Origin of the sequence: Tunturiibacter gelidiferens (assembly GCF_051013345.1) — a bacterium.
Classification (GTDB): Bacteria; Acidobacteriota; Terriglobia; order Terriglobales; family Acidobacteriaceae; genus Edaphobacter; species Edaphobacter gelidiferens_A.
The window spans coordinates 5,209,114-5,323,721 of the sequence record NZ_CP132939.1 but is presented as its reverse complement, the minus strand read 5'-3'; the positions used below and the strand labels follow the sequence as shown (position 1 = coordinate 5,323,721).

99 protein-coding genes, 1 other RNA gene and 20 pseudogenes (2 of these 120 only partly in view) are annotated in these 114,608 nt (G+C 57.5%); 41 read left to right on the top strand and 79 right to left on the bottom strand.

The annotated features are described in order from the left end of the window. A protein-coding gene (gene smc / locus RBB80_RS26775) for a chromosome segregation protein SMC (protein WP_433969883.1) crosses the window boundary here: on the bottom strand, positions 1-161 show its beginning. The gene continues 3,751 nt to the left of window position 1, outside the view; 161 of the gene's 3,912 nt are visible here — the first part of the coding sequence; its start codon is at positions 159-161; the stop codon falls past the left edge of the window. 841 nt (positions 162-1,002) lie between these two features. Here smc and RBB80_RS26770 point away from each other — a divergent pair. After that, positions 1,003-2,313 (top strand): tetratricopeptide repeat protein, encoded by a 1,311-nt coding sequence (locus tag RBB80_RS26770; protein WP_433965290.1) that lies wholly within the window; start codon positions 1,003-1,005, stop codon positions 2,311-2,313. A 123-nt stretch (positions 2,314-2,436) separates the two neighbouring features. Here the strand turns inward: RBB80_RS26770 and RBB80_RS26765 are convergent, their stop codons facing one another. Next, entirely contained in the window at positions 2,437-3,570 is a 1,134-nt protein-coding gene (locus tag RBB80_RS26765; RefSeq protein WP_433965289.1) for a citrate synthase, read from the bottom strand. A gap of 117 nt (positions 3,571-3,687) precedes the next feature. After that, complete coding sequence (locus tag RBB80_RS26760; protein ID WP_433965288.1) at positions 3,688-4,770, bottom strand: NAD(P)/FAD-dependent oxidoreductase; 1,083 nt, start codon at positions 4,768-4,770, stop codon at positions 3,688-3,690. A gap of 121 nt (positions 4,771-4,891) precedes the next feature. Between RBB80_RS26760 and RBB80_RS26755 the strand changes: the two genes are divergently transcribed. Further along, the gene (locus tag RBB80_RS26755; RefSeq protein WP_433965287.1) at positions 4,892-5,719 is read left to right on the top strand and encodes a hypothetical protein; all 828 of its coding nucleotides are present in this window, start codon (positions 4,892-4,894) and stop codon (positions 5,717-5,719) included. A 739-nt stretch (positions 5,720-6,458) separates the two neighbouring features. Continuing rightward, positions 6,459-7,639, top strand: a pseudogene (locus tag RBB80_RS26750) (acetyl-CoA C-acetyltransferase). Positions 7,640-8,043: 404 nt separating this feature from the next. Here RBB80_RS26750 and RBB80_RS26745 read toward each other — a convergent pair. Both RBB80_RS26745 and RBB80_RS26740 read right to left on the bottom strand, forming a co-directional pair. Then, on the bottom strand, positions 8,044-8,916 hold the full coding sequence (locus RBB80_RS26745) for an L-serine ammonia-lyase (RefSeq protein ID WP_433965286.1): 873 nt from the start codon (positions 8,914-8,916) through the stop codon (positions 8,044-8,046). Between the two features lie 197 nt (positions 8,917-9,113). Next, positions 9,114-9,469, bottom strand: a pseudogene (locus RBB80_RS26740) (serine dehydratase beta chain); the annotation flags it as partial. Between the two features lie 689 nt (positions 9,470-10,158). Here RBB80_RS26740 and RBB80_RS26735 point away from each other — a divergent pair. From RBB80_RS26735 to rho, 4 genes and pseudogenes are all read left to right on the top strand, one after another. After that, positions 10,159-10,371: a hypothetical protein gene (locus RBB80_RS26735; protein WP_433965285.1), complete on the top strand. Its 213-nt coding sequence runs from the start codon at positions 10,159-10,161 to the stop codon at positions 10,369-10,371. 220 nt (positions 10,372-10,591) lie between these two features. After that, positions 10,592-12,182: pseudogene (locus tag RBB80_RS26730) on the top strand (YifB family Mg chelatase-like AAA ATPase). A gap of 477 nt (positions 12,183-12,659) precedes the next feature. Further along, positions 12,660-12,880, top strand: a pseudogene (locus RBB80_RS26725) (DNA-directed RNA polymerase subunit omega). A 175-nt stretch (positions 12,881-13,055) separates the two neighbouring features. Beyond that, positions 13,056-14,306, top strand: coding sequence for a transcription termination factor Rho (gene rho, locus RBB80_RS26720; protein WP_174336882.1), 1,251 nt, complete (start codon positions 13,056-13,058; stop codon positions 14,304-14,306). Positions 14,307-14,412: 106 nt separating this feature from the next. Here the strand turns inward: rho and RBB80_RS26715 are convergent, their stop codons facing one another. Together RBB80_RS26715 and ribD are read right to left on the bottom strand one after the other, a co-directional pair. Next, the gene (locus tag RBB80_RS26715; RefSeq protein WP_433965284.1) at positions 14,413-15,072 is read right to left on the bottom strand and encodes a riboflavin synthase; all 660 of its coding nucleotides are present in this window, start codon (positions 15,070-15,072) and stop codon (positions 14,413-14,415) included. Between the two features lie 4 nt (positions 15,073-15,076). After that, positions 15,077-16,378 (bottom strand): bifunctional diaminohydroxyphosphoribosylaminopyrimidine deaminase/5-amino-6-(5-phosphoribosylamino)uracil reductase RibD, encoded by a 1,302-nt coding sequence (gene ribD / locus RBB80_RS26710; RefSeq protein WP_433965283.1) that lies wholly within the window; start codon positions 16,376-16,378, stop codon positions 15,077-15,079. A 539-nt stretch (positions 16,379-16,917) separates the two neighbouring features. Here ribD and RBB80_RS26705 point away from each other — a divergent pair. Both RBB80_RS26705 and RBB80_RS26700 read left to right on the top strand, forming a co-directional pair. After that, complete coding sequence (locus tag RBB80_RS26705; protein ID WP_433965282.1) at positions 16,918-17,283, top strand: hypothetical protein; 366 nt, start codon at positions 16,918-16,920, stop codon at positions 17,281-17,283. 203 nt (positions 17,284-17,486) lie between these two features. Then, on the top strand, positions 17,487-20,213 hold the full coding sequence (locus RBB80_RS26700; RefSeq protein ID WP_433965281.1) for a beta-glucosidase family protein: 2,727 nt from the start codon (positions 17,487-17,489) through the stop codon (positions 20,211-20,213). Between the two features lie 120 nt (positions 20,214-20,333). Here RBB80_RS26700 and ftsY read toward each other — a convergent pair. Continuing rightward, positions 20,334-21,226 (bottom strand): annotated as a pseudogene (gene ftsY, locus RBB80_RS26695) (signal recognition particle-docking protein FtsY). Between the two features lie 245 nt (positions 21,227-21,471). Between ftsY and RBB80_RS26690 the strand changes: the two are divergent. Next, complete coding sequence (locus RBB80_RS26690) at positions 21,472-21,894, top strand: pyridoxamine 5'-phosphate oxidase family protein (protein WP_433965280.1); 423 nt, start codon at positions 21,472-21,474, stop codon at positions 21,892-21,894. A 71-nt stretch (positions 21,895-21,965) separates the two neighbouring features. Continuing rightward, a complete protein-coding gene (locus tag RBB80_RS26685; protein ID WP_433965279.1) occupies positions 21,966-22,502 on the top strand; it encodes a Uma2 family endonuclease in 537 nt (178 codons plus the stop codon). 34 nt (positions 22,503-22,536) lie between these two features. On the opposite strand, the gene RBB80_RS26680 is transcribed toward RBB80_RS26685, so the two are convergent. From RBB80_RS26680 to RBB80_RS26625, 12 genes and pseudogenes are all read right to left on the bottom strand, one after another. Next, complete coding sequence (locus tag RBB80_RS26680; RefSeq protein ID WP_433965278.1) at positions 22,537-23,460, bottom strand: ketopantoate reductase family protein; 924 nt, start codon at positions 23,458-23,460, stop codon at positions 22,537-22,539. Between the two features lie 185 nt (positions 23,461-23,645). Next, positions 23,646-24,605: pseudogene (locus RBB80_RS26675) on the bottom strand (NAD(P)H-dependent glycerol-3-phosphate dehydrogenase); the annotation flags it as partial. Between the two features lie 33 nt (positions 24,606-24,638). Continuing rightward, positions 24,639-25,243, bottom strand: a pseudogene (gene plsY, locus RBB80_RS26670) (glycerol-3-phosphate 1-O-acyltransferase PlsY). Between the two features lie 88 nt (positions 25,244-25,331). Continuing rightward, complete coding sequence (locus RBB80_RS26665) at positions 25,332-25,841, bottom strand: CinA family protein (protein WP_433965277.1); 510 nt, start codon at positions 25,839-25,841, stop codon at positions 25,332-25,334. An 8-nt stretch (positions 25,842-25,849) separates the two neighbouring features. Further along, on the bottom strand, positions 25,850-26,026 hold the full coding sequence (locus RBB80_RS26660; protein ID WP_433965276.1) for a hypothetical protein: 177 nt from the start codon (positions 26,024-26,026) through the stop codon (positions 25,850-25,852). 79 nt (positions 26,027-26,105) lie between these two features. Next, positions 26,106-26,600, bottom strand: a complete 495-nt coding sequence (locus RBB80_RS26655) for a competence/damage-inducible protein A (RefSeq protein WP_433965275.1) — start codon at positions 26,598-26,600, stop codon at positions 26,106-26,108. 77 nt (positions 26,601-26,677) lie between these two features. Further along, positions 26,678-27,022 carry a cupin domain-containing protein gene (locus tag RBB80_RS26650; protein ID WP_433965274.1) on the bottom strand — a complete coding sequence of 115 codons (345 nt, stop codon included), beginning with the start codon at positions 27,020-27,022 and terminating at the stop codon, positions 26,678-26,680. A gap of 156 nt (positions 27,023-27,178) precedes the next feature. Continuing rightward, positions 27,179-29,019: pseudogene (locus tag RBB80_RS26645) on the bottom strand (ATP-binding protein). 146 nt (positions 29,020-29,165) lie between these two features. Beyond that, positions 29,166-30,239: a gluconolaconase gene (locus RBB80_RS26640; RefSeq protein WP_433965273.1), complete on the bottom strand. Its 1,074-nt coding sequence runs from the start codon at positions 30,237-30,239 to the stop codon at positions 29,166-29,168. 270 nt (positions 30,240-30,509) lie between these two features. Continuing rightward, positions 30,510-30,635, bottom strand: a complete 126-nt coding sequence (locus RBB80_RS26635) for a phosphatidylglycerophosphatase A (protein WP_433969882.1) — start codon at positions 30,633-30,635, stop codon at positions 30,510-30,512. 98 nt (positions 30,636-30,733) lie between these two features. Further along, positions 30,734-31,129, bottom strand: a pseudogene (locus tag RBB80_RS26630) (phosphatidylglycerophosphatase A); the annotation flags it as partial. Continuing rightward, positions 31,018-31,254: a DNA gyrase inhibitor YacG gene (locus tag RBB80_RS26625; protein WP_179582537.1), complete on the bottom strand. Its 237-nt coding sequence runs from the start codon at positions 31,252-31,254 to the stop codon at positions 31,018-31,020. The gene RBB80_RS26625 and the pseudogene RBB80_RS26630, both read right to left, overlap by 112 nt. Positions 31,255-31,622: 368 nt before the next feature. On the opposite strand from RBB80_RS26625, the gene RBB80_RS26620 reads away from it, so the two are divergent. Beyond that, the gene (locus RBB80_RS26620; RefSeq protein ID WP_433965272.1) at positions 31,623-32,156 is read left to right on the top strand and encodes a hypothetical protein; all 534 of its coding nucleotides are present in this window, start codon (positions 31,623-31,625) and stop codon (positions 32,154-32,156) included. A 48-nt stretch (positions 32,157-32,204) separates the two neighbouring features. On the opposite strand, the pseudogene RBB80_RS26615 reads toward RBB80_RS26620, so the two are convergent. The 6 genes and pseudogenes from RBB80_RS26615 to RBB80_RS26590 all read right to left on the bottom strand — a co-directional run bounded on the left by RBB80_RS26615 (position 32,205) and on the right by RBB80_RS26590 (position 38,041). Beyond that, a pseudogene (locus tag RBB80_RS26615) lies at positions 32,205-34,002 on the bottom strand (MiaB/RimO family radical SAM methylthiotransferase). Between the two features lie 391 nt (positions 34,003-34,393). Then, positions 34,394-34,534: a hypothetical protein gene (locus RBB80_RS26610; protein ID WP_433965271.1), complete on the bottom strand. Its 141-nt coding sequence runs from the start codon at positions 34,532-34,534 to the stop codon at positions 34,394-34,396. Next, complete coding sequence (locus RBB80_RS26605) at positions 34,531-35,142, bottom strand: hypothetical protein (protein WP_433965270.1); 612 nt, start codon at positions 35,140-35,142, stop codon at positions 34,531-34,533. The genes RBB80_RS26610 and RBB80_RS26605 overlap by 4 nt, the downstream gene beginning before the upstream one ends. Before the next feature lie 158 nt (positions 35,143-35,300). Then, a complete protein-coding gene (locus RBB80_RS26600) occupies positions 35,301-36,683 on the bottom strand; it encodes a hypothetical protein (RefSeq protein ID WP_433965269.1) in 1,383 nt (460 codons plus the stop codon). A 22-nt stretch (positions 36,684-36,705) separates the two neighbouring features. Continuing rightward, positions 36,706-37,089 (bottom strand): family 1 glycosylhydrolase, encoded by a 384-nt coding sequence (locus RBB80_RS26595; RefSeq protein WP_433965268.1) that lies wholly within the window; start codon positions 37,087-37,089, stop codon positions 36,706-36,708. Beyond that, positions 37,086-38,041, bottom strand: a pseudogene (locus RBB80_RS26590) (family 1 glycosylhydrolase). The gene RBB80_RS26595 and the pseudogene RBB80_RS26590 overlap by 4 nt, the downstream one beginning before the upstream one ends. 284 nt (positions 38,042-38,325) lie before the next feature. On the opposite strand from RBB80_RS26590, the gene ffs reads away from it, so the two are divergent. The 4 genes and pseudogenes from ffs to RBB80_RS26570 all read left to right on the top strand — a co-directional run bounded on the left by ffs (position 38,326) and on the right by RBB80_RS26570 (position 41,108). After that, positions 38,326-38,423: signal recognition particle sRNA small type (gene ffs, locus RBB80_RS26585), an RNA gene on the top strand. Positions 38,424-38,698: 275 nt separating this feature from the next. Then, a pseudogene (locus RBB80_RS26580) lies at positions 38,699-39,714 on the top strand (beta-ketoacyl-ACP synthase III). Positions 39,715-39,849: 135 nt separating this feature from the next. Then, a complete protein-coding gene (locus RBB80_RS26575) occupies positions 39,850-40,422 on the top strand; it encodes a PadR family transcriptional regulator (protein WP_433965267.1) in 573 nt (190 codons plus the stop codon). Beyond that, complete coding sequence (locus RBB80_RS26570) at positions 40,422-41,108, top strand: hypothetical protein (RefSeq protein WP_433965266.1); 687 nt, start codon at positions 40,422-40,424, stop codon at positions 41,106-41,108. Before RBB80_RS26575 ends, RBB80_RS26570 begins: the two co-directional genes overlap by 1 nt. Positions 41,109-41,117: 9 nt before the next feature. On the opposite strand, the gene RBB80_RS26565 is transcribed toward RBB80_RS26570, so the two are convergent. Both RBB80_RS26565 and RBB80_RS26560 read right to left on the bottom strand, forming a co-directional pair. Next, the gene (locus tag RBB80_RS26565; RefSeq protein WP_433965265.1) at positions 41,118-41,843 is read right to left on the bottom strand and encodes a YqaA family protein; all 726 of its coding nucleotides are present in this window, start codon (positions 41,841-41,843) and stop codon (positions 41,118-41,120) included. A gap of 78 nt (positions 41,844-41,921) precedes the next feature. Next, a complete protein-coding gene (locus RBB80_RS26560; RefSeq protein WP_433965264.1) occupies positions 41,922-42,788 on the bottom strand; it encodes a menaquinone biosynthetic enzyme MqnA/MqnD family protein in 867 nt (288 codons plus the stop codon). 36 nt (positions 42,789-42,824) lie between these two features. On the opposite strand from RBB80_RS26560, the gene RBB80_RS26555 reads away from it, so the two are divergent. The 7 genes from RBB80_RS26555 (at position 42,825) to RBB80_RS26525 (ending at position 49,182) form a co-directional block, all read left to right on the top strand. Further along, positions 42,825-43,019: a DUF3565 domain-containing protein gene (locus RBB80_RS26555; protein ID WP_433965263.1), complete on the top strand. Its 195-nt coding sequence runs from the start codon at positions 42,825-42,827 to the stop codon at positions 43,017-43,019. Between the two features lie 59 nt (positions 43,020-43,078). Further along, positions 43,079-43,852, top strand: a complete 774-nt coding sequence (locus tag RBB80_RS26550; RefSeq protein ID WP_433965262.1) for a hypothetical protein — start codon at positions 43,079-43,081, stop codon at positions 43,850-43,852. Positions 43,853-43,948: 96 nt separating this feature from the next. Then, positions 43,949-45,121: a DNA-processing protein DprA gene (gene dprA, locus RBB80_RS26545; protein ID WP_433965261.1), complete on the top strand. Its 1,173-nt coding sequence runs from the start codon at positions 43,949-43,951 to the stop codon at positions 45,119-45,121. Positions 45,122-45,402: 281 nt separating this feature from the next. After that, positions 45,403-47,475, top strand: a complete 2,073-nt coding sequence (gene topA / locus RBB80_RS26540) for a type I DNA topoisomerase (RefSeq protein WP_433965260.1) — start codon at positions 45,403-45,405, stop codon at positions 47,473-47,475. A gap of 2 nt (positions 47,476-47,477) precedes the next feature. Then, positions 47,478-48,302 carry a topoisomerase DNA-binding C4 zinc finger domain-containing protein gene (locus RBB80_RS26535; protein ID WP_433965259.1) on the top strand — a complete coding sequence of 275 codons (825 nt, stop codon included), beginning with the start codon at positions 47,478-47,480 and terminating at the stop codon, positions 48,300-48,302. A 23-nt stretch (positions 48,303-48,325) separates the two neighbouring features. Continuing rightward, positions 48,326-48,751 carry a DUF4760 domain-containing protein gene (locus RBB80_RS26530; RefSeq protein ID WP_433965258.1) on the top strand — a complete coding sequence of 142 codons (426 nt, stop codon included), beginning with the start codon at positions 48,326-48,328 and terminating at the stop codon, positions 48,749-48,751. A 146-nt stretch (positions 48,752-48,897) separates the two neighbouring features. Next, entirely contained in the window at positions 48,898-49,182 is a 285-nt protein-coding gene (locus RBB80_RS26525; RefSeq protein ID WP_433965257.1) for a DUF427 domain-containing protein, read from the top strand. Positions 49,183-49,232: 50 nt separating this feature from the next. Here RBB80_RS26525 and RBB80_RS26520 read toward each other — a convergent pair whose 3' ends face one another. The 15 genes and pseudogenes from RBB80_RS26520 to RBB80_RS26450 form a co-directional block, all read right to left on the bottom strand. After that, entirely contained in the window at positions 49,233-50,732 is a 1,500-nt protein-coding gene (locus RBB80_RS26520) for an ATP-binding protein (RefSeq protein ID WP_433965256.1), read from the bottom strand. 243 nt (positions 50,733-50,975) lie between these two features. After that, positions 50,976-52,000, bottom strand: a pseudogene (gene ilvC / locus RBB80_RS26515) (ketol-acid reductoisomerase). Between the two features lie 32 nt (positions 52,001-52,032). Then, a complete protein-coding gene (locus RBB80_RS26510) occupies positions 52,033-52,980 on the bottom strand; it encodes a hypothetical protein (protein WP_433965255.1) in 948 nt (315 codons plus the stop codon). A gap of 60 nt (positions 52,981-53,040) precedes the next feature. Then, entirely contained in the window at positions 53,041-53,646 is a 606-nt protein-coding gene (gene ilvN, locus RBB80_RS26505; RefSeq protein ID WP_433965254.1) for an acetolactate synthase small subunit, read from the bottom strand. Between the two features lie 27 nt (positions 53,647-53,673). Further along, positions 53,674-54,189 carry a hypothetical protein gene (locus RBB80_RS26500; protein WP_433965253.1) on the bottom strand — a complete coding sequence of 172 codons (516 nt, stop codon included), beginning with the start codon at positions 54,187-54,189 and terminating at the stop codon, positions 53,674-53,676. Positions 54,190-54,441: 252 nt separating this feature from the next. Beyond that, positions 54,442-56,142, bottom strand: a pseudogene (locus tag RBB80_RS26495) (thiamine pyrophosphate-binding protein); the annotation flags it as partial. Between the two features lie 67 nt (positions 56,143-56,209). After that, a complete protein-coding gene (locus tag RBB80_RS26490; RefSeq protein ID WP_433965252.1) occupies positions 56,210-56,662 on the bottom strand; it encodes a hypothetical protein in 453 nt (150 codons plus the stop codon). A gap of 6 nt (positions 56,663-56,668) precedes the next feature. Next, the gene (gene ilvD / locus RBB80_RS26485; RefSeq protein WP_433965251.1) at positions 56,669-58,369 is read right to left on the bottom strand and encodes a dihydroxy-acid dehydratase; all 1,701 of its coding nucleotides are present in this window, start codon (positions 58,367-58,369) and stop codon (positions 56,669-56,671) included. A gap of 78 nt (positions 58,370-58,447) precedes the next feature. Beyond that, positions 58,448-58,831 carry a hypothetical protein gene (locus RBB80_RS26480; protein WP_433965250.1) on the bottom strand — a complete coding sequence of 128 codons (384 nt, stop codon included), beginning with the start codon at positions 58,829-58,831 and terminating at the stop codon, positions 58,448-58,450. A 285-nt stretch (positions 58,832-59,116) separates the two neighbouring features. After that, positions 59,117-59,679 (bottom strand): annotated as a pseudogene (gene leuD, locus RBB80_RS26475) (3-isopropylmalate dehydratase small subunit). Beyond that, positions 59,579-61,005, bottom strand: a pseudogene (leuC, locus tag RBB80_RS26470) (3-isopropylmalate dehydratase large subunit). The pseudogenes leuD and leuC overlap by 101 nt, the downstream one beginning before the upstream one ends. After that, positions 61,002-61,589, bottom strand: coding sequence for a hypothetical protein (locus tag RBB80_RS26465; RefSeq protein ID WP_433965249.1), 588 nt, complete (start codon positions 61,587-61,589; stop codon positions 61,002-61,004). Before RBB80_RS26465 ends, leuC begins: the two are co-directional and overlap by 4 nt. Before the next feature lie 130 nt (positions 61,590-61,719). Beyond that, positions 61,720-61,902 (bottom strand): hypothetical protein, encoded by a 183-nt coding sequence (locus tag RBB80_RS26460; protein WP_433965248.1) that lies wholly within the window; start codon positions 61,900-61,902, stop codon positions 61,720-61,722. 5 nt (positions 61,903-61,907) lie between these two features. After that, a complete protein-coding gene (gene leuB / locus RBB80_RS26455; protein WP_433965247.1) occupies positions 61,908-63,017 on the bottom strand; it encodes a 3-isopropylmalate dehydrogenase in 1,110 nt (369 codons plus the stop codon). A 24-nt stretch (positions 63,018-63,041) separates the two neighbouring features. Beyond that, positions 63,042-64,217 (bottom strand): 2-isopropylmalate synthase, encoded by a 1,176-nt coding sequence (locus RBB80_RS26450; protein ID WP_433965246.1) that lies wholly within the window; start codon positions 64,215-64,217, stop codon positions 63,042-63,044. A 135-nt stretch (positions 64,218-64,352) separates the two neighbouring features. On the opposite strand from RBB80_RS26450, the pseudogene RBB80_RS26445 reads away from it, so the two are divergent. From RBB80_RS26445 to RBB80_RS26430, 4 genes and pseudogenes are all read left to right on the top strand, one after another. Further along, positions 64,353-65,260 (top strand): annotated as a pseudogene (locus RBB80_RS26445) (LysR family transcriptional regulator). Positions 65,261-65,352: 92 nt separating this feature from the next. Further along, positions 65,353-65,844, top strand: a complete 492-nt coding sequence (locus tag RBB80_RS26440) for a Spy/CpxP family protein refolding chaperone (protein WP_433965245.1) — start codon at positions 65,353-65,355, stop codon at positions 65,842-65,844. Positions 65,845-66,039: 195 nt separating this feature from the next. Continuing rightward, a complete protein-coding gene (locus RBB80_RS26435) occupies positions 66,040-66,504 on the top strand; it encodes an outer membrane beta-barrel protein (RefSeq protein WP_433965244.1) in 465 nt (154 codons plus the stop codon). Further along, the gene (locus RBB80_RS26430) at positions 66,489-66,644 is read left to right on the top strand and encodes a hypothetical protein (RefSeq protein ID WP_433965243.1); all 156 of its coding nucleotides are present in this window, start codon (positions 66,489-66,491) and stop codon (positions 66,642-66,644) included. The genes RBB80_RS26435 and RBB80_RS26430 overlap by 16 nt, the downstream gene beginning before the upstream one ends. 85 nt (positions 66,645-66,729) lie before the next feature. Here RBB80_RS26430 and RBB80_RS26425 read toward each other — a convergent pair whose 3' ends face one another. The 5 genes from RBB80_RS26425 to RBB80_RS26405 form a co-directional block, all read right to left on the bottom strand. Further along, positions 66,730-67,257 (bottom strand): hypothetical protein, encoded by a 528-nt coding sequence (locus tag RBB80_RS26425; protein ID WP_433965242.1) that lies wholly within the window; start codon positions 67,255-67,257, stop codon positions 66,730-66,732. Between the two features lie 102 nt (positions 67,258-67,359). Continuing rightward, complete coding sequence (locus tag RBB80_RS26420; protein WP_433965241.1) at positions 67,360-67,902, bottom strand: outer membrane beta-barrel protein; 543 nt, start codon at positions 67,900-67,902, stop codon at positions 67,360-67,362. 117 nt (positions 67,903-68,019) lie between these two features. Continuing rightward, positions 68,020-68,427, bottom strand: a complete 408-nt coding sequence (locus RBB80_RS26415; RefSeq protein ID WP_433965240.1) for a hypothetical protein — start codon at positions 68,425-68,427, stop codon at positions 68,020-68,022. After that, positions 68,424-69,788 (bottom strand): hypothetical protein, encoded by a 1,365-nt coding sequence (locus tag RBB80_RS26410; RefSeq protein WP_433965239.1) that lies wholly within the window; start codon positions 69,786-69,788, stop codon positions 68,424-68,426. The genes RBB80_RS26415 and RBB80_RS26410 overlap by 4 nt, the downstream gene beginning before the upstream one ends. A 193-nt stretch (positions 69,789-69,981) precedes the next feature. After that, a complete protein-coding gene (locus tag RBB80_RS26405; protein ID WP_433965238.1) occupies positions 69,982-71,079 on the bottom strand; it encodes a TonB family protein in 1,098 nt (365 codons plus the stop codon). Positions 71,080-71,453: 374 nt separating this feature from the next. On the opposite strand from RBB80_RS26405, the gene galE reads away from it, so the two are divergent. Further along, entirely contained in the window at positions 71,454-72,425 is a 972-nt protein-coding gene (gene galE / locus RBB80_RS26400; protein WP_433965237.1) for a UDP-glucose 4-epimerase GalE, read from the top strand. Positions 72,426-72,508: 83 nt separating this feature from the next. After that, positions 72,509-73,111 (top strand): DUF421 domain-containing protein, encoded by a 603-nt coding sequence (locus RBB80_RS26395; protein ID WP_433965236.1) that lies wholly within the window; start codon positions 72,509-72,511, stop codon positions 73,109-73,111. A gap of 295 nt (positions 73,112-73,406) precedes the next feature. Here the strand turns inward: RBB80_RS26395 and RBB80_RS26390 are convergent, their stop codons facing one another. Beyond that, positions 73,407-73,568, bottom strand: a complete 162-nt coding sequence (locus tag RBB80_RS26390; RefSeq protein ID WP_433965235.1) for an MFS transporter small subunit — start codon at positions 73,566-73,568, stop codon at positions 73,407-73,409. Positions 73,569-73,624: 56 nt separating this feature from the next. Further along, positions 73,625-75,001: an L-lactate MFS transporter gene (locus tag RBB80_RS26385; RefSeq protein ID WP_433965234.1), complete on the bottom strand. Its 1,377-nt coding sequence runs from the start codon at positions 74,999-75,001 to the stop codon at positions 73,625-73,627. A gap of 207 nt (positions 75,002-75,208) precedes the next feature. Between RBB80_RS26385 and acs the strand changes: the two genes are divergently transcribed. Beyond that, entirely contained in the window at positions 75,209-77,164 is a 1,956-nt protein-coding gene (acs, locus tag RBB80_RS26380) for an acetate--CoA ligase (RefSeq protein WP_433965233.1), read from the top strand. A gap of 7 nt (positions 77,165-77,171) precedes the next feature. Here acs and RBB80_RS26375 read toward each other — a convergent pair whose 3' ends face one another. The 3 genes from RBB80_RS26375 to RBB80_RS26365 all read right to left on the bottom strand — a co-directional run bounded on the left by RBB80_RS26375 (position 77,172) and on the right by RBB80_RS26365 (position 80,185). Further along, positions 77,172-78,386 (bottom strand): PAS domain-containing sensor histidine kinase, encoded by a 1,215-nt coding sequence (locus tag RBB80_RS26375; protein ID WP_433965232.1) that lies wholly within the window; start codon positions 78,384-78,386, stop codon positions 77,172-77,174. Positions 78,387-78,439: 53 nt separating this feature from the next. After that, positions 78,440-79,567 carry a PAS domain S-box protein gene (locus tag RBB80_RS26370; protein ID WP_433965231.1) on the bottom strand — a complete coding sequence of 376 codons (1,128 nt, stop codon included), beginning with the start codon at positions 79,565-79,567 and terminating at the stop codon, positions 78,440-78,442. Between the two features lie 66 nt (positions 79,568-79,633). After that, positions 79,634-80,185 (bottom strand): YybH family protein, encoded by a 552-nt coding sequence (locus tag RBB80_RS26365; RefSeq protein WP_433965230.1) that lies wholly within the window; start codon positions 80,183-80,185, stop codon positions 79,634-79,636. 105 nt (positions 80,186-80,290) lie between these two features. Between RBB80_RS26365 and RBB80_RS26360 the strand changes: the two genes are divergently transcribed. After that, positions 80,291-81,682: a dicarboxylate/amino acid:cation symporter gene (locus tag RBB80_RS26360; RefSeq protein ID WP_433965229.1), complete on the top strand. Its 1,392-nt coding sequence runs from the start codon at positions 80,291-80,293 to the stop codon at positions 81,680-81,682. A 75-nt stretch (positions 81,683-81,757) separates the two neighbouring features. On the opposite strand, the pseudogene RBB80_RS26355 reads toward RBB80_RS26360, so the two are convergent. Both RBB80_RS26355 and sppA read right to left on the bottom strand, forming a co-directional pair. After that, positions 81,758-82,116, bottom strand: a pseudogene (locus tag RBB80_RS26355) (HU family DNA-binding protein). 284 nt (positions 82,117-82,400) lie between these two features. Continuing rightward, complete coding sequence (gene sppA / locus RBB80_RS26350) at positions 82,401-83,381, bottom strand: signal peptide peptidase SppA (RefSeq protein WP_433965228.1); 981 nt, start codon at positions 83,379-83,381, stop codon at positions 82,401-82,403. 196 nt (positions 83,382-83,577) lie between these two features. Here sppA and RBB80_RS26345 point away from each other — a divergent pair. Continuing rightward, a pseudogene (locus tag RBB80_RS26345) lies at positions 83,578-84,401 on the top strand (dolichyl-phosphate beta-glucosyltransferase). A 95-nt stretch (positions 84,402-84,496) separates the two neighbouring features. On the opposite strand, the gene RBB80_RS26340 reads toward RBB80_RS26345, so the two are convergent. Beyond that, the gene (locus tag RBB80_RS26340) at positions 84,497-85,045 is read right to left on the bottom strand and encodes an inorganic diphosphatase (protein WP_433965227.1); all 549 of its coding nucleotides are present in this window, start codon (positions 85,043-85,045) and stop codon (positions 84,497-84,499) included. A 478-nt stretch (positions 85,046-85,523) separates the two neighbouring features. After that, positions 85,524-85,730 (bottom strand): DUF6582 domain-containing protein, encoded by a 207-nt coding sequence (locus RBB80_RS26335; protein WP_433965226.1) that lies wholly within the window; start codon positions 85,728-85,730, stop codon positions 85,524-85,526. Positions 85,731-86,160: 430 nt separating this feature from the next. Here RBB80_RS26335 and RBB80_RS26330 point away from each other — a divergent pair, with 430 nt between their 5' ends. Next, the gene (locus tag RBB80_RS26330; protein WP_433965225.1) at positions 86,161-88,131 is read left to right on the top strand and encodes a PAS domain-containing sensor histidine kinase; all 1,971 of its coding nucleotides are present in this window, start codon (positions 86,161-86,163) and stop codon (positions 88,129-88,131) included. A gap of 294 nt (positions 88,132-88,425) precedes the next feature. Here the strand turns inward: RBB80_RS26330 and RBB80_RS26325 are convergent, their stop codons facing one another. From RBB80_RS26325 to RBB80_RS26315, 3 genes are all read right to left on the bottom strand, one after another. Then, positions 88,426-89,628 (bottom strand): hypothetical protein, encoded by a 1,203-nt coding sequence (locus RBB80_RS26325; RefSeq protein WP_433965224.1) that lies wholly within the window; start codon positions 89,626-89,628, stop codon positions 88,426-88,428. Between the two features lie 67 nt (positions 89,629-89,695). Next, positions 89,696-91,855, bottom strand: a complete 2,160-nt coding sequence (locus RBB80_RS26320) for a carboxypeptidase regulatory-like domain-containing protein (protein WP_433965223.1) — start codon at positions 91,853-91,855, stop codon at positions 89,696-89,698. A gap of 298 nt (positions 91,856-92,153) precedes the next feature. After that, positions 92,154-92,393 carry a hypothetical protein gene (locus RBB80_RS26315; protein ID WP_433965222.1) on the bottom strand — a complete coding sequence of 80 codons (240 nt, stop codon included), beginning with the start codon at positions 92,391-92,393 and terminating at the stop codon, positions 92,154-92,156. A 497-nt stretch (positions 92,394-92,890) separates the two neighbouring features. Between RBB80_RS26315 and RBB80_RS26310 the strand changes: the two genes are divergently transcribed. Genes RBB80_RS26310 through RBB80_RS26295 form a run of 4 tightly spaced genes read left to right on the top strand, consistent with a single transcriptional unit; the run spans position 92,891 to position 94,650 of the window. Beyond that, a complete protein-coding gene (locus tag RBB80_RS26310; RefSeq protein ID WP_433970103.1) occupies positions 92,891-93,613 on the top strand; it encodes a hypothetical protein in 723 nt (240 codons plus the stop codon). Continuing rightward, a complete protein-coding gene (locus RBB80_RS26305) occupies positions 93,526-93,729 on the top strand; it encodes a type IV toxin-antitoxin system AbiEi family antitoxin (RefSeq protein WP_433969881.1) in 204 nt (67 codons plus the stop codon). Before RBB80_RS26310 ends, RBB80_RS26305 begins: the two co-directional genes overlap by 88 nt. A 23-nt stretch (positions 93,730-93,752) precedes the next feature. Next, a complete protein-coding gene (locus tag RBB80_RS26300) occupies positions 93,753-93,947 on the top strand; it encodes a type IV toxin-antitoxin system AbiEi family antitoxin (protein ID WP_433965221.1) in 195 nt (64 codons plus the stop codon). Beyond that, positions 93,910-94,650: a nucleotidyl transferase AbiEii/AbiGii toxin family protein gene (locus tag RBB80_RS26295; protein WP_433965220.1), complete on the top strand. Its 741-nt coding sequence runs from the start codon at positions 93,910-93,912 to the stop codon at positions 94,648-94,650. The genes RBB80_RS26300 and RBB80_RS26295 overlap by 38 nt, the downstream gene beginning before the upstream one ends. Positions 94,651-95,057: 407 nt before the next feature. Here the strand turns inward: RBB80_RS26295 and RBB80_RS26290 are convergent, their stop codons facing one another. The 8 genes from RBB80_RS26290 to RBB80_RS26255 form a co-directional block, all read right to left on the bottom strand. Continuing rightward, on the bottom strand, positions 95,058-95,198 hold the full coding sequence (locus RBB80_RS26290) for a hypothetical protein (protein ID WP_433965219.1): 141 nt from the start codon (positions 95,196-95,198) through the stop codon (positions 95,058-95,060). 569 nt (positions 95,199-95,767) lie between these two features. Continuing rightward, entirely contained in the window at positions 95,768-97,861 is a 2,094-nt protein-coding gene (locus tag RBB80_RS26285) for an FUSC family protein (RefSeq protein ID WP_433965218.1), read from the bottom strand. Between the two features lie 115 nt (positions 97,862-97,976). Further along, entirely contained in the window at positions 97,977-98,420 is a 444-nt protein-coding gene (locus RBB80_RS26280) for an efflux RND transporter periplasmic adaptor subunit (RefSeq protein WP_433965217.1), read from the bottom strand. Then, positions 98,417-99,193 (bottom strand): biotin/lipoyl-binding protein, encoded by a 777-nt coding sequence (locus RBB80_RS26275; RefSeq protein ID WP_433965216.1) that lies wholly within the window; start codon positions 99,191-99,193, stop codon positions 98,417-98,419. Before RBB80_RS26275 ends, RBB80_RS26280 begins: the two co-directional genes overlap by 4 nt. A gap of 15 nt (positions 99,194-99,208) precedes the next feature. Then, positions 99,209-99,421 (bottom strand): YtcA family lipoprotein, encoded by a 213-nt coding sequence (locus RBB80_RS26270; RefSeq protein ID WP_433969880.1) that lies wholly within the window; start codon positions 99,419-99,421, stop codon positions 99,209-99,211. Between the two features lie 41 nt (positions 99,422-99,462). After that, positions 99,463-100,011 carry a TolC family protein gene (locus tag RBB80_RS26265; RefSeq protein WP_433969878.1) on the bottom strand — a complete coding sequence of 183 codons (549 nt, stop codon included), beginning with the start codon at positions 100,009-100,011 and terminating at the stop codon, positions 99,463-99,465. Between the two features lie 5 nt (positions 100,012-100,016). Further along, complete coding sequence (locus RBB80_RS26260) at positions 100,017-100,706, bottom strand: TolC family protein (protein WP_433965215.1); 690 nt, start codon at positions 100,704-100,706, stop codon at positions 100,017-100,019. 397 nt (positions 100,707-101,103) lie between these two features. Next, complete coding sequence (locus RBB80_RS26255; RefSeq protein ID WP_433965214.1) at positions 101,104-101,607, bottom strand: MaoC family dehydratase; 504 nt, start codon at positions 101,605-101,607, stop codon at positions 101,104-101,106. On the opposite strand from RBB80_RS26255, the gene RBB80_RS26250 reads away from it, so the two are divergent. Next, positions 101,588-101,857 (top strand): hypothetical protein, encoded by a 270-nt coding sequence (locus RBB80_RS26250; RefSeq protein WP_433965213.1) that lies wholly within the window; start codon positions 101,588-101,590, stop codon positions 101,855-101,857. The two genes, RBB80_RS26255 and RBB80_RS26250, sit on opposite strands and share 20 nt — an antisense overlap. A 104-nt stretch (positions 101,858-101,961) precedes the next feature. On the opposite strand, the gene RBB80_RS26245 is transcribed toward RBB80_RS26250, so the two are convergent. The 5 genes from RBB80_RS26245 to RBB80_RS26225 form a co-directional block, all read right to left on the bottom strand. After that, a complete protein-coding gene (locus tag RBB80_RS26245) occupies positions 101,962-102,333 on the bottom strand; it encodes an alpha/beta fold hydrolase (protein WP_433965212.1) in 372 nt (123 codons plus the stop codon). Next, a complete protein-coding gene (locus RBB80_RS26240) occupies positions 102,294-102,821 on the bottom strand; it encodes an alpha/beta fold hydrolase (RefSeq protein WP_433965211.1) in 528 nt (175 codons plus the stop codon). Before RBB80_RS26240 ends, RBB80_RS26245 begins: the two co-directional genes overlap by 40 nt. Continuing rightward, a complete protein-coding gene (locus RBB80_RS26235) occupies positions 102,818-103,363 on the bottom strand; it encodes a hypothetical protein (protein ID WP_433965210.1) in 546 nt (181 codons plus the stop codon). Before RBB80_RS26235 ends, RBB80_RS26240 begins: the two co-directional genes overlap by 4 nt. A 50-nt stretch (positions 103,364-103,413) precedes the next feature. Continuing rightward, positions 103,414-104,433 (bottom strand): NAD(P)H-quinone oxidoreductase, encoded by a 1,020-nt coding sequence (locus RBB80_RS26230; protein ID WP_433965209.1) that lies wholly within the window; start codon positions 104,431-104,433, stop codon positions 103,414-103,416. Positions 104,434-105,328: 895 nt separating this feature from the next. Then, positions 105,329-105,958, bottom strand: a complete 630-nt coding sequence (locus RBB80_RS26225; protein WP_433965208.1) for a TetR/AcrR family transcriptional regulator — start codon at positions 105,956-105,958, stop codon at positions 105,329-105,331. Positions 105,959-106,270: 312 nt separating this feature from the next. Here RBB80_RS26225 and RBB80_RS26220 point away from each other — a divergent pair. The 3 genes and pseudogenes from RBB80_RS26220 to RBB80_RS26210 all read left to right on the top strand — a co-directional run. Next, positions 106,271-106,897: pseudogene (locus RBB80_RS26220) on the top strand (PAS domain-containing protein); the annotation flags it as partial. An 87-nt stretch (positions 106,898-106,984) separates the two neighbouring features. Then, entirely contained in the window at positions 106,985-108,814 is a 1,830-nt protein-coding gene (locus RBB80_RS26215) for a PAS domain-containing protein (protein ID WP_433969877.1), read from the top strand. Between the two features lie 353 nt (positions 108,815-109,167). Then, complete coding sequence (locus tag RBB80_RS26210) at positions 109,168-109,386, top strand: RNA polymerase sigma factor (RefSeq protein ID WP_433965207.1); 219 nt, start codon at positions 109,168-109,170, stop codon at positions 109,384-109,386. A 446-nt stretch (positions 109,387-109,832) separates the two neighbouring features. Here RBB80_RS26210 and RBB80_RS26205 read toward each other — a convergent pair whose 3' ends face one another. The 6 genes from RBB80_RS26205 to RBB80_RS26180 all read right to left on the bottom strand — a co-directional run. Next, positions 109,833-110,480, bottom strand: coding sequence for a response regulator (locus RBB80_RS26205; RefSeq protein ID WP_433965206.1), 648 nt, complete (start codon positions 110,478-110,480; stop codon positions 109,833-109,835). Positions 110,481-110,847: 367 nt separating this feature from the next. Next, on the bottom strand, positions 110,848-112,119 hold the full coding sequence (locus tag RBB80_RS26200) for an NAD(P)/FAD-dependent oxidoreductase (RefSeq protein ID WP_433965205.1): 1,272 nt from the start codon (positions 112,117-112,119) through the stop codon (positions 110,848-110,850). 79 nt (positions 112,120-112,198) lie between these two features. Further along, a complete protein-coding gene (locus RBB80_RS26195) occupies positions 112,199-112,642 on the bottom strand; it encodes a nuclear transport factor 2 family protein (RefSeq protein ID WP_433965204.1) in 444 nt (147 codons plus the stop codon). 251 nt (positions 112,643-112,893) lie between these two features. After that, a complete protein-coding gene (locus RBB80_RS26190; protein WP_433965203.1) occupies positions 112,894-113,337 on the bottom strand; it encodes a hypothetical protein in 444 nt (147 codons plus the stop codon). Continuing rightward, the gene (locus RBB80_RS26185) at positions 113,334-113,840 is read right to left on the bottom strand and encodes a hypothetical protein (protein ID WP_433965202.1); all 507 of its coding nucleotides are present in this window, start codon (positions 113,838-113,840) and stop codon (positions 113,334-113,336) included. Before RBB80_RS26185 ends, RBB80_RS26190 begins: the two co-directional genes overlap by 4 nt. A gap of 46 nt (positions 113,841-113,886) precedes the next feature. After that, positions 113,887-114,608 carry the 3' portion of a 3-hydroxyacyl-CoA dehydrogenase NAD-binding domain-containing protein gene (locus RBB80_RS26180; protein ID WP_433965201.1) on the bottom strand. The gene runs 220 nt beyond the window's last position, so 722 of the gene's 942 nt are visible here — the last part of the coding sequence; its start codon lies beyond the right edge, outside the window; its stop codon occupies positions 113,887-113,889.

The window sequence follows — 114,608 nt, the reverse complement described above, 5'->3', positions numbered from 1 at the left end:
ATGGCGTCGGAGATGTTGGACTTGCCGCACCCGTTGGGACCGACAATAGCAGCGATCCCTTCGCCGGAGAGCTGAACCTCGGTGCGATCACAGAAGGATTTGAAGCCGAGTATCTGGACTTTTTGAGCTTGAGCAAGTGCACCTCTGCGGAGCCGAACGATGAGTTTTGAGAAACTCTCCCCTGTCGGATAGGACTGATTTAACTCTAGCTTTGGTTAGGTACAGAATCAACGGGTACAACACTACATATTGTGGATAATCGGGCAGAAACGCAAGAAATGGGTGGCTTGAGCAGGATGTGCCTTATAAAGGTGGCGGCGAGGTCTGTTTTCCCTATTCCACAGAGTTGATGAGATCGTCATGTGGGACGGTTGCATAAGATGCTAATCCGCCAACGGTGCAGGCGAAAGAGAGCGGCGAGTAGATTCACGAGAGTAACAAAGCGGATGTTTCAGATAGAGGAGATTTATGGCACATGAAGTACATAAGGAAGTCAGCAGAACATCACGAGCAAGAGGCAACGGCACGCAACGCGGCCGCTGAGCACCATACGAATGGGGAATCATGAGGCTGCCCATGAGCACGCGGTCAAGGCGCACGAGCACTCCACACGGGCACACGACCATCGACAGGCGCTCATCATAAGTCAGTAGCGCAAAAATAGCTCACTTCGGCAGAGGGAGACACCTGACCGACGCGAGTTGGTCGGGGATCTGTTTGGGGCTGCTTGTTTGCCGTGAAGTCCCTGGACGCGATTGTTCGTGTATAACACTTTTATTGCAGCTAAAAGTTGGGTAAGCTTGCGTTTTGAGCAACGGCGTTTCTATAATCCGCATCATCATCCCGAGATGCCACGAACACTTCAACCGCCTGGCCGAAGGGTCAGGCACGGCGAGGACAACGACTGAGGCACTATGATCGGTTTCGGCTTCGTCTTATATCCAAGTGACCCCGGAAGCATCGGTGACACATTTGAAAGAAAGTTTTACTGAGGAGTGTGGAATGAAGAAGGTAGTCGTTGCGTCTCTCCTGGCGATCGCTAGCATGACAAGTGCTGCGGGACCCCTTGTGGCACAAACCCAGGTCAATCTCGGTTCCAACGCGCAGGCCGCGAGCGGCGGAGTACAGTTGTCGCCCCCTGAATACAAAGCCTACAATGATGCGATAACCCAGACCACGCCCCAGACCAAAGCATCCGCGATTGAAGCTTATCTGACGGCCTATCCACAGTCCCCGGTGAAGGCATCCGTGCTGGAGCAGCTGATGCTGGCGTACGCTGCGTTTGATCCAGCTAAAACCCTGGATGCAGCGGATCGGCTATTGCAGGTGGACCCCAACAACCTGCGAGCCCTTACCTTCGAGGTTTACTTTCGGAAACAGCAGGGGGATCAGGCGACCGATCCTACGGCAAAGCAGACTGCGCTGGATTCAGCTGCGTCCTTCGCGCAGAAGGGCCTGGCGGTTACCACCAAACCGGCAGATATGAGCGATGCAGACTTCGCCAAGGTCAAAGATGCAGCGAATCCGGTGTTCTACGGCGCGATTGCGGCGGCTGCTTTGAATAAGAAAGATACCGCTACCGCGATTACCAACTACAAGGCTGAATTGGGTGGCGTTCCAGTCGCGCAGACCCAGACCCCCGGGGTACTTTTACAGGACACCTTTATTCTGGGGCAGGCCTATTATCAGTCAACTCCGCCCGACTATGTGAACTGCACCTGGTACGCGTCGCGTGCCGCGGCCTTTGCGCCCGAGCCCTACAAGAGCCAGATGTTGCCGCTCGCGAAGTTCTGCTACAAGAAGTATCACGGTGCCGATGATGGCTACGATGCAGTCACGGCTGCCGTGCAGACGAATTTGAATCCACCTGCCGACTTTAAGATCAAGCCGGCCCCGTCACCGGCTGATATTGTCGCCGGGGTTATCTCAAGTACGCCAGACCTTTCCACGCTGGCGATCAGCGACAAAGAGTTCATCCTTGCCAATGGCAAGCCTGAGGATGCTGCAAAAGTCTGGGACACCATGAAGAGCAAGTCAGTCCAATTCCCGGATTCGACTGTGATCGCTGTTTCCGATACTGCGCTGCAAGTTGCAGTCTCTGATGATGCTGTGCAATCCAAAACGGCGGACTTCACCTTCCAGCTGGCGGCTCCGTTGAAGACGCCCCCTGCGGTGGGAGCGAAAGTCACTGTTAGCGGCACTTACGCCTCGTTCACCCCTAGCCCGATTTTGATCACAATGAGCGATGGAGCGATAGTCGAGCCGAAGAAGACGCCGACCAAAGCGCCTGTGCATCATCCAGCTCATCACTAAACTGCGGTAGCTACTAAAAAGGCAGCCCCTTGCGGGCTGCCTTTTTCATTTGAGATAGAGTCCCCCGGTATCTTCGAACGCACGAGGTGCCGCCAAATGCTTCAGGTTAAAGGAAGGGGTAGGCTAGCGCTTTTCGATGGGAATATAAGTCGCTGGGTAAGTTGGCCCGGTGTAGTCGGCGCGCGGACGTATGAGGCGGTTGTCGTCGTGCTGCTCTATAACGTGGGCGGCCCAGCCGGAGATGCGGCTGATGGCAAATATGGGAGTGAAGAGATCTATGTCGATACCGAGCGTGGTGTAAGTAGAAGCTGAGTAAAAGTCGACGTTTGCGTTGAGTTTCTTTTCCTGCTTTACGAAGAGTTCAATCTTGCGGGATAAGTCGAACCACTTGGTGTTGCCTGCGGCTTTGCCCAGTTCTTCGGACATCCGTCGCAGATGAGTCGCTCGGGGATCTTCGGTGTGGTAAACGCGATGGCCGAAGCCCGAAATCTTCTTCTTTTCGGCGAACATCTGCTTTACGTACTCGACGGGATCGGCCCCAGCCTTGTCAATGGCGTAGAGGAGCCTCATAGTAGCCTCGTTCGCTCCTCCGTGGAGGGGACCCTTGAGGGCGCCGATCGCACCGGTGATGGCGGAGTGGATGTCCGCCAGAGTGGCCGCGATCACGCGCGCGGCGAAGGTGCTTGCGTTGAGCTCGTGGTCGGCGTGAAGTATGAGCGCTATATCGAAGGCCCGGGTGGCAGTGTCGGAAGGCTTTTCGCCGTTGAGCATCCAAAGGAAGTTGGCCGCGTGGGAGAGAGTCTTGTCTGCTTCAACGAGGGTTTTGCCCTTGCGGATCTGGTCGAAGAGAGCGACGATCATCGGAATTTGTGCTGTGAGGCGAAAGGCTTTGCGGACGTTGGCATCATGAGTGCAGTCGGCCTCGTCTGCATCGTAGATGCTGAGGAGCGAGACGGCGGTGCGGAGGACCTGCATTGGTGTGGCGTTGGCTGGGACGCTGCGAAGGAAGTCGACGATCTTCGGATTGAGTTCCCGCGCGATGGAAAGATGCCGAGTAAACTCTGTGAGCTCGGTCGCGGAGGGAAGCTTGCCGAACCATAGGAGGTAGGTGGTCTCCTCGAAGCTGGAGAGCTGGGCGAGTTCGTGAATATCAATGCCGCGATAGGAGAGAACGCCGGCGTCGCCGTCGATCCAGCAGATGGCAGACGTGGTGGCTACGATGCCTTCCAGGCCTTTTGGTGCGACAGCGATAGACATAGGGCGCTTCTCCATGAGCGAATTTGATGCGGGCTCAAACTAACTACATCTGGTTATAGCGCAGCGGAGAAACGGTTGTCACGACAGGATGGGCGAATATCGGCGATGCCGTGCGAACTAGGGTGATGGGATCAGTGAGAGGGATCGCGCTGGTGAGTAGGGCGAGAGGTCTATGGAAGGTGTTTCGCCGGCGATTAGTTGTGCAATGACCTGTGCGGCGGCTGGCGCGAGGAGGATACCGTTTCGATAGTGGCCGGAGGCAATGAAGTGATTCGGTTGGCCTGGGATCAGTCCGAGGAGGGGGAGACCATCGGGAGTGGCGGGACGCAGTCCGGACCAGGCTTCTAGTTGGGGAGCGTGACCGATTGCCGGAAGGAGAGAGGAGGCCAGGAAACGAAGACGGTCTATATCAACTGAGTGAACAGTCTTGTCGAAGCCGACATCTTCGACCGTCGCGCCGACGATGGCACGACCGGCAGAGGGGCCGATTGTGCGGGGCACGATGTAGATGTCGGGGGTACGGACGACAAAGTGCAGAGGAAGCGAGGAGGGAAGGGGCACCGAAAACATCTGGCCCTTCTTTGGCATCACCGGGATGTTTGGCAGGCGCGAGGCGGAGGCCGCCCAGGCTCCGGCGCAGTTGATGAATTGTGCGGTATGAATGATGCCATTGGGAATTGTGATCTCAACTTCGTCGCCGATGGAACGAGCGGAGAGGACAGGAGTATGCAGCCGGAGATCGATCGTGGTGGCACCGATCGCGGTGAGAAGGGCTGAGGCTAGTTGCCGGGGGTCGAGGCTGTGTTCGTCGAGAAGGATGAATCGATGGTTCCCCGGCGTCAGAGCGGGAAGCAGACGAGTTAAATCTTCGTGAGTCAGTTCAGTGTTTGCAGGGATGGTATGGGGAGAAATGGACTGTAAAGTAGTGTGGGTCTGGAAGGGGATGTTGATGCCAGAGAGGGCGCGAACACGATCGAGAAACTCGGTGTAGAGCGATAGGCTGAGATTGGCCAAAGTCAGGAGTTGGGGAGGGTTGTCAGGATCATGGGCGGCCAGCATACCGGCAGCAGCAGTGGAGGACTCGGCGAGCGGAGCGCCGCGGTCAAACACTGCGACGCGGTAACCGCGGCCGTAGAGCTCAAGGGCGATAGAGAGGCCGATGATGCCGGCTCCAGCGATGCACAGGTCGGGGTGATTCATAGAATTAGTTTAGTTGGCTTAGGGAGAGGTTATAGTTTGGATGTGTCTGTTTTGCGCGGACAGTACTCTGTGAAAGCGGGGTTCACAATGCTTCAAAGGAAGAGAAGCTTAGGAGAGAGTGATGAGCGAAGAGTACGTGGAACAGAGGTCGATTTCGGGAGCACTGCTTGGAGTGGTGGCGGTCGCCTTGCTTGCTGCCTTGGGTGGTCTGGTGTGGTGTTACGGCCTGCAGAATCATCTTGCCGCCGCGGAACAGAAGATCGTTTCATCTGATCAGAAGAATGCCGAACTGACGGAGAAGCTGGAGGCTACCAATGCGCGGCTGCGAGCGACGAGCGAGACGCTCGGGCAAAGCGTTGGCGTTGCGCAGAAGCAGATCGAGTTGCGGACGCAGAGTATCATCGCGCAGCAGAAGGTTGCGACGGCGAAGCTGGAGGAGGAGGAGGCAAAAAACTCCAAGCAGATTGGCGCAGTGTCGACCGATGTTGCCAGTGTCAGGACGGATGTAGGCGGTGTGAAGACCGACGTCGCAACTACCAAGTCTGACCTGGAGGCGACCAAGACGCAGTTGAATCGCGTGGTCGGGGACGCAGGTGTGATGAGCGGGCTGATCGCGACGAATCATGATGAGTTGGAAGTCTTGAAGCACAAGGGTGACCGGAACTACTTGGAGTTCACGCTGCAGAAGGGCGCGAAACCTACCCTGTTGTCGACGGTCAAGCTGCAATTGAAGAAGGCGGACGAGAAACATTCGCGCTACACATTGAACGTGAGCTCGGACGACCGGACGATCGAGAAGAAGGATAAGGGACTGGATGAGCCGGTGCAGTTTTATAACGGCAAGGATCCGGTGTTGTATGAGTTGGTGGTGAATGTAATCGAGAAGAATAAAGTTTCAGGGTATCTATCGACGCCGAAGAACTCGGCGAAAGCGGTTTCGACACCATAACCAGAGGCTACTTCAAATGCAGAAAGGGGACGCTTACCGCGTCCCCTTTCTGTTTGCCTTGGTTGGATTACTTTTTGGTTGCCTTTTTTGCTGCCTTCTTCGCTGGTGCTTTTTTTGCGGCTTTCTTGGTTGCCATGTGCCTATTCTCCCTAGTGATTAGACATTGACTCTACAACTAGCTGCAATGCAGCTAACGAAGGTATAGATTTACGAAATTTCACTGTCAAGGAAAAAATGAAGGTAAGGCAAATTCTTTTTGCATGGGGGCGTTCGAAACGGCTGCCACGCTCTGCGTTGGACATTTGCTTTGGAGTTGTGTGGACCGTGAATGCTGAGAGATGACTCGCTGGTAAGAGTACGACCTTTGTGTGATCGGAGTGACGGAAAGAAATACAAAAATTATCATGCGAGCCGAGGCTCAGGAGATTTAGTGAGATAGGGGAAGCGCTTGTTGCATGCAAAGAAGAGTTCCAAATTTGTGCCATCCTTCTGCAAAAAACGCGATGATGAGGAAGCTCACTGCTCGAAGATATGTGTCTACTTGCGATGATTTGGGAGAACTGCAGTATTGCCCGGAACGTCAGTGATTCGATCTTTGTTAGAAGCATAGGAATTCGTGGACAGCCACATGGCGGTCTTGTGTTGTGAACGGAAGTTTGTTCTTCGCTCGGGACACGGATTGCCGATTGGTGCGAAGCCCAACCAAAGGAGTAGAGTTTTTCTCGAGGTATTTCGATCGATGAAGGATGTTGTGATTGTTGCTGCGGTACGGACACCTGTGGGCAAGTTTCAAGGGGCGTTTGCGGAGATGACGGCCGTAGAGCTTGGTGCCATCGCAGTTCGCGAGGCGGTGAAGCGGGCTGGGATTGATGCAGGGAGCGTGGACGAGTGTTTATTGGGATGCGTGCTTCCTGCGGGGCTGGGACAGAATCCGGCGCGGCAGGCGGCGCTGAAGGGCGGCCTAGCGGATACAGTTTCGGCGATGACCATCAATATGGTCTGCGGGTCGGGGTTGAAGGCCGTGGCCTTGGCGGCGCAGGCGGTGATGGCCGGCGATGCTGAAGTTGTGGTGGCTGGGGGAATGGAATCCATGTCCAACGCGCCCTATCTGCTACCGTACGGCCGGAAGGGATTCCGCATGGGTGATTCAGTCGTGGTGGATTCGATGGTGAAGGATGGGTTGTGGTGCGCTTGTGAGGACTATCACATGGGCATCACAGGGGAGAACGTTGCGGAGAAGCATTCGATTACCCGAGAGGAGCAGGACGCTTATGCGCTGGCTTCGCACCGTAAGGCGAGTGCCGCCTGGAAGGAGGGGCGGTTCGATGCGGAGGTGGTACCCGTGAGCGTGCCGGGGAAGAAGGGCGCAGTAACCGTGGTGTCGCGGGATGAGAGTGTACGGGAGGATGCTTCGACAGAGGCGCTTGCTGCCTTGAAGCCGGCGTTCAGGAAGGATGGGACTGTGACTGCGGGCAATGCTCCAGGAGTGAATGATGCGGCTGCGGCGGTAGTAGTGATGTCGGCAGAGCGGGCGAAGGCGCTAGGTTTGAAGCCGATGGTGACGATCGAGGCGCAGGCTACGAGCGGAGTCGCTCCAAAGTGGGTAATGCTGGCTCCGGTAACCGGGGTGCAGAAGGTTTTGAAGAAAGCCGGGTGGGAGCGGGATGACGTCGATTTGTTTGAGTTGAATGAGGCGTTCAGCGTTCAAGCGTTGGGGGTGATGAGGGAGTTAGGTCTGGATGCCGGGAAGGTGAATGTGAATGGAGGTGCGGTGGCGATTGGGCATCCTATTGGAGCTAGTGGGGCGCGAGTGCTCGTGACCTTGATCTACGAGATGATGCGAAGAGACGCGAAGAAGGGGTAGCTGCGCTTTGTTTGGGTGGAGGAAACTCGGTCGCGCTAGCGGTGGGGCGAGGATAAAGTATCACTACCAATAATTCCATCAGAGGATAACTGGAGTTCGTGGCCGACGCCTTAGGCGCCTACCTATTGCTCTCTGAATGTATGTCAAAACCTGCTTCCCTCTACGTTGATTCCTAGTTTGACTCAAAAATTCTTGTCTAAGAAGGAGAACTTATGGGGGTTTCAAAGTGCAAGCCTCATGGGTCTGTTGCGACTTCAGGTTATTGGCCCAGTAGCTTCGCAATTTGGAGACTCTGCTGAACTGTTCAACGTGGCTTGCAGAACGGTCTGCCGCTTTGTTCGCCGCGGGTCTTGTCGCGGAGGTTCCGTCGGTCTTTCGAGCGGCGAGTCTGGATCGCTGCTGGCCGTGGTTGCTTTCCATTGGCCTAGGCAGCGTGATCAAAGATAGCCGAGCGACGTCGCTAACACTCGATGATGTTAAGGGCCAGACCTGCAAGTGAAGTTTCTTTGTATCGAGATTGCATGTCGAGGCCGGTCTGGTACATGGTGGCGATGATCTGATCCAGAGACAGTTTGTGGTCGCCGCTTTCGTGCATGGCCATGCGGGCGGCGTTGATGGCCTTGACGGCACCCATGCCGTTGCGCTCGATGCAAGGAATCTGGACAAGGCCTCCGATGGGATCGCAGGTCATGCCGAGGTTGTGCTCCATTGCGATTTCGGCTGCATGTTCGATTTGGGCGTTCGTGCCATTGAGTGCGGCGACCAGTCCGCCTGCGGCCATGCTGCAAGCTACGCCGACCTCTCCCTGACAGCCTACTTCGGCGCCAGAGATGCTGGCGTTTTCTTTGTACAAAATACCGATGGCAGCAGCGGTAAGAAAGTAGCGGAGGATGCCCTCTTCTTTTTCCGCTTCTGTTCCTTCAGTGAAGCGCATGTAGTAGTTGCCGATGGCAGGAATCACCCCGGCAGCTCCATTCGTTGGAGCGGTCACCACTCTACCTCCGGCGGCGTTCTCTTCGTTGACCGCCATGGCGTAGACGGTAACCCAGTCGATGGGCGCGAGAGGATCTTTGGAGCCGATAGTGTTGAGGCGCTCTGCGAGGCGATGGGCGCGGCGGCGAACGTTGAGTCCCCCGGGAGGATGCCTTCGGTGGCGATACCGCGTTCGGTGCACTGCTGCATGGTTTGCCAGAGCGTGAGGATGCTCTTCCTGATCTGGTCGTGAAGCGGGAGATCCGTAAGTGGGGGATCCGTGTCGGCGTGGGTAGTAAGGCCGGGGCGTCGTATGCGTGTGGAGGTCTCGTGCCGAAGCTCCGCAGAGTAGAGCGCGCATTCGTTGGCGAGGATGAGTTCTGCGATAGTTACACGATAGGAACTGGCGGTGGCGAGGAGCTCTGCGGAGCTACGGAAGGGGTAAGGGACTTTCCTGGCGCTTGTGGTGCTTTCGGCGTTGCGCTCGGCTATGAACTCCGAGTGGGAGACGATGAAGCCGCCGCCGATGGAGTAGAAGACCTCTTCAACCAACTTTGCGCCCGCGCTGTCGACGGCGGTGAAGCGCATTCCGTTGGGATGCGAGTGGACGGCGGGGTCGGGGTACATCTGGTTGCGGCGGAAGTTGAGGTTCTCGGATTCGGTGAAGGGGATTGTCTTTTTACCGTTGAGTGCGAGCGAACCAGTGGAGCGGATTGCGGCAATTTTTCCTTCGATGGTGGCCGGGTCTACCGCGTCTGGAGCTTCGCCGATGAGGCCGAGAAGGACAGCGCGATCGGTTCCGTGGCCGATGCCGGTGAGAGCGAGCGATCCGTAGAGGTCGACGTTGACCCTTGCGGTTTGTTCGAGGAGTTTTTTTCAGTGAGTTCGCGGGTGAAGCGGAGGGCAGCGCGCATGGGGCCGACAGTGTGGGAGCTTGAGGGGCCGATGCCGATTTTGAAGAGTTCGAAGAGGCTGGTGTTCACGAAGGTTATTGTAGGGGGCTGCGTGTGGCTTTGGCTGGAGGTGCGAACCTGGTGGATTTTAGCTGCGGCTTCCGGAGTTCGAGGGCCTGGCCGCGGAGGGCCATGCGTGATTTTGTTGCCATCTTCGTCCCCTTCCGCTCTTTCTGCCCAAGGGGTACCCCCATATTACCCGCACGTAAATATCTTTGTTCCAACGATTTACGCGTAGTCCTTGTTCGTAAAATATTGCAAGCAAAGAAGTTGCGTGCAGAATATTCCAAACAAACGAGTTAGCGCGCAATCCTGTCTGGAACCTTCTCTTTCCTCTCCTCTGTTTAAAAGTATAGCCAATCGGAACTAACTAAAATGCCAAGTGGATCTCCTTGTGATTCAGTTATTTAGATGGTTTTGGGCTTGACATGCGATTTTTGGGCTGAATTTGAAGGAATATTTTGGGCATTCTCTTCCACACTGCCGGTTGTTGCGGGCTCAGTGCGCATCCTCGGTGAGTTTGTTGCCTACCGGATGGCCACTTGAGCTCTTGCCTTCGCAACACCATACGAGAGCTCCGCGGCGTCCGCTCGATGACGCAACAGGAACCTGCGATCTCATCTTTATCACGCGACAGACGGTGAAGGCGATTGAGCGCGACAAAGACTCGACAACGCTTGAGGGTTGCAGCAAAGATCCTGGAAGTGGCGGACAGCGGGACCTGGGAGCTTCGTCATCTGGTGGGGCCTGATGCCCGTCCGCTTAGGGGCTGGCGCAAGACGATGACCGACGAGGGATGGATTGAACTGAACGCAGCGGATGATGCTACTTTCTTCGCCAGCTTAGGCGCTCTGCAACAGTAAAAAATATCAAGAACAGGAACAAAAAATATTTGGAACACGCCATGCTCGACGTGTATCTGCCGCACCATGCCGCGAACACCTGACGCCGCGAGATTCTGCTACAACTCGCTAGTTCCCCACTGTTTCGTTTGAAGGCGATTCGCTTCCTGAGCCGGTGAGGTGATGGGTCGGGTGCTATACTCGGCAAAATCTTCCGCATCAAGGGTTTATCGGCTTATCCATGCTTTTCAAGGCTCGCAGTGCTGCAGTGTATGGGATTGACGCCCACATCATCGACGTAGAGGTCGATTTTTCCAATATCAAGTTAGACCAGGAACAGTTCCACACGGTGGGATTGCCGGATGCAGCTGTGCGGGAGAGTCGTGATCGTGTGCGTTCTGCGATCAAGAACTCTGGCTTCGAGATTCCTCCCACGCGGATCACGATCAATCTGGCTCCCGCAGATCTAAAGAAAGAAGGTTCGGGGTTCGACCTGCCTATTGCGATCGGAATTCTGGGAGCCTATGGCTCGCTGCACATCAAGGATCTGAGCGATTATCTGCTGGTGGGGGAGTTGGGGTTGGATGGCAGTCTGCGGGCGGTGCAAGGAATGCTGCCGATTGCGGTGGCGGCACGTGCGAAGGGAATTCGAACCTCATTATTCCGGCGAGCAATGCGCGGGAGGCGGCGGTAGTTGAAGGTGTCAACGTTTATCCGGTGAAGTCGCTGCTGGAGGTGCGGGAGCTGTTGAACTCGGCGGTGATGGGGGTATCAAGGCTACTCCGCTAAAAGTGGAGACGACCGATCTTCTGAACGAGATGCAGCACTTTCCGTTCGACTTCAAAGATGTGCGCGGCCAGCAGGTGGCGAAGCGTGCGCTCGAGGTGGCGGCTGCGGGTGGACACAACATTTTGATGATTGGGCCGCCAGGCTCGGGCAAGACCATGCTCGCTAAACGACTGCCGTCCATTCTGGCTCCTCTCAGATTTGAAGAGGCGCTTGAAACGACGAAGATTCACTCGGTCGCAGGTGTTTTGGATTCTGAGCAAGGACTGGTGGCCCATCGGCCGTTCCGGTCGCCACACCACACGATTTCCGACGCCGGGTTGATTGGCGGCGGGATGATGCCGCGGCCGGGTGAGGTGTCGCTGGCCCACAACGGGCTGCTCTTTCTGGATGAGCTGCCGGAGTTTCCGCGAAACGTGTTGGAGGTGTTGCGCCAGCCGTTGGAGGATGGCCATGTGACGATCGCCCGCGCGGCCATGAGCCTGAGTTTTCCCGCGCGGTTCATGCTCGCAGCAGCAATGAATCCCTGTCCTTGTGGATATTTCAACGACAAGGCTCGAGAGTGTATGTGTACCCCACCGATGATCCAGCGGTATGTTTCGAAGGTTTCCGGGCCCTTACTTGACCGGATTGATATTCATATAGAGGTCCCCGCTGTGCAATATAAGGAGTTGAGAGGTGGCGCAGCGGCGGAGGGGTCAGAGCAGATTCGATCCCGCGTTCTGGCGGCGAGGGAGCGGCAGCATACGCGTTTCGAGCAAGCAGGGGATCGGACCAAGGGTTCGGCGAAAGCAGCTTCTCGGCAGATATTTGCCAATTCGCAGATGAATACACAGCAGATACGTTCCTATTGCGAGCTGTCGTCCGACGCCGAACGACTGCTCGAACGGGCGATGCAGCAACAAGGGCTAAGTGCCCGGGCTCATGACCGTATCTTGAAGGTAGCAAGGACGATAGCGGATTTGGGAGGGGAACGGGATATAGCGGTTAAACACATCGCAGAGGCGATTCAATACCGCACTTTAGACCGAAGTTATTGGTCTTGAAATACGAATGTATCCCGTTTCTGGAATATATTTATTCGCGGGTTCCCGAAAAAAGTATTGACCTTGAGCGTCGAACAGTTTACTTTCCTTGAAGTCGCAGTTCGCTCTGGGTCGGCGGAATCTCCGAAACACGAACCGGGTTTTTCTACGATGACATTTTGGCTTGCCAGGTTTCTGGCGAGCTTCCTGTTTCACACTTGGGCGCGGCGAGCTCTGAATCCTACGGAAGACAGATCCGGCTAAGAACGCTAACTTAGCTAACTGGGCAGGTTATTTGTCTAGCAGATACAATATGTCAGATATCAAGATTGTCGAGATTTCTGACGAATTGCGGAGTCCCCAAATGGATTCTTTGCGTCTAATGTGTGAGGCTTAAACACGGCAGCGATCTCTAGATCAGCTGCCACATTTTGAATGATTTCGGGCGAGTTAGCGCTGACAAGACGCTTCAGCTTCGGAAATTGAAAGGGAGAAACTATGCGCTCGGATCTGATTTTGGAGCTCTCACGCACGTGAACAACCGCTATGAGCTTTGTCAACTGGCGTCGAAGGCGACGCGTAAGCTACATAAGCCAAATACTCGGTTGCAGGACACCACCAACGAAGTTCTGGATCGCTTCAAGGACACCATTCCAATGGATGAATCTGGCGAAGCAGTCGTAGAAAAGGTACAATTACAAGAGCGCCGCGCGGCATAACGCGCGGCTGTTTCACTTATCCAACTTTTGGATCAATCTAACCTCTAATCCGCTCTACAATCCATCCGCTTTCCAAATTTCACAAACACATCCGGCCTTCCGCACGACCCTCTGTCAAGCAGATCCCGCCTCAGTTCCAAACAATCCCTCCTAAAATTCAAATTCCAGGTAAAACATGACTATTTCCGAGTTAAAAGAACACAACATCGCGGAGCTGGGTAAACTGGCGCGCGGTCTCGACATTGCCGGAACCAGCGGTCTCCGCAAGCAAGACCTTATCTTCAAGATTCTGCAGGCGCAGAGCGAAAAAGAGGGGCATATCTTTGCGGAAGGTGTACTTGAAATTCTGCCCGATGGTTACGGCTTCCTTCGCTCTCCCGACTATAACTATCTGCCCGGTCCCGACGACATCTACGTTTCTCCCTCACAGATTCGCAAGTTCGACCTGAAGACAGGTGACACGATCAGCGGCAACGTCCGTCCTCCGCACGAAGGCGAGAAGTATTTCGCGCTGGTGAAGATCGAGGCGATCAACTTCGAGTCGCCGGAAGAGACACGGAACAAAATTCTCTTTGACAACCTGACACCCTTGTATGCGCAGGAGCGGGTGAAGATGGAGACGGTTCGCGAGCATATCTCCGGCCGGGTGATGGATCTGCTGACGCCGGTGGGCAAGGGGCAGCGAGGATTGATTGTTGCTCCGCCGCGCACTGGTAAGACGATGTTGCTGCAGTCCATTGCGAATAGCATTACGGCGAATCATCCGGAGGTTGTGCTGATCGTGTTGCTGATCGATGAGCGCCCGGAAGAAGTCACCGATATGCAGCGTTCGGTGAAGGGGGAGGTGATCTCCTCGACCTTCGATGAGCCCGCGGCGCGTCACGTTCAGGTCGCCGAGATGGTGATCGAGAAGGCCAAGCGGTTGGTGGAGCACAAGCGCGATGTGGTGATCCTGCTGGACTCGATCACGCGTTTGGCGCGTGCCTACAACACGATCGTTCCGCCTTCGGGCAAGGTGCTCTCAGGCGGTGTGGATTCGAATGCTCTGCAGAGGCCGAAGCGCTTCTTCGGTGCGGCTCGCAACATCGAGGAAGGTGGTTCGCTGACGATCATTGCGACTGCGCTCGTTGATACCGGCTCGCGCATGGATGAGGTTATCTTCGAGGAGTTCAAGGGAACAGGCAACATGGAGGTCATTCTGGATCGCAAGCTGGTCGATAAGCGCGTGTTTCCGGCGATCGACATTCAGCGTTCCGGAACGCGTAAGGAAGAGCTGCTGATTCCGAAGGAAGATCTGCAACGGACCTGGATTCTGCGCAAGGTACTCAATCCGTTGTCACCGGTTGAAGCTATGGAGCTGCTGACCGACAAGCTGGCAAAGACTCGGAATAATCAGGAGTTTCTGCACAATATGAGCTCGATCTAACTCAGGAAAACGAAGTATGAAAAGCGCGGCCTTTTGGCCGCGCTTTTTTGTTTCCACTTGATTCGCTCCCAGATTCGTGGTGCGTACGTCGAGGATTCAGCCTCTGTCAGTAGCCGTTGGCGATGAGGTACTCCTCGGTGAGGGTGAATTTTTCTGGTGTGTGCTGGCGTTCGGCGTATTTGCTGAGGACGTCGACCTCGATGTTGAGGGGAGCGCCAGGGGTGAGGGTGTGAAGGCTGGTGGCGGCGTAGGTGTGAGGGATGATGGCTACTTCGACCACGCTGTCGACGATGGAGGCTACGGTGAGGCTGATGCCTTCGATGGTGATGGAGCCCTGGGGGACGACGTAGCGGGTGAGAGCGTCGGGGAGCTGAATGCGGAGGCGCCAGTCTGTATCGGGCTGGTTGGGCGTGATGGGGGCGAGGGAGATGAGGGTCGCGGTTCCGTCGACGTGGCCCTGAACGACGTGACCTCCCAGCGGCGAACCTGCGGGTGTGGGGAGCTCGAGGTTGAGGATAGCGTCGGGGCGCAGGTGAGTGAGGGTGGTGCGGGCGATGGTCTCGGCGGCGAGGTCGGCCGAGAAGCGTGGGGGAAAGGCGTTGGGCTCGATGCTGAGCGCGGTGAGACAGACTCCGTTGACTGCGATGCTGTCGCCTGTGTTGAGGCGCGCAGTGAGCGTGGGCGAGGCGATGGTGATGCGGGTTGCGCCTGCGGTTGGAGTGATGGCTAGAAGCTTGCCGGTGGTTTCGATCAGGCCAGTGAACATGGTTTTAGCTTATCGCTTTCGTCTGTGGTGCGATGGGATTGGGCTGGAGTGCAGGCCACGCGTCGTGGAGGTAGCCGGTCACGCAGACGTCGGGATCGTAGGCGGCGCGGGTGACACGGTGCAGAGACTCCTGGAAGAGATAGGGGGAGCCGATGCCCTGAGCGAAGGGAATGGCCTTATCGCCTAGCTCGGTCTCGGCGTAGATGAGGACGGCTTTGTCGACCAGGTTTTGCTGGAGGAAGGCTCCGTTGAGGTGGAAGCCGCACTCGAGCAGGAGGCTGAGGATGTTGCGCTCGGCGAGGGTGGAGAGGACAGCGGGGAGGCTGAGGCGTCCGGCGTGCTCGGGGATGGTTTCTACCTGTATGCCGAGGTTGGTGAGTTCGGTGATTTTGGTTTCGGGGGCCGTTTTGCTGCAGAGGATGAGCAGGTCCGGCTCGCCTGAGTCGTGGGAGTTGCCGGCTGATCGGACGAGTTGGGAGGAGAGGGGGATTCTTAGCTGCGAGTCGAGAATGACGCGGAGGAGTGGCCGGCGGCGGGGCAGGTGGTTGGGCTCGAAGAGTCCGCTTTCGGCTGGATTTTGCGTTCCGCTGCGGGTGGGATTTTGCATTCCGCTGCGGTCTGGATTGTGCATTCCGCTGCGGGCAGGATTTTGCATTCCGCTGCGGTCGGTTAGCTGTGGGTCGTCGGCGAGGACGGTGCCGATGCCGGTGAGGACTGCGTCGGAGGCGTGGCGGAGGAGTTGGACCTCGTAGCGGGCGGCGGGGCCGGTGAGCCAGTGGGGCTGGTTGGGGAAGCGCGAGGCAGGCGGCGGTGCGAGCTTGCCGTCGACCGAGAGTGCGGCTTTGAGGGTGACGAAGGGAGTGTGGTGCTGGATGAAGTAGGCGAAGGCGTCGTTCAGGTCGCGGGCTCGATCCTGCAGGACTCCGAGTGTGACCTCGATGCCTGCGGCGCGGAGTTTGGCTAGTCCCTGGCCGCTGACCTGGGGGTTGGGGTCCTGGGTGGCTACGACGCAGCGGCGGACACCGGCGGCGATGAGGGCGTCGGCGCAGGGGCCGGTGCGGCCGTGGTGGCTGCAGGGTTCGAGGGTGACGTAGGCGGTGGCTCCTATAGTGGAGAAGCCGCGCTGGGCCGCTTGTTTGAGGGCTACGATCTCGGCGTGGTCGCGGTTGGCGTAGAGATGGGCGCCTTCGCCGATGATCTTCGAGGCGCCTCCGCTGGGTGGCGTCTGGGTGAGGACACAGCCTACCTGTGGGTTTGGCGAGGCGAGAGCTGTGGTCTCGGCTGCGAGCTTGAGGGCTCGCTTCATGAACGTCTGATCGTTAGCGGCGCGGGTTGGTGAGGATAGGTCCATTCGGTATGCGGATTGTTCCGTTTCCAGGTTTTCCGTTGTTCGGTGGCGGCTCGTGGGGGGACCCCCTGGGGGTATCTGCGTGTAAGTAGGTTTATTTTCAATAACTTGCAAAAACGACTGTCTGCAAATATCTCTATCTAAACGACTTACGGCTAAATATTTCTTTCCAAAGGGGTTAATTGCTTAATCGGGAAAGGGCTCCGAAAACCCGGAACCCTTTTTCTCTTTATAACAAGTATAGCGGATTGGACATAACTGATACGCCACGCAAACCTCCTTGTCTGGCGCGGGTTTTGGCGTGTATGGGGCTTGACAGGATTTTGAGGTCCGGGGTTTTACGACAACGGCTAAGGCTAAGGCAACGAAGATAGCTCTACGCTGCGTTGTTCACGGTGAGGCTGTCAGCGGCTTTGGTCGAGATAGCGATTTTTTGTGGGTGGGAGGACCGGGAACGACGGAGTGTGTGGGTGGGAAGGTCCGAATGGTATGGGTGAGTGGAATGTGTCGGGATCCTTCACTTCGTTCAGGATGACGGCGAAGAGCGGACAACGGCAACGGCAAAAGCAACAACAAAAGCAACAGCTAAGGCAACGACAACAGCAAAGGCAACGACAACAGCTAAGGCAACGACAAAAGCTAAAGCAACGACAAAAGCTAAGGCAACGACAACAGCTAAGGCAACGACAACAGCTAAGGCAACGACAACAGCTAAGGCAACAGCAACAGCTAAGGCAACGACAACGACAGAGCAACGGCGACAGCAAAGGCGAAATGCGGGGAGTCTTCGACTGCGTTCCTCACAAAAAAGCTTGAGCGGCTTCGCTGAGAATGACGGGGTGTTTTTCTGTGATTGGAGTTAGCTTTCGTTTGGCGTAGACCAGAACGGAGCCGTTTCGGCTACAATCCTCGGACTTGAAAAAGCAGTTTGTTTTGGCGTTGAAGGCTGAGCGTGTTATGCGGAGGGCACGGTGTAACTTGCCGGACTGGCATCAGGCAAACTTGCGATTGGCATCTGTGGAGGGCTTTCTTGTTGTCCTCTTGTCGCTGGCGAGGAAGGAACCGGGTGGGGCAGAAAGAGAAGGAATATCGGGCTATGACTTTGAAGAAGAACAAGTATCTTGCAGTCGCTTTTTGTCTGGGTGCATTGAGCGTTGTGTCTGTCGCCTCGTGGGCGCAGGTGGTTCCGGCAGAGAAGGCAGATGAGGCCAGGGTGGATCGGCTGCTGAAGCAGATGACGCTGGAAGAGAAGATGAACCTGATTCGGGGTGGGCTCGAAGATCCTTCTGTTTATCAGGGGCAGGCGGGCTATCTGCCTGGAGTTCCTCGTCTGCATGTGCCTTCGCTGCGGATGGCCGATGGGCCGCCGGGCCTGTTGACGCGGGTGGTGGGGCAGGCGCAGACGGCGACGATGGGCGTTGCCGCGACCTTCAGCACGAAGGATGCGGAGGCCAATGGCGCGGAGATTGGGCGTGAGGCGCGGTCGCTGGGCATCGATGTGGTGCTGCAGCCGTTTGTCAATATCGACCGCGATATTACCTTTGCGCGCGCGTACAACACGTTTGGCGAAGACCCGATGCTGAGCGGCCGAATGGGTGCGGCGGAGATTCGCGGGGAGCAGGCGCAGGGGGTGATGTCGCAGGTGAAGCATTATGTGGGGTACGACTCGAACTCGTACAACATCTTCATCGATCAGCAGACGCTGCATGAGGTGTATGCGGCACCGTTTGTGGATGCGATCGGGGCCGGCGTGTCGTCTGTGATGTGCTCGTATAACCGCATCAACGGACCGTTTGCTTGCGGGAACAGCGACACGCTGAAGACGATCCTGAAGGATGAGATGGGATTCAAGGGCTTTGTCACTTCGGACTGGGGCGGAGTGCATAGTGTCCTGTTCATCAACGAAGGGCTGGACATGGAGATGCCCGGTGCCGCGGAGGCGGATAGTCCGTTCAAGGCGTTTATCAATAACTATTTTGTTACGGCTCCGCCTGACACTACGCCGGTGAAACCTCTCGACCCGGATGCGCTGGCGGGGATTCTAGGGGGTTCGATTCCAGAGGAGCCCCAGGTGAGTTCGATGGACATGGACGCATTCCCACGCGACAGCGATAAGACGTCGATGCGGGAGGCGCTGAAGAACGGTACGGTGACCGAGGCGACGATTACTGCTGCTGCGCGGCGGGTGCTGTATGAGATTGATCGGTTCGGGTATCTGGATGGCAAGCAGAAGCATACGGTGACGGCGCAGGATGTGGAGGCCAACGCGGCGGTGATTCGCAAGACGGCCGAAGATGCGGCGGTGTTGTTGAAGAATGAGCATGCGCTTCCGCTGGGCAATGATGACTTGCAGTCGCTGGCGATGATTGGACCGGGGGCGGGTCAGATTGCGGCGATCGGGACGTTCGGCGAGCGGAGCCCGGGGTTGACGGAGCGGCAGATTGGTCCGCTGGAGGCGCTGAAGAAGGGTGCTCCTACGGCCAACGTTACGTACGCGGTAGACGACGATATGACTGGCGTGCCGGTTCCGGCAGCGTTGCTGTCGCATGATGGCAAGCCGGGGTTGCTGCGTACGGAGGGTTCGGGCAGGAACAAGGTGGACGCACAGCTGGACTTTACGCACAGCAATGGCAAGTCTTTGCCGGCGAGCGGCACGGTGACGTGGAAGGGAACGCTGACCGTGCCGAGCGCGGGGGAGTATTGGCTTTATCTGCAGGTGCTGGGAGCGCGCGGGCGGTTGATGATCGACGGCAAGCGCGTGGGCCAGACGGGCGCGGCGAAGGGGACGGTGCATGGCGATGTGCAGTACGCTACGCAGGACAACGGATTCCCGACGGTCGATGGGCTGGACAATGTGCGGCGCGCGTTGCAACTGACGGCGGGGCCGCACTCGATTACGGTGATGGCGAGTAGCGATACTTCGAATAAGCCGGAGCAGATTCGGCTGAACTGGATGACGCCTGAGCTGCGGGAGAGCAATCATCGGGCGGCGATCGATGCGGCGAAGAAGGCGCATACAGCGGTGGTGTTTGTGTGGACGCGCGGGAAGCCGGACTTCGCGTTGCCAGGGGAGCAGGACAAGCTGGTGGATGAGGTTGCCGCTGTGAACCCGAACACGATTGTGGTGATGAATGTGAGCCAGCCGGTGGCTATGCCGTGGCTGGGCAAGGTGAAGGGTGTGCTGCAGATGTGGTGGACGGGCGATGAAGGCGGATGGGCTACGGCAGATGTTCTGCTGGGGAAGGTTAGTCCGGCTGGGCGGTTGCCGTTTACCTGGGCGAAGCAACTGACGGACTACGCAGCGAATGACCCGGCGCATTTGGAGCGGTCGGCCAAGGGTGTGGATGGGAAGACGACGTACTCGGAGGGTGTTGATGTTGGATACCGGTGGTTCGATAAGGAGAAGATTGAGCCGCTGTTTCCGTTTGGATTTGGACTTTCGTATACGACGTTTGAGTACTCGGATTTGAAGGTGGCGAAGGCATCGGATAACGGGCTGGATGTTTCGGTGCGGGTGAAGAATACGGGTAGCGTGGCGGGCGATGAGGTGCCGCAGGTGTACCTGGATGCTCCGGAGCAGCAACCGCAAGGGATTCAGTTTGCGCCTAAGACGCTGGCGGCGTTCGATCGCGTGACGCTGGCTCCGGGTGAGAGCAAGGACGTCGTAATGCATGTGGCTCCGCGGGCTCTGGAGTACTGGTCGGTGGCGGAGAAGAAGTGGGTAAGGTCGGAAGCGCGGCGGGTGCGGGTGGGATCGTCTTCGCGTGATTTGAAGTTGACTGCGGAGAAGTAAAGCTGCTGGGGGCTGTCCTGCCGGACGGGCCCACTCCGCGTGGGGCGGTCACTTCGTGACTTGTATACCGATCTTGGCGGGTTAGGTGCCTGGGTCCTCCCGTTGGTCGGAAGGCACAGCTTAGTCGAGGAGGGAATCGACGAAGGCGGCGCTGTCGAAGGGGATGATGTCTTCGAGCTTTTCGCCGATGCCGGCGTAGATGACTGGGAGTTTGAGCTCGGTGGCGATGGCGAGGACGATGCCGCCTTTGGCTGTGCCGTCCAGCTTGGTGAGGACGATGCCGGTGACGTGGGCGGCTTCGGTGAAGAGGCGGGCCTGGGTGAGGCCGTTCTGACCGGTGGTGGCGTCCATGACGAGGAGTGTTTGGTGAGGGGCGCCGGGCACCAACTTCTGTGCCGTCCGGCGCATCTTGTCGAGCTCCTTCATCAGGTCGGTCTTGGTGTGGAGGCGGCCCGCGGTGTCGACAATGAGAACTTGGGTGTTGCGGGCTTTGGCGGCGGCGCAGGCGTCGTAGAGCGCAGCTGAGGGTCGCCGCCTTGCTTGGTCTTGATGATCTGAACGTCGGAGCGCTGGGCCCAGACTTCTAATTGCTCAATCGCGGCAGCACGGAAGGTGTCGGCGGCGCAGAGGAGCACGGTGCGGCCCTGCGCGGTGAAGTGTGCGGCGAGCTTGCCGGTGGTGGTGGTCTTGCCGGTGCCGTTGACCCCGACCATCATGATGACCTCGGGCGGAGTACCGGGATGGGTGATGGGGCGGGCTACGTTGTCGAGAACCTGCTTGAGCTCGGCCTTGAGGAGGCGCTTGAGGTCGTCGCCGCCCTGGATGCCGACTCGGAGGGCGCGCTGGCGGAGGTTCTCCATGACGAGGGCGGTGGTGGGTGCGCCGAGGTCGGCTGCGAGGAGAAGCGGCTCGAGGTTGACGAGGGTTGTCTCGTCGACCTCGCGGGTGAGAGCGATGACGGAGCTGATGGACTCGGAGAAGGACTCGCGGGTGCGGGTGACCGCATGCTTCATGCGGTCGAAGAGGCCGCGCTTCGGCTCCTGCGGCTCTGGAGCTACTGCGGTGGGCTGATCGGGTTGCTGGTCGGATTTGTCGCGTTTGCCGAAGAGGGAAAAAGCCATGCTCTTTTAGTTTAGCAATGTTGGAGGTATGGCCGATGGGTGGTGTTTGGCGCTCTTTCGATCGTTGACTTTCGCGCTGGTGAGCTTATCGTTGAGGGTGACAAGTCATTGATGATTATGACGTACCTTGGACGATTATGACGAAGGCGGAGCTTTACGGGTTCCTCGCAGGTCATACGCTGGGGGTAGTGGGAAGTATCTCAGCCGAGGGTGCGCCGCAGTCTGCTCTTGTGGGGATTGCGGTTACGGAAGATCTTGAGATCGTCTTCGATACGCTGAATACCACTCGCAAGTACAAGAATCTCACCTCCAATCCAAAGGCCTGCCTGGTAGTGGGATGGGAGGGAGAAAAGACCGTCCAATTTGAGGGCGAGGCGTTTCTACCGGTGGGCGAGGAACTGAAGCGGTACAAGAACGTCTACTTCTCCGCGTGGCCTGATGGGGTGAGTCGTCAGGATTGGCCTGGGCTGGTTTACTTTGTCGTTCGTCCGAGGTGGATTCGGTTCAGCGACTTTGATCAGCGGCCTCCGTTGATCGAAGAGATGGTGTTTGAGGTGTGAGAGCATAGGCGAGCTGATAATGTTTGCGTGAATGCTGTGGATTATGATGAAACGCAGCGAGGTGATCGACCATGGCAGCTTCGACGCTGATTCCGTTGCAGGAGTATCTGGAGACGAGCTATCGACCCGACCGCGACTGGATCGATGGCGAGGTGAAGGAGCGGAATATGGGGGAAGGGCAGCACGCGAACGTACAGGGTTTCTTTACGCGCGTGATCGGAAACCACGCAATCGAGTGGCAGGTGCGGGTGTATCCCGAGCAGCGGGTGCAGACCTCAGCAAAGCACTATCGGATTCCTGATATCTGCGTGACGCGGAGGAGTGCGCCGTTTGAGGCGATTGTGCATACGCCGCCCCTTTTGTGCATCGAGATCCTTTCGCGTGAGGACCGGATGAGCGAGATGCAGGAGCGGGTGGAGGACTATCTTGGAATGGGGGTTGAGATCGTCTGGCTGGTGGACCCGCGGAGAAGAAAGGCTTTTGTGAGCGATGCGCAGGGGTTGCGCGAGGCGGTGGAGGAGCTTACGGTGCCGGGTACGGCGATCCGGGTCGCGGTGACCGAGGCCTTTGCGGAGTTGGATGAGCTTGAGGGCAAGGCTGGGGCTTAGTCTGAAGGCGCCGGTTGACTGGGTTGTGGCGGCTTCAATTTGACTGGAGTGAGTTCTGGTAAATGCGTAGTCGAACGCAACAGGCCTGGAGCAGAGGCGCATCAATGTGGTGGGCGTGGCCTTGGTCGAGCAGGTCGCCGAGGATGGTGTCGACCTCGACGGGAGCGCCTTTTTGCAGGTCGCGGTACATGGATGAGGTGAACTTCGAGTCTTTCATGATGGCTTGTTTGCGAAGGTTTTCCAACGCGGATTGCGGAGTGGGGAAGCCGCAGGCTTTGGCGATTGCGGCACACTCGTCCAGCGCCTGAAGCGCGGTCTGTTCGCCGTCGGGCACTCCGTTGATCTCGCCGATGGGACCGCCGAGCAGACAGGTGATAAGTCCGAGTGAGGCGATGATGACCCACTTGTCCCACATGGCCTGGGTGATGTTGAGGGAGAGTTCCGTGTCGAAGCTCGCATAGTGGAAGATTGCGTCGAGTGTGCGGATGCGTGGGGTGAGTTCTCCGCTGCGCTCGCCGTAGATGAGCTTTTGCATGGGAGTGATCTGAACGATGCGGTCCTGCTCGTCGAGATCGGTGGAGACCAGGCAGACGCCGCCGAGGACGGCCTTGTCGCCAAAGCTCTGGACGAGCGAGTCCATGTGGTGCATGCCGTTGAGTACGGGGTAGATCATTGTGTCGGGGCCTACGGCGGGGGTCATGTCTTTGATTGCCTGATCGAGAGCCTGGGCCTTGACGCTTAGAAAGACGACGTCGTAGGGAGAGTTGATCTCGTTGGTTGTGATGACCTTCGGTTTCAGTGTGGCGTCGCCGTGAGGGCTGAGGATGCGGAGTCCATCGCGTTGAAGCTGCTCCGCTCGAGCGGGTCTGACGAGAAAGGTAACGTCGCGGCCTGCCTGCGTGAGACGCGCTCCGAAATATCCTCCTACGGCACCGGCACCGACAACCAGCATCTTCATGTTGTTCCTCCGTGAGCTGAGCCTCGAGTTTGAGGCCGGTTCTGGCTGCCAGGTTTCAGCCGTGAGATGTCCTGCCGGACGGGCCGCCTGCGCGGCGCGCGATCACTTCGTGACTCGTATACCTTGTGTCGGCGGGGTTGATATCTTCCGTCCTCCCGTTGGTCGGAATGAGAATGAGCTTGCAGTTATTCGTCGCGGCCTGGGCGGGCCATTAGTTCGCGAATGGCTTCTTTGGGGCTTTTGTTGTGGTGGAGGATGGCATCGACCTGCTCGGTGATGGGCATCTCGACGGCGTAGCGGGCCGCGAGGCCGAGGGCTGCGGCGGTGCTGCGAACGCCTTCGGCTACCTTGCCGTTGAGTCCGGCGATGATGTCGGGAAGCTGGCGGCCACGGCCGAGTTCTACACCAACGGCTCGATTGCGGGAGAGAGAGCCGGTGCAGGTGAGGATGAGGTCGCCTGCGCCGGAGAGGCCCGCGAGAGTTTGACGGCGGCCACCGCAGGCTACGGCGAGGCGGGTCATCTCGGCGATGCCGCGTGTGATGAGGGCGGCGGCGGAGTTGTGGCCGAGGTTGAGGCCGTTGGCGACGCCGGCGGCGAGGGCGATGACGTTTTTGAGAGAGCCGCCGAGCTCAACGCCGGGGACGTCCTCGTTGGTGTAGACGCGCAGGCTGGACGAGGTGAAGTCGCGTTGAATGGTCTGGGCGACGTTCGGGACCTCGGAGGCGACGACGACCGCTGTGGGCATGCCGGCTGCGACCTCTTGTGCGAACGAGGGACCGCTGAGCACGGCGAAGGGATTGCGAGTGACGGAGGCGACGACCTGGGACATGCGGAGGTAGGTGGTCTCTTCGATGCCCTTGCTGGCGCTGAGGATGATCTGGTCGCGAGTGAGCAGGGGGCGATGTGCGTGAGGACGCCGCGTAGATGCTGCGACGGCGTGACGCAGAGGAGGATGTCGGCCTCGAAGATGGCGCGCGGGAGGTCGGCGGTGACGTGGATATCGACGGGCAGGGTGAAGCCGGGGAGGTAGGGCAGGTTTTCGCCGGCTTCACTGAGCTGCTCGGCGAGAGCGGCGGAGTGAGACCAGAGGAAGAGCTGGTGTCCGCCGCGACGGGCGAGGGAGAGTGCGAGGGCGGTCCCCCAGGCACCTGCTCCCAGGACAGCGATTCGGCTCATGCTACCGCCTTCTTCTTGCCGAAGCGGCTCTCTGTGCCTGCGAGTAGGCGGCGAATGTTTTCGTGGTGCTTGACGATGACGAGGAGCGGAATGAAGACCAGGCCGGCGATGACAAGGGGGTTCGCTGAGGAAGGAAGTAGAGGCCGAAGAGAGGGAAGATGGCTGACCCGATCATCGAAGCGAGCGAGACGTAGCGGGTGAAGAGAACGACGGCCAGAAAGATGCCGAAGGTGCAGGCTGCTGCGGGCAAGCTGAGGGCGAGCATGACGCCTAGAGCGCTGGCTACGCCCTTGCCGCCGCGGAAGCCGAGCCAGATGGGGAAGACGTGTCCGAGGATGGCGGCTACGGCGGTGATGACGGCGAGGTCGTCGTTGCCGGGGGCGAGATGCTGGGCGACTTTGACGGCGAGGAAGGACTTGCCCACATCGAGCAGGAGCGTGGCGATGCCGAGTCCTTGGCTCCGCTGCGAGCGACGTTGGTGGCGCCTATGTTGCCGCTGCCGGTGGCGCGAATGTCTTCGTGGCGGAAGGTTTTTACGAGCAGGTAGCCGAAGGGAATGGACCCAAGAAGGTAGGCGAGCGGAATGGAGAGGAGCCAGGGGTTCATGTCGTCCGAATGAGTCTACCAAGTGCGGGTGAGGATGGTCTTACGGCGTGCGTGCGGGCTGCGCGGCGGACGGGTTTTGGAGTGCAGGCTAGAGGAGATGGATGCGGATCAGTTCGAGGGCGTGCTGGCTGGCCCACCAGCGGATCATCTCGCGGTCGCCGCGGAGGTTGAGCTCTTTGACCTGGGTAGATTGTGCGCTGGCGAGTGCGATGTAGACGAGGCCGATGGGTTTGTCGGCATCTGGGCCGGGAGCTCCAGGGCCGGGGCCGGCGATGCCGGTGATGGAGATGCCGAGAGAGGCTCCGGTGCGGATGCGGATGCCTTCGGCGAGGGCGCTCGCTACTTCGGGCGAGACGGGGCCTTTGTTTGCGATGAGTTTGGAGGGGACGTCGGCGAAGGTGGTTTTGAGTGCGTCGCTATAGACGACTGCACCGCCGAGGAAGTAACGGGAGCTGCCGGGGATCGCGGTGAGGCGCTCTGCGAGGAGGCCGCCGGTGCAGCTTTCGGCGGTGGCCAGGGTTAGATCGCGGAGGCCGAGGTTGAGGAGCACGACCTCTTCGAGGGATTCGCCGTGGGAGGAGAAGATGGAGTCTTCCATCTCGGCTTCTATTTTTCGGCGAGTTCGTCGACGCGGCGCTGGGCTTCGGCGAGGGTGGGCTTGGCGCAAAGGAAGTGAAGCTGGATCTCGCCTGAGCCGGCGAGGATGGTGGTCTCGACGTCCGCGTATTGCGTGTAGATGGGGGCGGTGCGGGAGTCGACGTGCGACTCGGGGATGAGGGCCATGCGGAGGAGACGTTTGGCGAGGTGACGCGGGGGAGAGCAGCGCCGAGGCGAGGTTTGACCTGCGTGTCGAAGAGCGGCTTTAACTCTTTGGGTGGGCCGGGGAGGAGGATGACGATCTTGCGGATGGGCTTGCCAGCGGCGTCGAGGACAGTGGTGTCGAGGAACTGGCCGGGGCGCTGCCGTTTGAGTTTTCGAGGAGGATGGCGCCGTCGAGCACGTCGGCTTGCTTGGCGTTGTTGGGCGGCATGACCATCTGTCGTGCGGCGAATCGCTTGTAGAGCTGGGTGAGGATGGCGGGGTTGGAGTGCAACTCGATGTTGAGTGCGGCGGCGGCGGCTTCGCGGGTGAGATCGTCTTCGGTGGGGCCGAGGCCGCCGGAGAAGAGGACGATGTCGGCGCGCGCGATGGCGATGGAGGCGGCGCTGGTGAGGTGGGAGAGGTTGTCGCCGACGATGGTCTTGAAGGCGACCTGGACACCGAGGTCGTTGAGGCCGTCGGTGAGGTAGAGGGAGTTGGTGTCCTGACGGTGGGGCGTGAGCATCTCGGAGCCGACAGCGATGATTTCAGCGATCATGGGTGATGGTGGGCTTTCCAGGCCTTGTGGTTGGCTCTGCTCTTGATGATATGGGTTGCGCGTGAGTTTTGCTGAGGTCAATACAGACGCTTGCTCTGGATGAAGGTGTCGGGCGTTCCGTCGGCTGGGTTTACGAAGTGAATGTCGCTGGGGTCGCGGCGCGGAGTGTCGACGGCGAGGACGACGAATGGCTCTTCGAGGATCTCCGGGATGCCGTGGATGGTGCCCTGTTTGAAGAAGATGAGCTGGCCGGGGCCGACTTCGAAGGGCGGGGCTTCGCCGAGGAAGAACTTTGCGCGGCCGGAGAGGACGGAGAGATATTCGTCGCAGGTTGCGTGATAGTGGGCCGCGACTGGACGGTAGACGCGAAAGACGCGGGAGCTGGCGTGAGGCTCGTCGGTGAGACGGGTGTCGATCAACATGGTGTCGGCGCTGTCTGGAAAGCTGGCGGCGATTTTTGAATGTTGAAGACTGCGGTGTCGGCGGGTGAGGCGGGTGCGGTGTTATTCGGCATCAGGAGACCCCTGTGCATAAGATGACGCACAGAGGCCTGAGGCAGCGAGCAATTTAACTCACGGCTAACTTATGGCGAGATCGTTTTGTGGCTGGTGTCCGTTGAGTTGGGCGGCTGAGTGCGGGCGTCCCTGGAGGGGCAGGAAGATGGAGAAGACGGTGCCGCATCCTGGAGTGACGGTGCGGGAGCGGACGCGGAGACTGCCGCCGTGCTTTTCAACGAGTTCGCGCGAGACCCAAAGGCCGAGGCCGGTGCCGGTGTCTTTTTTCGTCGTGAAGAAGGGTTCGAAGACGCTGTCGAGATGCTCGGGGGAATGCCCTGTCCCGTGTCCGCGATAGTGATGCGAACGCCTTGTCGCGTGGAATCGCGTGGGTCGGTGGCGGAGTTCGCTTCAAGGCGGATCGTATCTCCTCTGGAGCATGCATCGAGGCCGTTGGCAAGGAGATTGGAGAGAATCTGGCGAAGCTCTCCAGCGGTGCCGAGAACCTCACGCTCCGTCGTGGTGTTGACGACGAGGGTTACGCCGAGAGCTACCGCCCGGGCGGTGTAGAAGTCGCTGACCTCATGGACGACGGTGGCCGGCTTGAAGTGCGCGGCGATCGCGGTCTCGCGATAGAAGCCCAGGGACTGGCGGGTGATGTGGGCGATGCGGGCAAGTTCGCTCTCGGCCTGCGAAAGCAGGTGGCGGATCTCGTGGAGTTCGTCGGAGCGGCGGGCGATGTAGACGAGATTGGTAAGGCCCTCGAGAGGGTTGTTGACCTCGTGTGCGACCGAGGCGGCAAGACGACCGGCGGCAGCGAGCTTTTCGGCACGCATCAGAGCGCCCTCGGACATGCGCCGCTCGGTGATGTCGCGGAAGACGAGGACGATGCCGATCATCTTTCCGGAGCTGTCGCAGATAGGCGCGCCGCTGTCGTCGATGCAGATCTCGGTGCCGTCTTTGGAAACAAGAAAGGTGTGGTTGGCAAGGCCAACGATGGTGCCGAGGCGGCGTACCTTGTCGACTGGATTTTCGACGGCGGCGCGTGTGTCTTCATTGAAGATGGGAAAGACCGTGTGCAGCGAGATCCCGCGGGACTCTTCTTCCTGCCAGCCGGTGAGCTGTTCGGCGACACGGTTCATGAAGACGATGTTGCCCTCGGTGTCGCAGGCTATGACAGCGTCGCCGATACTTCGAATGGTGGTGTTGAGCCATTGCTCCCGCGCGTAGGATTCGTCGCCGCGTTGCTTGACCTCTCTGATCTGCTGGTTGTAGGCGGCTATGAGCAAGTGAAAGATTCTCCGCGTCTCCCATGCAAGAAGAGCCGCAATGAGTGCGACGGCGAGGACGAGTACGATCCTTGCATTCCGGTTGACGAGGATATTTTCGGCAGAGCGCTGGGCACGGCGTTCGGTGACGATGTTCAAAAACTCATCAGTCTGGGTGCGTAGATCGTCCATATCCTGTTTGCGCTGGAGCATATGTTGTTCCAACGTGGATGTGTCCTGAGGGAAGGCGGCGATCTCTCGATAAGCCTCCAGCTCCCATTGCTTATGGCTAGCCTGAAGACGACGCAGCCTGTCGACCTGGTCGGTACGGTGAACCAGAGTAAAAAGAGTGTCGAATTCGGGTTCGATTTGCAGATCTGCGGAGTGCAGAGGCTGCAGGAAGTCCGGATTGCGGGTGAGGAGAAATCCGCGCAGGCCGGTCTCTTCATCGAGCATGAGTTTGACCAGGCGGTTGCCGTGGAGGATCACCACGTCGGCCCTGTCGATGGCGTTTGCGCTTTCTTCGACACGTTGGAGGCCGTACCCAAGGATCAAAGCGAGAAAGGCAAGTGCTGCAACAGGTAAAGCGAGAAGACGAAACAGAAGTCTGTTGTAAAGCCGCGATTCCAAAGTGTTTTCCTCACGCGTACGCTGCACATCCAGATCGTGTCCAGAGTAGAGGATTCCTGGCGCGTCTTGATTTTACCGATGCGGAGTCGATCTGGCGACAAAAACGATGGTGAGGTTGCAACATACTCAATAACCGAAGCGAAGTTTTATAGCCGTAACGACCTGAGGGCAAACTAGACGAGCCTGCGGCCTTCGACGTCCATGGCAACGTGGTACAGAGCGTCGCGTGTGGCGAGGGTGGCGGTACCGTCTTCGAGGAAGGCGAGGCCCACGAGGTTGCTGCCGGAGACCACGAGGGTGGCCTGATGGTTGCGGTCGATGCGAATGATGCCGCGCTGGCCGTGGAGGCTGGCAGCCACGTAGAGGTTGTCGTCCGCGTCGAAGGCCATGCCCTGGGCGCGACCGAGACCCTGATAGAAGACCGTCGCGTTGCCATCGCGGTCTATGGCGTGGATGACCTGGTTCGAAGAGGTGGTGGGGCCAGTGACGAAGAGCGTTCCGGCATCGTTGAACGCGAGGTGGTAGGCGGCGATGCTGGGTTCGAGCGTTGCGTAGACGAAGATCTCGCCGCTGGCGCCTTCAATGTTTCCGCGGCTGATCTTGAAGATGGTGCCGGAGCGGTCGCCGACGTAGAGGTTGCCGTCGCGGTCGAAGGCGATGCCGGTGGCGATGCCCATGCCTTCGGCGTAGGTGGAGGTGGCTCCGTCGGGGGAGATGCGGTAGACGGTGCCTTCGGCACGAGAGCTGGCGTAGAGATAGCCATCGGGGCCGAAGGCGAGACCCGTGACGTTCATTATGTCGCGGACGAAGGGGCGGATCTGGAAGTCGCGCTGGATTTGGAAGATCGAAACAGGAACGGCCTGGCCGCGGGAGCCCGACACCGTGGCGTAGACGTTGCCGTCGGCGTCGACCGCCGGGTTGGCGACGGGATGAAGATTTTCCGCCATGGGGACCGCGATGCGAACATGGAGCGGATTGCTGGCATGGCCGCCGTGGTGCAGGATGAGGTCGCCGGTGATAGTTCCTTCAGGGATGCGAATGGTGGCGCGGGTGGGGCGACTGAGAAGGAGTGGAGCGGAGATGTCGCCGATGGTCGCGCGGGGTAGCACGGCGCCATGGGGCTCGAGGTGCGTGCCGTGGACGTCGATCTCACCGCCGGGCATCGCTGCGAGGGGCGTGACGCGATCGAGATGCGGCGCGGGTGCGTCGGGCTTATCGGATGTCAGGAGCGAACGAAGTGTGGTCATGGCTGTTTTAGCGTAGACCGGCGTGGATGGGAGTGCAAGGTGGATAGAAGAGTTGTCCTGCCGGACGAGCCCGCTGCGCGCGGGGCGGTCACTTCGTGACTTTTATACCTTGTGGTGGCGAGTGAAATGTGCTGGTCCTCCCGTTGGTCGGAAAAAGATGATCCCGACCAACGGGAGGATCTGTGTTGCTGGCCCTGCCTGGCCCGCGGTATACGTGTCACGAAGTGACCGCCCCGCGCGCAGCGGGCCCGTCCGGCAGGACAGGAGTTTCTAAAAGAAGAGGTGGATGAGTTGTGCGACGGCTAGCGCGAAGAGGCCTGCGCCTACGTCGTCGAGCATGATGCCGGTACCGCCGTGGAGGCGCTCGAGTTGGCGGACGGGGGGCGGCTTGAGGATGTCGAAGAAGCGGAAGAGGAGGAGGAGAGCGCGGCGTGTTGCCAGTCGGCGGGGATGGCGATGAGGGCGATGAGTTGGCCGGCGACCTCGTCGATGACGACGTGGCCGGGATCTTCGCGGCCGGACTCGTTCGCGACGATAGTGGCGGCCGGGATGCCGATGAGCGTGGCGAGGATTGCGGCGATGGTGGTGCCAACCGCGAGCGCGACTGGAGCCGGGTGGAGGATGTGTGCGGCCGCGTACCAGAGGAGAACTGCGGAGATGCTGCCATAGGTGCCGGGGCCGGGCTTTAGCAGGCCTGCTCCGAAGAAGGTACCGATGGCCCACGCCCAGAGGGTCTTTTTCTCGGAGGGAGGATGTGTCTGGATGTTGGAGTTCGCCACTAGTTTACGTCGTCGTCGTTCTGGCGATTGTGCTTGTTGGAGCGGGCGAGTTCTTCGAGGAGGTCCGGGTCCTGGATGGGCGTGGAGATCTTGTAGTCGCCGCTGGCCCATTTGCCAAGATCGATGCGGCGGCAGCGGTCGGAGCAGAAAGGGAAGTCTTCGCCTGTGGCAAGGACGATGTTGCGGCAGGTCGGACAACGGAGAGTCTTGAGTTTTGGGTTGGCTGCTTTCGACATAACAGAACCAGTTTAATACTTTTTGGTCTGCAACAAGGCGTGACGAAGTGTAACGGAGATGAGCCCCGGAGTACGTCTAAAAAGATAGGGGTCTTTTATGTGCCGGGTTCGTAGCTTTCAGAAGATGAAGTGCAGCGTATGGTGCGTCGGTTTCCTGCTGATGTTTCAGGCCTTCGGGGGAAGGACATCAGAGGCTGAAACCCAGGGCCAAGCCATCACGGAGTTGCAGCCGTTGCCGGGGGCATCACGTTGCCTGTCGCGACGGGGCGAACGCTTCGCGCCGGAAAGACGAGGCCTGGAACCGTCTTTCAGGTGAAGACGACGCAACGAGTTCCCGTCTCGGAGACGACTTATCTGAAGGGGGAGCCGTGCTGCGTGGAGAGGTGGTTGCGTCGGAGGCTGGAGATGGGAGCTCGGTGCATCCGTCAACGCTGACGATCCGATTTACGCAGCTGAGCTATGGAGGCAAGACGATTCCTTTGCGAACCCGGGCGGTTGCGATCGCGAACCTGATGGTTGTGGAGGATACGTTCCTGCCTGCGACGGGAAGTACGGACCGCGGAAATTCGAATCCGGCGAGCTGGACGACGAGGCAGGTTGGGGGTGAGGAGGTTGCCCGGTCGGGCTGGGTGGGGCCTGTGGTCGGTAGTGGGGTGCGAACGGTGGGGAGTGCAGACTTCTACGGGGTCTATAGTCTGCCGGCGAAGTTGGAGGGAGCGAATGGCGCGTTGGTGCCGCGCGCGATGGGCGTGTTTTCGACAACTGCTGAAGGGCTTTATGGATACGACCAAGGCGCTCAACTGTCTTCGGCTGGGGGATTGATTACGATCACCGATCCCAAGGGACGCGCTGTGATTCGGAATGGAGATCATCTGCTGCTTGAGGTGGTGGCGGGTCGATGAGGGACGTTCGACTGTGAGTGAGACAGTCCCAGGTCACTGCGCGGAGATCTACTCGAGGATGCGGGCGACTACGTCGTAGTCGTGGGACTCAGTGATCTCGGCGCGGTAGAAGGTGCCGGGGACGAGGGTCTCGTGCGGGCCGAAGTCGTTGATGAAGACCTTGCCGTCGATCTCGGGGGCGTGGAGCGAGGTGCGGCCCTCCCAGAGCAGTTCGGTCTCTTCGGATTCGCCTTCGACGAGGAGGTCGATCTCGCGGCCGACCCACTCGGCCTTGGCTTTGGTGCTGATCTTCTGCTGGAGCTTCATCAGCTTGCGGCGGCGCGCCTGGATGGTGCGGTTGGGGACCTTGAGTTCGTCGGCTAGTTCGAAGGCCTTCGCGCCCTCTTCGTCGGAGTAGGTGAAGACGCCTAGCCAGTCGATCTTTGCGGCGGTGATGAAGGCTTCGAGCTCTTTGTAGTCGGCTTCGGTCTCGCCGGGGAAGCCGACGATGAAGCTGGTGCGAATGACGATGCCGGGAACGATGCGGCGGGCCTTGGCGATGAGGTCGAGGAAGATCTGCGCGTTGCCGCCGCGCTTCATCGTCTTGAGGACAGAGGCAGAGGCGTGTTGCAGGGGGACGTCGAGATATTTTGAGATGGTGTCGTGCTTCGCCATCGTCTCGAACAGGCGCGTGGTGACTTTGTTGGGATAGGTGTAGAGGAAGCGCAGCCAGCGGAGGCCGGGGAGGACCGCGAGGGCATCGAGGAGCGTCGCGAGGCCGTCGGTGAAGCCGAGGTCTTCGCCGTAGCAGGTGGTGTCCTGGCCGATGAGGGTGATCTCGCGGACGCCTTGCTTGATGAGGTTTTCGGCCTCGGCGATGATCGACGACATGCGGCGCGAACGGAACTTGCCGCGAAGCTGCGGGATGATGCAGAAGCTGCAGGGATGGTCGCAGCCTTCGGCGATCTTGATATAGGCCGACGCGCGGGGGTGGTGAGGATGCGGGGGTGGCGTCGTTGTAGAGGTACTCGGGGAGCGCGGCGGTGGCTCCGTCCCATGACTCGCGCGAGAAGCGGCCCTGTTGCTGGCGGAGGTCGCCTTCGGGGCGGCTGGTGTTGCCTGCATCGATGCCTGCTGGGAGATGTGCGATGTGGTCGCCGGTGTGGTTCAGCGGCTGGTCGCCGTGAGTGGTGCCGGTCTCGGCGAGTGACTGGACGATGCGAAGCTGCGGTGCGATCTCGCGGTCGTGTTCGGGGTCGGCGAGCGGGCGCGAGTGCTGCGAGACGGCGCTGGGGGCGCGGTCGATCAAGTTCTGTCCAGCCTGCTGCATGCTGCTCGATTCGAGCTGTGCGACCTCGCCGTCGGTCTGGGACATGCTGATGGCGTGGGTGTGAATCGTGGCCTCAGGCGTGCCTTGCGGGAGGATGTTGAAGGGCGAGTTGGTTTGTTGATGACCATTGGGCGTGAGGCCTGCGGCGGCGAGGATCGCTTCGAGCTCGCCGGTGCCGACGACCGCGTCGACTTCGGGGATGTTCTTCTGGATCTCGTCGCGGTAGCGTTCGACGAGGCAGCCGGCGACGACGATGCGCTGGGCTTTTCCGCCGAACTGACGCTTGTGCTGGACCATCTCGAGGATGGTGTTCACCGACTCCTGCTTGGCTGAGTCGATGAAGCTGCAGGTGTTGATGACGATGATCTCAGCGTCTTCGGCGCGGGGAGTGAGCTCGGCACCGTTGTGGTGGAGCAGGCCCATCATCACCTCGGAGTCTACGAGGTTCTTGGGGCAGCCGAGCGAGACAAAGCCCACCTTGGGGCGAGCGGCAGTTGCTTCGAGCGGTTCGGCGTCGGATATTGCCAGATTGGTCACAGTCTTATAGTTTAGCAACTTTTACCTGTACTAGTGCTCGTTTGGCTAGAGCCCTCCACCCTGCGTTCTAGTGTCAAAGTATTCATTCTTTGCGGGTTATGCGCGTACCTGGTGCTTCGCTGAGAGGTAAAGTACTGATTTTATTGGCACCCTTATTGCAAAGTCTTCATTTTGCTCGGGTTGCATGTCGTCGGGCCTTTCACTTTTTCGAACTGAGCAAAAGCCCCGGATGCTCTCCGGGGCATCTGTCTCTACTTCTATGATAGCTGCCGGCAAGGAACTTATACGCCACGCATATCTTGTTCTTTATGAGGTGGATAGCGCCGGATGGGGCTTGACAAGCGTGATGAAGAGTAACGGGTTGGCGGCTTTGCGCTGGGGGCGTCCGATCTTATTCGGCGGGCGGAGTTTCGTCGACGACCTTGTAGGTGGGAGGGACGGCGAAGACGGAGGGGTCGGGTTCGTGGCGTACGACGTTGCTGACGGCTACGATCTGCTCGCCGGTGCGTGGGTCGTTGTGTTTGATGATCATGTAGATGGAGAGATCGGAGGAGTACCAGTACTCGTCGACGATGACGATGTCGTGGCCGGTGCCGCTGATGGCGGCGGGGACGGTGTGGGACTTGCGAATGCCGGTGAGGGTGAGGCCGCCGAGGGGCTGGGTGCCGATGTCTTCCTGCTTGAAGTAGGGATCGTTGACCGGAGTGCGGGAGGGTACGGCGTTGGCGGGGGCTGCGGGGGCTGGGCGAGGATGGTCTCTCGGGCGAGGCGCTCGTAGGGGTTGTAGAAGATGCTGAGGCGGCTTGAGGGGTCGTAGATGTGAGCGGAGAGGAGCGGGGGCAGACCGTTGAAGTTGGTGGAGACGAGTTGGCGGCGCTCGTTGTAGATGCGTCCCGAGGAGGAGCGGGCGATGTGGGCGGAGGTGGTGCGGGTGTTCACGGAGCCGTCGGGGAGGTTCTCGTGAGAGAGGATGTCGATTGTGGCGCTGAACGGGGCGTTGGGGACGGGTGTGACAAAGATGCCGGGAACGATGATCTGGACTCCGCGGTAGTCGCGGGGCATCTGCTGCTGGTTCTGGGCGAGAGCTGGGATCGCGAAAAGAAGACTGAGGACAGCGTGACCGGAACGGAAGCAGCGCATGAGAGATCTCCCGACGATCAAAAGGATAGCGCAAGGCTGCAATTTGTTCTTGATTGTTTCAAGAATTTTGAAGATTACCGCTCGTGCGAGGGCATCGCTGCCAAGCGCACCTACCTTCAATTGTCTTCAGTCCAAGCTGCAAGAGCCAGCAAGGAGGTTCAGTTCGACTGTAATGCGGTTGCGGGCTTGATCGGTGACTCAGAGTAATTGTGCCAGACGGTTCCGATTGTTCTGTAGAGGTTGAGGGAGCGGTCGGGCGGGTCGGTTGCGGTTGGATCGGCTGTATTCTTGGCGGCGATTGTCCACCAGGCCAGCGGAGCTTCGTTGATGTCGTAACCGGCGTCGTGAAGGAGTCCCAGACCGACTCTGCCACTCTGCTGGATCTGGTGAGAGTAGATCGTTTTTGCTGAGGAGAAAGTCGCGATACCAGTGGCGAGTCCAAGGCCTGGAACGAAGAAGCCAGCTGCTGTCCCTCCGAGATTCGCCGCGAGGATGGCCTGGTTTTTTGGCATTGCAAAATAGGTTTGTTTTTCGAGTGCTGTGCCGATGTTATCTGCCAGGACGGCCGCGAGCTGGGAGTCATTCTGCAGGCGTTCGACGATGTGCCGGGGTACGAGGATGACTCCGCCTGGCGTGGTGACGGCATCGTGCCATTTGGGCTGATCGACCAGTTGAAAACGGAAGTCGATTTTGGTCTCGTCGGTGTCGGGGAGATCGCGTTGATACCGGGGAATGAGACTTTCTCCGATGTGATTGATGCGAGCCTGCATGGCGGCGTCATGGACAGGCGGAATTTTCTTGAGGTCAACACCGAGAAAGAACTTGCGAGCGACGTTTTGTTTGGAGTCGTCTGGAACGGCTGAGGGATCGTAGTCGGTCTTGGCCAGGAGCTTATCCTCGCGGTCCTGGACGATATTCTGTGTAAAGATCGCGGTCTCGGCGAGAACAGTGCCATCCTCACGGAGTTTGCCGTGAAAGGCGATCCAGATATTTGTGGTGATCTGGGAAAGTGAAGCGAATGGAGTCTTGAAGGTGATCTGCGTGGATGCATTGACGAGAATGGGGTAGCCATCTGCGCGGACAAGAATCTCCTTTGATGCAGATGGAGAAAGAACGCGATCGATGACGGCGAATCCGCTTACTTTGCGCTCGGGCACAGGGAGAAACACAATCTCCTCGGCTTTGATTTGGTGTTTGCCGCGCTGCTGTCTGCCGACGATGCTGACGGGCTGGCCGACATAGGGAGAGCCGGAGGTGGCGGGATCAGTTACGAAGGTGTTTCCAACGCGGACTCTTGTCTCGCGACTAAAGAGGACATGCAATCCGTCAGCGTCGAAGTCGGCGAAGGAGACCGCCCGGGTAACGAAACCTTCCAGTGGGAGGGGCTGGTTTTGCGCTGTTGCGCTTGGGGTGGATAAGGCAGAGAAGAGTGCAAGTGCTACACAGATGCGTCGAAGCATAACGTCGAAGTTGGATGCCCTTTCTAAAATTGACAGCGGCTGCCCGATGTCTTCGGTGCAGCCGCGATTGTCAATGGTCATCTAATGTTTTTCCAATAACACATTAGGCTAGTCCGTTGCGGGCGATGACTTCGCGGTAGAAGTGGGCGCTCGTCTTTGGTGTGCGCTTCTGCGTGGCGAAGTCGACGTAGTGGATGCCGAAGCGGTAGGCATAGCCGTCGGCCCACTCGAAGTTGTCCATCAGGCTCCAGAGGAAGTAGCCGCGGACGGGAACGCCTTCGGAGACGGCCCGGTGAAGCTGCGTGAGGTAGTTGCGGAGGTACATGACGCGATCGGAGTCGTAGACGTGGCCGTCGGGGGTGAGGACGTCGGTCGAAGAGGCTCCGTTCTCGGTGATGTAGATCTCCTTGATGTTCCAGAGTTGCGCGGCGAGCTTTGGCCCCCAGTAGAGCGCCTCGGGACCGACGTGCAGCCAGGGACTCATCATGTGCGGGTAGGATTCGGGAGAGGGGATGCGGGTGAATCCGGCAGGGAGTCGTCGGCGCGGATGTAGGTGGGGGTGTAGATATTGAGGCCGACGAAGTCGACCGGTGTGCCGATGGCCTTCATGTCGGCGTCGGTAAACTTCGGCGCGTCGTCTCCGGCGTGTGCGAGGTAGGCGTCGGTGTAGCGGCCTTCCATGATGACGGTGAGATATCCGGCGTTGACCTCGCGCATGGCTTTCGCTGCCGCGGCGATGTGCTCGGGGTTTCGATGATGGGTACGCAGGCGCTGGCGTTTTCTGCGAGGCCGACCTTGGTGCCGGGCTTCGCGTGTGCGCGGATGGCCTGCACTCCGAGGCCGTGGGCGAGCACAGCGTGATGACGAACCTGGTTGACGCCAGCGGGTGGAAGCTTGATGCCGGGAGCGTGGCGTTCCGTCGCGTATCCGCTGACGAAGGAGCTCATCTCGTTGAGCGTCATGAAGTGCTTGACGCGGTCGGAGAGATGCTCGGCGACGTAGCCTGCGTAGTTGGCGAAGGCCTCGGAGGTGTCGCGCGACTGCCAGCCGCCCTTGTCTTCGAGTGCTTGTGGGAGATCCCAGTGATAGAGCGTGCAGTAGGGCTGAATGTCGGCTGCGAGCAGCTCGTCGACGAGGCGATGGTAGAAGTCGAGACCCTTCGGGTTTGGTGTGCCTGTGCCCTGAGGGAAGACCCGCGGCCATGCGACGGAGAAGCGGTAGGTCTTGAGGCCGAGCGCCTTCATGAGCTGCACGTCTTCTTTGTAGCGATGGTAATGATCGTTGGCTACGTCGCCGGTGTCTCCGTTTTTGATCTTGCCTGGGATGTGAGAGAAGGTGTCCCAGATAGAGGGGCCGCGGCCGTCTTCGTTGACGGCACCTTCAACCTGATAGGACGCGGTTGCGGAGCCCCAGAGAAAGCCGTGCGGGAAAGCTCGCACAGCAGGTGCGGCGGGAGTGACTTCGCCGGAGGCTGGTGTGGCGATGGTTGAGAGTGCGGTGGGGGCGAGTGCGGCGGATCCAAGCAGACGGGCGAAAGTGCGGCGGCTAAATCGATTAAGCAAAGAGGAGCCCTCGTGAGACGCTGAAAATTGTAGCTGCTTCAAACAAGAGATGACAACGACGGCAGGTGAAAAGATTTGCCGAAGATCTGTCGCGAAGTTTTGCACGGGCAGGAGATAGCGACACGAGCGCAGGTCCGTTTGAAGTGGTAAACTAGCTCCTGTGCCGGGTCCTACGCGACGTAATCCCGCCAACCCCGCCAGGTCCGGAAGGAAGCAACGGTAACGGGTCATTACGGGCGCAGTAGGTCGCCCGGTGCACAATCTTCCGGTACTCCTACTTTCGCCGCAGTTCCCGCAATGGCGCAGTAGGTCGCCCGGTGCACAATCCCTCCTTTTCGTTTTCCCACTCAGGACATCGTTCTATTCGCCACCCGCCAAGGGTGAGTGTGTCTTTTTTGGGTCTCTGCTCGTCAATGAACTCATCAGGGTACGTGACACGCGTAGGCTTCTCAGAGAGAATGGTCCGACGGTGAACGACGGTTCATTTGATACGGGTTTGTCTTTTATTGCTTTGACACTAGATGAGGTGAGAGTTTGAGTTTGACGTTGAGACCGCAGACGCGGGTACGCGCGAAGATCAGTTCGGTGGGGGCGTATGTTCCGCCGCGTTTGTTGACCAATGCGGATTTGGAAAAGATGGTCGCAACCAACGACCAGTGGATTATCGAGCGGACGGGAATTCGTGAGCGGCACATCGTAGAGCAGGGAGTTGCAACCAGCGATCTGGCGGTGGAGGCGGCGAAGAAGTGTCTCGCGGCTCGCGGCATCGAGGCCAGTGAGCTGGAGGTGATCATCGTCGCGACGGTTACGCCCGATATGTTCTTTCCGGCGACGGCGTGCCTGGTGCAGGACAAGCTCGGCGTGAAGGGCGCATGGGGGTTCGATCTTTCAGCCGCCTGCTCGGGATTTCCCTATGCGCTGCAGGTAGGGGCGAAGCTGGTTGAGAGTGGAATGCACAAGAAGGTGATGGTGATCGGAGCGGATGTGATGAGCTCGATCATCGACTACACGGACAGGGCAACCTGCGTGATCTTCGGCGATGGCGCTGGCGCGGTGCTGCTGGAGCCCTGCGAAGAGGGTGAGATCGGGCTGATCGACTACTGGCACGAGATCGATGGCTCCGGTGCGGCAGCTCTGAATATGCCCGGTGGGGGAGTTTGAATCCGCCGACTGTCGAGACGGTCGCGGCGAAGATGCACTACGTCCATCAGGATGGGCAGGCGGTGTACAAGTTTGCGGTGCGCAAGATGGCCGAAGCTGCGGAGATCATTCTGACGCGCAACGGCGTGGAAGGGAAGGACCTTGGCTGCTTTATTCCGCATCAGGCGAATAAGCGGATTATTCTTTCGACGGCGGAGCGACTGGGCATGCCGGAGGAGTCGGTGATCATCAACATCGACCGCTATGGGAACACTACGGCGGCTACGATCCCGATGGCGATGCAGACGGCGCTCGAAGAGAAGCGGTTGAAGAAGGGCGATCTTGTTCTGTTGGCTAGTGTTGGAGCTGGCTTTACCGTGGGAGCCACGTTGTTGCGGTGGGAGTTTTAGAACACAGGCTGAATGGATTTCGAGGCGGGTGAAGCTTAGGCGCTTCACCCGTTTTTCTTTTGACTCGTAGTCTTGTCAATTCGAATTCAGGTTTTTCCTTGTTTAATCTATCTTTTAGATATATAGCTTGTAGCTATGAAGACGGAAGGTGGTTCTACTCCGAATGCTTTGCTCGGACTTCTCAGCCTGAGGCCGATGTCCGGATACGACATTCGCCAGTTAGTGTCGCGTTCCATCGGGCACTTCTGGAGCGAGAGTTATGGACAGATCTACCCAGGTTTGAAGCGGCTTGCGGCAGCGGGTTTGGTCGAAAAGAAGACTGAGCGGAAAAAGGGAAAGCCCGACCGGAATTTGTATTCGATCACCTCGGAGGGGCGCGAACGGCTGCAGGAGTGGCTGAAGATTCCGGTGTCTGAGGAGGTAGCGAGAAACGAGTTGCTGCTGAAGCTATTCTTTGGTGCGCATGTCTCAACGAGTGTCAATCGGGAGCATGTGATCTCGAACATGGAGTTTCATCAACGAGCGCTGAAGGTGTACACAGCCACAGCGAAGCAGCTGCGGCAGGACGAGGCGAACGATCCTAATCTGCCGTACTGGCTGATGACGCTGAACTATGGACGGCACTACAGCGCAGCGATGTTGAAGTGGTGCAGGGAGACGCTGGCGGAGTTGGATGAGATAGAGAGCAAGGGAAAAAGGAGGCGGTGATGCATGCACTCGATCCGTTGTGGGTAAAGATCTTTCTTACGATTCATATTGCTGCGGGCGCATCGTCGTTTCTGCTGGCTCCCGTTGCGCTGGCTACGGCGAAGGGCGGCAAGCAGCATAAACGCTGGGGGAAGGTTTACCTGTGGTCGATGGGGGTAGTTGCGGCGACGGCAATCCCGATGGCGTTCTTCTTCCCCGTGCGGTTTCTGGCCCTGGTGGCGGTGTTCAGCTTCTACTTTGCCTTTTCGGGATTTCGCGTTCTGCGGTTGAAGGAGCTGGCGCGCGGCGGAGGCGCGGAGCCTATCGACTGGATCGCCGGGATTGTAACCTTCGCAACGAGTGCGCTGCTGGCGTGGCTGTCGTGGTTCCGGCCTGCATCCATCGAGGTGATCCCGCTGGTGGGCGTGGCGTTCGGATTCATCGGAATGAGAGGCGCGGCGACTCAGTTGCTCTCGTTCGTGCGCAAGCCGAAGGAGAAGATGTTCTGGTGGTACACGCATCTCGGAAACTTTATTGGGAGCTACATCGCAGCGTGGTCCGCCTTCAGCGTGGTCACGCTAACGCGAGTCATTGGCAATCATTGGTACGTGTGGCTGTGGCCGACGATGATCGGAGTGCCTGCGATTGTTCTGACCATAGCCTACTACCGGCGTAAGTTCGCTCCGCGGGTGAAGGCTACGGCGTGAGAACCCAGCTCAGGCGGTGGTGTTGGAGGGCTTGGCGAGGCCTCGTGAGCGCGGGCGGACGGCGCGCGAGGTCTTGTAGAGCTTCCAGAAAGCGAAGGCGCAGCTTGCGAGAATCCCGGTCCAGATCACGATGAGAACCGGGGTCGCATACTTGTCGGAGAGATTGTTCCAGAGATGGAGGATGTGCCGCCCGTAGTGGATGCCGAGCCACGCGGCAACCGAATGACGCAGGCATCGGCTGATGATGAAGGTGGTAAGAAATTTTCTGCGCGACATATTCAGCGCGCCTGCAGCGAGGACGAAGGGGCTCAGCGGCATCGGCGGCGGCAGGATCGCCGGCAGGGCTACGGAGAGGATGGCGTGGTTTTCCATCCATTCACAGACGCGTTTGAAGGTACGAGGTGGAACGTGCTTCTCGAGAAAAGCCATGCCTCCGGACTGGCCCACCTGGTAGCTGAACCATCCACCGAGTCCCGAGCCTATGGTTGCGAGCAGGATCAAGAGAAACCAGCTTTGATGCTGCGCGGACAGCACGATGATCATGATGTCGGTGATGCCCGGCAGAGGCAGAGGAACGAAGGAGCTGTCGACGATCGAGACCAGGAAGACGCCGAAGAGGCCGAAGCTGAAGAGCAGATGGAGGAACGGACCGCGCGCGCGGTGTGGCGAAGCCGCCGCCTGTGCGGCTGCGGCGAGGCTCCTGGCTAGGATCGTGGCAGCCGGGCGCAGGCTCATACAGATTAAGACGCGACCCAGGTAGGAGAAGTCGCTGAAATTTTGAATATTGGTTGAGCGGCGAGTGTAACAGGGGACTTACAGGAAGCGGAGATCGGGCAGTGAGGGGAGAACATCAACCTCCGCGGCGTACTGCCGGAAGAGTTTGATGGCGCGCATGCAATCCGTATTCAAAACATAGTGGATGTTGTGGGAGAGATAGTGGCGTATCACGGCGGGGCTGAGGTCGATGCGGGGAGTCCATTGTTCGACCAGATCTTCGATGTGCAGAAGGCCGTGATTGCGCGAGGCTTCAAGGTCTTCTCCAAGTTGAGCGGCTGTCAAGCCAGGGGCTCCGAGGGACTCTGGCCGCACCGCCCAGACCGCGGCGACCCAGGGTAGATTGGTGCGGATGTGCCACTCATGGGCGAGATCAAACCACTGGCACGGACCCACCTCCGCTTCGATCTGCTCGCGGCGTTCGAGAGCGAGCAAGGCCGGATCTCCAATCAGGATGGCAGCGTCTGCCTGCTGAAGCATCGCTACGGGGTCGGCGGGCGCGGGATGAAACGTAGGGGAGTTGTTTGCGAACTTGCGGAAGAGAATCTCGGCGTAGGCGAGCGAGCTGCGAGATGCCGTGTCGGCAGAGACCGTCTTCACCGTGCTGAGGGTGCGAGGAGATTTGATGATGAGCTGAATGGAACGAACTTCGTCGAGCGAAGCGATAGTGCAGCCGGGGACGACTGCAAGCTCCGGGGTGAGCGCTGCGATGGGGATCAGGCCAAGGTCCGCGCGGCCTGCGAGAAGTTCGGCAGCGCAGAGCGAAGGCTGCGTGTAGTGCAGGGAGTACCGTTGTGCCAGTTCCTCGGCGAGCGGTGCGTGCTCGAAGTCCCACATCAGAGGTGCGGGGTTGAGAAAGTTGATCGCAGCGACACGAAGCATGGAAGATGGGGATGAAGTGTTCAAAGGACTAGTTTATTGGATGTGAGGGAGACGTGCTCGATGCAGAGGCGGGTCGTGGCTTTTTATCAGGATGAAGAACAGCACTGGGTGGCACGGCTCGACTGCGGGCATGGGCAGCATGTGCGCCATGATCCGCCCTGGACGCTGCGCGAGTGGGTGACGACGGAAGAGGGAAGGGCTGCGCGACTTGGGAGTTTGATGGAGTGCAAGAGGTGCGATGAGGAGGAAAAATAGCGAGTTGGTAGTACGATTCTCGCGACACTGCGCAGTTCATTCCGAAGGGAGCAGAAAGAATGGATGGATTGTTGAAAGTTGGCCGCCTCTTCTTTGCCATCGCCATGGTGCTATTCGGCGTGGAGTATTTCATCTACGTCGGCGGGTTGAAGGGCCCGATCCCTGGGCCTCCGTGGATACCGGGGTCGCATTCGGCAGCCGTGCTGGCGGGCGCTGCTCTGATCGCGGTTGCGGTCTGCATCGTGACGGAAAAACTTGCGCGGCTGGCGGCGGCGTTTTTGGGTGTTGCTCTGTTTTTATACGTCCTGTTTCTGCAATTCCCCAGGCTCATCGCGCAGCCGCATAGTCCCGATCCCTGGACCAGCGGCTTCGAGCTTCTGGCTTTGATGGGTGGCGCGTTCGTGCTGGCTCGGATCGAGATTCCGGACGGACTCCGGTTAGAGCCGACAAACAAGGTCTTGTCGCATTTAGCCACCTTCGGGCGCGTTGCGTTTGCCCTCGCGCTGGTGGTCTTCGCCGTGCAGCATTTTCTGTATGCGAAGTTTGTGGCGACTATTGTCCCCGCATGGATTCCCGCGCGCCTGTTCTGGTCGTACTTCGTCGGAGTGGCGTTTGTCGCAGCTGCTCTGGCGATCGTCACCAGGCAGATGGCGCGCACTGCCTCAATCCTATTGGGCACAATGTTTTTTATCTGGGTTGTTATTCTTCACGTGCCGCGCGTAGCAGGCAACCCGCGCAACGGAGACGAAGTGACTAGCCTGCTAGTTGCATTGGCGATGAGCGGCGCGTCTTTTATTCTTGCGGAGAGTTTCGCGCCCGACCTCGTCGCCTGAGATGCGATACAGTGACGGTGAGCCTCCCTCTAGCGACGATTGTTTAAAGTCGCAGAGGCAAAGGCTTGCGAAGCATACCGACGAAGAGGACGATGAATGGCTTTGGCGCAGCAGGATGCAGCAGTGGTACGCGAACAGGCGCGGTTGGCTTGGGTGGCATTGACGTTGACGCCTGGAATGGGGCCGACGCGAATATGGAAAGCGATGAATCGGCTGGGCGCTGCGGAGCGGGTGCTCGGGGCCTCGCTGACCGAGTTGGAAGGCGCGGGGATGCCGGCGCAGTCTGCGCAGTTCGTCTTCGAAGGCAAAGCCAAAGCCGCGGCTGAAGACGAGTTGAAGCGTGTAGCCGAAGCTGGCGGCAGTATATTGACGCCGGAAGATGAGGCTTACCCCGAGCGGCTGCGTGAGATCTATGATCCACCGTCGACGCTTTGGATTCGCGGGGACGTCTCTCTGCTGGCGCGGCCGGGCATTGCGGTGGTGGGAACGCGTCAGCCTTCGCCGTATGGAGCAGGGATGGCGGAGCTTTTGTCGCGTGACCTTGCGAATCGCCGGATGGTTATCCTGAGCGGCATGGCTCGCGGAGTCGACACTGCCGCGCACAAGGGCGCGATCGAGGCAGGCGGAAAGACGGTCGCGGTCTGGGGAACGGGCATCGACGTCATCTATCCCAAGGAGAACAAGAAGCTGGCCGAGCAGATCGTCGCAACCGGCGGCACGATCGTGAGCGAGTACCCGCTCGGAACGTTTCCCGCGCCGCAGAACTTTCCTATTCGCAACCGGATTCTGAGCGGAATGAGCGTGGGCGTGCTGGTCATCGAAGCCGCCGAGTACAGCGGAACGAGAATTACGGCGCGATGTGCGATGGAGCAGAATCGGGATGTTTACGCTGTCCCCGGAAACGTGACGAACAAGAACGCGTGGGGCCCTAACACCCTGATAAAGCAGGGGGCTAAGCTGACTGCGACCTGGGAGGATATATGGGAGGATCTGCCCTCGCAGATCAGGCTGGCTTTGGAGGATGAACTGGAGGCGGCTGGTGGGGGCTCTGAATCGAAACCGGCAGGGGCTGCATCTCTATTTAACGATACGCCGCTTCCAGAGCACGAAAGGATTGTCTTTGAACGGCTGCGGCACGATGAGTCGACACAACTGGACGAGCTGATCGAACAGTTGGAGGCCGACTTAGGATCTGCAGAGATCTTTACCGCGCTGTTCGAGCTGGAGCTTGCGGGGCGCGTTCGGCAACTGCCAGGAAAAATTATGTGAGGGCGTTCTGAGCCTCATTGGCAAGGTCGATTCCTGCGGCGAAGCGGATGCCGCAAAGATAAACGTAAGCTCAGGGTTTCGTTTGACTTGGCAAGTTATCCACAGCGTGGATCGGCTCGTCGACTGTAGTTGTTGTGCTATGACCTTCTCAGTCCGGTTTCGTCAGTTGAGGGATCATGGCGAGATGACGTGTTTGCAGAACTCGTGTTAGGTTCGCAATGGAATAAGGAAGTGTGGAACGTTTTGCCTCGGCGATGCGTTCTGGTGGATGAAGGGAACGAATGGGTAAATCATTAGTTATCGTCGAATCGCCGGCGAAGGCGAAGACGATTGGGAAGTATCTCGGCAGCGATTACGTGGTGGAAGCCTCGATTGGCCACATCATGGACCTGCCGAAGAACGACATCGGCGTTGAGTTGAAGAAGCGGACGTTCGAGCCGACGCTGATTGTGTCTCCGGGTAAAGAGAAGGTGGTGGATCGGCTGAAGAAGCTGGCGTCGAAGGCGGACATGGTCTATCTTGCGCCGGACCCTGATCGCGAAGGCGAGGCGATTGCCGCGCACCTCTCCATCCAGCTGTTGCCGATGATGAAGGACAAGTCGAAGGTTCGGCGTGTCACCTTTAATCGAGATCACCAAAAAGCAGTGCAGGCTGCGTTTTTGAATGCACGGGATATCGATGAGGATCTGGTGGATGCGCAGCAGACTCGGCGCGTGCTGGATCGCCTGGTGGGCTATCAGGTCTCTCCGCTGCTCTGGGACAAGGTCCGGCGTGGGCTTTCGGCGGGACGTGTGCAAACCGTCGCGCTGCGGCTGATCGTCGAGCGCGAGCAGGAGATCAATGACTTCAATCCAGTCGAGTACTGGACCATCGACGCGCAGCTTGAGCCGACTGCGAACAAGCAGAGCTTCACGGCAAGATTTGTCGGCGTCAATGGCGTGCCTGCGCGCGTTGCGAACGGAAAAGATGAAGAAGGCAAAGAGCTCTTTCTATCGAACGCGCTGCCCGATCAGGAGGCTGTCGAAGAGGTTGTCAGCGAACTGAAGGTTGCGAAGTGGAGCGTACGCTCGGTTGAGAAGAAAGAGCGCAGGAGCAATCCCAGGGCTCCCTACACCACCAGCAAGCTGCAACAGGATGCGGCGGGTCGTCTCGGCTTCAATGTGCGACGCACCATGGGCGTGGCACAGCGTTTATATGAGGGCGTAGAGATTGGCGCAGAGGGCACGGTCGGTCTTATCACCTACATGCGTACCGACTCGACCCGTGTCAGCGCGGATGCAATTGCGGAGGCTCGCGAGTTCATTGGCAAGCTGGGCGCGAAGTATCTGCCCGCAAGCCCGAACGAGTACCTCGGCAAGAAGCAGGTCGAGGCGCAGGATGCACACGAAGCCATCCGGCCGACGAGCGTAAAGTACACGCCGGACTCGATCCGAAAGTATCTGAGTGACGAGCAGTACAGGCTTTACAAGCTGATCTGGCAGCGTTTTGTCTCGAGCCAGATGACGCCAGCGGTCTTCGATCAGACGACAGTAGATATTGTCGCGAAGGCAAAGCTCGCCTATGACTTTCGCGTGACCGGCAGTGTGTTGAAGTTCGAAGGACACCTGAAGTTCGAAGAGGAAGAGAAGCGAGCGCGCCAGGCAGCTAAAGATAAGGCGGCGAAGGAAGAGGCAAGCGCGAAATCGACCGTGGATGCTGATGCCGCTGCGCAGGCCGGGACCGAAGAAGAGGATGAAGCGGAAGCAAGGTTGCCGGAGTTGAGCAACGGCGAGGCTTTGCGTCTGCAAAAACTCGATCCGCTGCAGAAGTTTACCCAACCGCCGCCGCGCTTCAACGAAGCGAGCCTCGTCAAGACGCTCGAAGAGAAGGGAATCGGCCGGCCTTCCACCTACGCGTCCATCATCAATACGATCCAGGATCGCGACTATGTGAAGAAGATCCAGTCGAAGTTTGTGCCGACCGAGATTGGCACGGTGGTTACGAAGCTTCTGGTGAAGAACTTCCCCTATATCTTCGATACGGCGTACACGGCGACGCTTGAAGGCGAACTCGACGCCGTTGAAGATGGGACCGAGCGTTGGACCGATCTGCTGAGCGGATTCTACGACCACTTTGAGAAGGAGCTGAACGTCGCCAGCGACAACATGGAAGATGTGAAGCGGATGGAGCAGAAGACTGACGAGACCTGCGACAACTGCGGCAGTCCTCTGATTCTGAAGTGGGGCAAGTTCGGTAGCTTCTACTCCTGCAGCAACTTCACCAAGGTGAAGCCGATGACGATTGCGGCAGGTCCCTGGAAGAAGGAACCGAAGGCTGTAACCAAAAAGTTACAAGTGCGTTTGCCTTCCCGCTGATTGTGAAGGCTACGACAGAAGATGTCACCGAATACTCCAAAGAGGTCGGCGACGCAAAGGAGATGGCGTCAGCAATCGCCGAAGCTGCCGAGCAGGGCAAGAAAGTTACCGTCGAGCCTGTAAGCTGCGACTTCACCAAGGAGAACTTCGCCGCAAAGCCTGACCTGAGCGCACCGGGCGCCGACGACGTTGCAGAAGAAGAGTTCTGCGACAACTGCGGACGCACGATGGTGCTGCGCAATGGGCCTTGGGGACCGTTCATGGCCTGCCCCGGCTACAACGAAGATCCACCGTGCAAGACCATCCGCAAGCTGAACCAGAAGGTGCAGCAGAAACCGCCGGTCCAGCTCGAAGAGGCCTGCCCGAAGTGCGGCAAACCGCTGCTGCTGCGCAACGGTCAGTACGGGGAGTTCATCAGCTGCAGCGGCTATCCGAAGTGCAAGTACATCAAGCAGGAGCTGCTCGACGTAAAGTGCCCCAAGGATGGCGGAGATATTGCCGTGCGCAAGACCAAGCGCGGCGACCTCTTCTACGGCTGCGTGAACTATCCCAAATGCGACTTCGCCTCGAACCTGAAGCTGGTCAACCAGACCTGCCCAAAGTGCGACAGCGCTTATGTTCTCGAGGTCGTCAACGACAAGGGAACCTACCTCGTCTGCCCGAACAATCGCGAAGCGCTGCCAAAACGCCGCAAGAAGAAGGGCGCCGCCGAGGAAGAGCCGACGACTCCCCCTGCACCTACGAGAAGAAGATCGCAGGCCCCGCTCCCGCGCCCGTCATCGAGCGTCCCGACCCGGAGAAGACCCGGGCGGTCGTCGAGAGCGTAGCTTAACCGAAGATAAGGAACGACATGGCCACCGCTGCGGATGCCGAATTGATTTTGAAGCTGTACGAGATGCGCCGGGAGGAGACTCTGCGCAAGGCGCGGCGGTTTCTCGTCTTCGAGTTTCAGCCCAAGACCGTGGAAGAGCTGCGCGTGGTCTCGAGGGACGTCAAGGCGGAGCATAACCCTTCGTGGCGTCAGGTTCTGAGCTACTGGGAGATGGCTGCGTCGCTCGTTCTGCGTGGCGCACTCGACCCAGACCTCTTTCTGGACTCGAATGCCGAGGGGATTCTCCTGTACGCCAAGTTCCATCACTTCCACGCCGAAACCGAGAGGGAGAGTGGCAACCGGTTCATGGCACAGACCGCGGCTCTGATCGACGCCTACCCCGCAGCCAGGTCTCGCTACGAGGGTTTTCTGAAGAGTTTCGGACCAGCCAGCACGTCCACATAGCCCGAGCCCGGGTCCGGAGACTTTCCTTTTTGCATCGTTTCTGTTACAACTGCAACACGGCTCCACGGTTCCAGAGATCTCCCGGCGTAAGCCGCCATCCGTGGCTGGCGAACGTAACTCGTTGAAAAGAATGCAGGTAGTGGATTATGGCGAAGGCAGTTTGGAATGGCCAGACACTGGCCGAAAGTGAAACCTATGAGACGGTCGAGGGAAACATCTACTTCCCCGAGGAATCAGTAAAACGTGAGTTTTTGAGACCCAGTTCGACGACCTCCAATTGCCCCTGGAAGGGTCAGGCGCGGTATTACACCATTGTGGTGGACGGCCAGGATAACCCGGATGCCGCCTGGTACTACCCCGACCCGAAGCCGGCGGCGCGCGATGTAAAACACCACATCGCCTTCTGGCGTGGTGTCGAAGTCACGAAATAGCTTAGGTGATGGAACAATAGGGAGGGGCTAAACACCTCTCCCTATTTGCCTTAGTAGGCCTGTAGACGATCGAGCGGCAACCGGACCTGGAAACAGGTGGCGCCGGGTTTCGACTCTACCGTCACGAACCCAGAGTGCTTGTTGACGATGCGCTGAACCGTGTCGAGCCCAAGTCCAAGCCCGCGCCCCGGCGCCTTAGTGGTAAAGAAGGGCTCAAAGATCCTCGAACGAATCTCCGGATCGATCCCCGGCCCCGAATCCCAGACTTCCACAAGAGCCATCTGGCCGCTCTGGTGAGTCGTCAGCCGCAGCGTTCCCATATTGTTCATGGCGTCGAGCGCATTTTCGATCAAGGAGGTCCAGACCTGGTTGAGTTCGCTGCCGTAAGCGCTCACACACTCCAGATCCTGATCGAACTCCAGCTCCACTTTGACGTTTCTGAGCCGCGAGTTGAACATCACAAGCGTATTTTCAAGCGATTGCGCAAGGTCGACATCCTGAATTGGCGCCTGGTCCATGTACGAGTAATCCTTGATCGCGCTGATCAGGTCAAAGATGCGCACGGTGGAGTCGACGACCGTCTCAGCCATCCGCTCAACCCGCAGGGAACTGGCCACCGTCGCAACAGCCATCGGGAGCACCTCAGGACCCACGATTGTCGCCAGCTCATCAAGCAGGTCAAACGCCAGCGTCGTCTCCGACAGCGCGGGTGCGATCGTCCACGGATTGGGAACGTTATGAGCGTTGAGCCACTGAATCAGCATCTCCTCGCGATCCGCGTTAGCCAGCGGATTCTGCGAGCCCTTGGGCAGGTTGGAGTAAGCAGACATGCGAGCACGCGCATTCTTGATCCACTCGCGATATTTCTCTATGGTCTCGTCTGGCAGGCAAAGCTTGCCCATACGATACTTCTGGTCGCCATACTCGCGCAGTTCGCCAAACAGACTGGCAGCCGAGCGTTGCGCTGCGGAGGCAGGATTGTTCAGTTCGTGGGCTAAATTCGCAGCCAGCTTGCCGAGCGCACTCAGCTTCTCGGACTGCTGCTCAATGCGGGTCACCTCGCGCACGCGATCCAGCAACACCGAGACGCAGCGCTGCGCCATCGACGGTATCGCGACCAGCATCTCGGGGAACAGCGACTCATGGATATCAATCGCCCACACCGAGCCGACCGAGTAGCCTTCGCCGCCGTAGTTCTTCATGCGCGAGAAGGGAAGCTTCCCGGTCATCGATCCTGCCCGGCCGATAAACAGCGCAGCATTCGAGTGGCGACGGCGTACCTGGACCTCTCCGCGAAGAATAAAGTTCATGTTGCATGCGGATTCGCCCTCACGGAAGACGATGGAACGATCCGTACCCACACGTTCGCTCCCTTTGGTCGCAATCCAGGTGTACTCCTCCTCCATCAGGCCATCGAGTGGAGCAATGGTGCGCAGTCCGGCAACGATATCGGCAATGGGGGACGGTTGGGCGGGAGGACCTGCCACCTGGTCTGCCGAGGGAACCGGAAGTGTCGGTAGGAGGCTTTCATAGTTGTCCAATGTGGCCATTCCTGGAACTCCTTCTGTCGCGCTGGCGTCTGGATCGGGTTAGTAGAGCTACGTCTCCATTGTTACAGGAGTTCCGCCTCCCGATTGTCTTAGGCTCATAAATTCCGAGCAAAACCCTTAGGGTCAATGCGGCCGGGTGGCGTCGAGGTCATTTTGAGATGCAAACGAGGAAGCGACACCCACTTAGATGCCGCTCCCCGTCTCTTCGATTGGTTAAAAGCTTCAGTTGTTAGACGAGCAACTCTACGCTTTGTAAACCTGGCCGTCTTTTACAACGACCGGATCGAGGAACGGCATGGATTTGCGAAGCTCGGCCCCAACCTTCTCGATCTGGAGTGCGGCTTCCTGCTTGCGGATGCGGGTAAACTCCTTGCGGCCGGTCTCGTTCTCCTCGATAAACTTCTTCGCGAAGCTGCCGTCCTGAATATCGTTCAGCAGGCCCTTCATCGCCTTCTTCACCTCAGGCGTCACAATGCGCGGCCCGGCCACGTAGTCGCCCCACTCTGCGGTGTCGGAGATCGAGTGGCGCATGTACTCCAGGCCGCCTCGGTACATCAGGTCGACGATCAGCTTCAGCTCATGCAGCACCTCGAAGTACGCAAGCTCAGGCTGGTAGCCGGCCTCGACTAAGGTCTCGAACCCTGCCTTCACCAGCGCACTGGTGCCGCCGCACAGAACCGCCTGCTCGCCGAAGAGGTCGGTCTCAGTCTCCTCGGTGAAGGTGGTTTGGAGCACCCCAGCACGCGTGCAGCCGATGCCCTTCGCATAGCTCAAGGCCAGCGCAAGCGCATTGCCGCTCGCGTCCTGCTCCACCGCGACCAGCCCCGGGATGCCGCCACCCTCGGTGAACACCTCGCGAACACGATGCCCAGGTCCCTTCGGCGCCACCAGCGAGACGTCGGCTGTCGCAGGAGGCGTAATGGTGCGGAAGCGAATGTTGAAGCCATGCGCAAACATCAGCGTCACATTCGGCTTCATGTTCGGCTCGATCTCGGCGTGGTAGACCTTAGCCGCAGTCTGGTCAGGCGTGAGGTTCATGATGACGTCAGCCCACTTCGAAACCTCGGCGACTGTGTCCACCTGAAGCCCGGCCTTGCGCGCGCGCTCCGCGTTGGGCGAGTCTTTGCGCAGGCCCACGCGAACGTCAACGCCCGAGTCCTTGAGGTTCAGCGCGTGCGCATGGCCCTGCGAACCATAGCCGATGATGGCAACTTTCTTTGCCTGGATAAGAGAGAGTCTGCGTCTGCGTCGTGGTATGCCTTAGCCATTGTTAGTTTTTCCTTTTGGTGTTGTGTAAAGTTTACTCGCGCTCACAGCGATGCTGTATCACTTCGAGAATGCTGTTTTGGAGATTTTGCATGACGGCATCGGTCCAAAGGCCAGCGTAGCCATTGAAATTGGTGGAGAGCCGCTGATGGCTGATGAGGTGCAGCATCGTGTCGCCGTTTGCGAGGGGTTCCAGAGTGTACTCGCCGTCGAGAACGTCGAAGTACCGGCCGCCGATGGTGACGTGCTCATCGAGCGTTGTGGTGGGGATGTGAGCTGAGTCGGCTTTGATGCTGAAAGCAATGCGGCGCTGCGGCTCCCAGGCTGTGATGGTTTCGATGAAGAGCAAGCCGCGCTCGAAGCTGGCATGCCGGACACCGCCGACGCCTTCGTAGGAGAGCGTGGCTTCGATGGGACGGGGGAACCCGATCCGGTGTGTCCACGTCGTACTCAGTTCAGATGGTGCGATGGCAGGGACACGCTCGATGTTCTGCCAAATAGTTTGAGGCGTAGCGTGGATGCGGATCTCACTTGCGACGGTGCGGGTGGAGGATGGCGCCGTGAGGCACGCTTCGACGGGAGCGAGGAGGAATGGGAGTATCGCGACACAGGTCAGAGTGAGGTTGGAGGGTTTACGGAGACGGCCCCAACCGCCGGCGATGAGGCCGCCAAGGCTGGCGCAGGCCAGCGCAATGGGGGAAGCCATGAGGATGCAGATGCCACCTTCGATCAAGAAGAGCCACAGGGTGAGCAGTGTGACGAAGACGGAGATCCATGGCAAAAAGATCCACTTCCAGACGCTGACAGGCTCGATCGCTTCGGCGCGGCGAACCGTGAGAATGCCAATCACTACCGGGCCCCCGAAGAGAAAGGCGATGGTCATCACATTGAAAATTTGAGCCTTCGGCCCGACAAAGTTAGAGTGGCCTGGAAGGCGCAAGAGGATACCGTAGATGGCTCCCAGGGCGACGCCTTCGAGCATCGTACGCCTCTTGTCCCACGAGCGGCTGGCTGGAAAAATATTTATCGAGCTGGGCATCCCTTAGCTTTCGTCCTCTGCAAACTCTCTCGGCAGAATCTCACCCGCGTCGGGTTTTTCAGGGAACGACGTCTCACCGCTGTGATCAGGATCAGGCGTACCAAGCGCCTTCAGCACGCGGCTGGTGTGGTGGCCGCGCCGCATCGCCATACGCCCCGTACGCGAGACCTCAAGGATCGTGTAACCGCTTTCCGTAAGCACTTGAATCAGCCCTTCGATCTTGCTGGCCGCGCCCGTCATCTCGAGCATGACGGACTCCGGCGCAAGATCGACCACACGCGCCCGGAAGACCGTGGCAAGCTCGAAGATCTGCGACCGAGTCTTCGGCCCAGCCGCAACCTTGATCAGGCAAAGCTCGCGGATGACGGCGTCGGCGCGGCCCACCTCGTCCACCTCCACCGTGATCTCAAGCTTGTAGAGCGATGCGCGAATGCGGTGCGCGGCATGGTCCGGCGCCTCGCAGACGATCGTCATGCGCGACACTTCAGGCCGCTCGCTCTCGCCCACCGTCAGCGAGACGATGTTGATGTTGAGACGGCGAAACAGGGAGGCGACACGCGTCAACACGCCGGGTTTGTCTGAGACGAGAGCTACAAAAGTGTGGAGCATGTATGCCTTTCAACGAGTTTCGGCGCTTTAGTTTGGACTATGGGGCAGGGAATCTACAGGCGGTGCAGGGAACTGACGAAGATAGGTCTTGGGAACTTCATAGAGGATGAGTTCCCCCGGCTTTGCCTTGGGGCTCGCACTGCTGCAGAGATTGCCGGTTGTCACTCCACTGCTAAGAATCGTAGCGACGGAGTAGTTGGTATATAGCTCGCCTCGCGGCCTGCAGTCCGCATACATATTTGCGAGGATGCGCAGAATGGTTGCCTTCTTCGTATCCACCAGGATGATCCCGTTCTTATCGGTTGCCATGGCGATCGATCCGATCTGATTCTCGCGAAGAGCAACATTCAACCTCTCGTCCCGGACAGGCTCGTTGGTGAGCGCATTGATCACCTTGATGTGAATCTGAACAGGCGGAGGCTGCTGACCGGGCTGAGATTGAGCCGAGGCAGCCGCAGACGCCGCGGTCACCAGGAGGGACCAGGTCATGCGTGCACCAACTCCAAATCTTCTACTCGCTCCAACTCCGAATCGACTCGGCATCTGTATCTCCTCTCTCAAAACCACAACCCTGCTGCGGGCCAAAAATAAACTTCAAAAACCTGGCGCATTTTTCGATAGTCAAAAACACGTTGCTAACACACCACGCTTACCATGCATTTCACCACGTTCTCACCATCAAAAAACCACGCTCAGAACACCGTTTTTTCAAAACACCGCTCAAAAACAAGGGAAAACAGCGGCCTTGGCTCCCGCACCACCTGCCAGAATTTTTCTGCGGGAATCGAAAAACTATTCATCCTCCGCCGTCTCAAGAAGCGGGTCACTGGCAGGCCGTCGCACCATCTCGTGGAGCGCTGCCCCGGGCGCGATCATCGGATAAACTCCATCCTCTTTTTCCACCTGGAAGTTGATAAGAAACGCCTTGCCGCTCGTGCGTGCTTTCGTAACCGTCGGAGTCACATTCTTCCGTTCGCTGACATGCGCCCCATCAATACCGTGCGCGCCAGCAAGCTTTACGAAGTCCGGAGACAGAATCGGCGAAGCGGCATAGTTCTTCTCATAGAAAGCCTCCTGCCACTGTCGAACCATACCGAGGAATCCATTGTTAATCACCGCAATATTGATCGCCAAACCCTCTTGAACAATGGTCGAAAGCTCAGCAGCCGTCATCTGAAAACCACCGTCGCCCGCGATCACCCAAACATCTTTTTCAGGACACGCGACCTTGGCGCCAATCGCCGCAGGAAGCGCAAAGCCCATGGTGCCAAGGCCTCCGCTGGTGATCAGCGAACGAGGCGCGTCATGCTTGTAGTACTGCGCCTCCCACATCTGGTGCTGCCCCACATCAGTAACGATGATGGTCTGAGCGGCCCGACCCGCAGCGTGCGCTTCATGCCAGATGTCGTTGATGACATGGGCCGCATAAAGATGGCCATTATCAGGCAGATTGATGATGTCGCGAACGGCTGCATCGCCCTTCATCGCATTGACCTCTCCGATCCAGCTTGTATCCGTCTGCTTCTGAAGCAGCGGAAGAAGCAGTTCAAGAGTTTCGCGAAGATCGCCTATGAGGGCCACGTCAGCTTTCACATTCTTGTTGATCTCGGACGGATCAATCTCGATGTGAATCTTCTTCGCGTTCGGCGCATAGTGCGCGAGGTTGCCGGTGACGCGGTCGTCGAAGCGCATGCCGAAGGCGAGTAGCAAATCGGCTTGCTGGATGGCGTTGTTGACCCACGACTCACCATGCATGCCCATCATGCCAAGCGACAGGGGTGATAGGTAGGGAAGGCTCCAAGGCCAAGCAGAGTGCTGGCAACGGGGATCTGCTGACGCTCTGCAAAAGCGAGAACCTGCGACTCCGCACCGGAGTGCGTGATGCCGTGGCCGGCAAGGATGACGGGGCGTTTGGCGTGCTGAATGAGCTCGATGGCTTGTTGGATGGAAGAAGACTCCGCCTGCAGCATTGGGTGTGGGCGATAGGTGGCGGGCGCAGCGGATTCAAAGTTGAAGGCGGCGGTATTCTGCTGTGCATCCTTGGTGATGTCGACCAGCACCGGGCCGGGGCGGCCGTTGGTCGCGACTTGAAAGGCTTCGCGCAAGGTTGGTGCGATGTCTTCGGCGCGCGTGACGAGGTAGTTGTGCTTGGTGATGGGCAGAGTGATGCCGGTGATGTCGACCTCCTGGAATGCGTCGGAGCCGAGCACCTTGCTGCCAACCTGGCCGGTGATGCAGACGATCGGGATCGAGTCGAGCATGGCCGTCGCAATTCCGGTCACGAGATTCGTAGCACCGGGCCCGCTGGTGGCGATGCACACACCGACCTTGCCTGAAGCGCGGGCGTAGCCATCGGCCATGTGCGCGGCGCCCTGCTCGTGGCGGACGAGGATGTGGTGGATCGGGAACTTGCGCAGCGCGTCGTAGGCGGGGAGGATGGCACCGCCAGGATAGCCGAAGACCTTGTCTACTCCTTCGCCGACGAGCGTGGCCCAGATGATTTCGGCTCCGGTGAGTTGGGGATTTTGATTTTTGTTTGCCATGGTTGTTTCCTCGGAGTTACCTACTGCCGTTCAAACTTTTCGCCAAGATCGTCATCAATCAAGCCGTAGGTGGTACCAAAATGTGGTTTGTAGAAGTTGATTCCGTAAATGCTTGTTTCGCTGGCGTGATCTTCATCCCAAACCATTCCGAAAGGCCGGAAATCAAGGGTAACGAAGTTTTGACCGTCGCTGGATTGCCATCTTCCTGAAACGCTCTTCGCGGGTTTGCCGTTTTCGTTAATTTCTTCTAGAAATGTTCCGTCAGCGTCTATCCGGAGCGTTGCGTTGCCCCATGGAACTTGAATTTTGTAGTTTCCGAGAAGTTCAGCACCCGTCGGCTTTCTGTTGAGAACGAGATCTAAAACAGCTGCGCCCGCATTAGAAGCCATGAACAGAAACATCGGGCCAAACAAAATGGCCGCGAAGATGATCAGGCATATCAACACAAGACGAGTTTTCTTCTGAGAGGTCATTGGAGTTTATGTAGTGACAGCTCCTTCGCTGGCGCTGCTTACGGTGTTGACGTACTTGGCGAAGACGCCGCGTTTGAAGCGGGGTTCGGGGGCCTTCCATGTGGCTAGGCGTTTGGCGATCTCGGCTTCGGGGACGTTGAGGGTTAGTTTGCGGTTGGGGATGTCGAAGGTGATGGTGTCGCCTTCGTGGACCGCGGCGATGGGGCCTCCGAGCTGGGCTTCGGGGGCGACGTGGCCGACCATGAGGCCGCGGGTGGCTCCAGAGAAGCGGCCATCGGTGAGGAGGGCCACGGTTTCGCTGAGTTCTGGTATGCCTTTGATGGCTGCGGTGACGGCGAGCATCTCGCGCATGCCGGGGCCTCCGCGCGGTCCTTCGTAGCGGATGACGCAGACGTCGTTGGGGTTGATCTTCCCGGCTTCAACGGCGGCGTGGCACTCGTCCTCGGATTCGAAGACACGAGCGACGCCCTCATGAAAGAGACGCTCGTGGCCGGCGACCTTGACGACGCATCCCTCGGGCGCGAGGTTCCCCTTGAGTATGACGAGGCCACCTGTGGCCTTGAGCGGGTGCTCGGTGGAGTAGATGACGGCTTGATTGGGGGTCTCGACGGCCGCGGTGGCTTCTTCGGCGAGGGTTTTGCCGGTGACGGTGATCTGGGTGCCGTCGATGAGGCCGGCGTCGAGGAGGCGTTTGGCGAGAAGACGGCTGCCGCCTGCATCCTGATAGTCCTTGGCGGCGTACTTGCCACCGGGAGAGAGGTCGCAGATGTGCGGGGTGCGATCGCTGATGGCGTTGAAGTCATCGATGGTGAAGGGGATGTTGAACTCGCGCGCGATGGCCAGCAGGTGGAGGACGGCGTTGGTCGAGCCGCCAGAGGCGCAGGCGGAGACGTAGGCGTTCTCGATTGCCTTGCGGGTGACGATTTTGCTGGGGCGGAGGTCGTTCTTTGCGAGATCCATGACGATGCGCCCGGCTTCGCGGCTGGCTGCAGCTTTGTCCGGCGACATGGCGGGGACGCCAGTGATCTGGATGGGCGAGATGCCGAGGAACTCGCCAGCCATGGCCATGGTGTTGGCGGTGAACTGGCCGCCGCAGGCTCCGGGGCCGGGACAGGCTGCGGCTTCCAGGGCTTCGAGTTCGTCATCGGTGATCTTGCCGGCGGCGTGCGAGCCCATGCCTTCGAAGACCTGCAGGATGGTGATCTCCTTGATGGTGCCGTCGGGCTGGGGGAGTTTGCCGGGGGCGATGGAGCCGCCGTAGAGCATGAGCCCCGGGATATCGAGGCGGGCGAGGGCCATGATGGCGGCGGGCATGTTCTTGTCGCAGCCGGCGATGCAAACGAGGCCGTCGAAGGAATTGGCGCGGGTGACGAGTTCGATGGAGTCGGCGATGACCTCGCGGGAGACGAGCGAGGCCTTCATGCCCTGGGTGCCCATGGTGATGCCGTCGTGGACGGTGACGGTGTTGAATTCCATGGGGGTCCCGCCTGCTTCGCGAACGCCTTGTTTGACGGCTTCGGCGACCTGACGGAGATGGAAATTGCAAGGGCCGACCTCGGTCCAGGTGTTGGCGATGCCGATGATGGGCTTGTGCAGATCTTCTTTGGTGAAGCCTACGCTGCGCAGGTAGGAGCGGGCTGCGGCGCGGGATGGTCCTTCGGTGAGGACCTTGGAGTATTTCTTTGCGGGATTGAGTTCGTTGCTCATTTGATCTCTTGTCCTTGCGTTCGTCTCGGTACGATTACGACTTGCGGGCGGGACCGGCAGTTGCGCCGGGTTGGGCGATTACTTTGAGATCCGCCAATGTCCGTCCACCGCTTCGGCAAGCGAACTTGCGCTCCTTGCCGCCGTCAAGCTGTAATCAATGGGCTCGTTGATGGTCCATAGCCTGAGCTGTTTATGAGCGTCGAGGATAGAGAGCCGGAAGGGGATTTGCGTCGACGGCGGTTTGGCTGGGGCGTAGTGCAGCTCCAGGACAATGTCGGCTTCTTCTGTGGTTCCGACAAGTCTGTACTTGCCCCATTTCTGCAACCCTGTGTAGATGTCGTTGTATGCCTTACGGCAGGAGTTGTAATCCATTTCGCAGGCGTTCGAGACCAATGCGGTCTTTGCTGTCGAGATCTGCGTTGGAATGGGCGCGCCAGCGTTCGTTTGTTCCGCACACAGCATCGGTGCCAGCCCCAAGAACAAGACACGAAGGATATTACAGTTTCTGCGATTCACCGGATTTTCTCGATTCTGTAACTGCTCAGGATGATGTAGCCCGACGAGCCAGAGGGCTATGCCGTGGCGCCTTGAGATCTTGGTGAGAGCCAGAATTCGGCATCGTGTGTAGATTCATAGCTATCTAATTTACTTTCGTGGCGCAGCGTGAGGCCGATGTCGTCGAGGCCGTTCAGGAGGCAGTATTTGCGGAAGGGGTCGATGTCGAAGTGTGCGCTGAAGCCTTCGTCGTCAGTGATGGTCTGGGCTTCGAGGTTGATGGTGATCTTGTGGGCGGGATTTTTCGGAGCGACGCAGCAGGGTTTCCACGTCAGACTCGGGGAGGCGGACGAGGACCATGCCGTTTTTGCCGGCGTTGGAGAAGAAGATGTCGGCGAAGCTGGGGGCGATGACGGCGAGGAAGCCGAAGTCGGTGAGGGCCCAGGCGGCGTGCTCGCGGGAGCTGCCGCAGCCGAAGTTTTTCCGGCGATGAGGATCTTTGCGCCTTTGTGATGATGCTTGTTGAGGACGAAGTCGGGGTGGGGCTCGCCTGCGTGCGGGCCATCCTGGATACGGCGCCAGTCGTAGAAGAGGAAGTCGCCGTAGCCGGTGCGTTCGATGCGCTTGAGGAACTGCTTGGGGATGATCTGGTCGGTGTCTACGTTGGGGCGGTCGAGAGGACGGCGTGGCTGGTGAGTGTGTTGATGGGATGCATTATTTGCCTTCCTTGAACTGCCAGGTGCGGATGTCGGTGAAGTGGCCGGTAATTGCGGCAGCGGCGGCCATCTGTGGGCTGACCAGGTGTGTGCGACCACCACGCCCTTGACGGCCTTCGAAGTTGCGGTTCGATGTGGAGGCGCAACGTTCGCCGGGAGCGAGGATGTCGGGGTTCATTCCGAGGCACATGCTGCAGCCGGGTTCACGCCAGTCGAAGCCTGCTTCGGTGAAGACCTTGTCGAGGCCTTCTTTTTCTGCTTGCGCTTTGACGGACTGTGAGCCGGGTACGACCATCGCACGAACCGAGGTGGCGACGTGGTAGCCGCGAACGACAGAAGCTGCGGCGCGCAGGTCTTCGATGCGTGCATTTGTGCAGGAGCCGAGGAAGACGCGGTCGATCCTGATCTCTTCGATCGGTTCTCCAGCGTGGAGGCCCATGTACTCGAGGGCTCGCTCGAAGGCCTTTTGATCGGCTTCGCTGGCGGCGGGATCGGCGAGGGGAACGGTGCTTTTGACGCCAGTGACCATGCCAGGCGAGGTTCCCCAGCTTACGGTGGGAGTGATCTCGGAGGCGTTGAGGGTGAGTTCGCGATCGAAGATTGCTCCTGAATCGGTTACAAATTCAGACCAGTGGGAGACAGCTTCGTCCCATGCTGCTCCTTGCGGCGAGAAGCGGCGTCCTTTGAGGTAGGCGAAGGTGGTGGCGTCGGGGGCGATCATACCGGCGCGTGCCCCGGCCTCGATGCTCATGTTGCAGATGGTCATGCGGCCTTCCATCGAGAGAGCACGAATGGCGGATCCGGCGTATTCGACGACGTAGCCGGTTGCGCCTGCGGTACCGATCTCGCCGATGATGTGAAGGACGATGTCTTTCGCGGTGACACCGGGGGCAATGTCCCTTCGACGTTGATGCGGAATGTCTTTGGTTTGTCCTGTGGCAGGGTCTGGGTGGCCATGACGTGCTCGACTTCGCTGGTTCCTATTCCAAAAGCTAAAGCTCCAAACGCCCCGTGGGTGCTGGTGTGCGAGTCGCCGCAGACGATGGTCATGCCCGGTTTGGTGAGGCCGAGTTCGGGGCCGATGATGTGGACGATCCCCTGGTTGGGCGATTGCACGTCGTAGAGCTCGACGCCGAACTCGGTGCAGTTCTTGCGCAGAGCCTCGATCTGCTTCGAGGCGACCTGGTCGACGATGTGGAGACGGTCCTCGATGCTGCTGGTGGGAACGTTGTGGTCGACGGTTGCGACGGTGCGGTCAGGACGGCGGAGTTTGCGGCCTGTCATGCGGAGGCCGTCATAGGCCTGCGGGCTGGTGACCTCGTGGACCAGATGTAGATCGATGTAGAGGATGCTCGGTTCGCCTGCGGGTTCTGCGACGAGGTGCTGCTGCCAGACTTTTTCGAAGAGGGTTTTGAGTGTGCTCATGGTTGTGCCTTTTGCTCTGTTGATGGAGGGAGGGTGAAGGTGTTGGCGCCGATGGCGGCCGGCTTGATCTGATGCGGCGTGCCGTCGGGGTCGACGAGAATGGCATTGGCGATCTGCTGGATTTCTGTATTGCCCTGCGGCGGATGCGCGGTCCAGCGCGCGACGCTGTGAAGGAGCGCTCCCGGAATGTGGTCGGGGTCGATGGGGTGGTTGGGGAAGATCCAGAGAGTGTACTCGGCGCCGGACTGGTCGGGAGTCTTGCTGTCTTTGATCCAGTCGATTGCAGCGAAGACGACGAACGGATGAGCACCGTTAAGGTCGACCCAGATCAGACCGCGCTCTGGACAGAAACGGAAGACGCAGCCGGTGATGGAGAGGTAGCGGTTGTCGTCGGCGAGCACCTTGTCGGGGACCGAGAGGAAGTCGAGTGCCGTCTCGGCGAGGGTCTTGTAGCCCGTCCTCGGATTGCCCCAGAAGGTTTGCGGAGCGGTGAAGTACTGCTCGAGGAAGGGACGGAAGCGCTGGTCGAGGACCAACTGTGTCTCGCGGCCGTCGGCTGGCGGGGGGCGTATTGCCAGAGCCACTCAATGTTTTCCTTCGGCTGCTTCTTGTCTTTTTTGATTTGCGGCGAAGAGATTTGCGCGTGCGCGGCCGGAGCTGCGAAGAGCAGGAGAGTGGCGGCGAGTTGGATGGCGTGGCGCATCTTCATTTTGCTTAGCGACTGCGTCTGGATTGATTGAACTGCCTTTGGCTAAGCCACAGCAGACCGTTGACCAGAGGAAACATGATGATCGCTGTGATGAGGAGCGCCATGGGCGGTGCTCCACGCAGCCAGCGATAGACCAACGCTGCGGTGATTGCGAGGTTTGCTAAGGCCGTCTTGAATCTCAGACTCATGATGTTTAGACGGCGTGCATGGCCTGGCGGCGGTCGATGGATTCCGCCAGAGCCTGGTGTACGAGTTTGCCCATCTCCTGCGTGCTAACGGGAGTTTGCCCAGGCTGCTGTCCGCGGGCGATGTCGGCTGTCCGGTAGCCAGCGCCGAGAACTTTGTTAACCGCAAGTTCGACCGCGCGGGCGTCCTGCTCGAGGTTGGCGGAGTGACGAAGGACCATGGCGGCGGTAAGGATGGCGCCGAGCGGGTTGGCTTTGCCAGTGCCGGCGATGTCGGGCGCGCTGCCGTGAACGGGCTCGTAGAGGTTGACCGCGCCGCCTATAGTCGCGGAGGGAAGCATGCCGAGGGAACCGGTGATGACTCCGGCTTCGTCGGACAAGATGTCGCCGAAGAGGTTTTCGGTGAGTACGACGTCGAAGTTGCGGGGGATGTTCATGATGTGCATCGCCATGGAGTCGACGAGCTGATGTTCAAGCGTGACGGAGGGGTAGTCTTTTGCGACCTCGGTGACGGTGGCTCGCCAAAGTTGCGACACCTCGAGGACGTTGGCCTTATCGACGGAGGTAACCTTTTGGCGGCGATTGCTGGCGAGTTCGAAGGCCACGCGGGCCACGCGTACGATTTCGTCGCGAGTGTATCGCATGGTGTTGATGGCCTCGTTACTCTCGCGATCCCACCAGCGTGGGGCACCGAAGTAGAGTCCGCCGAGAAGTTCGCGCACGAAGAGGATGTCGACGTCTTTGGTGACTTCGGGACGCAGCGGGGAACTCTCGCTGAGTGCGGTGTAGGCGATGGATGGGCGCAGATTGGCGAAACCTCCCAGTGCCTGGCGGATCTGCAGAAGCCCGGCCTCGGGACGCTTGTCGGGAGGGAGTGCGTTGAATTTGTTGTCGCCGACGGCGCCGAGGAGGACTGCGTCGCATTCGAGAGCGGCGTCGAGCGTGGCGGTTGGTAGCGGCGAACCGGTCTCGGTGATCGCTGTGCCACCGATGAGGCCTTCGACGAAGGTGAACTCGTGGCCGCCCATCTCGGCTACAGCGCGAAGAATATTTGTGGCTTGATGGGTGACTTCGGGGCCGATGCCGTCGCCGGCGAGAACTGCAATTTTGAGGCGCATGACACTGTTTCCTTTGGTGAAGATCTAGAGGGTGGGAACGATGGACTTGTCCGGTTGCAGAAGGCCGAGCAGATCCTGGTCGTAGATGGATTTTTTGCGATCGGCGAGCTCAGTGAAGCGATGGTAGACGTCGTCAAGCTGGACGCGGGTGAGCTTGTGTCCGAGTTCGGTGAGGCGTTGTTCGAGGAGACGCCGCCCACTGTGCTTGCCGAGCACCATATTCGTCGCGGGAACACCGACCGATTCGGGTGTCATGATCTCGTAGGTGAGCGGGTTGGCCATCATTCCGTGCTGATGAATACCGGACTCGTGCGCGAAGGCGTTGGCGCCCACGACAGCCTTGTTGGGCGAGCAGCCGAAGCTGATGAACTCGGCCAGCATCTGGCTGGTTGGGTAGAGCTGATTGAGTTTGATGTTGTTGGTGTAGGGAAGCTTGTCGCGGCGGACCATGAGGGCTGCGGCGATCTCCTCGAGGGCCGCGTTGCCGGCGCGCTCGCCGATGCCGTTGATGGTGCACTCGGCCTGACGGGCTCCGGCGTGTATGCCCGCCAAGGTGTTGGCAACGGCCATGCCGAGATCGTTGTGGCAGTGGGTGGAGAGAATGATGTTGTCGATGCCGGGGACCTTTGCGAGGAGCATGCGGAAGGTGGCTGCGTATTCGTCAGGCGTGGTGTAGCCGACGGTGTCGGGAATGTTGATGGTGGTGGCCCCAGCCTGGACCGCGACGGTTACGATCTCGACCAGAAAGTCGGGGTCGGTGCGCGTGGCATCTTCGGCGGAGAACTCGACGTCGTCGGCGAAGGTGCGGGCGAGACGGACGGACTCGGCGGCTTGATGGAGTGCCTCGGCGCGAGTGATCTTCAGCTTGGCTTCGAGGTGAAGGTCGGAGGAGGCCAGGAAGGTGTGGATGCGACCCTTCTCGGCAGGCTCGATGGAACGGGCGGCGGCTTCGATGTCCTCGCGTTTGCAACGAGCGAGTGAGGCGATGCGCGGGCCGCGAACCTCTCGGGCGATCATGCGGATGGAGTCGGAGTCGCCCTGGCTGGCGATGGCGAAGCCTGCCTCGAGGACGTCGACGCCAAGGTTTGCCAACTGGTGGGCCATGCGCAGCTTTTCGTCGTGGTGCATGGTGCAACCGGGAGACTGTTCGCCGTCACGGAGGGTGGTGTCGAAGAAGACGATTTGGTTAGGCGAGGACATAGGATTTGGCACTTTCGATCTGGACGTTATCATAATGCATGCTTATGATGGCTTGCAGGTATATCAGAAATTCTAATTGCGACATTCGAGCTGGAGTTCTCTGCTTCACGGAGGTAAGGATTGGACTTAGTCCAGATGGAGACGTTTCTGGCGGTGGCAGAGGAGCGCAGTTTTTCGCGAGCAGCGGCACGGCTCCATCGTACTCAGCCAGCAGTGAGTCAGGCAATTGCCAAGCTGGAGGGGGAACTGGGAGAGGTTCTGTTTGAACGCTCTTCGAGAGACGGGACGCTGACCGATGCAGGAGAGGTTTTGCGGGAATATGCCGCTAAGTTGTTGAATCTGCGGAATGAAGCGGCCGGAGCCTTGACCGAGCTGCGAGAGCTTCACCGCGGCAGGCTGAATCTCGCGGCCAACGAGTACACCTGTCTCTATCTGCTGCCGTTGCTTGATGAGTTTCGGAGGCAGAACCCCAGGATCAAGCTGGCGGTGCAGCGAACGCTCGCCAGCAGGATCTCAGACGAGGTGCTGATGCACTCGGTGGAGCTTGGAGTGCTCTCCTTTCGGCCTGACGATACGCAGGTGAAATCGATGGTTGTGTACCGGGATGAGCTGGCCTTTGTAGTGAATCCGCGACATCCTTTGGCCGGGGCTGGGAAGGTTTCGATTCGGCAGTTGGGGGGCAGAACTTTATTGCGCATAACATTCCGTCGCCGCAGCGGCAGAAGGTCATCCAGGCATTCAAGCGCCACAAGACTCCGTTGCAGATGGGGGTGGAGCTGCCATCGTTGGAGGCGATCAAACGATTTGTCGAGATGGGGAACGGAGTGGCTCTGGTACCGGGGCTGACGGTACGTACCGAGCTTGAGAGCGGGGCGCTGGTGCGGGTTCAGGTGCCGGAGCTGCAGATCGAGCGCAAGCTGAGGCTGGTCTATCGGAGGCAAGCCAGTCTGTCGCATGTGGCGCTGGCCTTTCTCAAGGTGGTGGAGGCCTATGCGGCGGCGAATGGCGACCCATACTGTTTTCAGGCCGAACGTGGAATGTAAATGAAGCTGTGAAATTTGCGAGACACCGGAACCTTTGCAAAAAAAGAGCGTCTGTACCCCTAGATTGACCACCGGAGAAGCTCTTCCGGCAAATGCAGTATGAGAGTGAGAATCCGATGACGACACTATTTCGCAAACCAGTATTGCAAGCAGCTCTTCTGGCGTTATGCACCACGATGTTGAGTTCACTTCCCGCGATTGCACAAGACCCGGCGCCGGCGCCCACGCAGGATCAGGCAGGCCCGCCCAATGGCGGTCACCGGAATGCCGGTCAAAGGGAGGAGCATCAGATTGAATTCCTGACTAAGAAGCTTAATCTGACGCCGGATCAGGTTACCCAGGTGAAGGCGATTGATGACGATTCACGAACTCAGATGATGGCTTTGCACCAGGACACGACTACTCCTCAGGCTGACAGGCGGGCGAAGATGATGGAGATCCACAAAGCAGCGCAGGACAAGATACGCGCCGTTTTGAGCGACGATCAGAAGACGAAGTACGACGCTTTGCAGGCACAGATGAGAGAGCATAGAGAGAGTCGTGAGGGCGGGCAGGGAGCACCCCCACCACCACCGCAACAATAATGTGTTATCCGCAGACGATGGAAATGGGGCCGGAGAGATTCACATCCTCCGGCCTTCTTGCGTCGTAAGTACTCCTTCGGGCAGCGGTGCGGTTACAATGAAAAACAGTGATTACGGCGTCCTATAACTTTTGAAACGCGTTGCCTGCGGGACAGCGTAGGAAGTTATGGGCGAATTCGAAGGATCCAGCGAAGAATGAAGAAAACGATGTTGTTGTTGGGCGCGCTGATGTTGTCTGCGGCAGCCGGTTATGCGCAGGAGAGCCGGCAAGACGTGAGCGTAAGCGCCAGCGCTGCGTTTGCCCCAGAGATTACCGGGAACAGCGTGCAGAAAAACACAAGCACGACTATGGGACTGGTTGCCAGCTACCGCTATCTCTTGACGCCGCGGAGCGGACTCGAAGTCAACTACGGATACCAACAAAACACGCAGTATTATCAGGTCTTCGGAAAGGCTAACGGCGGCATACATACCCTACAGCAGGAGTTCAGCGCTGCCTATGTGTTCAACCTGAACTTCAAAAATTTTAATCCGTTCCTTGAAGCCGGTCCGGGTGTAATGTTTTTTCGCCTTTCAAGGATGCGGGATCGACGAACCTTGACGCAAAGCGGAATACGAACATCGGTGCACTCTTTGGCGGCGGTGTGGCCTATGAGCTGAGCCCAAGCTTCGACATCCGCGCGGAGTATCGGGCCTTCCTGGTAAAGACTCCGACTTTCAGCCTTCCGGGCAATATCTTCAATACCAATCGTTATGAGGTCATCTCGACTCCTTCGATCGGCATTGCATACCACTTCTAACGATTGTCAGCTTTAGCATGAAACGCCCCGGCGTTGACCGGGGCGTTTCGTGTTTTGGCTGACTAGCGGCTGAATCAACGGGCTTCTACCGGAAGTGATAGGCTGCGCCCAGCGTAAGGATGTTAGGCGTAAGACTGGATCCCGCGAAGCCAAACCATTCCTGGTACTCCCAGTCGGCGCGAACGTAGAGGTAGCGTTTCACTTTGTAATCGGTACCAATACCAGCCGCTATAAGGTTATAGGCGAGGTTCGCCCGAAATCCATCGGGGTTGACAGGGAAGTTGAAAACGCCGCGTCCGTAGAGGACCTTGCCGTAGGGAACGAATCGGCGATACTCGCGAAAGTAGCGTCCGCCGACCTCGTAGGTCTTCTCATAAAGATCGTTCTGATCTTTGACGAAATGAAACTCGCCCGTTACTCCGATGTGGCGGAGAAAGTCGAAGTCGAAGTAGGCCGCACCACCATTGAACCGATTCCCGTAGTCGGAGTCCGCAGTGGAGAAACCGCCACCGATCTTGAGATCTCCCGCGCGCTCCGCCGTAGGATTGGCCTGCGCGCTTAGTGTGGATGCGGCCCCCAGCAGGCCCAGAAAAATAACAACCTTTGTCAGCACGTGCACTCCTGTCGAACAGAATATTCCTCATCGCGAGCTAGATAGCGCAACGACAGGACATTGCGGTGAAGCAACATCTTCATCATGAGACAGACTCTTTGATTAACGCAAGGTATAAGCAACACCTATTGTGTAGGCGATGGGGGAGAGGCCATTCGGTGGGAAGGTTGGCCATTTCTGAAACTCAACGTCGAACGCCCGGACGTTGATGTGTCGCGTTGCGCGTATATCCAAGCCGCCGCCAGGCGCAAATTGGAAGTAAGTGAAGGATGCCGGCACTGGGTAGGTACCGGACTGGAATCCGAAGCGACCGATACCGAACAGGATCTTGGCGTAGGGCTCAAAGCGCTTGTAATGCCATTTATAACGTGGCCCAATAAGGTAAGAGTTTTCGCTGATATCGTCCGGAGTGATGACGGAAAAGTGAATATCGCCTTCTACCCCGAGGTGTTGCCCGATATCGTAGTTGCCGTAGATGGAGATACCCTTCAGATACGGCTGGGTATAGTCAGGGTTGACGAATGTCCCTGCCACACCGATCTGTATTGCGCCAGAGCGAGAGGCGGTCGGGACTGCTTGAGCGTGCGACCAGGTAGTAAGACTAAGGAAGCAGACGAAACAGCCGATAAGAATATGCCGCTTCAACAGGTGTGCCTCCCTTGTCAAAAAGATTTGATGCATATGTTGTGTCAAGGGAAGTGAACCCGAGACAGTAAAAGCGTGGATGGTCTCAGCGACCTAGATCCATCCACGCTCTCAGGTTTAGTTTTGTTGTGCGTTGGTTGGTGGGGGAGTGGCAGCCGGCGCTGCTGCGGCTGGTGCTGCTGTGTTGTCGGCAGGCGCGGCGGTCGTCGGTTGTGCGGCGGCAGGAGCGGCTGCAGGTTCTGCGGGTGCCTTGTAGTAGCTAAGTTTCAAATAGACCGGTTCAACCTCAAAGGGCATCTTGTCAGCTGCTGTAAGAAGAGGCTCGAAGGCCGAGTGCAGGACAAATACCTGGTCGGTCCACGGGTCGAAGCGGAGGAAGCTGGCCAAGGGCATGGCTGCCTGCTGCTTCAGGTCCTTCATATCCAGCTTGGGGCCCTTTGCGGTGATGGCCTGCATCCAGAATGTTGGATCTGTATCGCTCTTGACGAGACCGTCGCCAATCATCGGCTCGTTGAGTGCTTTCAAACTTTTGACTCGCTGCTGCAGTTGCTGGAGGTAAAGGCTGAAGTACTGCTGCCCGCCTTCCAGCTCCTTCGCGTTGAGTAGTTCCATAGCTTTTTCGCTGCTGCCGCGTTGTCGGCGTCGGTGTGGTGCATGGGGATGCGGTTGAAGACCGTCGTAGAAGGAAAGAGCAGACGATCGTTGAAGGCATACTTGGTGTCGAGACGGTGAGCAAGAATGATGTGTGCAATCTGGAAAGCCAGGATCGCGTTGAGGTTGCCCATCTGCTGTGCGCCGTCCTGAGTGACAACGCCAGTAGTGTCAAGCAAGCTCTTCGAGATGACGATGGTGTTGCCGATGGCAAGAGACTCCAACGGTTCGGTCAGCAGGGTGCGGCAGCGTATCGGTCTGGAGAGTGTGATGTTGTTGTACGCCAGAATGTTGCCAGCGAGCGCTTCAAGAGTTTTGTCGAACTCGCTTGGTGCATCGAGCAAGCCGGCCTGGAAGAGACGCTCGACGATGTTGTCCTCCGCCTGCTGGACCCAGGCACGCTGGGCTCCGAGAGGGCTGACGTCCTGTGCATCGTTGCTGACGTCGGTTGCGCCGACGACGTCCATTGAGGTGTTTTCGCTCTCCGGTGGCGGAACCTTCAGCACATAACCCCAGATGTGGTTAATGGCTTTGAACTTGAGAGTGCGGGAGACGCTCTTCGGATCGCTCTCTTCAACGTAGAAGGAGGTCGGGAGCCAGAGATCGGGCTGGACGTTGGTCCGCCAGCTGTCAAAGTGATAGAACTCCTTCTGATCCTCCTGGGTTCCTGCGAAGTCACCGTTGAAGCGAACAACGTTTCCGCTTCGCACCTCGATCCAGATGCGGCCAAAGAAGCGACCAAATGATTTCTTGCCTTCAATCGGCGTCACGTCAAAGACTGCCGTGGGCGTGTTGCCGAGGAAGTCGTTGCGGACGTAGCCGAAGGTATAGTGCTGACGATCGAAGCTGTTGGAGTCCATCAGCAGCATCTGTACAAAGCCGGACTCGTGGAAGTTCAGGTGCAGGCTGTTGCCGAGGCCACCGACGAAAGAGACGGAGTGCTTGAAGAAGCCAAGCTTGCCGTCGTTGCTGGTGCCCTTTGAGGTCTCTTTGTTTACGGCATAAGAGTTGTCGCCGATGACGCTTTTGAAGTCGACGCGGCTGAGGAAGTGCTCATCAGATTCGGGAACCTGCCCCAGGAGGGGATCAGGCTTCATGGTCTGGATGTAGGTCTCCACGAGAGGAGCGCGCTCCTTGACCGTCTTGACGATGACCTTTTCACGGACAATCGCCTTGTCGATCAGCGCGTTCTGCGCAGCGGTGGGCTTGCGCGTTGTGGAGAGGTCCTCATCCATCTTTTTCTTTTGCCAGGATGTAGGATGCCTGCTCCAGCGGGGAGAGTGGTTGCGACTAGAAGTGCCAGCAGCAGACCGGCGGTAGACTGTTTCCCGAGAATCATGATTTACGGCTCCTACGGTGACCCCTGGGGTCATCCTGAGTATGGACTAGATGCTATTTCATGCTGCGACAACGGAACAAATTTGTTTCTTATCCAGCGAGTTGGAAAGCTACATTGACAACACCTTCCCAATCGATCGGGTGACCCGATGCATCGGTGGCGGGTTGAAAGCGGGTGGCCTGTACAGCGTGGATGGCAGAGTCGCCGAGGCCGTGGCCGAGATCGCTGGTGACGCCCAGAACCTGAACAGCACCAGAAGATGAGACGCGGAGCCTAACCGAGACGACGCCTTCGATATGAAGGCTGCGCGCCTCAGCGGTGTACTCTGGCTTGGGTTTGAAGAGAACCTTGGGTGCAGCCTTAGCTGTTGGGGCAGCTGGGCCGCCGGGCTTCGGCATCGGTGGAGGAGTGTTTTGGCCGAGGTTGACGACACCGGCCGAGCGGCCTGGGGCGTTCATCGGTCCAGTGCCACCGGTGACTCCAAGCTTTACGCCAACAACGCCGGCTGAGGCGTTATCTCTGCCATGCATGTTTTGACTGCCGGCTGAGCCGGAACCAAGATTGACAACTGTTGACTGCGCTCCCATGCCGTTATTCGAAGCTGGCATGCCGGACATTCCCTTGTTGCCAAGGTTGATAGAAGTTGTTGAAGGACGATTCGATGGTGCTATGGGATTGGTCTGCGAACCCAGTGCGACGGCAGTGGGATGAGGGGAGTTGTTGACCAACGCAGCGGGCTGGGCCTGGGCGAGGCTGACGACCTTAGGAGCCGGCGGAGGCTGAACCAGCTTGGGAGGCGCCGGAAGAACGACTGGCATCGGTTGCGCCATCTTGATCTCAGGCGGTTTCGGAACATCCGGCAACTTTACATCGGGCAACTTGATTTTTGGCGGCTCAACCTTGACCACCGGAGTGGGAGGAAGTTTTGGTGGCTTGATCTTGATCGGCGGGGGCTCATCGGGCTTCTTCATCGGAATCGGCTCGGTCAGCTCGGTAAGCTTGTGCCGCGTGTCGATCGTCTTCTTTGCGGCGGCGCCGATGATGATGGCACAAAGCGCAAGAAGGACGTTGAGAGCAATGGAGGTAAAGAGCGAGGACTTGCTCTGGTTGCCGTCGTTCAGGACGCCGAAGTGTGCGAACTGCATATTCTGCGGTGTGGGATCATCACTGCGAAGCGGCTTTGCCATAAAAGTCCTTGAAGTGCCTCGTGTCGAGGGCGGGAGAGTTACACCAGTACCGTCATGGAAACAGAACCGGTGTGAAGGAGGAATAACTCCGAGGTGCTATGCCGGAGCGCCATAGGGTGATTCGAACCTGTGGTCTTTTGACTCAATGCAAAATTTCAATATCACCAAGGGAAGTTTGGAACGCTGCGTCGGCCCGACTTAAGAGACGCAAACGACAAAGGAAAAGGTTGTAGCAGGCGCCGTGCTTTGGGGAGGTGTCGTGTTTTTCTGGGCCGGGGCTCTGCTCTTCTCTTACTGCAAGTATAGTGCCGTAAGCGTAAGTGATTGACACTGGCACTTTTGTGGTATCCAAGAAGGGTACGAGGAGACAATTAATGAGGATTCTGATAACGGGCGGAGCAGGCTATATCGGCGGTACGGTGTCGCGGATTCTGCTGGCTCAAGGCCATGCCATCACGGTGTTCGATAACCTTTGCCACAGCAAGCGTTCGGCAGTTGCTGAAAACGCCACGTTTATCGAGGGCGATATAGCGGATCGGCCTTTGATCGAAGCGACCCTTCGTGAGGGCCGCTTCGATGGTGTGATGAACTTTGCCGCGTTGATCGAAGCGGGCGAGAGCATGAAGCGCCCGGAGATCTATTTCAGGAACAACACGGCGGCAACCTTGACCCTGCTGGAGGCGATGCTGGCTACGGGGCATGATCGGTTGGTCTTCAGTTCTACTGCTGCCTGCTATGGGGAGCCAGAGAAGACACCAATCCTCGAGGATGCCAAGCTGCAGCCAACCAATCCTTACGGTGAGAGTAAGCTGCTTGTGGAACATATGCTTCGGTGGATGAACCTCATCCATGGGTTTAAGTATGCAAGCTTGCGCTACTTCAACGTCGCCGGAGCCATTGAGGGTTACGGAGAGGCGCATGAGCCTGAGTCGCACCTGATTCCGCTGATCCTGGATGTGGCGCTGGGGAGGCGGTCGAATATTAAAATCTTTGGCCGTGACTACCCAACCCAGGATGGAACCTGCATCCGGGATTACATCCATGTACGTGACCTGGCCGAAGCTCACCTTCTGGCTCTCCAGGCGCTCAGCGACACAAGGAATCGGCTGATCTACAACATCGGCAACGGACAGGGATTCAGCGTTCGTGAAGTTATTGAGTCGGCACGACGTGTTACGGGAAGGCCCATTGCTGTGGAGGAGTGTGATCGCAGGCCTGGCGATCCTGCGGTCCTCGTGGCGGGTTCGGCGAAGATTAAAGCCGAATTGGGATGGACGCCCAGGTTCGCAGAGCTGGATCAGATTATGGCCAGCGCCTGGGAGTGGCACCAGAAACGTTATGCGTAACAATGTTTCGAATGGAACGGCGGGCGTGGAGTGGCGCCCCGCCGATCCGTTTCTGATCTTGCGAGGGTTTGAAGGAGAACATTTTGATCGAGAGCATGTTTCATCTACATCTGCCGCTGCTGGAGAAGATTCTCCGACCAGTCATCGTCTACCTCTTTCTCATCGGCTTTTTGAGATTATTTGGCAAGCGGGAGCTGGCACAGCTGAACCCGTTCGATCTGGTGGTGCTGCTGAGTCTTTCAAACACTGTGCAGAACGCGATGATTGGCGATGACAACTCTGTGTCCGGTGGCGTGATCGGGGCGCTTTCGCTGCTGACTATCAATTGGCTGCTGACAAGACTTCTGTTCAACATGCCAAGGCTGAACAAAGCCTTCGAGGGCTCCGCGTCGGTGTTGATCCGTCACGGAGTCGTCGATTGGGAGGAGGCCAAGCGTGAGGCGCTTACGGAGCTTGAGCTGCGATCGGTTCTTCATAAGCAGGGATTCAACGACTTCAGTGAGGTGGAGAAGTGCGTTCTTGAACCGAACGGAAACTTCTATCTCGAAGGGATTAAGTCGATGAGTGACGACGCTCAACGAGCGGAGTTGAGAAGATCGATCGAAGAGCTGCATCTCGAGGTTAAACAGATGCGTACCGAACTGGCGGCGCGGGGGCGTTGCCGATTTGAGTTAAGGGTTTGCTGAGTTCTTCTCAAGGGCTTTTGTGTAGCGTTCCGGTGGGATCGGAAGCTGGGAGTCGCGTACGGCGGCCCGGTATCCTCCCAGGTAAATCGAGTACATCACTGCAAGCGCACAACCCACCCCGAAAGCGAAGCCAAGAAAGAAGCCGATCAACGATGGCCAGTAAAAATTCACGATAACTGGAGTCTACAGCGGCCAGCCATTTACAGTTCAGTACAAACCAACGTTCCGGAGAGTGGGTCTCGGCGTCAGCCTGCGTGACTTGGGTCGCTAAGGGGATGGTGTAGTGATGCTCGAGTTACTTTGCTGGAGCAGTGGGCGCAGGCGTGGCGGTTGCAAAGATCTTCAGGGCGTTTTTGACCGTGTAATCGAGGCCCCACGCTGTGGGGAGGATGACGATGATCCATGCCGCCGCAATGAGCAGGGGCGAGGACTTTTTGATGTCGATGGAATCTGCCATGAGAGGACTCCTGAGTCTGGGAGTGGGGCGGAGGCGAAGGCCTCCGCCGGATGAGGTTAGTGAGCAGCACCTTCTGCCACGACGACGTTCTGGTCTTTCAGCCAGTACTTCTCAGCGACTGGCCGCACCATCAGGTTTGCCAGAAAGCCGACGACGAGCAGGCCGCACATGATGTGCAGGATCAACGGATAGGCTTCCTGTTTGTTCATGTGATTTTCGACGTAGTGGTCGAGGATGCCGTTGACGATGAGCGGACCGATGATTCCGGCAGCCGACCAGGCGGTGAGCAGACGTCCGTGGATAGCGGAGACGTTGAAGCCGCCGAAGAGATCCTTCAGGTAAGCCGGGATGGTGGCGAAGCCTCCGCCGTACATCGAAATGACCAGCGCGGCGATAGCGACAAAGAGCGGAATTGAGTTGATCTTGTCCTGCCGGGAGAAAGGAAGAAAGAAGTAGAGGATGGCCCCGAGCACGAAGAAGGTGAAGTAGGTTCCCTTGCGCCCGATGAAGTCCGAGACCGAAGCCCATAGAAAACGGCCGGCCATGTTGAAGATGCTGAGAATTCCTACGAAACCGACGGCGGCTGCGGGGCTGATCTGACCTTTGAAGAGGTCCTGAATCATGGGAGCTGCCTGCTCCAGGATACCGATGCCTGCGGTTACGTTGACGAACAACATCACCCAGAGCAGCCAGAATTGCGGCGTCTTCCATGCCTCTGTGACGGCAACGTTGTGGCTCGAGATCAGCGCAGAGTGATTGACCCTGGGAACCCAGCCCTCAGGCTTCCACCCAGTAGGCGGGACGCGTATCGTGAAGACGCCGAACATCATGAAGAGGAAGTAGAGGATGCCCATCGTGACCATGGTGTAGGGAATCGACGGCTGCCCAGTTGCCTTGAAGTGAGCCATCAAATTGTTGGCAAGAGGTCCGCCGATCATCGCGCCGCCGCCAAAACCCATAATGGCGAGGCCAGTGGCCAGGCCCGGACGGTCGGGGAACCATTTGATCAGCGTGGATACTGGGGAGATATATCCCAGTCCAAGCCCTATTCCACCGACGACGCCATATCCGAGATAGATCAGAGCGAGTTGATGCGTGCTGGCTCCAAGCGAGGCGATGACGAAGCCTGCGCCGAAGCAGATTGCGGCGTAGAACATCGCGCGACGGGGACCGGCCTTTTCAAGCCACGCTCCGAAGAGTGCAGCCGAGATGCCCAGGAAGGCGATCGCGATCGAGAAGATATAGCCGACCTCTTTGAGATTCCAGGCGGACCCGTCAGCTGCATGCAAGGCAAGGAGGGGATTCTTGAAGACGGAAAAGGAGTAAACCTGTCCGATGGAGAGATGGATTGCAAGGGCTGCGGGTGGGACCAGCCAGCGGCTATATCCTGCGGGGGCTATAGAGTGGTCACGGTCGAGAAAAGCCAGGGCCATTGAGAACCTCAGGAGTTGATAGGTCGTACATCGTCGAACAGAAGACAGCGGGAGGCTGATCGTTTCATGGAATATCTAGATGCGCAAACCACCATACATGATTCGGACGGCACGGGTGTCACCTAAATGTAACGGCAGGTTGCTCGGGTTGAGTTGTATAGGGTACCTTCACCTTGCTGGGTGAAATCACGGAGGGTTGTGCGGGAGATGTCTGAAGAGAGTACGGATCTGGATTCAAGTCTGCGAGAGAATCGTGTATTTCCTCCTCCGTCGGAGTTTGCAGCGAAGGCTCACGTGAAGAGTCTGGAGCAGTACGAGGCCATGTACCGGCACAGCGTGGATCATCCGGAGGAGTTCTGGGCCGAAGCCGCTCACGAGCTCGAATGGTTCTCGCCCTGGACGAAGGTGATGGACGGCGAAGCGGCGCATGCAAAATGGTTTGTCGGGGGCAAGCTGAACCTGTCGCACAACTGTGTCGATCGTCACGCGCTGGGAGCCCGCAAGGATAAAGTGGCTCTGCTTTGGGAAGGCGAGCCTGGGGAGGTTCGCAGGGTGACCTTCGGGGAGTTGCACGAGCAGGTTCAGCGCTTCGCAAATGTGTTGAAGTCGCTGGGTATCAGGCGCGGCGACCGGGTTGCGATCTATATGGGGATGGCACCCGAACTGGCAATTGCGCTGCTCGCCTGCGCGCGAATCGGTGCGGTGCATTCTGTGATATTTGGCGGCTTTGCGGCCCACGCTATCTCGGATCGTGTCAACGACTCCAGCTGTGTCGCCATCATCACGCAGGACACGAGCTATCGCCGCGGTTCCGAGGTCCAGTTGAAAGCAATTGTTGACGAGGCGTTGGAGAAGTGTTCCACGGTCAAGCACGTTGTCGTCTTCCGGCGCTCGGGCTCGCCGGTAAAGATGCAGTCTGGTCGCGATCTATGGTGGCACGAGGAGATGGGAAAAGCTTCGGCGGAATGCCCTGCGGAATGGATGGACGCAGAAGATCCGCTGTATCTCCTCTATACCTCTGGAACCACCGGCAAGCCGAAAGGTCTGCTGCACACTACGGGCGGCTACGCTGTGCAGACTTATCTCACCAGCAAATACGTCTTCGATCTCCGCGATGAGGATGTGTACTGGTGCACCGCCGACATTGGCTGGGTTACCGGCCACAGCTACGTCGTCTATGGTCCGCTTCTGAACGGCGCCACCGTGATGATGTACGAAGGAGCGCCCAACTGGCCGGAGTGCGATCGCTTCTGGAAGATTATCGACGACCACAAGGTGACCGTCTTTTACACTGCTCCCACGGCGATCCGGGCCTTCACAAAATGGGGGAACGAATGGGTGGAGAAGCACTCGCTCGCTTCGCTGCGCCTGCTGGGCACGGTGGGCGAACCGATCAATCCCGAGACATGGATGTGGTATCACCGCGAGATCGGCAAGGAGCGCTGCCCCATCGTTGACACTTACTGGCAGACCGAAACCGGTGCCATCATGGTTGCGCCAGTTCCGGGCGCTGTGGCTACCAAGCCAGGCTCCGCCACAAGACCCTTTTTTGGAATTGTTCCCGAAGTGGTTACAAAAGAAGGCAAGCCTGTTCCCGATGGCCACGGGGGACTTCTGGTTATACGCAAGCCCTGGCCTTCCATGGCTCGCACGATCTATGGCGACCAGGCCCGCTACGAGGCGGCTTATTGGAGCGAGCTTCCAGGGAGCTATTTCACCGGAGACGGCGCGCGGCGCGATGCGGACGGCTACTTCTGGCTGATGGGACGCGTCGACGATGTCATCAACGTTAGCGGTCACCGGCTCGGGACGATGGAGGTAGAGTCAGCGCTCGTCGCGCACCCCAAGGTTGCAGAGGCGGCAGCCGTCGGCAGGCCCCATGAGATGAAGGGGCAGGCGATTGCGGTATTTGTGACGCTTGAAGGTGGCCACGAACCCAGTGAGGATCTGCGGCAGGAGTTGCGGCAGTGGGTCGCGAAAGAGATAGGCGCGCTCGCCCGGCCGGACGATCTAACCTTCACCCAGGCTCTGCCGAAGACACGCAGCGGAAAGATTATGCGGCGGCTGTTACGCGAACTCGCGACTACAGGAGAGGTGAAGGGCGATACCACTACGCTTGAAGACTTCACCGTGATCGCCAAGCTGCGCGAGGGCGATGAGTGAAGGGTTTCTAGCGCAGGTTCGTGCTGGGTTTGGTGGGTAGCGTGAAGTGGAAGATGGTGCCCTGGTCGGGCGCGCTGGTGGCCCAGATGCGTCCGCCGTGTTGATTGATGATGCTGCGACAGATTGCGAGGCCAAGCCCTGTACCGCCCATAGCGCGGGAGTCCGAGGCATCGCCTTGCTGAAAGCGGTCGAAGATGTGTTCGAGCTTATCGGCAGGAATGCCCCGGCCCTGATCGCGAACCTCGATCAGCGCTTCATTCTCGTCGAGATTGCGCGCCGTCAGGTGAATTTCGCTGCCCTCCGGGGAGAACTTGATTGCGTTTGAGATGAGATTGTTCAGCGTCTGCAGAATGCGGTCGGGATCGGCCCAGACGTTGACGCCATGGGCGGCGAAGAAGATGCGGATGTTCGGACGGGGAGACCGCGTCTGCTGGATGCCGGCGGCTCGCCGCAGCAGATCTTCCGCGCTGCACATGGTCGAATGCAGCTCTGTTTTGCCGCTGCTGATGCGCTCCAGATCGAGAATATCGTTTACCAGCCGCACCAGCCGGTCAGAGTTACTGATGGCTATCTCGAGCATCTGCTGGGTCTTCTCCGGGCGATTGGTGAGTGCGCCTCCGGCAAGCAGACCAAGCGCCCCACGCAGCGAGGTTAGCGGCGTGCGAAGCTCGTGGGAGACTGTGGAGATGAACTCATCTTTCATGCGGTCGAGGGCGCGGCGCTCGGTCGTATCGGTGAACGCAACAACGACACCGAGTGCCTTGAGGCCGTTCGAATCGGGGGACTGCGAGTCGATCTGTGGTCTTGCGACATACTCCACCGGGAAGCAGCTGCCATCTTTGCGCCAGAAGATCTCGTTCGAGATGCGCACGGTAGCGAAGTTGGTAAGGCTCTTGCGGATGGGTGAGTCGGCAGAGGCGTAGGGTGTCCCGTCTGCTCGGGTGTGGTGGATCAGTTGATGCATGTTGCGGCCCAGCATCTCCTCCTGTTTGTAGCCGAGCATCTGGGCCGCGGCGGAGTTTACGACCGTTACCTTGCCCTCGAGATCGATGCCGTAGATGCCGTCCCCCACCGACTCGAGGATGGAATCGGATTGCCGCGTGAGGGTTCGAAGCCTGCCTTCGGCGCGAACCTGCTCGCTGATGTCCACACCGAAGCCGAGAACGTACGGCGCACGTCCGGGCACGACGATCAGCTTGTTCCGGTACGCGACCACCCGCATGTCTCCGTCGCTGTGGGAGAGATGGAGAAGGCCCTGTGCTTCGCCGGTCTCGCCTATTTTTTCAGGTAGGCGGGCAACGTAGCTTTTTTCTCCGGCACGATGAATTCGTCGAGATTGTGACCGGTCATCTCCTCAACGGTACGACCCAAGGTCTCGGCGCCGTGGGTGTTGATCGACAGCAGAGTGCCGCGGAGGTCGTGGGTGCAGACCATACCCAGCGAACCTTCGACGAGTTGGCGGTAGCGGGCTTCACTCTCGCGCAACGTGGCTTCGGCAGCGCGTTGCGTCGTCACATCGATGCCGGTTGCGATGATGAACGCGACCTGTCCCTGCGTATCGGTCAATGCAGTCGCCGACCAGGCGATACGACGTATGCTGCCGTCACGGTTGAGCCATTGATTCTCGTAGGCAGCAGGGAAGTGACCGGAGCGTAGACGCTCGAAGGTCTCGATAGCTTCGGGAATCTCCTGCCGCGGAATAAGCTTGTCCCACGCATAGCGGCCGACCAGGGTAGGGAAGTCGTAACCTGATGCGTTTTCGCAGGCGCGGTTGAAACGGACGATGCGCCCGGCAGGATCGAACACGGCGACCAGTGCGCCGACGGTGTCCAGGACTGCAGAGACAAAGTTTCGTTCCACGGTGAGAGCGGACTCGACGCGTTGGCGTGAGCGAGCCGCGCGGTCCATCTGTCGGATGCGACCGTTGAGTTCCAGCCGCGTAATTACCTGGCGGCTCAGGACGCTGAGCGCTGAGGACTGAGCTGGAGTCAGCGTGCGGGGATGGCGATCCAGGACGAGCAATGCGCCGATGGTTACACCGCCGGGAGTCGTCAAGGGAGCGCCCGCATAATACCGGTACAGGCGGCCTTCGAGCAGGATTCCATCTGGGGCGTATTCGGGATCGCTGCGTGCGTCGAAGATCTCATAGACGGTGTCGCCAAGGATGGTCGTTTCGCAGGGCAGGCTGCCAAGCGCGACGTCAGGCGAGTCGATGCCGAAACGCGAGCGTAGCCAGATGCGATCCGAACCGATCAACGAGATTGCTGCGACCGGCGTGTCACATATTTGGGCAGCCAGGTTTGTCAGGTCATCCAGAATGGGGTCGGGCGCAGAGTTGAGGACCTCGTATTGATTGAGGGCCTCGATTCGCAGCGCTTCGTCTTTGACCAGGAGAGCGTTCATTTCAACAGTTCAATCGTAGGTTATGTGCAAATGGTTGCGCACTCCTACTTTTGTTGCAGCAATGGTTTACGGCTTTGGAAGGGTGCAACACTCCCCGGTTGCGGGCGGTTCATCCGCACTCGCGTCCAGGGCTACCTTCCACGTGCCGTTGGGTAACTTCTTCCATACGGTGAAGTATCGGCCCGAGATCACCACGGGTTCACCATTTTTATCTTTACTACGACCCTCATAGTGACCCCAGGTAAATCCCATGTCGTTCGAAGGGCCCATCTGGGCACCTTGCGGAGTCCAGCTAAGCTGATAGGTCTTTGGGTCCCATTGGGCCTGTGCAGCGATAGCGGTGCGACCAAGAATTGCGGGCTTGCCGTTGTTGAGAATAACTCCGTCGTCTGCGAACCAGCTGCCAAAGGCCTTGCCTCCGCCTTCGGTGACCGCCTGCGAGAAGCGGCCCTCCAACTCCAGCAAAACCAGGGCGCCGGGCGTAAGTGCCGGCTGAGAGAGCGGATTAGAGATGATTCCGGGATTCTGTGCAAAAGCGTCGTAGCCGGATGCGGCAACGGTCCCGGATCCGGTACCGCTCTGGGCGATCAGTGGAGTGGAAGCGATAGCGCAATACAATATGCTCTTGAGGGTTACGCGATGCATAGTGAGTATGCTATCAGCGCTCGAAGATGATCTGTAAAGCATTGGCTTTCTGTTGAAGACTGATATTCTTCGCACCTGATGTTAAAGACGAACTTTCAGCACATTCTGTTGCTTGCGGCGGCGATTTTACTCTCTGTCGGAGTTTCGCTGGGCCTGATCCACGGACCCGAAGTTCACCATGCCGCAGTCGCTTTGCGGTGCGTCGCGATCGTCCTTTTGGCTTTCTTTGCGTTCCGGCGCAGGTCCCTGACACCGTGGATTTTTGTCGCGATGGTGGCGGGGGCCGAGCTGGGATTTGATGCGCCGATGCTGGCGACCAGCCTTCGCGTCTTCAGCGATATCTTTTTGCGCCTCATCAAGACCATCGTCGCGCCACTGATTCTGGCGACGCTTGTGACGGGCATCGCTGGCCACGGCGAGCTCAAGAGCGTGGGCCGGATGGGGATCAAGAGCCTGATCTACTTTGAAGTCGTCACCACCCTGGCGCTTGTCATTGGCCTCGCGGCGATCAACCTCAGTCATGCCGGAGTTGGCCTCTCTCTGCCGCCGGCTTCTTCCAGCGAGACGATAACCTCGCCGCCCCCGACTCACTGGCAGGATTTTCTCCTTCACATCTTCCCGGAGAATATCGCTAAGTCCGTCGCTGAAGGGCAGATCCTCCAGGTGGCTGTCTTCGCGGTCTTTTTCGGGATCGCGCTGGCCAGCTTGGAGGAGAAAAAGCGTACTCCGGTTTTACGCCTGTTCGAGAGTTTCAGCGAAGTCATGTTCAAATTCACCAACGTTGTCATGTACTTCGCCCCCGTTGGCGTAGGCGCAGCGATGGCCTTCACAGTCGGCCAGATGGGCCCTGGAGTGTTGGTGAATTTAGGCAAACTGCTCTTGACGCTGTATGGCGCGTTAGTAGGTTTCGGCCTTCTCGTTTTGCTGCCGGCAGCACTGCTCTTCGGTGTCCCCGTGCGTCGATTCCTCGCGGCGGTTGCAGAGCCTGCAACAATCGCATTTGCTACCTCCACCAGTGAGGCGGCCCTTCCACGCGCTATGGAGGCAATGGAGGCTCTGGGCGTCCCGCGCCGGATTGTCGCGTTTGTCATCCCAGCGGGCTACAGCTTCAACCTCGACGGTTCCACCCTGTATCTTGCGGTTGCAAGCATCTTTGTAGCGCAGGCGGCTGGAGTTCATTTGTCGCTTGGCCAGCAACTTCTGATGATGATGACTCTTATGTTGACCAGCAAAGGAGTCGCTGGCGTTCCGCGCGCAACATTGGTCATTCTGCTCGCGACTGCGGCAACCTTCCATCTGCCCACCGAGCCGATCTTCGTTATTCTCGGCATCGACGCGTTGGCTGATATGGCGCGCACGACCGTCAATGTTGTTGGCAACTGCCTTGCCAGTGTCGTAGTCGCGAAGTGGGAGGGCGAGTTTGGCGCTGAGCCGATTTCGCCAGTGGTTCTGGCAGGTATGGCCGAGTGACACAACCTGATTTCAAAGCAACATAGCAGATGCCAGAGCACCTGCTACCTTGTACAGACTGCATCTCTGCCACGATTACATCGCCGGAGGGTGATGGGGATCGATGTGTTCCTTGTCGACTGCCTTTTTGGAGGTTGTCGGTCTGGACTTCACCGCTCCATTCGGGTTCACCGAGTCGCGCAGTTCCTTCGACGGCTTGAAGAAGGGAACCCGCTTAGCCGGAACATCGACCTTGGCCCCAGTCTTCGGGTTGCGGCCCGTCCGGGCATTTCGTTGGCGGGTCCGGAAGCTTCCGAATCCGCGAATCTCGATCTTGTCACCGGTTTTAAAGCTCCGATGACAGCGTCGAAGAGGGTATCGACGATAACCTCCCCGTCACGTCGGGTCAGGTCTCCAAGAGCGGTCACTTTATCAACAAGGTCAGCTTTAGTCATAGTGGGTTCCTTTCGTACTGGGGGAGGGCGATAGGGCCGGGTGAAAGCAAGCCGTTGTTGTTGATTGTAGACGGGATGGAGGCTAAAAGGTTATGTAAGAAGTCAAAAGAATGAACGCATGGGGCATTGCCTCCTAAGATGCAAAATCCGTCCCCCTGGTCAGCGGATCAACAAAAAGAGCCCCATTCTTTCGGGGCTCTGTCGTGTTTTGGCAGCGGTTTGGTGCGGTAACTACTGAAGGACCGTACCTTACTTCCACATGAAGTAAAAACCGGGAGCATGGTTCAGCATCTGGCTCGGGTTCGGGAACAGGTCTTCGCCGTCGTCGGTAAGGAGGGCGAATAGCCCTCTTTATTTTTTGCGGGGCGCACCACATTTGGTTCTCCGGAGATTCCCGCTTCCTTGGCCGTCTCCATCAGAGCTGTTCGGTAGCCGCCGACTTTATCGATCAGGCCTAACGAAAGCGATTGCTGCCCCGTCCACACCTGGCCGGTCGCCAGAGGTTTGATCTTGTCGTCTGAGGTATGGCGCCCTGTCGCGACGTCATGCACAAACTGCGTGTACATGTTATCGACCAGCGACTGAAAGTATGCCTCTTCTTTAGGCGTCAGATCGCGGCTCGGGTCGCCCGCGTCCTTCAACTCTCCGGCGTGGATGACTACGTTTTTCAACCTGGCCCATCGCAGCAGGTCACCGTAGTTGGTCCACTCCATGATCACCCCAATTGATCCGACAACGGAGGCATCGTTCGCATAAATCCTGTCGCAGGCGCTGGCGATGTAATAGGCACCTGAAGCGCCTACCGATTCGATTGAGGCGACGACCTTCTTATGGCTTTCCTGCCGCACCCGCAGGACCTCGTGGTAGATCTCCTGCGAGGCAGCCGCGCCACCACCTGGCGAGTTGATATGAAGAAGTATGGCCTTTACCGACGAGTCATCCCCAAACTTGCGGAGCTGGCTATCGATGGTTTCAGGAGACAGAATCGCACCGGAGATGTCGATCACGGCGATGCTGTCCGACGCTAATCCCAAGCCGGCCGAATTTCCAATGACCGAACGCGCCGTGAACCAGACCATGAACGTGACGAGGAGAAACACTGCGGCCAGAGAACCAGCAATGATCCCGATGTAAAACCATGCAGAGCGTTGGCGCGGGGGCGGGAAGCCCTGACGTTGCGGATAAGGATAAGGCGGAGTTTGGGCGTAGGGAAACGATGGCGGTGGTGGTGGAGGCGGTGGAGGTGTTGGAAAGTCTTCCGGCATGCTGTGGAGTTTAGCAGGAGCCCCGATTGCGGTGCATAGTCGAGGCTCGACCATGGATCGAAAAGAGATATGCAGACAAAGTGAAAAATAGAGCCGAACGGAGCGGTCTATGCGTCAAACATTGCAGTATGATAAATCCCGACACCCTCCGTCTATCTCTTTAGAATCATAGAAGAAAGAAAATCTGGCGATCGTTATGGCACATCCACAGTTGAGCATTGTAATTCCGGCATACAACGAGAGCGCACGTATTGAACATGCGCTGGATCGGGTGCTGTCGTGTGTCGCGGAGCGGGGTGGGATGCCGAGGTCCTGGTCGTCGACGACGGTTCGATCGACGACACCGCCGCCATCGTGGAGAGTTGGATGACACAGCATCCGCGGCTACATCTCGTGAAGAACCCGGGGAATCGCGGCAAAGGCTACTCGGTGCGCAACGGCCTTCTACAGGCCGCAGGCGACATTGTCATGTTCACCGACGCCGATCTTTCTTCTCCTATGGAGGAAGCTGAACGGCTCATCGCCGCACTGAACGACGGAGCGGATGTGGCAATCGGCTCCCGCTGGATGGACCGCACCCGGCAGACGATCCACCAGCCGCTCTACCGGCAGTTCTTCGGTCGGTGTTTCAACTGGGTCACCCGAACCGTTATGGGCCTGCCATTCAAAGATACTCAGTGCGGTTTCAAGGCGTTCAAGCGCTCTGCAGCGCAGGTCATCTTTCGCCTGCAAACCATCGAACGCTGGGGCTTTGACCCGGAGATCCTCTTCATCGCCCGCAAGTTGAAGTATGTCGTCCGCGAGGTTCCGGTCACATGGGGCCATGACGAACGCAGCCGTATGAGCTACCTGAGGGACGGGATCAAGATGCTTGAGGACATGGCACGCATTCGCGGAAATTTCATGGCTGGCCGGTATGACAAGGCCATCGCGGCTATGAAGGATACGAGTGCAATGGTGACTCCACAGGTAGAGCAGGTCGTCAAGTCAGCAGCGCTGAAGTCCGCTAACCGCTTGTGAGTGCTTGTATCGCGCCAATACTCTTTGAGACGGACATCGTAGAGAGGAAGAATGCGATCGCTCCTGATCATTGAGCGGGCCTCAATTGCAGTCTATTATGAACCCTGTTTGGAGACTGCTTTGCGAGCTTTCTTGATCAGGTTGCGGGCTTCGCCGGCATCCTTACAACCGAGGAGCTTGTATTTCTTGCCCTCAAGTTTGTGATAGTTGACGAAGAAGTCCTCCAGCTCATCTAGAAACTGCTTGGGCAGGTCTGACAGCTTTCGAATGTTCGTGTAGATATGGTTTGCCTCAGCCACAGCAAGTAATCTGTCATTCCGCACCTTCTTCTTGCCGTCTAACTGCTCACCTTCGATCACACCGATCAAAATCGCGTGGACAGCACAGCCGGCGAAAGCGGGTTCGTCCATCAACAGGAGGACGTCGATCGGATCTCCGTCGTCCGCAATGGTCCGAGGCAAGAAGCCGAAGTCATAGGGAAACACCATTCCCGCAGGCAATACTTTTTTCAGGGCAAAGATCCCCTGCTCGGGATCAAATGCAAACTTATTCCGGCTACCTTTAGGCGATTCCACGATCACCTGAAGCACCCCGTCCTGTTTGCTTACAGGTTTCAACTTTGTTGGATCGACGAGCGATTTCATTTTCTCCCTCACTCTTCTCTAAAACCGAATGACCACATCGCAACCTGGAGGATGTGCAGACACGTTCTCCGGTTCCAAATGGTGCAACATGATGTGAGAGGAAACGACCGGTTAAAGTTGCATATTCTGGAATTTGATACGAAGGGCATTCCGAGTGATCGACTTTTCCCGTTCAGATCTCACAGGGAAAGGTTCGTTGTTTTCAATCGTCTTCCGAGATGCTCCCAGGTCTCGTTCGGCATGGGATTCCCGTACGTAGAGATCGAATTCTTGGTAACGAACGAATAGGTCTTCATCCATGGCCAAAGGATCCCGCGAATGTTTACGAGAGGAGATCCGCGCTCTTCCGTCAGGCATCTGGTCAAATCGATCCGTGATCCCACCGCCTGCCTGCGAAACCCCGTCACACTCGGGTGAACCGCAAGATCTGGGATTCTGCATCGGATCTCAGTCTTCCGGATGTTAGTCGCGGCCTAAACTATTTCTCGTTTTTTCCGATGGAAGGATACTTCTTCTTCACTGCGCGCCTAACCTTAGTTTTTTCTGCTGGGGTCCCGAACTGGGAGACCCGTGACAAAGCATTTTTAGCGTGGGCCTCATTTTCTATCGGATACTTCTTTTTGTCAGGTTCTGCAAAAGATTTTGTAGGCAATTCTTTCCGGGCAGCAGTTGAGAGTTTCGCCATTTGTGTCCTCATTTCTCATTTGAAGTCGGATATCCGTCGGCCTTACAGTTGACCATTCCCCCGGGTTCGAAAACGTTTTTCCATCCCCATTCACTTGTTTGACTCAGGCCTATGCTTCAACCTGTTTGGTTGCTGTAGGCTCGGATCGGGTTGTGTTCTTATGCATTCCGCAGCCTCGGGGCAACCTCGGCGTCCGTCGCCACCGTAGGGCAAGAGAGTGTTTCCCAATATTTAGAAGCTGCCGTGAGCATCGGCTTTGTCGTCCGGCGGCGATCGGTTGATACCTGCAAGTTCGGTTGTCAGTACTAATCCGGATCCACTATTGAATTGAGAATGCCTCAATAGGAGTGGACAATGATCCCTGGTGTGCGGAATATGCGTTTGCTTTAGGATGTTAGAGCCTTGAGAATCTGGACTGAGCCGACAAAACATGCATGAAGAAGCTCCAACAGCCCGAGTAAACCACCTGATTGCGGGGCATAGTGAGATGGCCGCGCGAATTCGCGCTTACAACTGGTCACGGACCTCCCTGGGGCCGATTGAAGACTGGTCTGAAACCCTGCTGGCCACCGTCAATCTCATGTTGCAGTCGCCCTTTCCGACAATTTTGTCCTGGGGGCCGGAGATGGTGTTTCTTTACAACGACGCAGCGATTTCGACTCTGACCGCAAAGCATCCAAACGCTCTCGGCGGCCTCTATTGTGACGTCTTCCGTGAGGCGTGGGACCTGGTGAGCGCCGATCTCGAAGCGTGTCTGTACCGGGGTCAGACGGCAGTCCGGGACAACATGTTCATACCAATCCTCCTCAACGGCGTATTGGAGGACCGGTATTTCAGTTATTCCTTGATTCCCGTATATGAGAACGGAAGAATCGGAGGAGTTTACGACGCTTTTCGCAACATGACCGAGACCGTAAGGGGAGCCCGCAGACTTCGTGAAAGTGAAACTCAGCTGAAGCTGGCGACCGAGGTTGCGAAGCTGGGGGTCTTTGTCTGGGACACCGTGGCAGACAAAGCAAGTTGGGAAAATGACCGCATGTACGAGATCTTCGGGCGCACGCGCGACCAGGGTCCAGTCAACGGCGCCGCTTTGGTGAACGAGATCGTTCATTCCGACTATCGGGACGCCTTCCGAGAAGCCCTTGAAAACACTCTGCAAAAGGGCGATCCGTTCCGCTTTAAAGGTCTGATATATTGCCCCGACGGTGCCCCTCGATGGATTGAGATCAACGGGAATCTTCAACCCGAAACGGATGGCTCAAGAGGCAAGATCATCGGCACGATCCGCGATATTACTGAACTCCGAAAGACCGAAGAGGAACTGCGAGAGAGTACGAAACGTCTTGGCGAGTTAGCGGCGATCGTCTCATCCTCGGACGATGTAATTGTGAGCAAAGACCTGAACGGCATCATCACCAGTTGGAACGATGCTGCAACACGTGTCTTCGGCTACTCCCCGGACGAGATGATCGGGGCTTCGATCCTCAAGCTGATTCCGGAGCACCTTCACTCGGACGAAAAGACGATCATCGAAAATATTCGCGCTGGGCGACGGATCGAGCACTTCGAAACGGTCCGGCTCGCAAAGAACGGAAGCCTCATAGAAGTATCGCTTACCGTCTCGCCAATCAAGGACGAACAGGGCCGGGTGATTGGAGCATCCAAGATTCTTCGTGATGTCTCAAGCCGCCGGCGAATCGAGCAAACTCTGCTACAGGCGGAGAAGATCGCGGCAACCGGGCGCATGGCTGCGACGATTGCGCATGAGATCAATAATCCGCTTGAAGCGGTGATGAACCTGCTCTATCTGCTGCGGCCAAAGATCACGGACGACGACGGGCGCGAGTTCCTGGCGACCGCGGAAGACGAGCTTGGACGCGTGTCGCATATCGCCAAACAAACACTTGGGTACTATCGTGAGCACGCTGCGGCGAGCTTAGCGTCTGTCAGTGAGATCGCAGAGCATGCGCTCACCATCTACCAACCGCGCTGTACTGCTGCCGGCATCACGGTCAGGAGATCAATCGGTCCTTCGACAAAGATCGTGCTTCGCCGAGGCGAGATGATGCAAGTGATCTCTAACCTGATCGCGAACTCGATCTACGCCATGCCCTCTGGTGGAACTCTCTCAGTTTCCGTTTGCGAGGCCACTGGTGCGGATGCTGGCATTGTCCTGACGATTGAGGATGATGGCGTCGGAATCGCACCGGAGGATTTGCCGAAGGTTTTTGACGCCTTCTTCACCACGCGAACTACCGTCGGCACCGGAATCGGACTATTCGTCGCGAAGCAATTCATCGTGGGGCACGGAGGCCGGATCGGCATCGAGAGCGACAACGGATCGAACAAGCACGGCACGGCTGTCAGGGTTTTCCTGCCATTCCATACCGCTTACGCATGATCGCTTCTGATAAGCAGCTCATACCAACGATGCAGCAAACACAAGCTCGTAATGGTGGATGGGCTGGCCTTCGCAACCTCTGATCGAAAAGCGAGCCTTTCGTAATCATCAAGATCTAAGGAGAGAATGCGCCGTTCCGGGACAGGGTGCAATTCGTTGTCCCTGTCCGGCTGAACAATTGACAACCTCCTGTAGAACACTTCCGATCGTGAAAACCTTACCGTACGACCTCATGCATCAGCATCGTCATGGACGAATCTGAATTCGACACCAGTATCGTCGTTGGGTTTGGGCCTAGAAGAGGATCTTCAAGGCGAATTCAGCATTGAGAGGCTCGCCGGGCCCGATGGTAGGGTTGCCGAGATATGGTCCAAGCGTGGAGCCGATTGCACCGACCTCACCAGTCGATGGAAAACCTACGGGGGCCAGATTGGTGCGGTTGAAGAGGTTGTAGATATTTGCCTTGAACTGAGCCCTCACTCTTTCGGTGATCGCTGTCGTCTTGATGACAGAGAGGTCGAATGCACTATAGCCGGGATTGTAGTTCTGTCCGCGGCGTGTTGGCGAGTAGGTTCCGGGCGCGGGATCGACGAAGGCAGCGGGATTGAACCATTGGACCGAGCCGTTGACGATGGCGTGGGAGATGCCGGCTGTGGGATTAGTAATGACCTGTACCGCCCGGTCCGCAAACTCCCCGTTGCCGCTGACATTCGAGCTGGCAGTGACGGTGTAGGGCGTGCCGCCGTGGAAGGAGAATCCGGAGTTCAGCTCCCAGCCGTGAGTGAGCCGCTCTGGCCCGCGGAAGGTTGGGATTGCGTAGTCGAAGTATCCGGTGAAGGTGTGGCGAACGTCGAAGTCGGAGTTTCCATACTCTCCCCTTTCATTCGTGGGGTCTTGCGGGACATAAGGCAGAGCGCCGGTTTCATAATCGAGCGAATGCGACCAGGTGTAGGCCAACTGCGCGGTTAGACCGTGCCATCCCTGGAGGCGCAGGCTTGATTGAAGCGAGTGATAGATGGAGCCAAGGTTGCTTCGGGTTTCGTCGATCACGCCAAATTTTGGAAACTGCGTATTGTAGGGGCGGGTGAGCTGCTGGGGATTGACGCCGCAAGAGCCTCCGGGGAGGACATCCGGGGGCGGGCAAGGGTTGTAGGCGCTACCGAGAGCGGCGGGGTTGATGTCGAACAAGCCCATAAGATGAGTTCCCTTTGAGCCAACGTAGCCTATCTGAGCAATGACTGAGTTTGTGATGCTGTGCTGAATGTTCAGGTCAAACATCTGCACATTGGCGGGCTTGAAGTTCTTGTCAAAGGTGGAGATGGTGATGCTACCCGGGGCAGCATCGGCAAGGATGCTTGAGGGGTTGAAGGCAGGATAGATGTCAACTCCTGGCTGAATCACCTGATTGAGCCCCTGTGCGTTCACAACCTGGTTGCTGCCTGCAGGATTCAGACCTGGCCCGAAGACGGCGATGTTCTGCGCGCCGGTATTCTGCAAGATCGACTTCATATAGACGGAGTCGTAGTAAAAGCCGTAGCCACCGCGAAGGACCGTACTGCCGGTGCTATCCAGTTGATAGGCAAATCCGAATCGTGGGCTTACACCCCCAGAATTTGGGATAGATGTTTGCGACGCCCTGTCCGGCCACTGTAAGACCGGTTGCGCTCGATGGGTTGAAGATCGAGAGGTTCGGATAGTCAGAGTGCACAGGACCTTCATAGTCGTAGCGCAAGCCGTAGTTGAAGTTGAAACGTTTGGTGATTTGCCAGGCATCCTGAGCGTAGAGGGCAAACGTGTTCACGAAAACCTGGCGCTTCGGATTGCCCTGAACGATGCTCGAAGACGTTGGATTCAGGCACCCCGCCAGGAAGTCTGCAAGGAAGAAGACATTGGATGTCGTGTTTAGATTTGCTCCAGGAGCTACTCCCATATTCTTTGTCGCTAAAGCAGAGCACGGTGTCTGCGCCGCTACACCAATAAAATTTGTCGCGGAGTTCCAAGGGCCCTGAGAGCCGTCGAAATAGATGGTTCCGCGCTGTCCGGTCTGATAGAAGTCGTCGACTTGAGCTTGGCGGATCTCACCGCCGAAATGGAACTGATGTGCGCCCTTGGTCCAGGTCAAATCGTCGTCAAGATGGCCGGTGATGTCATTCCTTCCTGAGGGCGCAGTGACACCAGTCGGATCGAATCCGGTATTGCCAGCGGAAAGGCCATTGCTGCTGCTGGTGGGACCGATGATCAAGTGTGGGGCGCCGGGCAGGGCCGGATCGGTAACACCTGTGTTCAGGCCGAGGCCGATAGGATTGAACCCTGTATCTGCATCGCCAAACACCTGGTTGAAATAGCTGACTCCCAGGGCGACCTGATTGGCCATCGAACGGGTAATGATGCGGTTGTAGATCAAAGAGTAGTTTTGAACGTGGATGGGTGCGTTCTCGAAGTACGGCGTCAGGTCGGAGGAGGTTGGCGCAGTCTGCGTGCCTTGACCCACGTACCACCTGGCGGAGAGATGATCTTTGTCGGAGAGCTTGTAATCCAGCTTGATAACGCCGTTGAAACTATGCCCGGTAAGATTGCCTACGGCCTGGTAGTTTTCCGGATTCGCAGGTCCAGTGAGTGCACTGGCTGGCCAGAGACCCCGGAGAGTGCCGTTTCCATTCAGCAAATTTGCCGACACGGTGTTGTGGGGCACGCCGTAATAATCGAGCAGCGCATATGCATCTGACTGATAGGCAGCCGATGGTTCGGTGGCGTGATTTTCAGCGCCGATCAAAAAGCTCTGATGCTCACCGGCCAGGAAGAAGAAGAACTTGTCCCTGAGAATGGGGCCGCCAACGGAGAAGCCGTAGTTCTGATTCCGCGATGCAGCCTTGCTGGTTAAGAAGGGATTCTGCCGCTCAAAGAACTCGTTATGGTTGAAGTAGTAGGCCGTGCCATGAAGCTGGTTGGTGCCGGATTTGATGGTGAGGTTTGCTGTGCCGCCCGGATTGCGCCCAAGCTCGGTCGCACCAGTAGTGACAAAGGAGAAGTCTTGAATGGCGTCGATGGGGAAGATGACGCCCGCTATCGCAGACACTCCGCCCTGGTTCACCGCGGGAATGTTCCACCAAAGATCGTTGTTGTCCGTGCCTTCGATCTGCCAGTTTACCGCGTTGGACCGGGTTCCGTTCACACTGGCATAGAGTGCGCCGCCTCCGGTGGACAATCCAGCAAATCCCGTAGTTTGAGCGAGCATTTGGGTAAAGTCGCGGCCGCTATTAGGCAGATTCTGCACAACCGTTTCCGGAAGAACGGTAGCCTGCAAATCCGTCTCAGTATCGAGCGTCAATGCGGCAGCTGTCACCTCCACCGTCTGCTCAGTTGAAGAGAGGGACAGCTTCGCGGAGAGCGTGTAACTCGGACCGGCAACGACCTGCACTTTGTCGTACTTTGCGGTCGCAAAACCGGGGGAACTGATGGTGACGGTGTAGCTGCCCAAAGGCAGATTCGTAAAGTTGAATTCGCCCGAGCTTGAGGACACGGTCTTGTAGGAAAGACTCGTGGCTGTGTCCAGGGCAGACACAGCTGCACCGACGACGGCCGCGTCGGCGGAGTCAATGACGGTCCCGCTAATGCCACCACGGTAGATCTGGGCATTGAGCGAAGCGAGGAACGTGATGGTGAGGAGGATGACGGCGAGGCTGTGGACAACAGCCTGAAGGAGACGTGCTGGTAGTCGTTTCATATGACCTCCACAAGAAAAGCAAAGGATTCGCTGGTCACCTTCAAGTTTTTTTACTGAACGAAAAAGAAGCCGGCTTCGTGGTGGAAAGATGCTTCAAAAAATTCCAAAAACCGAACGGCTAATAGAAGTGTGGCGCATGAAAGTAGAAGAGGGAAAAACGATAAACGTCCTCTACAAACAATGCAACACTATTCTGGAAGTACCCCGGAGGGTGTTGCTGTCGAATGATCTGGCGCACTTCTGTGCTGATCATTTGGCACACAAGGCTGGATTCCGTCAGAAGTACGTCGGTCTCTTCTCAGGCTTGTCCAATCACCAGATTCTCCCGAGCCGTTTCGACGACATCCACCGATAACTGCTCCAAGCCGTTGTTCGCAAGTACTCGTTCCATCTGAGTCAACAGGCGAACGAGGAGGCGGAAGTTGCCGCGCTTGGCGACGCTCGAAAGAACGGCTCGGGCGCGAATGACGTCGTTCTGTATCCGAGACTGTCTGTTGACGACTTCAGGGGTGAAGAGCACAGTGTCGATCGGTTGCATCGGAAGCCTCTGCGTTCCAGAGGTCCAAAGGCAGACACCACCGCCAACGAGTACATGCAGGAGATACCCAAAAGCTGCAGGAGATGGTTGGTTCCGTCTATCTCACGCTTGCGATGGGCGCAGAGGAAAAATCACGGTTCTGGCGATTTGCAACAAACGCAACAAGGCCCACGGGCCGAGAAAGCGCTAAGTTGTTGAAAGTATTGGTGGGCACAGCAGGATTCGAACCTACGACTTCCACCGTGTGAAGGTGTGCTAAAGGTGGACGGCTGAACATTCTAAAGGGGTTAATAGCCGGTGTAGTCGGTAAAAACCGGCATTCTGGGCTCTGTTTGGCATCAAATTGGCATCAACTTTCTAACCAGTGGGCGTGGGCTGACCGTGGGGTTCAGCCCATTTTCTTTCCCTTATTAGCCTGAGGGGATTCATGCTTGTTCATTCAATCATACTGTTCACGTTGCGTGAACAGTATACAATCATGAACAAGGGAGAGGGGCATGGAGCTAGCAGGTCGGGAATATCAGACTCTTCAAACTGCAATTGCCGCCCTCCAGGCCACCGCTGGCCTGAAGACGGTTAAGGTAGACGTCCGCCCGTTAGCTATCGACCACCCAAATCCGAGGGCTGATGCCGTGTTGACGATCACCCTGAATGGGCACAAGCAGCTCTTCGTTGCAGAGATCAAAACAATCGATCGGCGTCTCGCCGTTGCCCAGATTCAGGCTCAGTTGCAGGAGCTCATTACACAACGCTATCCCGGGTATCGCCCACTCCTCATCACGACGTTCGCGACACCTGATCTGGCTGAAGAATGTCGAAGACTTGATCTTCCCTTTCTGGACACCGCCGGCAACCTGTACCTTCCGACGGACACATTTGTGGCCGATATACGGGGCAAAGTACGCCCAGCTCAACCCTTCAAGGATAAATACCGCGCCAACAATCCCGCGGGGCTCAAGGTCGTCTTCGCCCTCCTATGCAGACCGGCATTAGCCAGTGCCCCATACCGGGAAGTCGCCAAATTTGCAAAGGTCGCCCTCGGAGCCATCGGCCCAATTCTCAACGACCTCACCCAACGCGGGTACCTTCAAAAGGCCAAAACGCCGAACGGAACCCTTCTCAAAAAAGAGAACTGCTCAACGAATGGGTCACCTACTATCCCGCAAACCTGCGTCCCACGCTTAGACCGCGACGATATCAGGCTGATCGAGAGCAGTTGATACACATCGGCCTCGAAGCCTTTGGAGCCCATTGGGGAGGAGAATACGGTGCCGAAAAACTCACTCGCTATTTAAAAGCCGAACATTTCCTGATCTATACCCCGGCACACCCCTGACCGCACTTATGACGAAAGCCCGAATGCGTTTGGCGACGGACGGGAATACAGAGATATTGGAGATGTTCTGGCACCCGGAGCTAATCGGCCCACCGACGGACGTTGCTCCACCGCTCCTGGTTTACGCTGATCTGATGGCGACCACCGATGGGCGCAACATAGAAGCAGCCAAAGAGGTCTATGAGCGTTTTCTCGAACCAATTGTTCATCAGCCCTGAACATCCTGTCGATCCATTCACGGTCAGCATCTTGGAACTCATCGATCGGCTCCTTCGCGATGCGACGATACGCTACATGCTGGTAGGTGCTACGGCTCGAGATCTGCTGCTCTATCACGTGTTCGGTCACGCCGTGACCCGCGCCACCTATGATCTAGACTTTGCCATTTTTGTGGACTCGTGGGAGCAGTTCGCGATTGTGAAACAGCTGTTTCTCAACATCCCGGGATTCACAGATAAAGGACGAAATGCCCAGCGGCTGTACTACCAGCTAACTGGTGCCTCATTCGAAACAATCATTGATATCATTCCTGTTGCTTCCCTACCCGGCCTCATAGTCCTCAAATTCTTTGCATGGCTCGATCGGCATGAGGGGCGAGACGTCCAAGATATCCGAAGATTGATCGAAACGTATACAGACGCTGGAAATGTCGACAGACTCTATGAAGAAGAGGCTGATGAACTAGAGCGGGTTGGCTTCGACACTGTTTTGGCGGGAGCTTTCCTCTTGGGGAAAGACGCACAGCGCATAACCGACGAGAACGTGAGAACTCGGCTTTCGACCTCACTCTCAGGAAAGGAGCTCCCTGCACTGGTACTTGAATTTGCCCGTACGATGAGCGCCCTGGATGATCACACTGAGTCAGCGGAAGCCCTTCTTAGCGGGTTCTTTCGCGGAATGGGACTCGCCGACCTCTTGTAGCCCCTAAAGGAATCACGCCACAGTGGTCTACTGTCCGAACGACCGGCTGTAAAATTTAGCAAGAGACTTATCGGCGAGGCATATATGGACAATTACACAAAGAGCGCAGAGGCCATCTCTCGTCTCTCTCCTCAGGAGTTCCAAGTCGGTTCTGGCTGAACGCGAAGTGATGGATCGGATCAATCCGCCCGAAGGCGAACTCGGCGGGTATTGGACTCCCGTTTTGAAAGCTCTGACTGCTTAGCTGCATGGAGAATTTTCTCTTTCGTGATTTCGCCGTTGAGGCGGAGCCGTTCAGACGAAAACTCGGCTAGCGTTATTGGGATAGCTATTCTCATCCGCCACGATTGTCTTTGGCTCGTTGCTTGTCGTGCATAATGTTTTCCTCGAGAGCTTCCATCTCACCCTTAATCTGAATAAGGCAAAATGGCATCGCCGAATCCGCGATGATCCTCAGTCTCGATTATGCTTTTCTGGCGCTCAAGTTCGGCAAGTTTGTTTTCTTCTCCGGAGAGCTGAGTATCGCCGATTTCAGGTTGCGGCTTCATAAACGATGCTCCACGTCGAGAAGTACGAATCCTATAACTTTCAAAATGCTAACCGCACTTTCCTGTCTCGTGAATTCCATAAACATGGAACTGTGTGAGCACAGTCCCAGCGCTCTGTCCGGGTGAAGCCGCAACGATGACTGCTATCGCCGAGCGTAGCAAGCGTAATTTATCGCAACAGGGAGAAGCTGATGAGTGTACGCTATTGCACCGAATATGTGATCGTTAAGCTTACATATGCAGATAATCCTACAAGCCAATCCCTACGAAGCGTTCCTGTTGCCTCTTGCTGTGACAGCTAACGGGAAACGCGAAACTTAACTGAAATCAGGCATAACTGATGGGTCTAGCGTTTTAGGAATCAAGGATCTAGGTTTCGATGGTCCTTGCATCGGCTCGAACGAACACGCTACCGTCTTGCGCGATGCTGCTTCGATCTACAAAGTAGATGCCGACGCCATTGCCCTGAAAGTGAACAGGAGTTCGCCCGCAAAAGAGAAGGCAAGGAAGCCCCTCAAACCGACTCCGTCTGAAGCGGCAAAGATAAAGAAAAGAGAGTAGAGTCCATTTCAAATTCGGTTGGGAGGCGAGCGCAATGAACCACCCGGCTCTTTATGCTGTCCGGCATTTCGTACAGGACTGACGTTCGCAAATTGCGATTGGTGCGCAATAATATCCGTTTCCAGCGACGTCAGCAGGGATGTTATTCGTGAAGAAAGAAGAAGAAAGCTGCGAGAGTGTGGAGCGAGGCTTGTGTCGGATTTTGAATCGTACAGGACACTTGAGGCAACGGACATCTGTGTGTCATACGTTGCAAGTGAGGAAGGCACTTTATCAGAAAGTCGATCGGCTAATCTCTCGAGCCGTTCCGCAAGTTGGCCGTCAGCGATCTCCTGGGTTCGAAGGAGTGGTTCCGGAATCTCGAAGCCGGGCAAGCGAAGGAGATACCTCAGCAAGGCGATTCGTGTTACGAAGACAATCCTAAGCTGAAGCTGCCATCGAAGGAGGTGCGACCGCGCTGCAAGATTATGTTCGCGGCTGCCTCCGAATTCAAGCAATAATCCGTCAGCTTGTTGTCGAAGGTCTTCGAAGTTCGTACTGATTGTTTCGCGAAGCTGGTAGACCTCTTCGATTGTTACGCCGGAGGCTTTGGAGACAGGCGTCATTAGTTTCGCTAGTAACCGCAGCGTAGATACGAACGAGCGCTGCATCGCGACCAGGGCCGAGGCTCCCCAGAGTTGATCGAAGACCACCCACATAGCAACGAGGCCTAAAAGGATACCGGCTACACGATCCCTCGCGACGGCAAGAGAAGTCTGAAATTTGTACTCCTGAAGATTAATCAAATAAAAGGCAACTGCAATCTGCACACCAAAGTAAGAGAGCCGCGGCCCGGAGGTTATGATCCATGCTGAGAAGGCGGACACGGTCACGAACAACATAAGAAATCCGGCGATAGAATCGAGGGTCGGCAACACGAATACTTGTGCACCGAACCCGATAAAGATGCCGCCTATGATGGCTCCGCCGAAGCGGAGTAACTGTTTCTGCCGTGATGCACCGATCGTCGTCAAAGCAGTCAAAAGGCACGTTGTGACTGCTGTGCTGATGCCTTGCCACGCAACGAGGTTGTAGATCAGATAGCAAAAACTTGCGGCGAGACCGCCCCGAACACCAAACTGCACGTAAGTAGGATTTGAAAATGCATCAGGGACAAAGAATGGGATCGGCGTCTGATTACGTGTCATTGGAGATCGATTCTCTGGCAGAGAATCGGAACCGCTCGTCATTTCGGCGATGAGTGACACCGTCTCCTCCATCTCCTGGAGCAGCGGAACTGTTGTAGCAGGGGATTCCTCCAGGGTCTCGAACCGGCGCGGAGTTCGCCGACTCAACAGGTCATCGGATAACGCTTCGATTCGATCTGCGAACTGCCCGAGTCTGTGCAGATCTGTTTTCGAGAATTCTTTAGACAGGGCAGATAGATTCGCTCCCAGATCAACAAGCCTCCCCACTAGTTCGACAACGGCCCCCATCTGCTGAGTTGATTCGGGAGAATAGCTGGAGCGCAGGAGGTCACGCCGCATTCGTGAAGTTCCAAGTATCGCGAGCCGAAACAACTGGTGTTCGGATGAAGGGGCCGCAACTCCCTTTGACAGGGCCCGGAGTAGAGAGGCGGTCTTTTGCAGTCGTTCGACCATGGCGCTCGTGAGACTATCCACCGGCCGAAATCGGGCATAAACAAACTCAATCACTGTGGTGATGACGGTAGCGAAGGCAACTGCTCCAACCGCCCACAAGGTCTGAACGACCTTTTGCTCTGCGGAAATCGGACTATCCCAGAGCGGAATGGTGACGATAACCAAGTAGCCGAAATTGAACGCTGCCGTGTAGTTGGATACCGCTTTGAGCGCGAAGAAGATCAGAAACAGGGTTGCCAAGACCCAAAGAAGGCGAAGCATGGGTTCTCCGGAGAAGAACACTGCTCCTACGAGTGCATAAACAGCCGCAAATGAAAATGAGACAATCAAGTTCTTTGTGGCCTGGAGTGTCGCACCCGGGTGTTCACGCGAGAGAATCAGGGCGTAGACTGCGCCATACACACCGTACGGGATCTGAAAGGTCATATTAATGACCATGACGATGCTCGCGGCAGAAACCATACGAGCAACTAATGCCCCTCGACCCGGATAGGGGGACAACTCTTCGCGTAACATATCGCGCAACCAAGCCAGTGAATCGGAGAGAGACGATATCGTGGAGGCTGCGGTGGCCATTTCAGCGTCCGTCCAGCGTAACGACCGCAGTTTCACCCACGCGAAAGATGTCTGCTGGGGGATTCTCCACGCGCACTCGGACTGGATAACGGGCAGCGAGATGGACCCAATTCAATGTTCGCTGCACATCCGGTAAGCCTTGACCGAAATGACCGACCACGTCAGGGTCGGGAGTTACGCCGTAGCCAATGCTATCGACGACGCCGTTGAACCTCTCATTGGGCCGTGACATCAGATATACGGATGCATGCATACCTGGCCGGATATGACGTAGTTGTCCTTCACGGAAGTCTGCAAGTGCCCACCAGGTACGCGCATCGATGAGTGTAACAACCTGCGTGCCAACGTGTGCATATTGTCCTTCGGCAATCGTAAGGTTGGTGACGATCGCATCGAATGGCGCGTAAATTCTACAGTTGTCAAGGTTGTAGCGTGCATCCTTCACCGCTGCGGCCCGCTCGCCGCGCTGTTCACCAAAGGATCGAGCGTGAGAACCGAATGCAGAGTCTGTTGATGATGTGCGCGGCTTTCCTCAAGTGATGCCACGGAGCGCTGATACTGGGCATGGGCCGATTTCAAAGCGGCTTTTGCAACAAGTAGTTGGGACTCTGCCTGTTTGAGCGATTGGGCCTCCGCCTCCTCGAAACTGCGCGCTCGGTCAACCTGATCTACCGTTACAAATTGCTTTTCTAGCAAAGGCTCCAGACGGTGCCGATTGTTGCTTGCGTATTGCCACTCAGCCTTTGCCTTGTCTACACCGCGCTCGGCATTGGAGACATCGGCTTCTGCCTGGTCAATTCCCGCTGCCCAATGGCCCACATCGGCCTGAGCTGTGTCGATGCCGGCGTGAGCAACAGAGACTTCGCTCACCTGAGCAGCAATTCTGCGCTGCTCATCCGAGATCTGACCTTCCAGTACCGATTGGGCGGATTCCGCCTTTTCCAGGGCGTACTGGTATGGACGCGGATCGATGACGAACAGAAGTTGGCCTTTCCTGACAAGCTCGTTGTCGCGGACTTTGAGTTCGACGATAGGGCCCTCGACCTGAGGTGCCATGCCAATCAGGTTCGCGAAGACTTCTGCGTCGTCGGTACGCGGATGACGCTGGGCTCGCCAGAACACAGCGGTGCCCAGGAATAGGGTCACCAGAATGATCCCAACGCTCGCCCAACGTTCTGGCGAACGAGACGTCCGGCCTGCATCATCGAATATTGTCAATCCCAACTCCTTAGATCAGTAGAAAGCGAGCCATATGGTGAAGGCATAGACGGCCCCGAGACAGGGATATATAAGAAACGGGAAAGGGAGGTTGATCACGCGCCGGGTCAGAATCCAGTGTGTAACAGTCGAGAAGACAGCCCCCAATGCAATACACAAAAGCCATGCTGGAAATAACGACCCCATCACGTCAACGGCGGGCGCCTGCGAGCAGCCGACGATCGTCATCAGAATTAGAGATATCGCCGCAGAGGTTCCAGCTTTGCGTATCATGGCTGGCGTCTCCCGCTGGCTGGCTGAATAGAGTCCGCGGTTTGGAAGGAAAGATCCGCGAGTGCGGATAGCACCTGCGTGCGTGCAAGGACCTCGGTCGATCTTGCCTGAGCCAAAGTTTTTTGTGCCTCGGTTACATCGAGCAGACTACGGACTCCATAGAGATAGGACTGGGTCGCGGCATCGTAAGACTGCGTGGCGGCGTTCAGGAGGGCCGCTGCGGCCTCCCGCTGGCGGAATGCAGTTTTCAGATCGGAGTATGCGGTCCAGACGCCGTTTTCGATCTGATCTCGCGTAACCATCGCCTGTGCCCGCGCCGCTTGCACGTCGTGCTCGGCCTGCGCCAGGGTATGCTTTCGGGCACCTCCGTCGAAGACCGTCCAGCCCAAACTGAAGCTGATTTGTCCATCCAGACTTGCGGTGTGGCCCCAGGGCAATGTCTGCTGCCTTGCATCGAGCGATTGAAGGTCGGGGTAAGCATGCATTCGAAGAGTAGGGAAGTATGCAGATTTTGCTTCTTTCACCCGTGCGTCCGCGGAGCGAATTTCGGCTACTTTTTCAAGAGGTCAGGACGCTGCTGTAATGCACGATCGATGGCCTGGTCGACAGACGACTCGATCCCCTCGGGAGTTGAGATCTGATCAATCGCCTGCACCGGTATCTGCTGCAACGGAGATGTCCCTAGCGCAGTTGCAAGATCTCCGCCAGCCACATCTTCGCTGCCCATGGTGGCCTGTAGGTTGTAAGCTGCTTCGGCAACCGCACTCCTGGCCTCGAGGACATCGGGCAGCGTTGCGAGGCCATTTTTCAAAGAGGATTCGGCTGCTTGTTGTACTGCGGTTGCATTCGCGAGGTTTGCGCGAGCTGCCTCCTGCTGTCCGATAGCATTGAGCAACAGGTAGTAGGCCGTTTCGATCTTATAAATCACTTGCCGATGCGCGTCGTTGAAGTTAAAGTCGGCTGCAAGCAGCCGCGCCCTAGCTTGATCGATGCGGCTGGAGCGTCCTCCGAAATCGAAGATTGTGTAATTCAAGTCGAATACCAAATCGGAGGATTGCACGACCTGCCGGTAAAAACTCGAATTGAGGAATGCTTGCTGACGGCTTGTTTGTGAGAGCGCGACGGCGACCAACGTTGGGTAGAGCTCACTGCGAGCGACGCCGAAGGCATCCGCCAGCGAACGGGCTCTTTCCCATGCGACGCGTGTCTCCGGATTGTGCGATTCGGCCAAATCGATCAACTCGGCAAGCGAACATGTGGACGCGGGGTTTACTGTAAAGTTCTCAGACGCAACCTGCTTTGCTTCGTCGCGTATGGAGCTTTCCTCCGACGAGTGCCAGGGGAGGTTCGGTGAAATCGGGGCTGATTGGCACCACGTCAGACTGTGACAGGAGATGACCAGTATCCCAACGACGACGCACAGCCGCCTACGGTGCGGCCTCCAGAAGCTCAACTGTGACCGGCAAGAGATATGAGTGTTCTCCTTATCTGAGCTTGAGATCCACCGCTCTGGGCCGTTTCTTGGACAAAGTCGACGTCTCTCAGAGATTCCTTCAAATTCATAGAAAACGTCAGGTTGTTCCTATCGGCGCCTGAGCAAGTGACAAGCGCACCGTCTTACATGGGCTCGAAGTTCATTAGGCGTGTCGGCGTAGAAGGTACTTATGTTCCCCAGAGAGCACGAGTTCACCGCGCTGGTTATGGACTGTGGCCCTCGTCGTTACCTGGCCGCTATCTCCCTGCGGGGTGAGAGCAATAATTTCGAGAGCAGAATAGAGCGTATCTCCGGCATGTACTTCCTTGAGAAACTTGCAGGACGCCTCAGTAAACGCGATGAACACGTCTCCGATGTACTGAGGAAAGAGCGTTGCCCCGGGAGCTGTGAACGCGAGTACCTGCAGGCCATGCACTACCGGGGCTGTGTGTCCATGACGCCGCGCATACTCCACGTCGTAGTGAATAGGATGATTGTCAGCCGAAACGGCCTGGAAGGCCGTGGCATGCGCATCGGTGAGTGTGCGGCTTGGTGCGCGGAAGATTTCGCCGACGCGCAGGTCGTCAAACGTTCGTGCGGGTACGACGGTGAAGTTGGTGGGGTCAAAGATCTGCGCGGTTTCCGGCATGTCTGTTGTCGAATTCATGTTGTCATCCTTTCCATTGTTGTTCTTCAATGGCTGGTCTTTCATTGAGAGTGACGTTGATGCCGGGCTATTCTTCGGCAGGCTTATAGCTGCTACAACTGCTGCAGCGCCAAGAATCACGTTGCGGCGGGATAAACAGCTCGATCCTTCATCGGAGTCAGTGGATATCCTCGATTCCACATCATTTGTTTGCGTTGGTATGTTCATAGCGATTTCCTCCGTTGCGCGTGGCCGTGAAGTTGAGCGTTAGCAGATTACTTTCCTTGCGTTTCTTGAAGCGACCAATACTATGCGTACTTTCCCGCCAAAGAGTAGCAATCGCATCGCGCCACAAGCAGCGGTTTCTCATTGCAATCAGCCTTTCCAGCCAGCGAGGAAGTCGATCAGGAGACGATTGATCTCCTCAGGCTTCTCCTCATGAGGGAGATGCCCGCATTCAGGAATGGCGTGAGTGACGAGATTGCTTGCCATCTCGGCCCACACACGGGGCATATCGAACATCTCGCCGACCAACTTAAAGTCGCGCCCCCAAAGCGACATTACCGGGCAAGCGATCTTAACTGAAGCATCGGCGTTGTCTTGGGCGAGGTCGGAAGCGTTGGCGCGATAATCCTCCATGGCGCCGCGTATCGCTCCAGGTGCCCGATACGCTTCGACATACGTCTCAAACGCTTCGCCCTGAATTGTCAGAGGGTCAAAGCACCAGTCGGAGAAGTAGTAACGCAACCAGATGTTCTCACGACCAGTGATGAGTGCCTCGGGAAGGTCCGGAACGAGGTAAAAAGGAAAAACCAATATCCTTTCGCTTTTGCCGCATCAAGTTCTCGACCAACGATTCGGGTTGGCACATTGTCCATCACGACCAGACGGTCGAGAACTTCCGGATGATCCTTGGCGAAGCGCGTTGCGACACGAGCGCCGCGATCATGCCCCACTAGCGCGATCTTCGGTAGATTCAATGCGCGCATCAACTCGCGCACGTCCATTGCCATCGTGCGCTTGTCATAGCCTGACGAAGGTTTGTCAGTCTCTCCGTATCCGCGAAGATCGGGCGCGATCACGTGGTACTTCTTCGCAAGTTCAGGAATCTGATAACGCCATGCGTAACTTGTTTCGGGAAAACCATGCAATAAGACAACGGGAGGGCCATCTCCCGCCATAAGGTAATGCTGGCGTATCCCATTTGCGCGTACTGTTTGACTAGAGATTTTCAATGAGAGTCCTCCGGGCTTCGCTTAAGCGCATAGCGTTCGATGCTGGCAGCGAAGTTGGGCGTTTCTTCCCGGTTGTGTGCATCGGAAGCGATCTGGCGAGCCGCTGCAGCCTGTTCAAGTGTGATTCCATGCTCCTGGATGAAGGCAATGAATTCGTCCGCTGCCGAGGCACGGATGTGATTGGTGTACTCGGTCGTCTGATCGTTGATCTTCCGCGCGCTGAGCGTCCATTCCACCTTCACCTTGGTGCGCCCGTTCTTGCTAATCGCGTCCGATATCGAGACCATGCGACAGAGCGCGGGCTCTTTCACTTCGGCGACATAGTGCTGCACGATCAGCGCATCACCAATAGTTTCCACATTAATGGACATGGTCCTGCCGTCGTCCGTGGTGGAGGTGCCGGCGGCGATATGCGCATGGGAGCAGCGCTGATACTCCGCGTCGGGAAGCGTCAAGAGCCAATCGGCAATGTTCACATTCTTAAGAGGGACGTGCATGATGGCGGTAACAGTAGAATTGGAGAGCCTTCGGTCACTGGTCATAGTGTTCTTCTTTCCCGTTATCGAGTTTCACGTGGGGTGGCATGGCGGTATCAGTCGATAGAGAGAACAATCTTGCCCAAGTTGCCCGACGCTTCCATGTAGCGATGAGCCTCCGCTGCCTGCGCCAGCGGGAAGACGCGATCGACCAGCGGTGCAAGTTGTCCTGTCGCAAAGGCTGAAAGCCAACGCTCGCGGAATCGATCCGTCATTGCGAGCTTTTCAACAAAACTCCGCGATATCATGACTGTGCCGATAATGCGTAGATGGTTATGCAGCAGCAGATCGAGCGATAGATGGCCTTCACCACCTTGCAGCGTTCCTACCTGGATCAGCCTGCCGCCCGGCGCCAGGGCGCGCAGATTTCGGTCCAGATAGGGGCCGCCGATGAAGTCCACGACGGCATCTACGCCTCGGCGGTCGGTAGCATCAAGCGCAGCATCGAGGAAGTCGTGTTTGCGGTAGTCCACCCCCACCGTACCGCCCAGTTCGCTCAAGCGCTCGATGCGTTTGTGACCGGAAGCTGTGAAAACAGTCTTTGCGCCGAGCGCGTGCGCAAGCATGACTGCCGCGGAACCAACACCACCCGCTGCTGCATGGATAAGCGCCCATCCGCCCGAAGTCAGTTCTCCGAGATGGATCAGTGCTTCGTGCGCCGTGACAAAGGCTTCGGGAATTGCGGCGGCGGCGGCAAATGAGAGCCGGTCGGGAATCGCCATGGCCATACGCGAGTCGACGCGGGCATACTCCGCATGCGCTCCGCCGCCAACGATGGCCATCACGCGGTCACCGTTCCGGAAGCCAGTCGCTGCAGTACCCACATCAACCACCTCGCCGGCGATTTCCAGACCGGGAATGACGGAGTCGCCGAAGTCCGGCTGTTCTCCGTAGAATCCCTGTCTTTGGAGAATGTCGGCGCGATTCAGCCCGGCTGCGCGGACGCGAACCAGTAGATCGTGTGGTCGCACTTGAGGAATCGGTTCTTCCACCAGCCTGATCACATCTGCATTGCCTGCGTTTTCAAAACGAATTGCCCGCATGCCGTCCTTCGTAACTGCCGCACATGTTTTCATAAGGCACGCTTTGCGGGCTATTCAGCTCGGTCTTGAGAATGCCCGCATCCAAATGATTGAGAAGGTATGCCATACGACCTTGTCCTAATAGTGCAACGCACGTCCGACGTATTGCCCTGCGGCGGATCGCCACGATCGTCCAGTAGAGGAAGACGGTGCCCAGTAGAGGAAGACGGTGCCCAAGATCCAGATCGGGGCCGATCGGCTCCGACAACTTATCGAATAACAGTTCGATATCGGTTCCGGTCGCCCGCTGATGCGAAGGCGGTCTTCTTTCGTTGGAGATCCAATGAATTCCAATGTAGACTCATAACCCGAGGACATCCTCGGCTTTATGAATAAGACAATAGTCACTTGGCACTCCGTGATCTATTACATGTTTATGTCAAGCATGATGTTGAGCTAATGGCCGAGATTTGCGGTCAAGCGCGGTTCAACACAACCACGCTTTGCACTGAGGTACGTCCAGACCCCTGGAAAAGACGCTGAACCACAAGCTGCCTCAGCTAGAAACTGTATGTAGAGACCCAGACGAGCCAAGCCAACAAACCGCTCATCATCACGGACCGCCCTACAACACGGCACAATTCTTGAGGACCACGGCAAGATTGCCCTTTGTCGAAGCAAAAAAAAGGAGAAAGCTGTGATTCTTTGGTCACCTGCCGAAGGATCAGCAACCGTTCTCAGCATCGATCTCGCCAAACAGAGCGGTCCTCAAAGAATCGCGGAAGAGATTGAACCTCGCCGTATTCATGTGAACCTTTTCGTCAACACAGCAGGATTTAGTCTGGGGCGGCGAATTTCTTTCCCATGATCCCGGGCAGAACCAAGCTTCCGAGTCCCCCAACCGCGAGCACCTCAACGCTCACCGTGCGGTGTCGAGAAACGGCCTGCCTTACCGTCGCCTCTCCTTTGAAGACCGCTCGTCCTCGGACAAAACGCTTCCTAGGTACAGCGTCAAAGCCTTCTTATATTCTGCGACGATTAGAGGCTTCTCCCTCGGACCTGCTTCCGCGTAGAGCGTTGTCACGCCTTTGACCATCTGGAGGGCGATGTTTGCGGCCAACATAGCTTTCTCATTGGTGAGCGATGGGTCCTTTGCTCGAAAGGCATTCGCAATAGCGACGCGTAAAGCCCTGCGTGCAGTTGGGTCACGGGAAAACCGGATCGGCGCGGCCAGTAACTGCAGACAGGCGGGGCGTTCCCGAAGGAATTCGGTGATGCGTTCCAGGAACGCCTCCGCAAACGCGGTGTGGGACAGAGTCTCCGCCTGTTCCATCAAGGGCTTCCAATGCGCTTCGATCGTCTGTGAGTATTGGCTCAAAAGAGCAAAGGCCATGGATTGCTTGTCTGGGAAATAGTGATAGAGCGTGCCAATCCCGGAACCGCTACGCTCGGCGATAGCAGTCATCGTTGCGGCCTCATAACCGATCTCTGCGAAGAGCACCGCTGCAACATCCAGAAAATTGGCAAGCCGCCGTGTTGCACGCTCCTGCTGCGGCTCCACTCGGGGAGAATTTGACACAGTCGAAGGCATCCTAGAATTTTATAGGAATAAAGTCGAGGGTGCCGTCGCTCTCTGGAGCCGCACTCTCCTCCATGAGTTCAACACAGGCTTGACATAAACATGTAATGGATTAAGGGCGCCAAGTGACATATTGTTGATATTCATAAAGGCGAGGATGTCCTCGCTTTTGAACTCGTCGGATCTCGAACCGAATAAACCCGCAACGCATCCAACGGGCGACCCAAAATGCCTCCGCCGCGTTAGTGGCTCTTCCATGAAGCGAATCCGCCAACGCCACGCGAAAAGCGGATAGGAAGTAGGGCGGACGCTATGAACACGATTCACCGTAAACTGAGACATTTCGGTGCACCGCTACTGATCATGCTCTTGGCAGCAACGCTCGGCTGGTTTGTCCAAGCGATCGGAATAGTTGCTGTTGTCTTCATCGTGGTTCTTGTCAAGTGTTTCGGCAAATTCGAGGCGCAGCTAGCCGCGAGTACCTTTACCGTTGTGTCGGCTCTCTTTGCACTGGCACGTCACTCTCAGTTGAAAGTCGATGGAGGGCTCCTAGAAACTGCCCTATGCATCGCTTGTGTCTGGATCACCGTCGCTATCGCAAGTAACCGCGATAGTGCCGAAGAGGCCATTCGACGGAGCGAGAGAGAACTGCGCGAGGTAATGGACACGATTCCGGCAATGGTGTGGATCGGGCTCTCCGATGGCTCGAATGCATCCATAAACAAGCGTTGGATCGAGTATGCGGGCCTCTCCCCGACCGGTTTGGGCTGGCAGGCCGCAGTTCACCCCGACGATCTCGAGCGGCATTTTGAGGCTTTTCGCAAGTGCTCGGCAGCAGGCGTGCCCTTTGAGGATGAGGTTCGGTTCCGTCGTGCCGACGGGGAATTCCGCTGGTTTATTGTTGCTGCCGTACCGTTCCGGGATGAGCAGGGACAGATTCTGAAGTGGTACGGCATTGGCACCGACATCGAAGATCGCAAAAGGGCCGAGGAAAGGCTGCGGGTTGCGGAGCATGAGGCGCGAGAGTTGCTGGAACGAGTGCCTGCAATGATTTCTCTCCGAACTGTGGCGGGTATTGCATACACAAATCAACGTATTCACAACTACATCGGTGTTGGACAGGAAGAATTACGCGGTCGGGGTTGGCTGAAATATATCCATCCTGAAGATCAGGAACGTGTATTGGCAAATCAGGCACATTCAACAGAAGAAATTCAAACCATGGATCACATGTACCGGCTCCGTGGAGCGGATGGGGCGTATCGCTGGTTCCGGACGATCGCAGAACCATATCCAAGCGTGGATGGAAAGTCCTATTGCTGGTATGGTGTCGCAACAGACATCGATGAGCTCTACCGCTCAAGAGAGTTGCTCAGGGAGAGAGAGCTGCAACTGAATCTTCTTACCGAGAATCTCCCCGCGGTTCTGTTCAAGGCCGCACCAGACGGGTCGATCGTCTACATCAATCAAAAAGGGATCGAATACAGCGGAAGAACAGTTGAGGATATGCAGCGGAAGGGTTGGATCGATCTGCTCCACCCAGATGATTTTGAGGAAACTTCAGACCATTGGAATCGATTGCTCACTGAAAGCCTTGGATATGACACAGTCAATCGCTTTATAGGCGCTGACGGCCAAATACGATGGTTTCACACCAGCGTTGCCGCTTACCGCGATGACAGCGGAAAGACCCTCGCGTTTCACGGAGTCATGCTCGATACGACTGCCCAGAAGGCGGCGGAACTTGCCCTCCAACAATCAGAGCAGCAGATGCAAAGGATGATGGACACGGTTCCTTCGATGCTCTGGTCGGTGGCACCTGATGGCAGAGCCGTGTTCATCAATGAAAAGGCACGAGACTATACCGGATTGACAGTGGATCAGATTCAGGATTGGGGATGGATTCAAGTCATTCACCCGGAGGAGCGGGAATATGTTGTTCAGGAATTTAAGAAGGCTTTTGCAAACGGGAGTTGCTACGGAACCGAACATCGAACCCGGCGAGCAGACGGGATTTATCGATGGCATATGAGTCGCGGAGAACCCCTGCGAGACGAAGATGGGCAGATAGTACAGTGGTTTGGGCTCGACATCGATATCGACGAGCGAAAACGAATGGAAGATCATTTGCGGGAAACCCGCGTCAAACTAGCGCGAGCATCGCGCATCGCCACCGTAGCTGAGTTGTCCGCGTCTATCGCGCACGAATTGAACCAGCCTCTCGCTGCTGTGATCGCAAACGCGCAGGCAGCTCGGCGCTGGCTATCAAACAGGCCACCGAATCTCAGTGAAGCGATGACTTCCATAGAACGAGTGCTGCGCGGCGGGAGCGTTGCCGACGAGAGGATGCAGTACATTCGGGCGTTGTTCAAACAGCAACCGCTCAGGAAGAAGCACGCGTGGCCGTCGAAGATTATCCGCGAAGCGATACGATTTGTACATGAAGACGCGAAGAGAGATGAAATTCCCATTGATGTACAAATTCCGGATGACCTTCCGCCAATCGTAGTCGAACAAATTCAAATTCAGGAAGTATTGATTAACCTGATCTCGAACGGAATCGAGGCGATGGAAAGGAACGCCCGACCGCCTCATCTCATCATCAGGGCCGCTTTCGTCAATGAAAGCGAGCTTCTGATTGAAGTTATAGACAATGGACCGGGCCTGAAGGATACTCAGAGTATTTTTGACGCCTTCGTAACTACCAAAGAGAACGGTATGGGAATAGGTCTGGCCGTTTCGCGGTCTATTGTTGAGGCGCACGGCGGACAATTATGGGCCGAGAACAATCCAGACCATGGAGCCAAATTCAGCGTTAAACTTCCCTGCGGCGCGGCGACGAGTGGCCCACCTTGAGAACTGACCAGTTGAGGCCCCAGATCTCTTTGCCTCGGCGATAGCAGTCATCGTTGCGGCTTCATAGCCGATCTCTGCGAAGACCAGTGCTGCATCCAGAAGATTCGCAAGCCGCCATATTGCGTGCTCCTGCTGCGGCTTCACCCGGGCAGAATTTGACACAGTCGATGGCATCCTCATATTTCACGGGACTCCATAAAATCAGGGAGATTTCTTCGATATGGCACCCCTCTGCAGAGAGGCTGTTCTTTGAGGCCGTGAAGCCCTATATGAGAATCTCCACAAAACGTCGCGCCTTTGCGGGCCAATCGACTGTGCTGCCCACGCTGGAGATCCCATAGACGGCGCGCAGCATGTCCATTGGATCGACATCTGGCCGGACATCTCTGCTCGTTACGGCCAAATCGGGACATCACTCGGCCTTATGGGCACGACACTCGAACAAGGCATTCAAGGTGGTCTATCGGATCATCGGTAATCGCAATGATGCGGAAGACACACTACAGGACGCATGGATGAAGGCTTTTATCCATTTGAAAACTTTCGATGCCCGGTCGAAATTCTCGACCTGACGCGCGCGGATAGCGATCAATTCTGCGCTGATGGTGTTGCGCAGGAAACGTTCTCGTCCAGAGTCTTCGATGGATTGGAGCGGAGATGCCGAGACATGGCAACAATGGGAAGTACCAGACAACAGCTTAAATATTGAAGATCTTTATCTAAAGAAGGAGGCAGAACTGAACTTGAAGGAAGCAATAGAGCGTTACGGCCTCCCCTCCGATCTGCCATGGAAATTCAACGATTACATTACACGTCCAACAAGAGGAAGAGAGTGCTTCTGAACGACTAAGAGACCTGACTCCGAATCCTCAACATGACTCCACTCCATCACAAGCCTATCCCTTCCAGAAGGTGTGTTCCTCTGACGCTTACGTTAAAGTCGGGCATTCGAACGTGGGGAATGAGGGAGGCACGCGACAGTGCCGATTTCACCATTCGAATGGTGACCTCAAAATACTCAGCGTATATATGCAGGCACGGTGATCCGCACTGTCCTGGCTGGTATCCCGAAGCCGGTTTGATTCATATCGGCTGTTGGCGTGACCATCGCTAGTTGCATCATATGATGGCAGTGGGGGCAACAACATTCGGTGCGCAACAACTTCGCATCATGGAGGCGATGAGGGAACGTCCTAAAACACTCTGGGCATGCGACCGCAATAGTTGCAAGACAGCCGCGATCGATCGGCACACCGGGTATCCAGATTGGTGCCGCGACGCGTACGGAATAGCGCGTTGCCTCATCCTTGATGGCACACAGTATCTCGAAAAGTTGAGCCACGCTACTTGAGCCTTTGGCATAAAAAGCGTCGGCGGCAACCCCTTGAGGAACAGCCGCGCCTGAATATGCTCCGCTCATCGCGATTACGGCAATCGCAGGAAATCGCCGTCGCACAATTGATAAAAGTTCAAACCCTGACATGCGAGGCATGTTTAAATCCGAAATGAGAATATCGGGGACACGATCGCGTATGGTCGCGAGGGCCGCAAACCCATCTGAGGCCGTTCGAACTATACAACCGCACTCTTTGAATATCTCCGAGATGACGGTAACCAGCAGCGGGTTATCGTCGACCACCAGAATATCGGTCACTTCATTTCTCACTCTTTCCTCCCAACATCGCTCCGCGTTCCAAGATTGTCGTCCGCCTACCGCGACTGGAGAAACCGAATTTTTCAGGTCTACCCGCGAGAGGGTCAAAGATACAGCTGAGTCAATTGCTACCTTCTCCAGTATCCGGATGTGGCGCTAGTGCCAATGAAACAGGCTGCGTAGCCTGCAGCAAATAGTTGCTCAGGGCTGGTGCCATTCCCTTCGCCCCATTTCTACGGGACGATCAAGCGTCAGATTAATTTGTCCATCATCTGATTTCGCGGGTCCAAACCCGTCCGCCCATTGTCTTTGCCTTGGCGGTGTAAATTATCTTTTCGATTGACACAAGAAGCTCCTTTGCTTGGTAACACAACTTGACTCAACTGCCCGACCGCTGTCGGATGATCAGCTGAGCACCGCGCTTGCCACTCAGATAGTTCCACACCCATTGCAGAAAGACGCTGAATTTCAAGCTGGTCTCGGCCAGGAATTGAATGTGTATGAGAGCCCACACGAGCCAGGCCACAAAGCCGCTGAGTTGAACTCCGAAGCTCTGCAGCACTGCGAAATTCTTGCCAACAACGGCAAGATTGCCCTTATCGAAATAACGAAATGGTGGCGATGGAGGATGGCCAATCACCTTGCTGAAGATGGATTTGGCTGCATACTTGCCTTGCTGCATCGCAACCTGCGCGACACCGGGGAGCGGCCGCCCGTCCTGATCAAGCGATGCTGTGTCTCCAACAACAAAGACATCTGGATGACCGGGAACTGTAAGGTCTGATTGAATTCGAACGCGGCCCGCACGGTCCACCTCACATCCGAGCCATTTTCCCGCCGGTGAAGGAGCAACGCCGGCCGTCCATACTACCGTCTTTGCTTGAATACGTTCATCTCCAATCACCACGCCATCTCCGTCGATTGCCTGAACCGGCTTCCCAAGACGGACATCGATACCAAGCGACACCATGTGCTGCCTCGCGGCTTCAGACAGCTTCTCCGAAAAGGTGCCAAGAGGGCGGGACGCCATATCCGCAAGAACGATGTGGGCTGACCTCGGATCGATTCGACGGAAGTCTTTTCGGAATGTGGTTTGGGTCATGACTGCAATTGCGCTCGCCATCTCGACACCAGTCGGTCCTGCGCCGACCATCACAAAGGTCATCAAAGCCTGGCGTCGATCCGGATCGTCTTCTATCTCAGCTTTCTCAAAGACTTCCAGTAAATGGTTTCGGAGAGATTCAGCATCCGACAGGCTCTTGAGCCCCGGCGCAAACGCGGCGAACTCGTCGTGGCCGAAGTAACTGTAAGTCGCCCCAGTCGCAAGAATCAGATAGTCATAACTGATCCTGATTCCGACCTTGTCGTCAGCATCCACGATGACCTGCTTTGACGCTGCATCAACACCAGTCACGCTGCCCAGCATCACCGATGTGTTTGCCTGATCAGCCAGGAGACTTCGGATGGGCGATGCAATCTGACCTGGGGCCAAGACTGAGGTTGCCACCTGATATAGAAGGGGCTGGAAGACGTGATGATTGGAGCGATCAATGAGCAGTACGTCGACCGGAGAGCGCTTTAATTTCTTTGCTGCAGTTAGTCCGCCAAATCCACCGCCAACAATAACCACAACAGGTGCTTTCGTCGTCATCTATTCGCTCTCAGATCCTTAAATTTTGAGACAGTACTTTGCTTTGGAACGTCCAGAGAGACAGTCCCGTTGGCAGCACCTAGAGCCACCGCTCGTCAACGAACAGGCGGGAGGTGTGGCTGCGGGTGATTTTCCATTCGCCGTCGACCTTGCGATAGTCCTGATGGATGTGGCCGTAGCCGTTGAAGATGCTGTACTGGGTCTTCACGAGATCGTGAATGCCCCAGGTACTTTTCGCAGTGTCGGGGCCTGTGAGGGTAATCTCTGGCAGGTACATCTGGTGCGAGGTCCGCACGCCCGCGAGCATTTCGGCCATGCCACCGATAAAGGTGTCCAGCCTTTCGATGGTGGAGGCCTGGGGGACCTCGGGATTGGGCCCTGGTATGGCATCGAAGGAGAAGACCGCATCGTCAGTGAACAGCTTGCGAAATTCGGTCCAGTTCTGGGTGTCACCCAAGCGTGAATACTTGGCCATCACGTTCTTGAGTGCTTCGACCTCGGCGAGGTTTTGTGGGGCACTCATTGCGAACTCCTTTCTATCAGTCTCTAGCGTCCCGCGACCGCTCCAGCATGCGTCTTACTAGCTTCGGCAGCTGAGTGCCAATGAACCGTTCTGCGATTTCCAGTTGCGCAGTCTTGCATCGTAAAGGTGCCCAGCACCAGTGAGACAGACCTCAATATCCTTTCGAAGATTGTTTCCAGGCTCGTAACGCTTGTCCCGCATTTCGAGCCTGGAAGCATGTGTTGTCGATTAGGGTGAACCCGGGATTTTGGTTAATGCCCGGCTGGCAGCTCTACATACGCGATGCCAGTGAGGTTTCCTTCCGCATACGCCAACGTTTTCCGGTTTGATCCGTCGAGATTGGCGCTGTAGAGCGAGCCGGCGTAATCCGTGATAAACATGCGACCGCCTTTCAGGTCTAAAGCCAGCCCGATGCCTTCCTCTAAATGGGTGAAGAGGATCTTAGGCTCCTTGCGATTTCCTGACAGCGGGTCCATGGGCGCACGATTCACCGTGTTGCCACGCGGCGGATCCCCGCGGTCGGTCCAATAAAGGGTCCGATTGGCGAGGTCGAGGTCCAGATCGATTGGCTCAGGCAGTTTTTCATAAAGAAGTTCAATATCCGTGCGATTCGCAGGTGACTGACCTTGCGGGATCTCGACGTTAGCCCGAAAGATTCGACCATCACCGGCGTTGCCAGGCCCTTTCTGACTCAATAAAACTTGCCGCCTTCAGCGTCCACGGCGATGCCGACACACCATTTCCTCACTTCCGATCCGGGGCGTGGATCCCCGTCGCTCGTGTCGACGAGAGTTTCAATCTTCGACCCATCCAGGTTTGCTCGCATCACTCGCATGCCTTCGCGGTCGGACCAGTAGAGCTTGCCGTTCTTCTTCTCCAGTTTGATCTGCTTGGGCGTGAATGTGCCACCTGGAGGAACGATCGTGATCATGTTTTTGCCATCGAGATCCGAGCGGAGGATGGCGCCATCATTCTCTTTAAAATTGCCCATGTTGGTCCAGTAGATGTGGCCGGCGGCGACGTCGATCGCCAGTCCGTCCGGAAATTTTCGACCTTCGCTGATGAGGGTCTTTAAATCGGAACCGTCCGGGTTTGTGGACAACACGCGGCCGCCTCCGTTATCCAGGAAAAAGAGCCGCCCGGACGGCGTTGACTTATCAGCTCCTGCGTTGATCGGTGTTGAAGTTCTCGTATTCATGTACAAATCTCCTTGTTCTGTTTCCAATGTCGTTCAAAGCCAAAAGTCAGAGGCCAGCCTTCGCGCGACTGCTGAGGAGCCCCGTCACAACCTCGTTCTCCTCTGCGGCAAGCTGCTCGACCGAGCGATTGCCCGCTATTTGCAGGACGGCGTCGGCGACGGTCTGCTTCAGCTCCGGCGTAATGTCAGGTGTGCCGAGAGCCTTCATCCATGTCTCCATCGGACCCATGATGTGTTCCATGAAATGGCGAATTCCGCCCGCCCCTCCGCCGAGGTGCCACTGGAGGCTCGGTCCCATCACGCCCCATCGAGGCCCTGGCCCATAGCTCACCGCAACGTCGGCGTCGGCTACACTCAGTACGCCTTGCTGAATGAGGTAGAGCACCTCCTTGTAGAGCGCCGCCTGCAGCCGGTTGGCGACATGACCGGGAAGCGCCTTGAACAGACGAATTGGCTTCTTCCCAATCGACGAATAAAACGCCATGGCCTTCTCGATCGTTTCGGGCGACGTTTTGGCTCCGCCCACCACCTCCACCAATGGAATAACGTGAGGCGGATTGAAAGGATGTCCGATCACACACCGCTCGGGACGCTTGCACGCGGACTGGATAACATCCATAGTTATGCCCGAAGAACTCGAGGCAATGATCGAGTCAGCAGGAGTGGCATCGTCCATCTCTGCGAATAACTTCACCTTGAAGTCAGGACGTTCGGGCCCGTTCTCCTGTACAAAGTCCGCTTTGGCGAGCGCCTGAGCCATACTCGGCG

Bases quoted from the DNA above. Each gene is read 5' to 3' on its own strand.
- RBB80_RS26770 (WP_433965290.1), top strand. From the start codon at position 1,003: ATGAAGAAGGTAGTCGTTGCGTCTCTCCTGGCGATCGCTAGCATGACA.
- RBB80_RS26765 (WP_433965289.1), bottom strand. From the start codon at position 3,570: ATGTCTATCGCTGTCGCACCAAAAGGCCTGGAAGGCATCGTAGCCACC.
- RBB80_RS26760 (WP_433965288.1), bottom strand. From the start codon at position 4,770: ATGAATCACCCCGACCTGTGCATCGCTGGAGCCGGCATCATCGGCCTC.
- RBB80_RS26755 (WP_433965287.1), top strand. From the start codon at position 4,892: ATGAGCGAAGAGTACGTGGAACAGAGGTCGATTTCGGGAGCACTGCTT.
- RBB80_RS26745 (WP_433965286.1), bottom strand. From the start codon at position 8,916: ATGCGCGCTCTACTCTGCGGAGCTTCGGCACGAGACCTCCACACGCAT.
- rho (WP_174336882.1), top strand. From the start codon at position 13,056: ATGACTATTTCCGAGTTAAAAGAACACAACATCGCGGAGCTGGGTAAA.
- RBB80_RS26715 (WP_433965284.1), bottom strand. From the start codon at position 15,072: ATGTTCACTGGCCTGATCGAAACCACCGGCAAGCTTCTAGCCATCACT.
- ribD (WP_433965283.1), bottom strand. From the start codon at position 16,378: ATGAAGCGAGCCCTCAAGCTCGCAGCCGAGACCACAGCTCTCGCCTCG.
- RBB80_RS26690 (WP_433965280.1), top strand. From the start codon at position 21,472: ATGACGAAGGCGGAGCTTTACGGGTTCCTCGCAGGTCATACGCTGGGG.
- RBB80_RS26685 (WP_433965279.1), top strand. From the start codon at position 21,966: ATGGCAGCTTCGACGCTGATTCCGTTGCAGGAGTATCTGGAGACGAGC.
- RBB80_RS26680 (WP_433965278.1), bottom strand. From the start codon at position 23,460: ATGAAGATGCTGGTTGTCGGTGCCGGTGCCGTAGGAGGATATTTCGGA.
- RBB80_RS26665 (WP_433965277.1), bottom strand. From the start codon at position 25,841: ATGGAAGACTCCATCTTCTCCTCCCACGGCGAATCCCTCGAAGAGGTC.
- RBB80_RS26660 (WP_433965276.1), bottom strand. From the start codon at position 26,026: ATGGCCCTCATCCCCGAGTCGCACGTCGACTCCCGCACCGCCCCCATC.
- RBB80_RS26655 (WP_433965275.1), bottom strand. From the start codon at position 26,600: ATGATCGCTGAAATCATCGCTGTCGGCTCCGAGATGCTCACGCCCCAC.
- RBB80_RS26650 (WP_433965274.1), bottom strand. From the start codon at position 27,022: ATGTTGATCGACACCCGTCTCACCGACGAGCCTCACGCCAGCTCCCGC.
- RBB80_RS26640 (WP_433965273.1), bottom strand. From the start codon at position 30,239: ATGACCACACTTCGTTCGCTCCTGACATCCGATAAGCCCGACGCACCC.
- RBB80_RS26625 (WP_179582537.1), bottom strand. From the start codon at position 31,254: ATGTCGAAAGCAGCCAACCCAAAACTCAAGACTCTCCGTTGTCCGACC.
- RBB80_RS26610 (WP_433965271.1), bottom strand. From the start codon at position 34,534: ATGATCATCAAACACAACGACCCACGCACCGGCGAGCAGATCGTAGCC.
- RBB80_RS26605 (WP_433965270.1), bottom strand. From the start codon at position 35,142: ATGCGCTGCTTCCGTTCCGGTCACGCTGTCCTCAGTCTTCTTTTCGCG.
- RBB80_RS26600 (WP_433965269.1), bottom strand. From the start codon at position 36,683: ATGACCATTGACAATCGCGGCTGCACCGAAGACATCGGGCAGCCGCTG.
- RBB80_RS26595 (WP_433965268.1), bottom strand. From the start codon at position 37,089: ATGATGAGTCCCTGGCTGCACGTCGGTCCCGAGGCGCTCTACTGGGGG.
- RBB80_RS26575 (WP_433965267.1), top strand. From the start codon at position 39,850: ATGAAGACGGAAGGTGGTTCTACTCCGAATGCTTTGCTCGGACTTCTC.
- RBB80_RS26570 (WP_433965266.1), top strand. From the start codon at position 40,422: ATGCATGCACTCGATCCGTTGTGGGTAAAGATCTTTCTTACGATTCAT.
- RBB80_RS26565 (WP_433965265.1), bottom strand. From the start codon at position 41,843: ATGAGCCTGCGCCCGGCTGCCACGATCCTAGCCAGGAGCCTCGCCGCA.
- RBB80_RS26555 (WP_433965263.1), top strand. From the start codon at position 42,825: ATGCAGAGGCGGGTCGTGGCTTTTTATCAGGATGAAGAACAGCACTGG.
- RBB80_RS26550 (WP_433965262.1), top strand. From the start codon at position 43,079: ATGGATGGATTGTTGAAAGTTGGCCGCCTCTTCTTTGCCATCGCCATG.
- dprA (WP_433965261.1), top strand. From the start codon at position 43,949: ATGGCTTTGGCGCAGCAGGATGCAGCAGTGGTACGCGAACAGGCGCGG.
- topA (WP_433965260.1), top strand. From the start codon at position 45,403: ATGGGTAAATCATTAGTTATCGTCGAATCGCCGGCGAAGGCGAAGACG.
- RBB80_RS26530 (WP_433965258.1), top strand. From the start codon at position 48,326: ATGGCCACCGCTGCGGATGCCGAATTGATTTTGAAGCTGTACGAGATG.
- RBB80_RS26525 (WP_433965257.1), top strand. From the start codon at position 48,898: ATGGCGAAGGCAGTTTGGAATGGCCAGACACTGGCCGAAAGTGAAACC.
- RBB80_RS26520 (WP_433965256.1), bottom strand. From the start codon at position 50,732: ATGGCCACATTGGACAACTATGAAAGCCTCCTACCGACACTTCCGGTT.
- RBB80_RS26510 (WP_433965255.1), bottom strand. From the start codon at position 52,980: ATGCTCGAAGGCGTCGCCCTGGGAGCCATCTACGGTATCCTCTTGCGC.
- ilvN (WP_433965254.1), bottom strand. From the start codon at position 53,646: ATGCTCCACACTTTTGTAGCTCTCGTCTCAGACAAACCCGGCGTGTTG.
- RBB80_RS26500 (WP_433965253.1), bottom strand. From the start codon at position 54,189: ATGCCGAGTCGATTCGGAGTTGGAGCGAGTAGAAGATTTGGAGTTGGT.
- RBB80_RS26490 (WP_433965252.1), bottom strand. From the start codon at position 56,662: ATGACCTCTCAGAAGAAAACTCGTCTTGTGTTGATATGCCTGATCATC.
- ilvD (WP_433965251.1), bottom strand. From the start codon at position 58,369: ATGAGCAACGAACTCAATCCCGCAAAGAAATACTCCAAGGTCCTCACC.
- RBB80_RS26480 (WP_433965250.1), bottom strand. From the start codon at position 58,831: ATGCTGTGTGCGGAACAAACGAACGCTGGCGCGCCCATTCCAACGCAG.
- RBB80_RS26460 (WP_433965248.1), bottom strand. From the start codon at position 61,902: ATGAGTCTGAGATTCAAGACGGCCTTAGCAAACCTCGCAATCACCGCA.
- leuB (WP_433965247.1), bottom strand. From the start codon at position 63,017: ATGCGCCTCAAAATTGCAGTTCTCGCCGGCGACGGCATCGGCCCCGAA.
- RBB80_RS26450 (WP_433965246.1), bottom strand. From the start codon at position 64,217: ATGTCCTCGCCTAACCAAATCGTCTTCTTCGACACCACCCTCCGTGAC.
- RBB80_RS26440 (WP_433965245.1), top strand. From the start codon at position 65,353: ATGCAGTATGAGAGTGAGAATCCGATGACGACACTATTTCGCAAACCA.
- RBB80_RS26435 (WP_433965244.1), top strand. From the start codon at position 66,040: ATGAAGAAAACGATGTTGTTGTTGGGCGCGCTGATGTTGTCTGCGGCA.
- RBB80_RS26410 (WP_433965239.1), bottom strand. From the start codon at position 69,788: ATGGATGAGGACCTCTCCACAACGCGCAAGCCCACCGCTGCGCAGAAC.
- RBB80_RS26405 (WP_433965238.1), bottom strand. From the start codon at position 71,079: ATGGCAAAGCCGCTTCGCAGTGATGATCCCACACCGCAGAATATGCAG.
- galE (WP_433965237.1), top strand. From the start codon at position 71,454: ATGAGGATTCTGATAACGGGCGGAGCAGGCTATATCGGCGGTACGGTG.
- RBB80_RS26390 (WP_433965235.1), bottom strand. From the start codon at position 73,568: ATGGCAGATTCCATCGACATCAAAAAGTCCTCGCCCCTGCTCATTGCG.
- RBB80_RS26385 (WP_433965234.1), bottom strand. From the start codon at position 75,001: ATGGCCCTGGCTTTTCTCGACCGTGACCACTCTATAGCCCCCGCAGGA.
- acs (WP_433965233.1), top strand. From the start codon at position 75,209: ATGTCTGAAGAGAGTACGGATCTGGATTCAAGTCTGCGAGAGAATCGT.
- RBB80_RS26375 (WP_433965232.1), bottom strand. From the start codon at position 78,386: ATGCGGGTGGTCGCGTACCGGAACAAGCTGATCGTCGTGCCCGGACGT.
- RBB80_RS26370 (WP_433965231.1), bottom strand. From the start codon at position 79,567: ATGAACGCTCTCCTGGTCAAAGACGAAGCGCTGCGAATCGAGGCCCTC.
- RBB80_RS26360 (WP_433965229.1), top strand. From the start codon at position 80,291: ATGTTAAAGACGAACTTTCAGCACATTCTGTTGCTTGCGGCGGCGATT.
- sppA (WP_433965228.1), bottom strand. From the start codon at position 83,381: ATGCCGGAAGACTTTCCAACACCTCCACCGCCTCCACCACCACCGCCA.
- RBB80_RS26340 (WP_433965227.1), bottom strand. From the start codon at position 85,045: ATGAAATCGCTCGTCGATCCAACAAAGTTGAAACCTGTAAGCAAACAG.
- RBB80_RS26335 (WP_433965226.1), bottom strand. From the start codon at position 85,730: ATGGCGAAACTCTCAACTGCTGCCCGGAAAGAATTGCCTACAAAATCT.
- RBB80_RS26330 (WP_433965225.1), top strand. From the start codon at position 86,161: ATGCATGAAGAAGCTCCAACAGCCCGAGTAAACCACCTGATTGCGGGG.
- RBB80_RS26320 (WP_433965223.1), bottom strand. From the start codon at position 91,855: ATGAAACGACTACCAGCACGTCTCCTTCAGGCTGTTGTCCACAGCCTC.
- RBB80_RS26315 (WP_433965222.1), bottom strand. From the start codon at position 92,393: ATGCAACCGATCGACACTGTGCTCTTCACCCCTGAAGTCGTCAACAGA.
- RBB80_RS26310 (WP_433970103.1), top strand. From the start codon at position 92,891: ATGGAGCTAGCAGGTCGGGAATATCAGACTCTTCAAACTGCAATTGCC.
- RBB80_RS26300 (WP_433965221.1), top strand. From the start codon at position 93,753: ATGCGTTTGGCGACGGACGGGAATACAGAGATATTGGAGATGTTCTGG.
- RBB80_RS26295 (WP_433965220.1), top strand. From the start codon at position 93,910: ATGAGCGTTTTCTCGAACCAATTGTTCATCAGCCCTGAACATCCTGTC.
- RBB80_RS26290 (WP_433965219.1), bottom strand. From the start codon at position 95,198: ATGAAGCCGCAACCTGAAATCGGCGATACTCAGCTCTCCGGAGAAGAA.
- RBB80_RS26285 (WP_433965218.1), bottom strand. From the start codon at position 97,861: ATGGTTTCTGCCGCGAGCATCGTCATGGTCATTAATATGACCTTTCAG.
- RBB80_RS26270 (WP_433969880.1), bottom strand. From the start codon at position 99,421: ATGACGATCGTCGGCTGCTCGCAGGCGCCCGCCGTTGACGTGATGGGG.
- RBB80_RS26250 (WP_433965213.1), top strand. From the start codon at position 101,588: ATGTCTGTTGTCGAATTCATGTTGTCATCCTTTCCATTGTTGTTCTTC.
- RBB80_RS26255 (WP_433965214.1), bottom strand. From the start codon at position 101,607: ATGAATTCGACAACAGACATGCCGGAAACCGCGCAGATCTTTGACCCC.
- RBB80_RS26235 (WP_433965210.1), bottom strand. From the start codon at position 103,363: ATGACCAGTGACCGAAGGCTCTCCAATTCTACTGTTACCGCCATCATG.
- RBB80_RS26230 (WP_433965209.1), bottom strand. From the start codon at position 104,433: ATGAAAACATGTGCGGCAGTTACGAAGGACGGCATGCGGGCAATTCGT.
- RBB80_RS26210 (WP_433965207.1), top strand. From the start codon at position 109,168: ATGTCCATTGGATCGACATCTGGCCGGACATCTCTGCTCGTTACGGCC.
- RBB80_RS26200 (WP_433965205.1), bottom strand. From the start codon at position 112,119: ATGACGACGAAAGCACCTGTTGTGGTTATTGTTGGCGGTGGATTTGGC.
- RBB80_RS26195 (WP_433965204.1), bottom strand. From the start codon at position 112,642: ATGAGTGCCCCACAAAACCTCGCCGAGGTCGAAGCACTCAAGAACGTG.
- RBB80_RS26185 (WP_433965202.1), bottom strand. From the start codon at position 113,840: ATGAATACGAGAACTTCAACACCGATCAACGCAGGAGCTGATAAGTCA.